The 81132-nt window shown below is 72.2% G+C and carries 70 protein-coding genes (1 of these 70 cut by a window edge); 27 read left to right on the top strand and 43 right to left on the bottom strand.

Going from position 1 to position 81132, the window contains the following annotated elements:
• Positions 1-454: 454 nt before the first annotated feature.
• From ccrA to pssA, 7 genes are all read left to right on the top strand, one after another.
• Positions 455-1792 carry a crotonyl-CoA carboxylase/reductase gene (gene ccrA, locus ABZ937_RS02780; RefSeq protein WP_361685409.1) on the top strand — a complete coding sequence of 446 codons (1338 nt, stop codon included), beginning with the start codon at positions 455-457 and terminating at the stop codon, positions 1790-1792.
• Positions 1793-1810: 18 nt separating this feature from the next.
• A complete protein-coding gene (locus tag ABZ937_RS02775; protein ID WP_361684929.1) occupies positions 1811-3838 on the top strand; it encodes a protein meaA in 2028 nt (675 codons plus the stop codon).
• Complete coding sequence (locus ABZ937_RS02770; RefSeq protein WP_361684927.1) at positions 3835-4797, top strand: CoA ester lyase; 963 nt, start codon at positions 3835-3837, stop codon at positions 4795-4797. Before ABZ937_RS02775 ends, ABZ937_RS02770 begins: the two co-directional genes overlap by 4 nt.
• Positions 4798-4802: 5 nt before the next feature.
• Entirely contained in the window at positions 4803-5315 is a 513-nt protein-coding gene (locus tag ABZ937_RS02765) for a MaoC family dehydratase (RefSeq protein WP_019757884.1), read from the top strand.
• Positions 5315-6529, top strand: a complete 1215-nt coding sequence (locus ABZ937_RS02760) for an acyl-CoA dehydrogenase family protein (RefSeq protein ID WP_361684925.1) — start codon at positions 5315-5317, stop codon at positions 6527-6529. Before ABZ937_RS02765 ends, ABZ937_RS02760 begins: the two co-directional genes overlap by 1 nt.
• Positions 6530-6698: 169 nt before the next feature.
• Positions 6699-7355, top strand: coding sequence for a phosphatidylserine decarboxylase (locus ABZ937_RS02755; protein WP_361684923.1), 657 nt, complete (start codon positions 6699-6701; stop codon positions 7353-7355).
• 22 nt (positions 7356-7377) lie between these two features.
• Complete coding sequence (gene pssA, locus ABZ937_RS02750; RefSeq protein WP_361685407.1) at positions 7378-8196, top strand: CDP-diacylglycerol--serine O-phosphatidyltransferase; 819 nt, start codon at positions 7378-7380, stop codon at positions 8194-8196.
• 88 nt (positions 8197-8284) lie between these two features.
• Here pssA and ABZ937_RS02745 read toward each other — a convergent pair whose 3' ends face one another.
• The gene (locus tag ABZ937_RS02745) at positions 8285-9421 is read right to left on the bottom strand and encodes a glycerate kinase (RefSeq protein WP_361684921.1); all 1137 of its coding nucleotides are present in this window, start codon (positions 9419-9421) and stop codon (positions 8285-8287) included.
• A 165-nt stretch (positions 9422-9586) separates the two neighbouring features.
• On the opposite strand from ABZ937_RS02745, the gene ABZ937_RS02740 reads away from it, so the two are divergent.
• The gene (locus ABZ937_RS02740; protein ID WP_361684919.1) at positions 9587-10660 is read left to right on the top strand and encodes an ADP-ribosylglycohydrolase family protein; all 1074 of its coding nucleotides are present in this window, start codon (positions 9587-9589) and stop codon (positions 10658-10660) included.
• 28 nt (positions 10661-10688) lie between these two features.
• Positions 10689-11183 (top strand): NUDIX hydrolase, encoded by a 495-nt coding sequence (locus tag ABZ937_RS02735; RefSeq protein ID WP_361684917.1) that lies wholly within the window; start codon positions 10689-10691, stop codon positions 11181-11183.
• A 4-nt stretch (positions 11184-11187) separates the two neighbouring features.
• Here the strand turns inward: ABZ937_RS02735 and ABZ937_RS02730 are convergent, their stop codons facing one another.
• Positions 11188-11388 (bottom strand): DUF2191 domain-containing protein, encoded by a 201-nt coding sequence (locus ABZ937_RS02730; RefSeq protein ID WP_361684915.1) that lies wholly within the window; start codon positions 11386-11388, stop codon positions 11188-11190.
• A gap of 113 nt (positions 11389-11501) precedes the next feature.
• On the opposite strand from ABZ937_RS02730, the gene ABZ937_RS02725 reads away from it, so the two are divergent.
• On the top strand, positions 11502-12239 hold the full coding sequence (locus ABZ937_RS02725; protein WP_361684913.1) for a Sir2 family NAD-dependent protein deacetylase: 738 nt from the start codon (positions 11502-11504) through the stop codon (positions 12237-12239).
• A gap of 6 nt (positions 12240-12245) precedes the next feature.
• Here ABZ937_RS02725 and ABZ937_RS02720 read toward each other — a convergent pair whose 3' ends face one another.
• From ABZ937_RS02720 to ABZ937_RS02710, 3 genes are all read right to left on the bottom strand, one after another.
• The gene (locus ABZ937_RS02720) at positions 12246-12728 is read right to left on the bottom strand and encodes a methylated-DNA--[protein]-cysteine S-methyltransferase (protein ID WP_361684911.1); all 483 of its coding nucleotides are present in this window, start codon (positions 12726-12728) and stop codon (positions 12246-12248) included.
• 11 nt (positions 12729-12739) lie between these two features.
• On the bottom strand, positions 12740-14218 hold the full coding sequence (locus ABZ937_RS02715; RefSeq protein ID WP_361684909.1) for an AlkA N-terminal domain-containing protein: 1479 nt from the start codon (positions 14216-14218) through the stop codon (positions 12740-12742).
• An 81-nt stretch (positions 14219-14299) separates the two neighbouring features.
• Positions 14300-15205: a methylenetetrahydrofolate reductase gene (locus ABZ937_RS02710; RefSeq protein WP_361684908.1), complete on the bottom strand. Its 906-nt coding sequence runs from the start codon at positions 15203-15205 to the stop codon at positions 14300-14302.
• A gap of 250 nt (positions 15206-15455) precedes the next feature.
• Between ABZ937_RS02710 and ABZ937_RS02705 the strand changes: the two genes are divergently transcribed.
• Together ABZ937_RS02705 and ABZ937_RS02700 are read left to right on the top strand one after the other, a co-directional pair.
• Positions 15456-16157, top strand: coding sequence for a phenylalanine--tRNA ligase beta subunit-related protein (locus ABZ937_RS02705; RefSeq protein ID WP_361685405.1), 702 nt, complete (start codon positions 15456-15458; stop codon positions 16155-16157).
• A gap of 25 nt (positions 16158-16182) precedes the next feature.
• Positions 16183-17880, top strand: coding sequence for a PLP-dependent aminotransferase family protein (locus ABZ937_RS02700; RefSeq protein ID WP_361684907.1), 1698 nt, complete (start codon positions 16183-16185; stop codon positions 17878-17880).
• A gap of 19 nt (positions 17881-17899) precedes the next feature.
• Here the strand turns inward: ABZ937_RS02700 and ABZ937_RS02695 are convergent, their stop codons facing one another.
• Positions 17900-18352: a hypothetical protein gene (locus ABZ937_RS02695; protein WP_361684905.1), complete on the bottom strand. Its 453-nt coding sequence runs from the start codon at positions 18350-18352 to the stop codon at positions 17900-17902.
• Between the two features lie 179 nt (positions 18353-18531).
• Here ABZ937_RS02695 and ABZ937_RS02690 point away from each other — a divergent pair, with 179 nt between their 5' ends.
• Positions 18532-18882 (top strand): hypothetical protein, encoded by a 351-nt coding sequence (locus tag ABZ937_RS02690; protein WP_361684903.1) that lies wholly within the window; start codon positions 18532-18534, stop codon positions 18880-18882.
• A gap of 4 nt (positions 18883-18886) precedes the next feature.
• Here the strand turns inward: ABZ937_RS02690 and ABZ937_RS02685 are convergent, their stop codons facing one another.
• The 4 genes from ABZ937_RS02685 to ABZ937_RS02670 all read right to left on the bottom strand — a co-directional run bounded on the left by ABZ937_RS02685 (position 18887) and on the right by ABZ937_RS02670 (position 23706).
• Positions 18887-19417: an O-acetyl-ADP-ribose deacetylase gene (locus ABZ937_RS02685; RefSeq protein WP_361684901.1), complete on the bottom strand. Its 531-nt coding sequence runs from the start codon at positions 19415-19417 to the stop codon at positions 18887-18889.
• Complete coding sequence (locus ABZ937_RS02680) at positions 19414-20823, bottom strand: NAD(P)/FAD-dependent oxidoreductase (protein ID WP_361684899.1); 1410 nt, start codon at positions 20821-20823, stop codon at positions 19414-19416. Before ABZ937_RS02680 ends, ABZ937_RS02685 begins: the two co-directional genes overlap by 4 nt.
• 98 nt (positions 20824-20921) lie before the next feature.
• Positions 20922-21767: an inositol monophosphatase family protein gene (locus ABZ937_RS02675; RefSeq protein ID WP_361684898.1), complete on the bottom strand. Its 846-nt coding sequence runs from the start codon at positions 21765-21767 to the stop codon at positions 20922-20924.
• Between the two features lie 94 nt (positions 21768-21861).
• The gene (locus ABZ937_RS02670; protein WP_361684896.1) at positions 21862-23706 is read right to left on the bottom strand and encodes a gamma-glutamyltransferase; all 1845 of its coding nucleotides are present in this window, start codon (positions 23704-23706) and stop codon (positions 21862-21864) included.
• 121 nt (positions 23707-23827) lie between these two features.
• Between ABZ937_RS02670 and ABZ937_RS02665 the strand changes: the two genes are divergently transcribed.
• Both ABZ937_RS02665 and ABZ937_RS02660 read left to right on the top strand, forming a co-directional pair.
• Entirely contained in the window at positions 23828-24892 is a 1065-nt protein-coding gene (locus ABZ937_RS02665) for a biotin/lipoate A/B protein ligase family protein (RefSeq protein ID WP_361684894.1), read from the top strand.
• A 174-nt stretch (positions 24893-25066) separates the two neighbouring features.
• Positions 25067-25738 (top strand): hypothetical protein, encoded by a 672-nt coding sequence (locus ABZ937_RS02660; RefSeq protein ID WP_361684892.1) that lies wholly within the window; start codon positions 25067-25069, stop codon positions 25736-25738.
• Between the two features lie 18 nt (positions 25739-25756).
• Here ABZ937_RS02660 and ABZ937_RS02655 read toward each other — a convergent pair whose 3' ends face one another.
• The 4 genes from ABZ937_RS02655 to ABZ937_RS02640 all read right to left on the bottom strand — a co-directional run bounded on the left by ABZ937_RS02655 (position 25757) and on the right by ABZ937_RS02640 (position 32680).
• Positions 25757-26338 carry an FHA domain-containing protein gene (locus ABZ937_RS02655; RefSeq protein WP_361684890.1) on the bottom strand — a complete coding sequence of 194 codons (582 nt, stop codon included), beginning with the start codon at positions 26336-26338 and terminating at the stop codon, positions 25757-25759.
• The gene (locus ABZ937_RS02650; protein WP_361684888.1) at positions 26313-28319 is read right to left on the bottom strand and encodes an AAA family ATPase; all 2007 of its coding nucleotides are present in this window, start codon (positions 28317-28319) and stop codon (positions 26313-26315) included. Before ABZ937_RS02650 ends, ABZ937_RS02655 begins: the two co-directional genes overlap by 26 nt.
• A gap of 147 nt (positions 28320-28466) precedes the next feature.
• A complete protein-coding gene (locus tag ABZ937_RS02645; protein WP_361684886.1) occupies positions 28467-30095 on the bottom strand; it encodes a hypothetical protein in 1629 nt (542 codons plus the stop codon).
• The gene (locus ABZ937_RS02640) at positions 30092-32680 is read right to left on the bottom strand and encodes a protein kinase (protein WP_361684884.1); all 2589 of its coding nucleotides are present in this window, start codon (positions 32678-32680) and stop codon (positions 30092-30094) included. The genes ABZ937_RS02645 and ABZ937_RS02640 overlap by 4 nt, the downstream gene beginning before the upstream one ends.
• Positions 32681-32847: 167 nt before the next feature.
• On the opposite strand from ABZ937_RS02640, the gene ABZ937_RS02635 reads away from it, so the two are divergent.
• A complete protein-coding gene (locus ABZ937_RS02635; protein WP_361684882.1) occupies positions 32848-34020 on the top strand; it encodes a macro domain-containing protein in 1173 nt (390 codons plus the stop codon).
• Here ABZ937_RS02635 and ABZ937_RS02630 read toward each other — a convergent pair.
• Positions 33995-34672: a 4Fe-4S single cluster domain-containing protein gene (locus ABZ937_RS02630; RefSeq protein ID WP_361684880.1), complete on the bottom strand. Its 678-nt coding sequence runs from the start codon at positions 34670-34672 to the stop codon at positions 33995-33997. The genes ABZ937_RS02635 and ABZ937_RS02630 overlap by 26 nt on opposite strands.
• A gap of 236 nt (positions 34673-34908) precedes the next feature.
• Between ABZ937_RS02630 and ABZ937_RS02625 the strand changes: the two genes are divergently transcribed.
• The 3 genes from ABZ937_RS02625 to ABZ937_RS02615 are packed head-to-tail and all read left to right on the top strand — an operon-like array spanning position 34909 to position 38001.
• The gene (locus tag ABZ937_RS02625; protein ID WP_361684878.1) at positions 34909-35613 is read left to right on the top strand and encodes a hypothetical protein; all 705 of its coding nucleotides are present in this window, start codon (positions 34909-34911) and stop codon (positions 35611-35613) included.
• A 50-nt stretch (positions 35614-35663) separates the two neighbouring features.
• The gene (locus ABZ937_RS02620; RefSeq protein ID WP_361684876.1) at positions 35664-36428 is read left to right on the top strand and encodes a hypothetical protein; all 765 of its coding nucleotides are present in this window, start codon (positions 35664-35666) and stop codon (positions 36426-36428) included.
• Complete coding sequence (locus tag ABZ937_RS02615) at positions 36403-38001, top strand: hypothetical protein (protein ID WP_361684874.1); 1599 nt, start codon at positions 36403-36405, stop codon at positions 37999-38001. Before ABZ937_RS02620 ends, ABZ937_RS02615 begins: the two co-directional genes overlap by 26 nt.
• A 59-nt stretch (positions 38002-38060) precedes the next feature.
• Here ABZ937_RS02615 and ABZ937_RS02610 read toward each other — a convergent pair whose 3' ends face one another.
• The 12 genes from ABZ937_RS02610 to ABZ937_RS02555 form a co-directional block, all read right to left on the bottom strand.
• Positions 38061-38711, bottom strand: a complete 651-nt coding sequence (locus tag ABZ937_RS02610; protein WP_361684872.1) for an RES family NAD+ phosphorylase — start codon at positions 38709-38711, stop codon at positions 38061-38063.
• Positions 38711-39397 carry a hypothetical protein gene (locus ABZ937_RS02605; RefSeq protein ID WP_361684870.1) on the bottom strand — a complete coding sequence of 229 codons (687 nt, stop codon included), beginning with the start codon at positions 39395-39397 and terminating at the stop codon, positions 38711-38713. The genes ABZ937_RS02610 and ABZ937_RS02605 overlap by 1 nt, the downstream gene beginning before the upstream one ends.
• Positions 39394-43050 carry a CHAT domain-containing protein gene (locus tag ABZ937_RS02600; RefSeq protein WP_361684868.1) on the bottom strand — a complete coding sequence of 1219 codons (3657 nt, stop codon included), beginning with the start codon at positions 43048-43050 and terminating at the stop codon, positions 39394-39396. Before ABZ937_RS02600 ends, ABZ937_RS02605 begins: the two co-directional genes overlap by 4 nt.
• 136 nt (positions 43051-43186) lie before the next feature.
• Complete coding sequence (locus ABZ937_RS02595; protein WP_361684866.1) at positions 43187-44713, bottom strand: NCS1 family nucleobase:cation symporter-1; 1527 nt, start codon at positions 44711-44713, stop codon at positions 43187-43189.
• Between the two features lie 120 nt (positions 44714-44833).
• Positions 44834-45853 (bottom strand): TIGR03842 family LLM class F420-dependent oxidoreductase, encoded by a 1020-nt coding sequence (locus ABZ937_RS02590; protein WP_361684864.1) that lies wholly within the window; start codon positions 45851-45853, stop codon positions 44834-44836.
• A gap of 11 nt (positions 45854-45864) precedes the next feature.
• Entirely contained in the window at positions 45865-47259 is a 1395-nt protein-coding gene (hydA, locus tag ABZ937_RS02585) for a dihydropyrimidinase (RefSeq protein ID WP_361684862.1), read from the bottom strand.
• A 65-nt stretch (positions 47260-47324) separates the two neighbouring features.
• Positions 47325-48167, bottom strand: coding sequence for a nitrilase-related carbon-nitrogen hydrolase (locus tag ABZ937_RS02580; protein ID WP_361684860.1), 843 nt, complete (start codon positions 48165-48167; stop codon positions 47325-47327).
• Between the two features lie 155 nt (positions 48168-48322).
• Positions 48323-49900 carry a PucR family transcriptional regulator ligand-binding domain-containing protein gene (locus ABZ937_RS02575; protein ID WP_361684858.1) on the bottom strand — a complete coding sequence of 526 codons (1578 nt, stop codon included), beginning with the start codon at positions 49898-49900 and terminating at the stop codon, positions 48323-48325.
• Positions 49901-49941: 41 nt separating this feature from the next.
• Positions 49942-51201 carry an aspartate aminotransferase family protein gene (locus ABZ937_RS02570; RefSeq protein WP_361685403.1) on the bottom strand — a complete coding sequence of 420 codons (1260 nt, stop codon included), beginning with the start codon at positions 51199-51201 and terminating at the stop codon, positions 49942-49944.
• Between the two features lie 29 nt (positions 51202-51230).
• Complete coding sequence (locus ABZ937_RS02565; protein WP_361684856.1) at positions 51231-52073, bottom strand: nitrilase-related carbon-nitrogen hydrolase; 843 nt, start codon at positions 52071-52073, stop codon at positions 51231-51233.
• 184 nt (positions 52074-52257) lie between these two features.
• Positions 52258-54669 carry a hypothetical protein gene (locus ABZ937_RS02560; RefSeq protein WP_361684854.1) on the bottom strand — a complete coding sequence of 804 codons (2412 nt, stop codon included), beginning with the start codon at positions 54667-54669 and terminating at the stop codon, positions 52258-52260.
• A gap of 149 nt (positions 54670-54818) precedes the next feature.
• Complete coding sequence (locus ABZ937_RS02555) at positions 54819-55070, bottom strand: helix-turn-helix transcriptional regulator (RefSeq protein ID WP_361684852.1); 252 nt, start codon at positions 55068-55070, stop codon at positions 54819-54821.
• Between the two features lie 54 nt (positions 55071-55124).
• On the opposite strand from ABZ937_RS02555, the gene map reads away from it, so the two are divergent.
• Positions 55125-55901, top strand: coding sequence for a type I methionyl aminopeptidase (map, locus tag ABZ937_RS02550; RefSeq protein WP_361684850.1), 777 nt, complete (start codon positions 55125-55127; stop codon positions 55899-55901).
• Positions 55902-56075: 174 nt separating this feature from the next.
• Positions 56076-58634: an ATP-dependent Clp protease ATP-binding subunit gene (locus ABZ937_RS02545; protein WP_361684848.1), complete on the top strand. Its 2559-nt coding sequence runs from the start codon at positions 56076-56078 to the stop codon at positions 58632-58634.
• Positions 58635-58637: 3 nt separating this feature from the next.
• Here ABZ937_RS02545 and ggt read toward each other — a convergent pair whose 3' ends face one another.
• Positions 58638-60440 (bottom strand): gamma-glutamyltransferase, encoded by a 1803-nt coding sequence (ggt, locus tag ABZ937_RS02540; protein WP_361684846.1) that lies wholly within the window; start codon positions 60438-60440, stop codon positions 58638-58640.
• 108 nt (positions 60441-60548) lie between these two features.
• Between ggt and ABZ937_RS02535 the strand changes: the two genes are divergently transcribed.
• Both ABZ937_RS02535 and ABZ937_RS02530 read left to right on the top strand, forming a co-directional pair.
• Positions 60549-61295, top strand: coding sequence for a hypothetical protein (locus ABZ937_RS02535; protein WP_361684844.1), 747 nt, complete (start codon positions 60549-60551; stop codon positions 61293-61295).
• Between the two features lie 108 nt (positions 61296-61403).
• Entirely contained in the window at positions 61404-62963 is a 1560-nt protein-coding gene (locus ABZ937_RS02530; protein ID WP_361684842.1) for an alpha/beta fold hydrolase, read from the top strand.
• Positions 62964-63012: 49 nt separating this feature from the next.
• Here the strand turns inward: ABZ937_RS02530 and ABZ937_RS02525 are convergent, their stop codons facing one another.
• The 10 genes from ABZ937_RS02525 to ABZ937_RS02480 all read right to left on the bottom strand — a co-directional run bounded on the left by ABZ937_RS02525 (position 63013) and on the right by ABZ937_RS02480 (position 71407).
• Positions 63013-63891 carry an amino acid ABC transporter permease gene (locus ABZ937_RS02525; protein WP_361684840.1) on the bottom strand — a complete coding sequence of 293 codons (879 nt, stop codon included), beginning with the start codon at positions 63889-63891 and terminating at the stop codon, positions 63013-63015.
• Positions 63888-64532 (bottom strand): amino acid ABC transporter permease, encoded by a 645-nt coding sequence (locus ABZ937_RS02520; protein WP_361684838.1) that lies wholly within the window; start codon positions 64530-64532, stop codon positions 63888-63890. The genes ABZ937_RS02525 and ABZ937_RS02520 overlap by 4 nt, the downstream gene beginning before the upstream one ends.
• Positions 64533-64543: 11 nt before the next feature.
• Complete coding sequence (locus ABZ937_RS02515; protein WP_361684836.1) at positions 64544-65467, bottom strand: glutamate ABC transporter substrate-binding protein; 924 nt, start codon at positions 65465-65467, stop codon at positions 64544-64546.
• Positions 65468-65484: 17 nt separating this feature from the next.
• Positions 65485-66228 (bottom strand): amino acid ABC transporter ATP-binding protein, encoded by a 744-nt coding sequence (locus ABZ937_RS02510; protein ID WP_361684834.1) that lies wholly within the window; start codon positions 66226-66228, stop codon positions 65485-65487.
• Positions 66229-66365: 137 nt separating this feature from the next.
• Positions 66366-66785 carry a DUF6278 family protein gene (locus ABZ937_RS02505; RefSeq protein ID WP_361684832.1) on the bottom strand — a complete coding sequence of 140 codons (420 nt, stop codon included), beginning with the start codon at positions 66783-66785 and terminating at the stop codon, positions 66366-66368.
• 15 nt (positions 66786-66800) lie between these two features.
• Positions 66801-67580, bottom strand: coding sequence for an exodeoxyribonuclease III (locus ABZ937_RS02500; protein ID WP_361684830.1), 780 nt, complete (start codon positions 67578-67580; stop codon positions 66801-66803).
• A gap of 35 nt (positions 67581-67615) precedes the next feature.
• On the bottom strand, positions 67616-68251 hold the full coding sequence (locus ABZ937_RS02495) for an MBL fold metallo-hydrolase (RefSeq protein WP_361684828.1): 636 nt from the start codon (positions 68249-68251) through the stop codon (positions 67616-67618).
• Between the two features lie 39 nt (positions 68252-68290).
• Entirely contained in the window at positions 68291-69580 is a 1290-nt protein-coding gene (gene pcaC, locus ABZ937_RS02490) for a 4-carboxymuconolactone decarboxylase (protein ID WP_361684826.1), read from the bottom strand.
• Positions 69581-69600: 20 nt separating this feature from the next.
• Positions 69601-70029 carry an HNH endonuclease gene (locus ABZ937_RS02485; RefSeq protein WP_361684824.1) on the bottom strand — a complete coding sequence of 143 codons (429 nt, stop codon included), beginning with the start codon at positions 70027-70029 and terminating at the stop codon, positions 69601-69603.
• Positions 70030-70600: 571 nt separating this feature from the next.
• A complete protein-coding gene (locus ABZ937_RS02480) occupies positions 70601-71407 on the bottom strand; it encodes a hypothetical protein (RefSeq protein ID WP_361684822.1) in 807 nt (268 codons plus the stop codon).
• A gap of 395 nt (positions 71408-71802) precedes the next feature.
• On the opposite strand from ABZ937_RS02480, the gene ABZ937_RS02475 reads away from it, so the two are divergent.
• Positions 71803-72039, top strand: a complete 237-nt coding sequence (locus ABZ937_RS02475; RefSeq protein ID WP_361685401.1) for a Chromate resistance protein ChrB — start codon at positions 71803-71805, stop codon at positions 72037-72039.
• Complete coding sequence (locus tag ABZ937_RS02470) at positions 71939-72289, top strand: Chromate resistance protein ChrB (protein ID WP_361684820.1); 351 nt, start codon at positions 71939-71941, stop codon at positions 72287-72289. The genes ABZ937_RS02475 and ABZ937_RS02470 overlap by 101 nt, the downstream gene beginning before the upstream one ends.
• Positions 72290-72305: 16 nt before the next feature.
• Here ABZ937_RS02470 and ABZ937_RS02465 read toward each other — a convergent pair whose 3' ends face one another.
• The 5 genes from ABZ937_RS02465 to ABZ937_RS02445 form a co-directional block, all read right to left on the bottom strand.
• On the bottom strand, positions 72306-72728 hold the full coding sequence (locus tag ABZ937_RS02465) for a DUF1232 domain-containing protein (RefSeq protein ID WP_361684818.1): 423 nt from the start codon (positions 72726-72728) through the stop codon (positions 72306-72308).
• 185 nt (positions 72729-72913) lie between these two features.
• A complete protein-coding gene (locus ABZ937_RS02460; RefSeq protein ID WP_361684816.1) occupies positions 72914-74350 on the bottom strand; it encodes an MFS transporter in 1437 nt (478 codons plus the stop codon).
• Between the two features lie 6 nt (positions 74351-74356).
• Complete coding sequence (locus ABZ937_RS02455; RefSeq protein WP_361684814.1) at positions 74357-75553, bottom strand: type III PLP-dependent enzyme; 1197 nt, start codon at positions 75551-75553, stop codon at positions 74357-74359.
• Entirely contained in the window at positions 75550-77244 is a 1695-nt protein-coding gene (locus tag ABZ937_RS02450) for an IucA/IucC family protein (RefSeq protein WP_361684812.1), read from the bottom strand. Before ABZ937_RS02450 ends, ABZ937_RS02455 begins: the two co-directional genes overlap by 4 nt.
• Positions 77245-77317: 73 nt before the next feature.
• The gene (locus ABZ937_RS02445) at positions 77318-78904 is read right to left on the bottom strand and encodes an IucA/IucC family protein (RefSeq protein ID WP_361684810.1); all 1587 of its coding nucleotides are present in this window, start codon (positions 78902-78904) and stop codon (positions 77318-77320) included.
• 500 nt (positions 78905-79404) lie between these two features.
• On the opposite strand from ABZ937_RS02445, the gene ABZ937_RS02440 reads away from it, so the two are divergent.
• Together ABZ937_RS02440 and ABZ937_RS02435 are read left to right on the top strand one after the other, a co-directional pair.
• Complete coding sequence (locus tag ABZ937_RS02440) at positions 79405-80163, top strand: response regulator transcription factor (protein ID WP_361685399.1); 759 nt, start codon at positions 79405-79407, stop codon at positions 80161-80163.
• Positions 80160-81132, top strand: partial view of a HAMP domain-containing sensor histidine kinase gene (locus ABZ937_RS02435; protein ID WP_361684808.1) — the 5' portion only. Its footprint extends 518 nt past the window's final position; the window shows 973 of its 1491 coding nt (coding positions 1-973); its start codon is at positions 80160-80162; its stop codon lies beyond the right edge, outside the window. Before ABZ937_RS02440 ends, ABZ937_RS02435 begins: the two co-directional genes overlap by 4 nt.

The following is an 81132-nucleotide window of genomic DNA, read 5'->3' as shown; positions in this document are numbered from 1 at the left end:
CGCGCCCCCCCACCCCCGTCCCACAAGGGACACTCACACCGCCCACCCCCCCCCCCCCCCGGGGGGGCGCCCCCCCCCCCCCCCCCCCCCCGCCCGTTTGTTTGTGCCCCGCCCTGATCGATCATCGCTCATTTGTTGCGTAAAGATTTCATCTGAGAGCAAGTTCTGGCACTCAGTGCCTTGCCACCTGACACGCGGTGTCATACGTTGAAGGTGTCCGGGCGGCCGGCGAGCAGAGACCTTTCGTTCGCCGGCTGTCCCCGCAAGCTCATGGCCTGCGCGCCCGGACGCCTGCGTCACAGGCAACCTCCCGCGCCACAAAGCGCTGCCGAAGCACCACCGAGCCGAACCGACGGCACACCTTTTCAAAAACCCTCAGCAGCACTCAGCAGCACCGACGATCCCCCAGCGCCCCTCCCTCAGGGCGCTCACCGCCGGAGGCAACACCGTGACCGTGAAGGACATCCTGGACGCGATCCAGTCGAAGGACGCCACGTCCGCCGACTTCGCCGCCCTGCCGCTCCCCGAGTCGTACCGCGCGATCACCGTCCACAAGGACGAAACGGAGATGTTCGCGGGCCTCGCGACCCGCGACAAGGACCCGCGCAAGTCGATCCACCTGGACGAGGTGCCGGTGCCCGAACTGGGCCCCGGCGAGGCCCTGGTGGCCGTCATGGCCTCCTCGGTCAACTACAACTCGGTGTGGACCTCGATCTTCGAGCCGCTGCCGACGTTCGGCTTCCTGGAGCGCTACGGCAAGCTCAGCGAGCTCACCAAGCGCCACGACCTGCCGTACCACATCATCGGCTCCGACCTCGCGGGCGTCGTCCTGCGCACCGGCCCCGGCGTGAACGCCTGGAAGCCCGGTGACGAGGTCGTCGCGCACTGCCTCTCCGTCGAGCTGGAGTCCTCCGACGGCCACAACGACACGATGCTCGACCCCGAGCAGCGGATCTGGGGCTTCGAGACCAACTTCGGCGGCCTCGCCGAGATCGCGCTCGTCAAGTCCAACCAGCTGATGCCCAAGCCGCAGCACCTGAGCTGGGAGGAGGCCGCCGCTCCGGGCCTGGTCAACTCCACCGCGTACCGGCAGCTGGTGTCCCGCAACGGCGCCGGCATGAAGCAGGGCGACAACGTCCTGATCTGGGGCGCGAGCGGCGGACTCGGCTCGTACGCCACCCAGTTCGCGCTGGCCGGCGGCGCCAACCCGATCTGTGTCGTCTCCAGCGACCAGAAGGCGGACATCTGCCGCTCGATGGGCGCCGAGGCGATCATCGACCGCAACGCCGAGGGCTACAAGTTCTGGAAGGACGAGAACACCCAGGACCCGAAGGAGTGGAAGCGCTTCGGCAAGCGCATCCGCGAGCTGACCGGCGGCGAGGACATCGACATCGTCTTCGAGCACCCCGGCCGCGAGACCTTCGGCGCCTCGGTGTTCGTCACCCGCAAGGGCGGCACCATCACCACGTGCGCCTCGACCTCGGGCTACATGCACGAGTACGACAACCGCTATCTGTGGATGTCGCTGAAGCGGATCATCGGCTCGCACTTCGCCAACTACCGCGAGGCCTGGGAGGCCAACCGGCTCATCGCGAAGGGCAAGATCCACCCGACGCTGTCGAAGACCTACTCCCTGGAGGAGACCGGTCAGGCCGCCTACGACGTCCACCGCAACCTGCACCAGGGCAAGGTCGGTGTGCTGTGCCTCGCGCCCGAGGAAGGCCTCGGCGTGCGCGACGAGGAGATGCGCGCCAAGCACCTCGACGCGATCAACCGCTTCCGGAACATCTGAGGGCCCGGAGAGTCATAGATGACAGAGCGTCAGAAGGACCGTCCGTGGCTCATGCGGACGTACGCCGGTCACTCCACGGCCGAGGCGTCCAACGAGCTGTACCGGCGCAACCTCGCCAAGGGCCAGACCGGCCTGTCGGTCGCGTTCGACCTGCCGACACAGACCGGCTACGACTCCGACCACATCCTCGCCCGCGGCGAGGTCGGCCGGGTGGGCGTGCCCGTCGCGCACCTCGGTGACATGCGCCGGCTGTTCCAGGACATCCCCCTGGAGCAGATGAACACCTCGATGACGATCAACGCCACCGCCATGTGGCTGCTGGCGCTCTACCAGGTCGTCGCCGAGGAGCAGGGCGCGGACATCACCCAGCTCCAGGGCACGACCCAGAACGACATCGTCAAGGAGTACCTGTCCCGCGGGACGCACGTCTTCCCGCCGGGACCCTCGCTCCGCCTGACGACGGACATGATCGCGTACACGGTCTCCCACATCCCGAAGTGGAACCCGATCAACATCTGCAGCTACCACCTGCAGGAGGCCGGGGCCACGCCGGTGCAGGAGATCGCGTACGCGATGTCCACCGCGATCGCCGTACTGGACGCCGTGCGCGACTCCGGCCAGGTGCCGCCGGAGCGCATGGGCGACGTGGTCGCGCGCATCTCCTTCTTCGTGAACGCGGGCGTCCGCTTCATCGAGGAGATGTGCAAGATGCGGGCGTTCGGCCGCATCTGGGACAAGATCACGCGTGAGCGGTACGGCATCGAGAACCCCAAGCAGCGCCGTTTCCGCTACGGCGTCCAGGTCAACTCCCTCGGGCTGACCGAGGCGCAGCCGGAGAACAACGTCCAGCGGATCGTGCTGGAGATGCTCGCGGTGACCCTGTCCAAGGACGCACGCGCGCGTGCCGTGCAGCTGCCCGCCTGGAACGAGGCCCTGGGGCTGCCCCGGCCCTGGGACCAGCAGTGGAGCCTGCGCATCCAGCAGGTGCTCGCCTACGAGAGCGATCTGCTGGAGTACGAGGACATCTTCGAGGGCTCGAAGGTGATCGAGGCGAAGGTGGACCAGCTGGTCCAGGACACCCTCGCGGAGATCGACCGGATCCAGGAGATGGGCGGTGCGATGGCCGCCGTGGAGTCCGGCTACCTGAAGTCGCAGCTGGTCTCCTCGCACGCCGAGCGCCGGGCCCGGATCGAGTCCGGCCAGGAGAAGATCGTCGGTGTCAACGTCTTCGAGGGCACCGAGCCGAACCCGCTGACGGCCGACCTGGACACCGCGATCCAGACGGTGGACCCGGCGGTCGAGAACCGGGTCATCGAGTCGCTCCAGCGCTGGCGGGACACCCGCTACCAGCCGCCCTTCAACCACCCGCGCCCCTGCAAGGCGCTGGAGCGGCTGAAGGAGGCCGCGAAGGGCACCGACAACCTCATGGAGGCCACCCTCGAGTGCGCCCGCGCCGGGGTCACCACCGGGGAGTGGGCGGGCGCCCTGCGCGAGGTGTTCGGCGAGTACCGGGCGCCCACCGGGGTGTCCTCGGCGCCGGTGGCCGTCCCCGTCGAGGCCGGCTCGGCCCTCGCGGAGGTCCGCGCCAAGGTGGACGACACCGCCCGCGACCTGGGCGTCGCCCGCTTGCGCTTCCTGGTCGGCAAGCCCGGCCTGGACGGGCACTCCAACGGCGCCGAGCAGATCGCCGTCCGCGCGCGGGACGCCGGCTTCGAGGTGGTCTACCAGGGCATCCGGCTCACCCCCGAGCAGATCGTGGACGCGGCCCTGGCCGAGGACGTGCACGCGGTGGGCCTGTCGATCCTGTCCGGCTCGCACGCCCAGCTGGTCCCGGACGTCCTGGAGCGGCTCCGTGTGGCCGGTGCCACAGATATACCGGTGATCGCCGGTGGCATCATCCCGAATGGTGACGCCGAAGAGCTGCGGGCCGCCGGAGTGGCCGCGGTCTTCACCCCGAAGGACTTCGACATCACCGGAATCATCGGCCGCATCGTCGACGAGATCCGGAAAGCGAACAAGCTCGACCCCCTGGAGGTCCCCGCATGACGACCGTCAACCGCCTTCGCCCGCGGCGCTCCTGCCTGGCCGTACCGGGCAGCAACCCGCGCTTCCTGGAGAAGGCGCAGGGCCTCCCCGCGGACCAGGTCTTCCTGGACCTGGAGGACGCGTGCGCCCCGCTCGCCAAGCCCGAGGCGCGGCACACCATCGTCAAGTTCCTCAACGAGGGTGACTGGACCGGCAAGACGCGTGTCGTGCGTGTCAACGACTGGACGACCGAGTGGACGTACCGCGACGTCGTGACCGTCGTCGAGGGCGCCGGCCAGAACCTCGACTGCATCATGCTGCCGAAGGTCCAGAACGCCGAGCAGATCGTCGCCCTGGACCTGCTGCTGACGCAGATCGAGAAGACCATGGGCTTCGAGGTCGGCAAGATCGGCATCGAGGCACAGATCGAGAACGCGCAGGGCCTCAACAACGTCAACGCGATCGCGCAGGCCTCGCCGCGCGTCGAGACGATCATCTTCGGCCCGGCCGACTTCATGGCCTCCATCAACATGAAGTCGCTGGTCGTGGGCGAGCAGCCGCCCGGCTACCCGGCGGACGCCTACCACTACATCCTGATGAAGATCCTGATGGCCGCCCGCGCCAACAACCTCCAGGCGATCGACGGCCCCTACCTCCAGATCCGCAACATCGACGGCTACCGCGAGGTCGCCCAGCGCGCCGCCGCGCTCGGCTTCGACGGCAAGTGGGTGCTGCACCCGGGCCAGGTCGAGGCGTCCAACGAGATCTTCTCGCCCTCCCAGGAGGACTACGACCACGCCGAGCTGATCCTGGACGCGTACGACTACTACACGTCCGAGGCGGGCGGCAAGAAGGGCTCCGCGATGCTCGGCGACGAGATGATCGACGAGGCCAGCCGCAAGATGGCCCTGGTCATCTCCGGCAAGGGCCGCGCCGCCGGCATGCAGCGCACCAGCAAGTTCGAGATCCCGGAGGCCTGAGCGCGATGCAGTTCGGACGGACCTACGAGGAGTTCGAGGTCGGGGCGACGTACAAGCACTGGCCGGGCAAGACGGTCACGGAGTACGACGACCACCTGTTCTGTCTCCTCACCATGAACCACCACCCGCTCCACATGGACACCAACTACGCCGAGAAGACGACGGACTTCGGCAAGAACGTGGTGGTCGGGAACTACATCTACTCGCTGCTGCTCGGCATGAGCGTGCCGGACATCTCCGGCAAGGCCATCGCCAACCTGGAGATCGAGTCGCTCAAGCACGTGGCGCCGACCTTCCACGGCGACACGATCTACGGCGAGACGACCGTGCTCGACAAGTGGCCGTCGAAGTCGAAGAACGACCGCGGCATCGTCTACGTCGAGACCAAGGGCTACAAGCAGGACGGCACCCTGGTGTGCGTCTTCCGCCGCAAGGTCATGGTGCCCACCGAGACCTACATCAAGGAGCGCGGCGGCGAGCAGCCCGGCCGCCCGGAGCTGAAGCAGCAGGAGAAGTAATGGCGCGCCTCGCCCAGACCGCCGGTCTGACCGACGTCCAGCAGGAGATCCTCTCCACCGTCCGGGACTTTGTCGACAAGGAGATCATCCCTGTCGCGACCGAGCTGGAGCACCGCGACGAGTACCCGCAGCAGATCGTGGACGGCCTGAAGGAACTCGGCCTGTTCGGTCTGATGATCCCCGAGGAGTACGGGGGCCTGGGCGAGTCGCTCCTCACCTACGCGCTGTGCGTGGAGGAGATCGCCCGTGGCTGGATGTCGGTGTCCGGCATCATCAACACCCACTTCATCGTCGCGTACATGCTCAAGCAGCACGGCACCCAGGAGCAGAAGGACCACTTCCTGCCGAGGATGGCGGCCGGCGACATCCGGGGAGCCTTCTCGATGTCGGAGCCGGGCCTGGGCTCCGATGTGTCGGCGATCACGTCGAAGGCGGTCAAGGACGGCGAGGAGTACGTCCTGAACGGTCAGAAGATGTGGCTGACGAACGGCGGCACGTCGTCGCTCGTGGCCGTCCTGGTCCGGAGTGACGAAGGACTCACCCCCGAAGAGGCGGCCGCCAAGCCGCACAAGTCGATGACCACCTTCCTGATCGAGAAGGAGCCTGGCTTCGGCGAGGTCCGCCCGGGCCTCACCATCCCCGGCAAGATCGAGAAGATGGGCTACAAGGGTGTCGACACCACCGAGTTGATCATGGATGGCCTGCGCCTTCCGGCCGATCGGGTGCTCGGCGGGGTCACCGGCCGAGGTTTTTACCAAATGATGGACGGCGTCGAGGTCGGCCGCGTCAATGTGGCGGCACGCGGCTGCGGCGTCGCGCAGCGCGCCTTCGAGCTCGGCGTCCAGTACGCCCAGCAGCGGCACACCTTCGGCAAGCCGATCGCCCAGCACCAGGCCATCCAGTTCAAGCTGGCCGAGATGGGCACCAAGGTCGAGGCCGCGCATGCCATGATGGTCAATGCGGCACGCAAAAAGGACTCCGGGGAACGAAACGACCTCGAAGCAGGGATGGCGAAGTACCTCGCCTCCGAGTACTGCAAGGAGGTCGTGGAGGACGCCTTCCGGATCCACGGCGGCTACGGCTTCTCCAAGGAGTACGAGATCGAGCGCCTCTACCGGGAGGCCCCGATGCTGCTCATCGGTGAAGGTACCGCCGAGATCCAGAAAATGATCATCGGGCGCAGGCTGCTCGAAGAGTATCGATTCCAGGGCTGATTGTCCGGATACGGGGTGTTTTCTTCGAGAAGAAGATCACACCCCGTAGGCACTCTTCAGCCGCCGACTCGGCTGCCTGGCTTGCCCAGTTGTAGGCCGCGCCCGGTACGATCCCCGGAAAGCCGCCGTCCCCCGTTGAGCGCGGCATCATCCGCTACGAAGGTCATCCATGCCCCACAGCCAAACCTCTGCACACCGCGACAGCCTGGTAGGCGCACGCCTCGCGCGCGGAGCATCGCCGTGGCTTCTCCCGACCGTCGCCACCGCAGCCCTCAGCCTGGCCCGCGCCCGCCGCTCCGGCGTGGCGAAGGCCGTGGCCGTGCCCGCCACCGCACTCGCGGCGGGCATGCTGTGGTTCTTCCGCGACCCCGAGCGCGAGATCGCCCAGGGCCGGGTCATCTCGCCCGCCGACGGTGTGGTGCAGAGCATCATGCCGTGGAAGGACGGGCGTACCCGCGTCGCGATCTTCATGAGCCCGCTCAACGTGCACGTCAACCGCGCGCCCCTCTCGGGCACGGTGACGTCGGTCGAGCACATCCCCGGCGGCTTTGTTCCGGCTTTCAACAAGGAGAGCGAGAACAACGAGCGCGTAGTCTGGCATTTCGACACCGAACTCGGCGACATCGAGATGATCCAGATCGCCGGCGCGGTGGCCCGCCGCATCGTGCCCTACATCCCGGAGGGCACGAAGGTCGAGCAGGGCGACCGCATCGGTCTGATCCGCTTCGGCTCGCGTGTCGACCTCTACCTGCCCGAGGGCGTGGAGGTCGCGGTCGAGGTCGGACAGAAGACCGTGGCTGGGGTGACTCGCATTGACCGTGATTGATCCGGAGACCCAGGCAGGCTGGGTGCCCGAGGCCGACGAGGTGGACGACGAGGAGGAGATGCCCCTCTCGCTCCGCCTGTCGATAGCGGACACCCTCACGCTGGGCAACGCCACGTGCGGCTTCATGGCGGTGTACTTCACCACCACCGGGATCCTGATCCCGGACCTCACCGGCAGCCCGGCGACCGGCATGACCCGCCACAGCGCGGCCACGGCGGTCATCCTGATGCTGTGCGCGGCCGTGTTCGACCTGTTCGACGGACTGGTGGCGAGGAAGCTGCGCTCCTCCCCCATGGGCGCCGAGCTGGACAACCTGTCCGACCTGATCAGCTTCGGCCTCGCGCCCGCGTACTTCGTGCTCGTCTACGGCATGGTCGCGGACGACGCCCACCAGCGGGTGGCCGCCGTGGGCGCCATCGTGGTGCTGCTGGCGGTGGTGCTGAGACTCGCCCGCTTCAGCTGCGTGACGATGAAGGACGGCATGTTCCAGGGCATGCCCTCACCGTTCGGCGCACTGACTGTCGTGTCGATCGTGCTGCTGGAGCTGCCGTTCGTGGCGACGCTGCTGGCGATCCTGGGGACGGCGTGGCTGATGGTGAGCCGGGTGGAGTACCCGAAGCCGCGCGGCCGGCTGGCCGTGGCCATGCTGTCGTGGATCGTCGTGTCGATGGGCCTGCTGGTGGCCTGGGCCTTCGACGCGCCGAGCGGTCAGCTGCTGCTCCAGACGGGCTGCGCGCTGCAGCTGGTCATGGGCGCGGTGATTCCGCTGTTCGCCACGGCTCGGCGGGTGAACAACTTCCGCGACAATCGCCGTGAGGCTCGGGCCGCGCAGTTGCCGTAGCCCGGCGTACGACGAAGGGCCCCTTACCCGGGATGGGTAGGGGGCCCTCTCTTGTGCCCGCGCCCTGGGGGCTCCGCCCCCAGGGGGTTCAGCTCAGGTGGTTCTCGGCGATGCGGGCGGCGACGCGCTCCAGGATCGGGCCGGCGTCCGCGATGCACTTGGTGACGTCCGGCTCGACCGAGGTGAGGGGGTAGGCCCGCCCGATACCGGCCCGCAGCAACGCCTCCTCCGGCAGAGCGAGCCGGCCGCACACCGCCACGACCTCCTTGCCCGCGGCCCGAGCCGCGGCGGCGACTCCCGCCGGCGCCTTCCCGTGCAGCGTCTGCTCGTCCAGCGAACCCTCCCCGGTGATCACCAGCGAGGCCCGCTCCAGCGCGGGCGCGAAGCCCAGGACGTCCAGCATGACCTCGATACCAGGGCGGAACCCGGCGCCGAGGAGGAGGGCGCCGTAGCCGATGCCGCCGGCCGCGCCCGCGCCGGGCGACGCCGCGTACGCCGCGGCCCGCGGCCCGGCCTCGGCCTCCAGGACCTTCGCGAAGTGGGCCAGCGCCGCGTCCAGGGTCGCCACGTCGTCCGGTGAGGCCCCCTTCTGCGGGCCGTACACCGCCGGCGCGCCCTTCGGCCCGGTCAGCGGGTTGTCGACGTCGCTGGCCAGCACCAGTTCGACCGAGGACAGCCGGGGGTCGAGACCGGAGAGGTCGGCGCGGGCCAGCTCGGCGAGGCCGCCGCCGCCCGGGGGCACCGGTTCGCCGTCCTCGGTGAGGAACCGGGCGCCCAGCGCGGACAGCATCCCGGCCCCGCCGTCCGTCGTGGCGCTGCCGCCGACACCGAACACGATCGTCCGCGCGCCCGCGTCCAGCGCGGCCCGCAGCAGCTCCCCGGAGCCGTACGTCGAGGCGGTGAGCGGGGCGAAGACCCCGGCCGGGAGGCGCTGGAGTCCGCTCGCCTCGGCCATCTCCACCACCGCGGTGTCCCCGCGCAGCGCGAACGCGGCCGTCACCTCCTGGCCGAGCGGCCCGGCGACCCGGATCTCGTGCCGTTCGAAGCCGGCCGCGACCGCCGCGTCCACGGTCCCGTCGCCGCCGTCGGCCACGGGCAGCGCCTCGACGTCGAGATCCGGCACGACACGGCGCAACCCGGCCGTCACCCGCTCGGCGACCTGCACGGCCGTCAGCGAGCCCTTGAACTTGTCCGCGGCGATGAGCACCCGACGGGTCTCGTTCACTGCAGCGTCCGCCACCTTGTCTTCCCCTTGCTCTGCGGGCCCCGCGCATGTCAGGGCCAGTCGCGCCGCTGTGACCATAACCGCAGGACACCCCCGCCGTCATGCCCCGCCCGCACCCTGGGAAACGGCTGAGAGCCGGCGGGGCGAAACGGGTACACCCCTGCCATGAGCACCCAGCGCACCGAGTCCTCCCTCGCCGACCGCGTCCACGGCGGCTGGCTGGGCCGGATCGCCGGCAACATGCTCGGCAAACCGGTCGAACAGGGCGACGTGTGGACCCGCGACCGCATCGACCGCTATCTGCGCCGGGCCGCGGCCCTGCCGCTGACCGACTACCTCCCCGAGCCCGCCGACCCGGCCGAGGCCGCCGTACTGCGCCCGGAGTGGCGGAGCTGTGTGCGCGGCCGGATCCACGGCAGCTGCCGGGACGACGACGTCGACTACGCGATCCTCGGCCTGCACCTGCTGGAGACCCACGGCTTCGGCTTCAGCACCGAGCAGGTCGGCGACCTGTGGCTGCTCCGGCTGCCGTACCTGCAGACCTTCACGGCGGAACGGGCGGCGTACCGGAACCTCGCGAACGGGATGAAGCCGCCGCTGACGGCGACGTACGACAACCCGTACCAGGAGTGGATCGGCGCGCTGATCCGCGCCGACGTCTACGGCTGGACCTGCCCCGGCGATCCCGTCCGGGCCGCCGGTCTGGCCCGCCGGGACGCGGTGCTCTCGCACACCGGCAACGGCGTCTACGGCGCCATGTGGGCGGCCGCGCTCATCGCGGCGGCCTTCACCGCCCCGACCGTCCGGGACGCCCTGGACACGGCGCTCACGGTCGTCCCGGCGAGCAGCCGCCTGGCCCGTACGGTACGGCGGGTCACGAGCCTGCACGAGACCCGGCTGCCCTGGGAGGAGACCCTGGCCACGGTGTCCGCGGAGACCGCCGGGCTCGGCTGGATCCACACCGTCCCGAACGCCGCCGTCCTCACCGCCGGGCTGCTGTACGGCGACGGCGACTTCACCCGGACCGTCGCCCTGACCGTGCGCGGCGGCCTGGACACCGACTCCAACGGGGCGACGGCCGGCTCGGTGGCCGGCGTCCTCACCGGGGCGGACGCGATCCCGGCCCAGTGGCGGGAGCCGCTGGAGGACACGGTGCGCAGCGCGGTGTTCGGCTTCGACGGCGTACGGATCAGTGCGCTGGCCGAACGCACCCTGCGCCTGGCGACGAACGGGACGTAGCGGCCGGGTGACTGGTTACCCTTCCCCAATGACCACCACTCCTGACTTCGCCGCGTACATCGCGAGCCTGCCCCGTGTCCTCGCCGGTGCCGCCGCGCTCTTCCGGGACGCCGAGGGGCGGGTGCTGCTCGTCGAGCCCAACTACCGCGACGGCTGGGCGCTGCCGGGCGGGACGATCGAGTCCGACGCGGGGGAGACGCCTCGCCAGGGCGCCCGCCGGGAGACGCTGGAGGAGATCGGCCTGGACCGCGAGCCGGGCCGGCTGCTGGCGGTGGACTGGGTGAGCGGCACGGGCCGGCCGCCGCTGGTGGCGTACCTGTACGACGGTGGCGTCCTCACCGAGGCCGAGCTGAAGTCCATCCGCCTCCAGGAGGAGGAGCTGCTGTCCTGGCGCCTGGTCGCCCGCGACGACCTCACCGCCCATCTGCCCGGCGCGCTCGGCCGCCGCGTGCTGGCCGCCCTGGACGTCCTCGCGGACGGCTCCGGCACGGTGGAACTGGAGCACGGCCACCGGGTGGCCTGACCGCTCAGCCCTCCGGGTCCCGCGGCTTGGTGTCCACCTCGCGCAGCGCCTCGTCCCGGGCGGCGATCCGTGCCTCGGTCCGGTGCCCGCGCTGGATGTAGTCCCGCACGACCAGCTCGACGGCGTCCTGCGGATTGCCCACCCCCGCGAGCACCATGACCTCCACGACGAGCTGGGCATCGAGCGAGACAGTCACCTTGGCCATGCCGGGACGCTAGCACCGGCGGGCTCCCCGCCGGGGCCGAATCCGCCGACCCGGGGAACGGTTGAGCGATATTCGTTCGCGGAGGCCCGCCGTCCCGCCCTACGCTCGATGGCATGGCCAAGCCTCTCGTCGCCCTGCTCAGCGGGGCCGGTATCTCCACCGACTCCGGAATCCCCGACTACCGCGGGCCGAACGGGCTGTGGCGGCGGGATCCGGAGGCCGAGAAGCTCGTGACGTACGAGTACTACATGGCGGATCCGGAGATCCGGCGGCGGTCCTGGCAGATGCGGCGCGAGAGCCGCACGCTCGGGGCCGAGCCGAACGCGGCGCACCGGGCCGTCGCCGAGCTGGAGCGGTCCGGCGTCCCGGTGCGGGTCATCACGCAGAACGTGGACGGGCTGCACCAGCTCGCCGGGGTGCCCGCCCGCAAGGTGCTCGAACTGCACGGCAGCGCGCACGGCGTGGTGTGCACGGGGTGCCGGGCGCGGGGGTCGATGGAGGACGCGCTCGCCCGGGTGGACGCCGGTGAGGAGGACCCGGCGTGCCTGGAGTGCGGGGGCATCCTGAAGTCGGCGACCGTGATGTTCGGCCAGCGGCTGGATCCGGTGGTCCTCGGCGATGCCCTGGCGATCAGCAAGGCGTGCACGGTGTTCGTCGCCGTCGGCAGCAGCCTGCAGGTGCAGCCCGCCGCCGGGCTGGTCGGGGTGGCCGCCGACAACGGCGCCCACCTGATCATCGTCAACGCCGAGCCGACGCCGTACGACGAACGCGCCGACGAGGTCGTACGGGAGCCGATCGGCACCGCGCTGCCGCCGTTGCTGCGCGACCTGGGCCGGCGCTTCGGCGACTAGGCCCTGTCAGAAGAGCGCGGTGCCGCGTTCGAAGTCCAGCAGGCGGCGCTTGCGGTCCAGGCCGCCGCCGTAGCCGGTGAGGTCACCGCCCGCGCCGATGACGCGGTGGCAGGGCACGATGATGCCGACCGGGTTCTTCCCGTTGGCGAGACCGACGGCGCGGGACGCCTTGGGGTTGCCCAGGGCGTCGGCCAGTTGGCCGTACGAGCGCGTCTCGCCGTACGGGATCCGGGTCAGCTGCTCCCAGACGCTGCGCTGGAACGGGGTTCCGTTCAGGCGGAGTTCGAGGGTGAACTCCTTCAACTCGCCCGCGAAGTAGGCATCGAGCTGCTCCTCGGCCTCCCCGAAGGGGGCGTCGTCGAGCGTGCCGAACGTCTCCTCCGACGGGCGATGGCGCTGGTCGGTCATGTAGAGGCCGCACAGGACGCCGTCGTCGGCGACGAGCGTGAGCGGGCCGTAGGGGCTGTCGATGACGGTGTGCTGCTTCATGTCCAAGGTCCTTATACGGGCAGGAAGTTGATCGGGTGGCTGTCGGTCGCCCACAGATACTGCACCGCGTACGCCCGCCAGGGGCGCCAGTTCTCCACGCGGGCGGTGAGCGCGGCCGGGGTGGACGGCAGGCCCAGCTCCTTTGCGGCGCGCCGGATGCCGAGGTCGGTGGGCAGGAACGCGTCGGGGTCGCCGAGGGCCCGCATGGCGATGACGTCCACCGTCCACGGCCCGAAGCCGGGCAGCGCGAGGAGCCGGGCGCGGGCCTCTGCCCAGTCGGCGTCCACACCCAGGTGAAGGTCGCCGTCGGCGAGTTGACGGACGAGGGTGAGGAGGGTGGTGCGCCGGGTGCGGGGCATGGCCAGGGTCCCGGGGTCGACGGCGGCCAGCGCCTCGGGCGACGGGAAGAGATGGGTGAGGCCGCCCTCGGGGTCGTCCAGGGGCTTGCCGTGCGCGGTGACCAGGCGGGCGGCGTGGGTGCGGGCGGCGGCCGTGGAGACCTGCTGCCCGAGCACGGCCCGGACGGCGAACTCGGCCTCGTCCACGGTGCGCGGTACCCGGCGGCCCGGGGCCTGGTCGACCAGGGGGGCGAGCACCGGGTCCGTGCGCAGCCGGTCGTCCACGGCGACCGGGTCGGCGTCCAGGTCGAGCAGGCGGCGGCAGCGGCTGATGGCCACGGTCAGGTCGCGCAGATCGCTCAGGGTGAGCCGGCAGGCGATGTGGTCGGGGCGGGGTGAGAGGGCGACGATGCCGTGGCCGTACGGCAGCCGCAGGGTGCGCCGGTAGGCGCCGTCGCACCACTCCTCGACGCCGGGTACGGCGGTGGCGGCGAGGTGGCCGAAGAGGTTGGACGGGTTGAGCGGCGCGCGGAACGGCAGCCGCAGGGTGAGCACGCCGGGGGTGCCCGCGCCGCTCCTGGGCGCCCGCGCGCGCAGCTCGCTCGGGGACAGCGCGAAGACCTCGCGAACGGTGTCGTTGAAGGTGCGGATGGAGGAGAAGCCGGCCGCGAACGCGATCTCCGCCATGGGCAGCGGGGTCGTCTCGATCAGCAGCCGCGCGGTCTGGGCGCGCTGGGCTCGGGCGAGCGCGAGGGGGCCGGCGCCCAGCTCGGCGAGCAGCTGCCGCTCCACCTGCCGGGTGCTGTAGCCGAGCCGGGCGGCGAGTCCGGGCACGCCCTCGCGGTCCACGACACCGTCGGCGATCAGCCGCATGGCCCGGGCCACCAGGTCGGCGCGCAGGTTCCACTCCGGGGAGCCGGGGCTGGTGTCGGGGCGGCAGCGCTTGCAGGCCCGGAAGCCGGCCTGCTGGCAGGCGGCGGCGCTCGGGTAGAAGGTCATGTTCTCCGGCTTGGGCGGCACGACCGGGCAGCTCGGACGGCAGTAGATCCGGGTGGTGAGGACGGCCGTGAAGAACCATCCGTCGAACCGCGCGTCCTTGGACTGCACGGCGCGTACGCAGTGCTCCCGGTCGAGGTGCATCCCTGTCTGCATACGTCCAGCATCGGGCACCGGGGGCACGGCCGCTGGCGGAATTCCGACACGTACGTGGGCCTGGCCAGGGGCCCGGCCGATTCATGCCGGGTGTGTGGCCGGGGCGCTCCGCTGCCGGAACCCGGCGATCCACTCGGCGGTGGTGCGCAGCCCGCCGAACGTGTAGAAGTGCACCTTCACCGTGCCGTGCCGGGCGGGGTCGTAGTGGTCGGCCAGCGTGTGCAGGAAGCGGTCCGGGCCGGTCGTGCCCATGAGGTTGGTCAGCGAGAACCCGTACTTGCGGGCGACGGAGGCGCTAGTGCCGACGCCGAACCGGGTGGCGTAGCCCAGCAGCCGGCGTACACCGGCCGGTCCGGGGACGCCGATGCGGACAGGCAGGTGCACGCCCCGGTCGCGCAGGGCCTCCAGCCAGCCGAGGACCGGGTCGACGTCGAAGCCGAACTGGGTGATGACGTCACCGGTGAACCGGTCGGCGCCGATGGCCGCCGCCTTGTCCGTGAGCGCCGACCACAGGGTCCCGTCGGCTATGCCGGGGTGGCCCTCGGGGTAGCCGGTGATACCGACGTGCCGGACGCCGTGGTGGCGCAGCAGCCCGGTGCGCAGGACGGCGAGGGCGTCCTCGTAGGGACCCTCGGGCCGGGCGGGGTCGCCGCCGACGACGAACACGTTCTCGGCGGTGCCGTCGGCGGCGAGCCCGGCGAGGAACTCCTCCAGGGCGGGCCGGGAGGGCAGGCGGCGCGCGGAGATGTGCGGTACGGGGACGAAGCCGAGCCGTTTCACCGCGCGGGCGGCCGTCAGCCGGGTGGCGGTGTCCTCGCCGGCCAGGAAGGTGACGTTGATCCGGGTGCCCGGCGGGATGCTGTCGCGCGCCTCCTCCAGCCTGGGCACGTCCTTGCCGGTCATCTCCAGCGAGAAGTCGTCGAGCAGCGCGGCGGCGTGCGAGCGGGTGGCACCGCCCTCGGGCGCGTCGGTGAGAGCGGGGTTCATGGTGCTCCTGGTGCTTGCTCGTCGTGCTGCTCGTGCCGGTCGGTGGTCCGGCCCGGCCGATGATGCCATGCGGGCCGCGACGGCCCCGGGCCAGGGGCGCCGGACCCGGTTTATGGACCTGTGGACCGGGCCGTGTTTGGCCCTGGCCACCGGACCAAGCACGGGGCAGGGTGAAGGTGTTCCCGATCATCGAGGAGGTCCCGTTGAGCTTTTCACCGAACCCCGGATCCGGAGCGGTGGTGGCGTGACCATGCGATTCCGGCACGCGGACGCGGTCTGGGCCGCGTACCCCGAACTGTCCGCCGGCGCGCTGTACGCCGCCGGCGTCGGCGCCCCCGCGGACACCCGTGAGCGCGCCGCCGCGTACACCGCCCGGGCCGTGGCCCGGCTGGAGCGGGCCACCGAGGGCGAGTTCCCCGAGGTGCTGGCCTGGCGGCGGACCTTCACCCGGATGGGCGTGAAGCCGACCCAGTACCGGTCCGCCTCGGAGTCCCTGCTGCGCCGGCTGCGGAAGGAGGGCGAGCTGCCGCGCATCCACCCGCTGGTGGACCTGTGCAACGCGATCTCGGTGGCGTACGCGGTGCCGGTCGCGGTCCTCGACGTCGACCGGGTCACCGGGCCGCTGCTGGAGGTCCGCCCGGCGCGCGGGGACGAGACGTACACGCCGTTCGGCGGGGGCGTCGAGCATCCCGCGCCCGGCGAGGTGACCTACGCCGACTCCGCGGGCCGGGCGCACGCCCGCCGCTGGACCCATCGGCAGAGCGGGCACTCGGCGGTCGGCGCGCACACCGGCCGGGTGCTGGTGGTGGCTGAGGCGATGCACGACGGCGGCGCGGATGTCGTGGCCGAGGTGCTGAAGACGGTCGAGGAGGAGGTGGCGACTCATTGGGGAGCCACCACCGGCACGGCGCTCCTCGGCCCGGCCACGCCCGAGTTCACCTTCGACACCTGACAGTGCCTCGCGGGCACGTGACAGCATGAGCAAGGTGGACGAGGGGCGGGGCACAGCGGGCACGGGGGACACGCCGACGCGAGGCTCCGACTTCCTCCAGCTGGCCGTCGCCGACGTGCCCGCCGGCGGGAAGGCGGAGTGGCTGGCCGGACGGCTGCGGCAGGCGATAGCCGACGGCCGGCTGGCGCTCGGCAGCAGACTCCCGCCGACCCGCGTGCTCGCCGCTGAGCTGCGGGTCTCCCGGGGAGTGGTGACCGAGGCGTACCGACGACTCGCGGAGGACGGCCAGGTGGCGGGCCGCCGACGCGCGGGAACGGTGGTGGTCGCGGCACCGTTCGTGAGTGGCGTGCCGACGGTTCCCGACGATGGGCGGGGGAAGCGGGGGGCGCCGGGTTCAGGGAACGCGGGGCATGCGGGCGGCGCCGGCCGCACTGACGGAGGCGGCCTCTCGTGTGCCAGTGGCCGTGTTGCAACCGGTGCTGTCGGTGGGCCTGTTGCGGACAGCGCCCTCAGCGGCCCCGTCGCCCCCAGCCCCCTCGACGGCCCCGTTCTTCCCGATTCCCTCGGCGGCCCCACTGCCCCCGGCACCCTCTTCGTCGGTGAACCCGGGGCCGAGGTGTTCGATGCGTTGCGGGCCGTGCCGGCCGTCGTCGACTTCACCCCCGGCCGTCCCGACCTCACCACCTTCCCCCGGTCCGCCTGGCTGCGGGCCGAGCGGGCCGTGCTCGCCGAGTTGTCCGCCGAGCACCTCGGCTACGGCGACCCGCGCGGCGCGCCCCGGCTGCGGCGGGCCGTCGCCGACTGGCTCGCCCGGGTGCGGGGGGTACGGGTGGAGCCGGACGCGGTGCTGATCGTCGCGGGCACCGCGCAGGCGCTCACGCTGCTGCACCCGGTGCTGCGGGCGGACGGCGTCGACGCGGTCGCGGTGGAGGATCCGGGCTCGCTCGGAGCCCGCCAGCACCTGCGGAACGGCGGCCTCGCCACCCCGCCGGTGCCGGTCGACGAGGAGGGCGTACGGGTCGACGCGCTCCGGGCGACCGGCGCCCGCGCGGTCCTGCTCACGCCCGCCCATCAGTTCCCGACCGGCGTGGTGACCAGCGGCGAACGCCGGCGTGAGCTGCTGGAGTGGGCGCGGGACGGCGGTCTGATCCTGGAGGACGACTACGACGCGGAGCACCGCTACGACCGGCCCCCGGTCCCCGCGCTGCGCGCTCTGCTGGCCGACCGGGTCTGCTACCTGGGCAGCGTGTCGAAGCTGCTCGCACCGGCGCTGCGGATCGGCTGGCTGGTGGCGCCGGCCCGGCACCGCGCCGCGCTGGTCGACGCCAAACGCTTCAACGACCTGGGCAACGCGGTGCTGCCGCAGCTGGTGCTCGCCCGGCTGATGGAGTCCGGTGAACTGGAGCGGCATCTACGGCTGTTGCGCGGGCGGCACCGCAGGCGCCGGGACGCGATGATCGCCGCCCTCGCCGAGCACCTCCCGGGCGCACGGGTGCACGGTGCCGCGGCGGGCCTGCATCTGACGGTGACGTACGCGTCGGACGTACCCGACACCGCGTTCGCCGCGGCGGCACTCGCCCGCGGTGTGAAGTGCCAGCCGCTCTCCTGGCACCGGCAGTTGCCCGGCCCGCCCGGTCTGGTCCTCGGCTACGCGGCCACCCCGCCGGGTGTCGTCGCCGAGGGCGTGGCGCTGCTCGGCAGTACCTTGCGCGCGCTGGGCTGACCGGCGGCCTGCCGGGGCCTCAGCCCACCGCTTCCTGACGGGACGCCAGCGCCCAGATCACGAAGACGTCGATCGCTATCATGACGAACGACCAGATGGGCTGGTACGGCAGGAAGAGGAACTGCGCGATCAGGCTGAGCGAGGCCAGGAACAGACCGGCGAAGCGGGCCCAGGTCATGTCCTTGAGCAGGCCGATGCCGGTCACGAGGACCAGGGCGCCGATGACGATGTGGATCACGCCCCAGCCGGTGAGGTTTATCCGGTAGACGTAGTTGCCGACGAGGGCGTAGACCTCGTCCTTGGCGACGGCGGCGATCCCCTGGAGGATGGCGAGGATGCCGCTGCACACCATCAGGGCTCCGGCGAAGGTGACGCCGCCGGTCACCCATCCGGCACCGCGTGCCGTGGGCTGCCGCGGCGGCCACGAGCCGCCCGAGGTGTCCGGTCCGGTGGGTTGCGCTGCCTGGCTCATGAGTGGTCCTTTCCGTCTCCCCGCGCGTGCCGTACGCACGTCTCCCGCGGGGTGCACACGGGCACTCCGAGCGTTGGCCAGCCGACCGCCGTACGCACCGGGAACTACTCCGTTCGGGTGACCCGGTAAATCGGTGTCGTCCACGGCTGATGCATCAGTAGATTCGTTCCGTCATGAGGATGCGCATTCTGAAATTCGGCCTGTACGCGGACGAGCAGGGGCTGGCCTGGGTCAGGGAACTCGTCGACCGGGCCGTAGGGCTCCAAAGCGCCCGGATCGTCGGGGCGGACGTGGTCCGCACCTACGCTGACAGCGACCTGACGACCGCTGAAATGTACGATTTCCTGGCGGAACAGTGGGCCGTCGAGCATCCCGGCCGGAGCGGCGGCGAGCGGGAAGCGGTGGAGCTGCGCGTCCGCCTGGTGTGTTCCCTGCGGACGTGGCGCGCGGTCCGCAAGACTGTGATCAAGACGCTGTGCCCGGAGGGAATGGCGCCCCACGCGTGCCGGGTGCCGTGGTTCGCCGCGTGATGGGTCAGTCTCGCTGTGGTTCCGGTCGGCCGAGTTGCCGGGCGAACGCCTCGTACGCCCGGTCGTCGAAGAGGACGAACCGCACCTCTTCGACGGCGGTCGGCGTGTTCCGCACCGTCTCCACCGCGATGCGCGCCGCATCGTCCATCGGCCACCGGTACACACCGGTGGAGATCGCCGGGAACGCGACCGTCCTGGCGCCCAGCTCGTCGGCCACGCGCAGCGATTCCCGGTAGCAGGAAGCCAGCAGGGCAGGGTCGCCGCCGGACGCCTGGTACACCGGGCCCACGGTGTGGATCACCCAGCGGGCGTCCAGTTCGCCCGCCGTGGTGGCGACCGCCTGGCCGGTGGGGAGGCCCTTGCCGTACCGGGAGGCGCGCAGGGCGCGGCACTCCTCGAGGATCGCGGGGCCGCCACGGCGGTGGATCGCGCCGTCCACGCCTCCGCCGCCGAGCAGGGAGGAGTTTGCGGCGTTGACGATCGCGTCGGCGCTCTGCCGGGTGATGTCGCCCTGGACGAGCGTGATGGTGGTCATGTCTGTCTCAGTCTCCGCCAGACGGCCTTCGCCGCGTTGTGCCCCGACATGCCGTGGACCCCGGGTCCGGGCGGGGTGGCCGAGGAGCAGATGAACACGGCCGGGTGGGGCGTGTGGTACGGGAACAGGGACAGTCTGGGGCGCAGCAGCAGCTGGAGTCCGGAGGCCGCGCCGCAGGCGATGTCGCCGCCGACGTAGTTGGCGTTGCGGGCGGCCATCTCGGCGGGGCCGGCGGTGGCGCGGGCGAGCACGAGGTCACGGAAGCCGGGGGCGAAGCGTTCCAGTTGGCGTTCTATGGCGTCGGTGAGGTCGCCGGACCAGCCGTTGGGCACATGGCCGTACGCCCAGAAGACGTGCTTGCCCTCGGGGGCGCGGGTGGGGTCGGCGACGCTGGGCTGCACGGTGATCATGAACGGCTTCTCGGGGGCGCGGCCCTCGCGGGAGGCGGCGCGCAGAGCGGTGCCGATCTCGGCCTGGTTCGCACCGATCTGGACGGTGCCGGCGGCGCGGGCCTCGGGCGCGGTCCAGGGCACGGGGCCGTCCAGCGCGTAGTCGATCTTGAAGACGCTGGGGCCGTAGCGGTAGTTCGCGTAGTGGTCGCCGAAGCCGGCGATCCGGGCGAGCGCGGCGGGTGAGGTGTCGAAGACGTACGCGCGGGCGGGCGGCAGGTCGTCCAGGCGCTTGACCTCGAAGTCGGTGTGCACCTGACCGCCGAGGTCCGTCAGGTAGGCGGCGAGGGCGTCGGAGATGGACTGGGAGCCGCCGCGGGGCACCGGCCAGCCGCGGGCGTGCGCGGACAGCGCGAAGACCAGTCCGATGGCGCTGGTGGCCAGGCCGTCGAGCGGTGCCATCACATGGGCGACGAGGCCGGCGAAGAGGGTCTTGAACCGCTCGTCCCGGAAGCGGCGCATCAGCCAGGTGGACGGCGGGAGCCCGGCCAGCCCGAAGCGGGCCAGGGTGACGGGGTCGCGCGGGAGCGCGGTCAGCGGCAGGGACATGAAGTCCCGCACGAGGGTGTCCCAGTGCGCGAGGAGCGGCTCGACCATTCTGCGGTACGGCCCCGCGTCGCGCGGCCCGAAGGAGGCCGCGGTCTCGGCCACCGAGCGGGACAGCACGGCCGCGGTGCCGTCCGGGAACGGATGCGCCATGGGCAGCGGGGCGTGCAGCCATTCGAGGCCGTACCGGTCGAGCGGCAGGGCGCGGAACGCCGGGGAGTTGATGCCGAGGGGATGGGCGGCCGAGCACGGGTCGTGCCGGAAGCCGGGGAGGGTCAGTTCCTCGGTGCGGGCGCCGCCGCCCACGGTGGACTTCGCCTCGAACAGGGCCACGGAGAAGCCGCGGCGGGCCAGCTCCACGGCAGCGGTCAGTCCGTTCGGCCCCGCACCCACCACGACCGCATCGAGCATCGACGGCACCTTCGGACCCCTTCGTCAGCCGATGGCCATTCGGGATCAGGATATGCCGCGGGACCGACACTCCCCCGGCCCGGGTGGCACCGGGGTGTTCAGGACGCGGTGCGCAGCAGGTCGGCGACCCGGCGGGCGGTGGCGGCGTCCCGGGCGGCGGTGAACGGCAGTGCGTTGCCGCCGGTGACGCGGAACGGCTCGCCGGTCAGGGTGAGGTGCGTGCCGCCCGCCTCCTCGACCAGGAGCAGGCCGGCCGCGTGGTCCCAGGCGGCCTCCCAGGAGAACGCGACGGCGTCCAACTCGCCCCGGGCGACGGCGAGATACTCCAGGCCGGCGGAGCCGCAGGGGCGCGGGGCGAGGCCGTCGGTCCACAGGGCGCGCAGGGCGCGCTTCTGCTCGTCGGTGGTGTAGTCCGGGTGGGAGGTGGCGACGACGAGGTCCCGGCCGGGCTCGGGCGGGCCCGCGACCAGCCGCTCGCCGTCGAGGAAGGCGCCCCGGCCGCGGACGGCGGTGGCGAACTGGTCGCGCGCCGCCGCGTAGGTCCAGGAGGCGATGACGACGCCCCGCCGGACGAGCGCCACCAGGGTGCAGAAGCCGTCGTCGCCGTGCACGAACTGGCGGGTGCCGTCGACCGGGTCGATGATCCAGACCGGGGCGTCGCCCTGGAGCGCCTCGTACACCGCCGGGTCGGCGTGCACCGCTTCCTCGCCGATCACCACCGAGCCGGGCAGCAGGGCGCCGAGGTCCTCGGTGAGCCGCAGCTCGGCGAGGCGGTCGGCGTCCGTCACCAGGTCGTGCGGGCCGCTCTTCTGGTCCACCTCGTGCGCGGCGAGGCGGCGGAAGCGGGGCAGGATCTCGGCCGCGGCGGCCTTGCGGACCGCTTCCTCCACGTCGGCCGAGCAGCGGGCGAGAAACTCCTCGATGGTCTCCGTTTGTTCGATCATGTCTCCTATGAGAGCACGCCCCTCTGACAATCCCCGCCCCGCGGGTGTACGCGAGGTGGAATCGGGATGAAGAGCGGGGATCCCGGTGCGGCCGTCAGCGGCCCACCGCGTACCCCTGCATCCCCCGCGGGTTCGCCGCCGCCGACAGGACGCCGGTCTCCGGGTCGCGGGCCACGACGCACAGCCGTCCCTCGGACCAGGCGGGGCCGACGGTGACGTCGTGGCCGCGCCGGCGCAGTTCCTCGGTCACCTCGGGGGCGGTGCGGGACTCCAGGGTGACGCTGCCGGGGCGCCGGCCGCGCGGGTGGAAGGAGCTGGGGAAGCTGTCGTTGTGCCAGTTGGGGGCGTCGATGGCGCCCTGGAGGTCGAGCCCGCCGCGGACGGGGGCGCGCAGGGCGGCGGCCAGGAAGAAGTGCAGCTGCCACTGGTCCTGCTGGTCGCCGCCGGGCGTGCCGAACGCCATGACCGGCACGCCGTCGCGCAGCGCGAGGGACGGGGTGAGGGTGGTGCGCGGGCGGCGGCCCGGGGTGAGCGAGTTGGGCAGCCCCTCCTCCAGCCAGGCCATCTGCAGGCGGGTGCCGAGCGGGAAGCCGAGTTCGGGGACGACGGGGTTGGACTGGAGCCAGCCGCCGCTGGGGGTGGCCGCGATCATGTTGCCCCAGCGGTCGACGACGTCGAGATGGCAGGTGTCGCCGCGGGTCGTGCCGTCGGCGGCCACCTGGGCCTCCCCGGTCACGTCCGCGAGGGCCGGCGCGCCGGGCAGCCGGGCGACGGTCGGCTCGCCGGCGCCCATCGGGTCGAAGCCGGGCACCGCGCCGTCAGGCACGCGCGCGTGTGCCTGCGCGGGCAGCCGCGGGGTACGGCCGCCGGGGCTGCCGGGGCGCAGCTCGAACGAGGCCCGCTCACCGACGAGAGCCCGCCGCGCGGCGTTGTAGTCGTCCGACAGCAGCTGCGCGAGGGGCACCTCGGCGGCGTCGCCGTACCAGGCCTCGCGGTCGGCCATGGCGAGCTTGCAGCCCTCGATCAGCAGGTGGACGTAGTCGGCGGAGCCGTGGGCGGGCAGTTCGGGCGGGAGCAGGGCGAGCTGCTGGAGCAGCACCGGGCCCTGGCTCCAGGGGCCGGCCTTGCACACGGTCCAGCCGTTCCAGTCGTACGTCACCGGTGTCTCGTACGTCGCCGACCAGCCGGCCAGGTCGGCCTCGGTGAGCGTGCCGGTGTGCCGTTCGCCGCTGGTGTCCATGGTGGGCCGCCGGGACTGCCGTACCAGGGCCTCGGCGATGAAGCCGGAGCGCCACACCTCGCGGGCGGCGTCGATCCGGGCCTCCCGGCCGCCCGCGCGGGCGGTCTCGGCCAGCAGCCGCTTCCAGGTGGCGGCGAGGGCGGGGTTGCGCAGCAGCGCGCCGGGCCGCGGCGCCCTGCCGCCCGGCAGGTACAGCTCGGCCGACGAGGTCCACTCGGTCTCGAACAGCCGCCGTACGCTCTCGACGGTCGCGCCGACGTTCTCCACGGGCGCGTGCCCGTGTTCGGCGTATCCGATGGCGTACTTCAGGACGTCGTCCAGGGACTTGGTGCCGTGGTCCCGCAGGAGCAGCAGCCAGGCGTCGAAGGCGCCGGGCACGGCGGCGGCGAGCGGTCCGGTGCCGGGTACGAGGTCCAGCCCGAGCCCCCGGTAGTGGGCGACCGTGGCGCCCGCCGGGGCCACGCCCTGCCCGCACAGCACCCGCACCGTGCCGCCCGCCGGGGCGAGCAGGATCGGCACCTCCCCGGCCGGCCCGTTGAGGTGCGGCTCCACGACGTGCAGCACGAACGCCCCGGCCACGGCCGCGTCGAAGGCGTTGCCCCCGTCCTCCAGAACGGCCATCGCCGACTGGGAGGCCAGCCAGTGGGTGGAGGACACCATGCCGAAGGTGCCTTGGAGGGTGGGCCGGGTGGTGAACAACAGCGTGCTCCTCGGCTCGGGGTACGTCTCCCGGGTGATCGTACGGACGTGATCGCCGCCGGGGGAACACCACGGCCTCGCCCCGCGTTGATCTCGTGCGGCAGGAACGGAGGCCCAGGCAGTGCATGGTGAGTACAAGGTGCCCGGCGGGAAGCTCGTCGTCGTGGACGTGGACGTCGAAGGCGGTGTGCTGCGGCACGTGCGCGTGGCGGGTGACTTCTTCCTGGAGCCGGACGAGGCGTTGGACGCGATGAACCGGGCGCTGGAGGGCGCGCCCGCGGACACCGACGCGGCGGGGCTGGCCGCGCGGATCGACGCGGCGCTGCCCCCGGGGACGGTGATGTACGGCCTGACGTTGGAGGGCGTCGGCGTCGCGGTGCGCCGCGCGCTCGCGCACGCCACGGACTGGACGGACTACGACTGGCAGCTGATCCACGAGGCCCCACAGCCGCCGGCGCTGCACATGGCGCTGGACGAGGTGCTGACCGCCGAGGTGGCCGCGGGCCGGCGGCCGCCGACGCTCCGGGTATGGGAGTGGGGCGGCCCGGCGGTGATCATCGGCAGCTTCCAGTCGCTGCGCAACGAGGTGGACCCGGAGGGCGCGGCCCGGCACGGCATCGAGGTGGTGCGTCGGATCTCCGGCGGCGGCGCGATGTTCGTGGAGCCGGGCAACACGATCACGTACTCGCTGTCGGTGCCGGAGGCCCTCGTGCAGGGCCTGTCCTTCCAGGACAGCTACGCCTATCTGGACGACTGGGTGCTGGGCGCCCTCGGCGACATGGGCATCCGGGCCTGGTACCAGCCGCTGAACGACATCGCCACGGACCAGGGCAAGATCGCGGGCGCGGCGCAGAAACGGATCGTGGGCGAAGGCGGCGGGCCCGGTGCCGTGCTGCACCACGTGACGATGTCCTACGACATCGACGCCGACAAGATGGTCGAAGTGCTGCGGATCGGGCGGGAGAAACTGTCCGACAAGGGGACGAAGAGCGCGAAGAAGCGGGTCGATCCGCTGCGTCGGCAGACGGGGCTGCCGCGCGAGGCCGTCATCGACCGGATGATCGAGTCGTTCCGGGGGCGGTACGGCCTGACGCCGGGCAAGATCACCGGGGAGGAGCTGGCCCGGGCGGAGGAGCTGGTGCACACCAAGTTCTCGTCGCCGGAGTGGACGGCGCGGGTGCCGTAGCAGCCGGTCGCGAAGGGGCATAACGGGCAGAGCAGTACGTCGTGAACGCGCTGACGTGACCGCGCGGGTACGCAGCGAGTTGGCACTTCCGCCCCACAGGCAGTCGTGTGACACTGTCGTCCCCGTCCACCATGCGGACCCCCTCCGCACCCCCTCCCCCACGAGAAGTGCGCTGTGCGTTCCCTTCCTCTGCCGCTCACCCTCACCGCGCGGCTGTCGCCGGTCGCGGTCATCGCCTGTGCCGGCTGGGCGCTGACGTCCGGTCCGGCCGCGCCTCCGGCCGCCGCCGGGCACCAGACGGCCCAGAAGACGCCCGCCGGGTCCTCCGCCGCGGCCCCGTCGTCGTCCGCCTCGGGGACGAAGACGTACACCACCGCGCCCGCCCCCTGCTCCGGCGTGCCCGCGGCCACCGTCAAGTCGCTGGTGCCGGGGGCGAAGACGGCCGGCAAGGAGATCCCGTCGACGGACACCGCGCTGCGCCGCACCTGCTCCTGGAACGCGCTCCAGGGGTACGACTACCGCTGGCTCGACGTGTCGTTCGAGATCCGTGAGTCGGACCAGGAGGCGAAGAAGGAGTACGAGCAGCGGGTCGCCGAGAAGAGCGGCGGCGGGGCCGTCCCGGGGCTCGGGGACGGCGCCTACTCCGTCGTGAACCTCACCACGGAGGACAAACAGCAGACCCGCGAGGGCGTGGTGCTGGCCCGTGTCTCCAACGCCCTCGTCGTCGTCACCTACAGCGGCAGCGACTTCGAGACCAAGAAGGCCCCCGGCACGGACGAGATCAACAAGGGGGCCATCAAGGCCGCGAAGTCCGCGGTCGCCGCGCTGGACGCCGGCCAGGGCTGAGCCCCCGTGGGCCGGTGCTCAGTCCGCCGGCTCGGGTTCGTCCTCGACGCCGCGGACCTCGAAGCTGATCCGGGGGCCGAGTTCGACCCGGTCGCCGTTGCGCAGCCGGACGGCCCGGTCCGGCACCAGGACACGGTCGTTGACCCGGGTGCCGTTGGTCGCGCCCTGCGCGACCTCGGTCACCCAGGCCGCGCCCTCCGCGGAGTGCACGACGGTGGCGTGCCGGGCCGAGACGGTCTCCTCGTCGGCCAGGACCGCCGACGCCTCGGGGGCCCAGCTGCTGCTGCGGCCCAGCCGGAGTTCCCCGCCGCGCGGCACGTCGAGGTGCCGGCCGCCGGCCCGGAACACCAGCCGCAGCACACCGCCCGGCAGCCGCTCGGACCGCCCGCCCGCGCCGTCCCGCGCCGGCGCCCCGAGCCGTGACAGGCACCCGGGGCATTTGGCCGTACCGGCCGGGACGACCCGCGCGCACACCGGGCACCGCTCGCCGACGGGCGGCGGGGACGGGCGGGGCGGGCTGTCGGCCACGGAGGAGCGGGTGACGGTCTGCCAGTCGTCGTCCCAGTCGTCCTCGTCATCCCAGTCGCCCGCCCGCGACAACGGCGTCTCCCTTCTTCAGCACGACCGTCGACTCCACCCGCCCGCTGTCCGCCTCGTGTACGTCCGTCACCACGACCGTGGTGCCGGGCCCGAGGTCGGAGGCGGCGAACAGCTCCCGGGCGAGCGGGTTGATCAGATGTGTCTCCAGCACCATGCCGATGCCCCGGCCGCCGTTCCACTTGTCCCGGGTGCAGTGTTCGAGGAGTTCGCTCCGTGCCCTGTCCTCGATCCGCAGGTCGAGTCGGTGCGTCTGGGCCAGCTGGCGCTGGATGTTGCGGACCTGGAGATCGAAGATCCGCTCGGCGACGTCGTCGGAGATGAAGTCGAAGACGACGACGTTGCCGCCGATCCGGTTCATCAGCTCGGGCCGGCCGATGACCTGTTCGAAGTGCTTCTTGACGTTGTCCCGGACGGTGGCCTCCAGCTCCTTGTACGGCGTGCCGGGTGCCACGATCCACTCGCGCTCCCCGGTCTCCGGGTCCGTGCGCTGTACGCCGAGGTTGGAGGTGAAGATGAGCACGCACTCGCTGAAGTAGGTGGTGACACCCTGCCCGTCGGTGAGCCTGCCGTCCTCCAGCACCTGGAGGAACTTGTCGAGGATGCCCTTGTCGGCCTTCTCGATCTCGTCGAAGAGGATGACCCGGAACGGGTTCTCCCGTACGGCGGAGGTCAGTTCGCCGCCCGCCTCGTAGCCGACGTAGCCCGGGGGCGCGCCGACGAGCCGGTCGGCGGAGTGCGCGGCCGAGAACTCGCTCATGTCGAAGCGGAGATACGCCTGGTCGCTGTCGAAGAGGACGGAGGCCACGGCCTTCGCCAGTTCCGTCTTGCCGGTTCCGGTCGGCCCGGCGAAGAACAGCACACCGCGCGGCCGGTGCCCGGGGCTGGTCGCCTGCGCCCCGGACAGGCCCAGCGCGGCACGCTTGAGGATGTCCAGGGTCATCGCCACGGCCGCCTCCTGCCCCAGCACCCGCCGGGGGATGGACCGCTCGTTGCGGCGGTCCTCACCGGTCAGGATGCGCTGCCGGATCTCGTCGCGGCTCCAGGGGTTCTTCTCCACGCCCAGCCGGTAGATCCGTACGGCGTCGGGCATGGCGGCGAACGGCAGGCCACGGGAGCGGGCGAGCTTCACGCTCTCCTCCATGGCGCACAGGCTCAGTCCGGTGGCCGCGCGGGCGAACGCGCCGACCGCCTGCCGCGTCTCCTCGGAGTCCGGTTCGTCGGAGCCGCCGCGGATGCCGTGTCCGGCGTACCGCTCGTACCTGCGGTGGAGGAGGCGGGCCATGGTGGTGCGTTCGTCCGCGTCCGGCTCCGGCACGGCGACCGCGCGGATCCGTTCGCTGCCCGAGACCAGCCATGCGGGGATGTCCCGCTCGCCGTCGGCCAGCCAGATCACCGGGTTGAACAGGCCCGGCCCCATCGGTACGACGCCGGTGCCGGTCCGGGGCGGCAACGGCTCGGCCTCCTCGGCGAGTTTGAGGCAGGCGAGGAAGAAGTCCCGCTCGTCGGGTGTCGGCCGGGACGGATCGGTGAGGATCCGGGAGGCGTGGTCGATCACCAGGGCGACCCGCAGCGGCCGTAGCCGGCGGCCGTCGCGCACCATCTCGTCCCGCTGCCGCGCCCACCCGTTGGTGATGTTCCGCATCCGGTCCAGCACGGTCTGGCGTTGCCGGCCCGACGCCTGGCCGGGGAACTCGCCGGGCCCCTGGAGCAGTTCCGCCACGGCCGCCTGGGTGTCGCCCTCCCCGGCCTCCATCACGCGGAAGCCGCTGACCTGGTCGCACAGCACCAGCGCCTCGTACCCCTTCTTCCGCAGCGGGTTCCACAGCACGTCGAGCAGCGAGCGGAACTCGTCGCGGCCGCGCCGGCGCACCAGGTGCAGATCACGGATGTTGCCGTGCAGGACGTACTGCGCGTGCACGCCGAGTGTCCCGGTCAGCTCCTCCACGAAGGGCGGGAGCCGGTCTTCCTTGGACAGGTCCATCGTTCCTCCCCGATGCGCGCTGTTCGGGGCCGCGCGCCGGCCTTGGGTGTGGCGGTGTTCTCGGCGTGCACAGCGGTGGCCGCCGTGCGTGGCGGATGCCGCCGGGAGCGGCAGCGGTCGCCGTGCCCGGTGGCATTCGCCCGGTGCTCAGCGGCGGCCGTCGCTGTCGACGGTCCGGTGCCGGGGAGCCGTCGAGGGCGGTACGTCCTGGCGCGCGCCGGCGGCCCGGTCGGCCTCGTCGAACAGCTCGTTGGCCACCAAGGCGTCCTCGCCCAGCACCCCGGGCAGCGCCCCTTCGGTGCTCTCGAGCGTGAACTCCAGGCCCAGGCCCAGCGCGCCGGTGATCTCCTGGAACTGGGTGAGCCGGGCCTGGGTCTCGGCGCAGCGCTCGTCGTCCAGGGCTCGCTGCCCGGCTGTCCGCTCGCCCGGCCCGCCCAGGTACATGGTCGCCACGCTGAGGCGGCCGTCGATCAGGGTCGCCCGGAGCCAGTGGCCGGGATCCCAGCCCTCCGGTGTCCAGTCGATGCGGATCTCCTGCCCCTCGGGCCGTCCGGCACCGGCCTGCCCGCCGAACCTCGTGGCCAGCTCGGCGACGGCGGCGGCGCACTGCTGCCGGACGTAGATCGCCTCCAGGGCGCGCAGTCGCTCGTCCACCCGGCGTTCGACCAGCTCCCGTTCGGCCGGGGTGAGCGGGACGCCCTCGTCCAGGGTCCGCCGGAGCAGCGCCACGGCGTCCGGTGCGGGGGCGAGGTCCTCGGCGTCCTCCGGGGTCCTGTACACGAGGAAGTCGTAGTGGAGCGCGGCGCGTTCCTGGGCCTCCCGGGTCTCCTGCGCCTGCTTGTTGGCGTCCCGGACGAACTTGCGGGCCTCGGTGAGGTGGATGCGCGCCCGGCGGGGGTCGTCGGCGGCGCGGCGTACGGCGTGCCGGACGGCCTGCGCGGCGAGTTCGGCGGCCTCGGCGGCGGCGTACGGGTCCAGGGTGCCGAGGATCTCCGCCCCGGTGCGGCGGACCTCCTCGGGGTCGAGCGCCGTGGGGGTGCTTCGGCCGGCGGGCTGCCGGGGCAGCTGCCGGAGCTCGGCGTCGGCGGTGCGGTCCGCGGTGAACCGCCGCAGCGCGCGCTGCCGGCTCTCGGCCAGGGCGCGCTGCCAGTCGTCGTCCTGGTCGTCGTCCAGCCGCAGCTGGGCGGCGAGCCGCTGCTGTTCCCACGCGGCCTGCCGTTCCTCCGCGCGGTGCAGGGCCGCCTCGGCGCGGGCCATCTCCTGGCGCAGTTCGCCCAGTCGTTCCCCGACGGGTGTCAGCGGCGGCGGCACGTCGGGGGACGGCGGGGGTCCCGGCGGGCCGCCGCGGGCCGCGGACCGCGCCACCCTGGCCAGCAGGGCGTGCCTGCGGGCGTTGAGCCGGGCGGCGGCGAGCGCGGCGGCCTCCCACTGCTCCGCGGCCGTGGCCGCCAGCTGCTGCTGCAGTTCCAGGCACCGCTGTTCCTCCGCGGCCCGTACCGCCGCCGCGGCGAGCAGCCGGGTGCCGAGCAGGGCGGCCCGCCCGACGAGCAGGACGCCGCTGAGGGAGCCGAGCGCCTGGAGCGCGGCGTCCGCGGCCTGGTGGACGGCGTGTCCGGCGGCGTCGGCCAGGTGGGCGGAGGCCTGCCCGGCCGCGTCGTGCAGGTGCAGCATGCCGGTGTGCGGCAGCGCCGCGGGGTCGACGGGCGGCGGGGGCGGTGCGAAGTGCACGGCGGGTGCCACCGTCTGGATCGTGGGCAAGGCGAGCCCCGAACTCATGCCTGGTCTCCGTTCGTGTCGGTCCTCGTCGCGGACTCCCGGCGAGCCGCCCGCCGCGCCCGGTACGCACGCCACGGCCGCCGTACGTCCCAGCGACGGGCGCCCTGCTGTGCCGGCTCCGCACGCCGCCGGGGCCACCGGCCCCGGCCCGCCCACCACGCCCGGAACGCACGCCACCATCGCCGTACGTCCCAGCGACGGACGCCCCGCTCCCCGCCCTCCGCACGCCGCCAGGGCCACCGGCATCGTGCCCGGAGGTCACGCAACCGGTGCCGCAGGTCCCGGCCGTCGGCCCCGTCGGGCTGCCCGCCCTGCCACGGGCGGCCGCGGCGGCGGGCCTCGCGCCGGGCCCGGCGGTCGTGCCGCAGGCGCCGCCACGCCCAGCCGCGGCGGATGCTCCACGCGGCGACGGCGGCGGCCGAGGCGAGCGGCCACAGCCACGGCGCGGCGGCGATCGCGTAGATCCCGAGGGCACCGGCGAGGAGGAGCAGCACCGCCCCGATCCAGAGCCCCAGCCGGGTGCGGGCCAGCCGGCCGGGTCGCTCCGCGGTGCGGATCAGGAGACCCGCGAGCGATCGGGTGGGGTGGTAGAAGGGCGGGCCGATGTACACGGCGGTCCACATCTCCACCACGAAGACGAACGCGGCGGCGGGCAGCGCCTCCAGCCAGGCCGTGACGACCGCCTCCTGGGAGGCGCGGCCCAGTACGTCCGCGAGGCCGATGACGAAGGTCCAGGGGGCCGTGACGACGACGGCGCCGAGCAGGGCCCAGCCCAGCGTGGGCAGGCGGTCCATGCGGCGCAGTACGGCGGTGAGTCCGTCCTGGTCGGCCGCGAACACCCGAGCGCGTTCCTCCTCGGCACGCCGGGTGCGCAGCGCCTGCGACTCCTCCTTCGCCCGGCGGCCGAGCAGGAGGGCGACGACGAGGCGCACATCGTCGTCCTGGGAGAAGAGCAGCGCGTCGAACCACGGCACGCGTTCCGGGAATTCCTCGCGGATGCCCAGCAGCCTTCTGGTGAGCTGCTCCCTGGTGCGTTCCGGTTCGCGCGCCAGCTGGAGCAGCCAGGCGTCCACCGCCACGGTGCGCCGCAGCTCGGCGCGGTCCCGGCGGTCGCGCCGCAGCTCCCTCACGGTCGGCGCCCACCGGGCGCGCAGGACGCGCCAGGCCGCGTCGGTCTCGTCCAGCCCGTGGCCGCCCGGCCGCCGGGCGAGTTCGCTCAGCACCTCGGGGTGGTCCGCCAGATGCCGGAGCAGGGCGACCGCGTCGGCGTGCCCGTCCCTGGCCCCCTGGCACAGCCGGCGCATGTGCTGCGCGTCCAGGGGGACTCCGTGCCACGAGACGTCCAGGCCGGGACCGAGCCAGTTCAGGAGCCGTACGACGACCCCGACCGAGGGCGGCTGCGCCAGATCGGTCCGCAGCTCGGCGAGCCGGCCCAGTTCCTCGGTGCTGCGGTCGCCGACGGTCTCGAACTGGGTCAGCCACTGGACCAGCCGGGCCCGGTCGTCGTCGTCGGCCAGCATGCGCGCCGCCGAGACGTGGTTCTGGTCCAGGTGGACGGCGAGCCGTTCGGTGCCGGTGAACTCCTGGCCCATGAACGGGAAGGGCTGGAGCACGGGGCGGGCGGGGTCGTCGGGGAAGATCCGCCCGTCGGTGCGCGGGGCGACGTCGGGGTCCTTGCCGTCGAGCCAGTCCCGTACCTGCGCGGCCTGCCAGCGGTGCTCCGGGGCCCGGGTGAGCAGGCCCTCGCAGAGCAGGCGGGTCCTGCGGTGCGTGATGCCCCGGAGGTCGGGGTCGTGCGTGGCGATCTCGGCGAGCACGTCCTCGTCCCTGCGGAACTCGATGGGGTGCCTGCCGAGGGCCAGTTGGGCCACGACCATGCCGAGCGACCACCAGTCGCCGGCCTCGGAGACGGTCTGCCGGAGCAGTCCGGCCTCCGGCGCGAGGTAGAGGGGCTTGCCGCGCCAGTCGGTGCGGGGTTCGAGGGCCTCGTCGGGCCGGTGGACGGCGGCGCCGAAGTCGACGAGGACGAGGTCGGCCGTGTCGCCGCGGCGGGTCTGCACCATGATGTTGTCGGGGGTGATGTCCCGGTGGACGACGCCTCGTCCGTGCAGGGCGGTGACGGCGTCGTGGAGCTGGCTCACCACCGCCCGGACGGCGTCGGGGGGCAGGCCGTCGGGGTGGTCCTCGTGGTACTTGTCCAGGGTCTCCTCGCCGTGGGACCAGTACAGGTGCCAGGGGTGTCCGTGCGCGTCGCCGGTCTCAAGGAGCCGTTCCAGGTGGGGGGTCGGGCGCTCGCCGAGTTCCCGCAGCTCGTGCTCCACGTTCGGGTCGGGGGCGTGCAGCCGGTGGTACCACTTGAGGACCAGGGGTATCTCCGCCGGGCCATGACGTGCGGTCAGGTCGCGGACGCGCAGGACGACGGCCTCGGCGGGCCGCCGCGCCTCGGCGAGCACGGCGACGAGCGGGAACCGGTCCGCGAGGCCGGGCGGCACCTCGGCGCTGACCGGGCGTGTCTCGACGGCACGGGCGTTGCTGAATCCCCCGTCCGCGGGCTCGACGAATCGGGTGGGCGGAGTGGTCGTCATCTGCCGGCCTTCCGGGAGACGCGCTGGGTGGACCGGGGGTCCGCAAGGCGGGGCGAACCGGCCCGGCGCGCGGGCCGCGGGACGAAGAAGATATCCCGATTCCCTTCGGGCGACGGGGAGTTTGCGGGATCTTCAGGGAACCCCCGGCCGGGGCTACCATGCGCATCATGCAGCCCCTGCCCTCGCACGACAGCCTCGTCGCCGAACTCACGGAGCTGAGGCCGCGCGGCCTGCCCGGGTTGCGCCACTGCACCAGGGACGCGCTGCGCCAGGCCGCGGTCGCGGCGGGTCTGTGCTCCGGGCCGGACGACGAACAGACCGGCATCGAGGAGCTGTTGGGCGCGGCGGTGCGGTGGCTGGCCGGGGGGCTCCCGGTGCGGGACGACGACTCCTGCGATCCGCTGGCCCGCGCCGCCGCCCACTCCTTCGGGCTCCTGCCCGCGCGCCGTGGGGTTCCCGGCACCGACCGCCGCAAGGCCGCGGCGGGTGTGTACGGCGTGACCACCGAGCGCTTCCGCAAGAGCCAGGAGCGCGAGGTCGTCGCCGAACTCGCCGCGGCGGTCCTGGTCGTGGCCCGGGAGGCGGTCGCCGGGGAGGGCGCCGGCCGACGCGACGGCGTCGTACGGGAGGCGGTGCGCCCGGCGCCGGCGACGCACGCGGCCCTCGGGGCCGGTCTCCGGCTCCCGCGTCCCCCGCGCCCGGGTGCCCGGCCGGCCCCCGCCGCCGCCGCGGGCCGGATCTCCGTCCGGGTGTGCCCGATCGAGGAGGTGCGGGACGTGGACATCCTGGTCTCCTCGGAGAACACCTATCTGGAGATGTCCAAGACCTTCCGTCCGACCGTGTCGGGCGCGCTGCGGCGGGCCGCCGCCCTCCGGGACGCCACGGGCGAGGTCGTGGACGACGTCCTGGCCCGGGAGCTGAACGTGTGGCAGCGCAGGCACGGCAGGGCGGGCACGCCCGTGCGGCCCGGCACGGTCGTCGCCACGTCGTCCGGGGCGCTGGCCGCGCAGGGGGTACGGCGCATCCACCACGCGGCGATCGCCACCCCGGTCGGCGACGGCGACCGCTACCACGTGTCCCCCGCCGCGCTGGGCGAGGCGGTGCGCGCGTCGTTCGAACTGGCCCGCCACGAGAGCGAGTTCCTCTCCCTGCCGATGTCCTCGATCTGCTTCCCGCTGCTGGGCAGCGGCCGGGGCGGGCTGCCCGTGGAGACGGTGGCCCGCCGGCTGCTCGACGCGATCCGGGAGGAGCTGCGCCGGGACCCGTCCTGGTCGGTGCTGCTGGTCACGCCGGAGGAGAGCCACGCGCGGCTGCTCATCGCCGCCAGCTCCGCTCCGTGAGGGCCACCCCGTCCTGCCTCAACCGCCGCTCCAGAGCGGCGAGTTCGCCGCGCAGCGGAACGCCGTGGAGGCGCAGCCGCCCGCCCTCGCCCGGGGCGACCTGCAGCCGCGGGCCCGCCGGCTCCCGGTTCTCGTACGGGGTGTAGCGGACGGCGCCGAGCGGGGTCAGCGGGACGATCCGCTGATTGGCGGATCCGCGCCAGGCCAGCCGGGTGGGTTCCGCCACCCGGAACCGGCCGGTGATCACGGCGTCCGCGCCGGCGAGGGCGGTCCGCCGCTCCGGTGTCAGCTCCTCGGGCTCGTACCCCGTGTACACGAGTAGGTCGGCGGGGTGGGGCCCGGCGCTCCCCTCGCGGCGCCGGACCCCGTCCCGCAGGCGGGCCGCACCGGCCAGGAGTTCCGCGAGCGCCGCCGCCTGCTGCAGGGGCTCGCCACCGCTGACCGTGAGTCCGTCCGCGCCGTCGGCGAGGGCCCGCCGCCACAGCGCGAGCACCTCGGAGACCGTGCCGCGCGTCCCCGCCTCCGGGTCCCAGGTGTGCCGGGACATGCATCCGGCGCAGGCCAGCGTGCAGCCCTGGAACCAGATGCCGAGCCGTTTTCCGGGGCCCAGCGTTTCCAGCGGGTAGTGCGTCCCGTCGAGGCGCAATTCCACGGCATCTCCTCCTCGCAACGGCTTGGAGTATCCAGTGCGCCGAGGGGCTCCCGCAATTGCCGGAAGGCCTTCATCCGGCTCTGCTCCGGTCGGTATCCGGTTGTTTTCCGGAACACCACAAAGATTGATCGGTTTCCCCCAACTCAGCTGCCCCGGAGGGGGTTTTGCTCCGCTACTCTCTCCCCATCGCGGCGCCTTCCCATCCGGACCGCCGCGACGAATGGGGGACTTCGAAAATGATCAACAGGGGTCGAATAAACGTCCGGATTCGACGACTGAAAGCCGGGCGCCTCTCATCGGCACGCGCCCGGTTTCACGGCCGCCGGGACGCGGCCGGCCTCCGGGAATTCCTGGCGGACGCGGAGGCGGGCGGCACACCGGCCGGCGACAGCCTGCCGCCGTACATTCTGGGCCTGCGCGTGCAGGTGGGGCGCAGCACCGCTCGGCTGCGTTCCCGGACGCTCGCGGCGCACCGCGCGCTGCACATCCGGATCCAGGCCGAGTCGGTGCGGGTGGTGACCCAGTACACCGTGCGCGGCGAGCCGGCGCCGGCCGCGCTCGCCCGGTTCGGGCAGATGGTCGGCGAGTGGCGTTCGGCAGCCTCCGTCTGCCGTCAGCAGGCCCAGCAACTCGCCGACCAGGCGAACCAGTTGATCGCCTGCTACTGGGACGCCGCCTGGACCCGCACCCAGCGGGACGGCCATGTCAGCGAGCCGCGGCCCACGGGCTGGCTGCCGGGGCAGATCACCCTGGACAGCACCTGGGCCCGTCTCGACGACGGTCTGCTCAGCGACCGCTGGTACGCCTCGGACCGGGCCGGGCGCGACGCCGACCCGTCGGCCGTCGCCCAGGCGCTGCACATCCTCGACCACCAGGCAGCGCGCGGCCGTTCGGAGCCGGCGCGCGGCGGCGACGCCAAGAGCGGCGCCCGCCGGGGATGACCCGCCCTTCTCCGCTCCCCCGTCTCCCAGGAAGGCCAAGGAACGTCATCGTGCATCACTCGGCCAGGACCGGTCACCGGTCCACCGCTCGTGCCGCCCGCCGGATCGCCGCCGTCGTCCCGCTGGTGTGCGCACTCGCCGCTCTCGTCTCCTGCACCAAGCAGGAAGAGGCCCTCACCACGCCCTGCGGGGTGGTCGTCGACGGTTCGGGGTCGGCCGCCGCGGTGAAGGAGGGCTTCGACTCGGAGGCCAAGCTCAAGGACAGCCTCATCGAGTTCCTCACCGACCAGAAGTGCGGAACCGTCGACTTCGCCCCCGTCACCCGCTCCTCACGCAGCTCCTCCTGCCGGCAGGGCCAGGTGGACCTCGACCCGCCGCACGACGCGAACACCGACCAGAAGGCGCAGCGGGCGGGCGCCCAGCGGGACGCCGCCGTCGCCGCCCTCGCCGAACTCAGGTGCGCGCGCAAGCAGAACGGTTCGGACGTGTGGGGTGCGCTGGCCCGTATCGGGGAGGCCGTGCCCGACGACGGCAAGGCGCCGAAGCTGCTCGTCGTGAGCGACTTCGACCAGGCCGACCCGGAGTTCGCCCTGTCCCATCAGGACCTCGGCAGCGAGTCCGGGCGGGCCAAGGTCATCGACTCGCTCGTCAGGAAGCGGGGTCTGCCCGGCATCAAGGGGATGGACGTCTTCCCCGTCGGGCTCGGCATGCAGTACTCGGCACAGCCCAGCGAGGCCGACGACTTCGAGTCCTTCTGGGTGGAAGCGCTCGAAGGGAGGGCGAAGGCCCATGTCGACAACCAGTACAAGCGCTGACGCTCCGCAGCCACGGCGCCGGCGGCTCACCCGCCAGGTGCCGCTCCCCGGGCGGACGGCACAGCAGACCGCCCGGCCCGCGCCCGGCACGGCCCCCGGCGGGCTCGCCGGCCGCCGGCCCCTGGTCCTGGACGCCGGGGACGGCGGCGGCCTGCTCGCCGACGCCCGGAAGCGGGGCCGGGAGGCGGGCAAGAAGAAGACGCTGGACCCGTGGGTGCTGGGCAGCGGCGACCGGCTGCCCTACTTCGCGGAGCTGGCCTCCCTGCGGGACGCCGTGGTCCACCGGATCGAGGAGGACCTGCACCTGCGGGAGGAGCAGGCACGGCTGCAGGACGCCCAGGCCGTCTCCGGCGTGACGGCGGGCCAGGTGGAGACCCAGCTGCTCGACGAGCGGCTGCGGGAGGCCGACCAGGCCATCCAGGCGGCCAGGAGCCAGCTCGACCTCCTCGCGATCCGTTCCTCGCGCTGGCTCCGCTTCCGGGACCGGCTGCGCGAACGGGTGGAGGAACGCTGGCTCCGCGCCCGTTTCCCCGACCCGTCCGGACGGCCGGCGGGCCGTACCCCGGACCCGGCCGGACCCGGCGTCGCGGAGGACGGACCCGACCGGGCGGAGGGCACGGACCCGGGCGACGACTGGCAGTCGGTGTCCACGCCGAGCACCGCCCCGGACGACACCTCGTACACCGCGCTGCGCGAGGAGTACCGCGCCGCGCGGCGGGAGACCGCCCACACCGAGTCGGGCGAGGGCTGGGAGGGGCTCCAGGTCCGCCCCGGTCTCCCCCGGTGGCTCAACCTGGCCCTGCTGATCGTCATCATGGCCGTCGAAGTGCCGGTCTACTGGGTCGCCTACCAGCCCTTCCACGGGGTCGGCAGCACGGGCGGGGACGTGCTGTCGGGCACGCTCGCCGTCTCGTCCGCCGTCATCATGCTGATCCTGCCGCACCTGGCGGGGCACATGCTGCGGTGGCGCTCGGCGACCGGATCGCCGCGCAGCGGCTGGCTGCCGTCCCTGTCGCTGCTCGGTGTGTGGGGCGGCCTGACCTGGCTGCTCGGCACGCTGCGCGCCAAGTTCGTGATGCAGCACGACACCCCGGCCGCCGCCGGCAGGGACACCGCGGGCTTCCGCGGGCTGGGCGGCTCGTCCGCCGACACCACGAACCTGGTGGACAAGCTGCACCTGACGACCCAGACGGTGACCTGGCTGTTCTGCGCGCTGCTGCTGCTCTCGGGCGGTGTCGGGTTCCTGCTCGGCCTGTTCCGGGAGCACCCGTTCCTCGACGCCTACCGCACGGCGTTCGAACGGCGCACGGAGCTGCAGCTGCGGCGCGAGCAGAGCCTGGCGGCCACCGAGCGGGCCCGGGCCACCCAGCAGACGGCCGAGTCCCGGCAGAACGACCGCAGGGAGGCCGCGAACGCGCGGATCGCCGCGGCCCGCCAGCTGTACGAGGCCGCCGCCCACGAGTATCTCGACGGGGTGATGGCGGCCTCGAAGGATCCCGCCGTCACCGAGTCGGCGATGCGCCTGACCCGGGACTGGCCGCTGCTGCCCGCCCCGGTCCCCCGGAACGGCTGAGGGCGGCCCGCGGAACCGCCCCGGCCCCTCTCGGGGGGCCGGGGCGGTCTCGTGTCCGCTCACTCCTCCGGGGCGGAGACGACCGCGTGCAGCGGCGCCAGCAGCCGGTTGACCCTGCGCACGTCGTCCGCCGACGCCAGCCGCAGGCACTCGCGCGGCCGGGGGTCGAGGGGCACGTCCGGGCAGCGGTCCTGGAACAGCTGGAGCGCCTTGCGCGGCCGGCAGCGCTTGGACGTCCAGCACAGGCCCTGCACGTCGTCGCAGCGCTCGCGGATCACCCGTACCCAGTACCGGGTGCCGGCGTACTCCTTGGTGTCGATCAGCCAGTCGTCCTGCCAGACCGCGGCCAGCCCCTCGGCGGTCGTGAGGTCCACCAGGGAGAGGTCGGCCGTGGTGCGGACCGCGGACAGGACGTACCGGGACGCCTCGGCCCACGGGATCTGGCGCACCCCGTCGTCGCCGAACTCGACGGACCTCAGCAGCACTTCGGACAGGGCGGTGACCGGGTCGAGGGCGGCGTAGAGGTAGGGGTACGGGTCGTGCTCGGTGGGGTCGAAGCGGCCGCCCTTGAAGAACTCGTGCGCGACGTTCGGGTTGAACTCGCCTGCCGCGTACCGCTCCTCGTGGCACCGCCACAGCACGGTGCCCGCCGTGAGGGTGTGCCGCAACGGCTTCATGGCGACGCCCTCGGGCGGAAGCTGACCCGCCATCAGAGCGCCCCCACCAGCTCGGCGGCGGCGCGCTCCAGCGCGTCGTCGGGCACGACTCCGAGCAGCTCCGCGGGGACGCCGCCCAGCCATCGGTTGCCGCCCAGCCACCAGTCGGCGGCTCCCCAGGGGTCGCGGTCCGCGCGGAGCAGTACGTTGATCCGCCGGACGACCGGCAGCGGTTCGGCCGTACCGGGCCTGAACTGGAAGCGGGGGTAGCGGATGCCGTGGTCCGGGTCGCGCAGCCGGATCAGTCCGGCGGGCGCGTCCGGGCCGCCGGGCGGCGCCTCCTGGCCCTCGGTCAGCGCGGTGCGCTCGGACTCGGACAGGGCGGGCGCGGCGAGGAGCCTGCGGCGGGCGGTCCGCAGTAGTTCGGCGGGGTCCGGTGGCGGGGTGCCGAGGACGCCGATCACGGCGTCGATCGTGGTGAGGCCGGGGAGTTCACGGGTGGCGGCGGCGTAGCGGTGGCCGCCGAGCGCCTCGGACACCGGGTGGTCGGGGGGCAGCGCGGACAGCGTGCGCTTCATGCGGCGCACGGCACGGGCCACGGCCGTCGGGTTCCCGGCGGCGGTCTCCTCCCGCATCTGGCGCAGTGTGCCGGACAGTCGACCGAGATCGTCCTCGTCCAGCCCGGTGATGACCGTGGTCCAGTGTTCCTCCAGCAGCCGGAGCAGTTCCTCCGACGTCATGCGCCCTCTCCTTCCTGCGGCCGGGCGGGGGCCGCCGGTGCGGGGTTGCCGTGGTGGACGAAGGCCGCCCAGGTGTCGGGGCGGTCGCGGACGTCCTCCGCGAGCCGCCAGGCGGCCGAGATGTGCCGGAGCGCCGGGACGGGCGGGCGCTCGTCCGGCGGGGTGAGCATCCAGCGCTGGGCGGCGCGCAGCGCGTCCGGTGGGGCCAGGTCGCGGGCCAGCGCGTCGTGCAGGACGAGCAGGAGCAGCTCGGACCGCATGTCGTCGACCTTCCAGCGGGAGCCGATGGCGTCGGCGGCCAGCCGGTGCACGAGCACCGAGGTGACGGTCAGGGCCTCGTCGTGGTCGCGGGTGGTGAGGTCGGTCTCGCAGCCGCCGCACACGACCAGGGGCCCGGCCGAGCGGAACGCGTCGCCCTCGGCGGGCGTCTCCAGCAGGGTGCTCAGCGTGAGCTCCCCGCCGCTGCCTGACGGCTCGCTCCGGGCCAGCCGCAGGGCCGACCGGGTGGGGTCCGGCCCGGCGAGTCCGTGACAGGCGAGGTGCACCAGGGAGGCGGGGGCGGCGGCCCGGCCGCCGAGCAGGGCCAGGACCGTCTCCGGCGTGGCGGGGTTCTCGTCGGGCCGGTGGACGACCGCGTCCCGGTAGTGGACGTCGGCCAGGGTGTCGATCTCCTCCTCGGCCCATGCCAGATCGTCCTCCCCGTGGAACACCAGGGCCGGCCGCTCGGCCAGTGCCATGCGACGGCGTCCCGCGGCACGCAGGAACTCCCTGCCGGAGGCGGCGTGCGTGAGGACGGCGACCTCGCAGGCCCGCACGGCGCGCGGCACGCCGTACCCGGCGGGCGGCCGCAGTACGGCCGCCTGCCAGGGCACGACGCCCAGGTCGCCGCAGGGCACGATGACGAGGCGTACGGCGTCGGGGCGTACCGCGTCGGCGGGGGCGTCCCGCAGGCCCGACTCGGTGAGAGCGCGCTCCCACAGGCCGAGGTGGTCCAGCGCCGGGCCGAGCACCTCGCCGGCCCATGCGCACAGGTCGTCCAGGGCCCCCAGCCAACGCCGCTCGGCGCGCTTCTTCTCCCGGTCGTCGGCGGTGCCGTCGGCTACGGCCTCCAGGCGCTGCCTGTCCGCCCCGGCCGCCAGGTACTCCGTGACGGGCTCGCGGCCGTCCGGGGCCGGGGCGGACCACGGCAGCACCGTGAGGGGCCCGTCGCCGGTGACCGCCAGTACGGTCCCGTCCGGGGCGTCGACGCCGGGGACCAGGTACAGCAGCGCGTCCGCCCCCGACTCCCGCAGTCCGGCGCGCAGGTCGCGCACGGAGGCGAGCACCGGCTGTACGTCGGCCCCGCCCCGCCCGCGCAGTACGTCCAGCGAGCGGCGCCGCAGGTCACCGGGCAGGTCGGGGGCGCCGGCGCCCGCCGCGGACAGCACGTCCAGCGGGGACCGGTCACGGAGGGCGTCCGCGCCCGCGGACAGCTCCAGGAGGGAGCGGTCGTCGCCCCGTTCCCCGGGGGTGTCGGTGCCCGCGGCGCGCCAGCGCTCGGCCAGTTCGTTCTCGCCGAGGGCGGCCAGCCGGTCCGCGACACCGGCCGAGACGGCCGCCGCGCCGAGCACCAGGGAACGGCCCGCCTCCAGACAGCCGATCGCCTCCTCGGTGAGCCCGGCGCGCAGCGCCCAGAAGGCCGCTCTGCGGCCCCGGTCGGCGGCCGCGCGGGCGATGCGCAGGCCACGGCCGACACCCTGCTGGAGCAGGACGTCGTCGGCGGAGAGCCGGAGCGAGGTGCGGGCGAGGCCGACGGCGGTCCGCAGTTCGCCGTCGGCGCCGGGCGTGCCCGCCCGGAGGGTGGCGCGCTTGGCGTGCAGCGCGGCCAGGTCCCAGGTGAGCCCGGCGCCGCCCGGCCCGCCGTCGGGCAGTTCCGTCAGCGCCCGCGTCAGCTCGGCGATCGCCTCGTCCAGCGCCTCGGCGTCGCCGGTGAGCAGATGCAGGGTGTCCAGGGCGAGCGCGATGCCACCGCGCGCCCTGGACCGGAAGTCGGAGGTGAATCCGGTGTCGTCCAGGGCGGCACGGGCGCGTCGTACGCCCTCGGCGATGCGGCTCGGGTCGGACTCGGCGATCGCGGTCAGGGTGAGCAGCGGGGCCCAGGTGATGTCGAGGAGGCTCCGCAGGACGGGCATGTCCACCGATGTCTCCACGGCCCGCTGGAGGTGGTGCACGGCGGCACGCAGGTGGGCGGTCCGGTCGTCCGTCGATGTGGCGAGCACGACGCGGCCCAGGTAGGCGCTGCCGAGGACGAAGCCGGTCAGGGCGCCGGTCCATTCCTCGGCGGCGTCGTAGGTCTCGTCCAGTTCCAGTTCGCACAGTGCGTCGATGACGTCCTCGACCGCTTCGGCGTCGCTCCGGTCCAGGGCGGACGTCAGCCGCACATGGAGCCGGACGGTCTCGCCGCACAGGCGCAGGGTGGCGGCGTGGCCGCTCAGGGGGTCGTCGTCCCACTGCTGTGTCTCGAACAGCTCGCGGGCCATGTCCTCGTCCTGCAGGCTGCCGCCGGTGAGGGCGGCCCCGATGAGCAGTCCGGGCACGACGACACGGAGCCACTCGCCGTGGGTGCGGCTGTCGAGTTCCCCGTCGGCCGACGCCTCGTGCATCAGCCGCAGTGCGTCCCGGAACCCCTGCATGTCGCCGGTGCGGGTGGCGAGGGCTACGTGGACGAGGGCGGCGACCATCCTGGACGGCAGGGGGGCGCCGGCCTCCTGCCCCTCGGCCTGCCCGGCTCCCGACAGTTCGGCGAGGAGCCGGGAGACGTCCTCCGGCCCGATGGTCCCGGGTGACATCACCTCGGCCAGGGCGAAGTACTGGCTCAGGGTCTGCCGGACCTCCTCGGCCCCGTCCCCGTCGCCGGCCGGCGGGTCACCGGCCGCCTCCGGCCGCGGCGGGGAGGTGGCGAGGGTCCGCTCCATCTGCCCGAGGATCCACGGCAGTCTGTCCAGCGGCGGCGGCACCGCACCGCTCGGCATGCTGCCGAGGAGGGCCCGGCTCCCGCGCACGAGCGCACGGGTGTCACCGGTCAGCAGGGCGTCGGTCATCTCGCCGAACGTGCGTAACTGGTCGCGGATCTGGGGCGTCATGTGCGGGTGCTCGCGTTCGAGCAGCAGCCGGACGAGCAGCGCGCTGTCCTCGACCACGCCCGAACCGCCCTCGGCGAGGGGGGTGCCGACCGCGGAGAGGGACATGAGCCGGTCGACGAACCACTCGTTCGCGGGCCGGGCCGAGAACTCACGGTTCAGCCGCACCAACCGTGACCCGACCAGGGCCACGAGGTCCTGGCGAGCGGCCTCCCGGTCCTCCGCGCCGAGCAGGGCCGACGCCCGGGCCTCCTCCAGCAGGGTCAGTGCCCGCTCCCGGTCGGCCGTCTCTCCCTCCAGGACGAACCGCACGGCACGGCACCGGCCGAGCCTGGCCGCCACCGCCGCGGCCGTCGCCTCCCCGCCGCTCGCGTGCGCCAACTCGGCGTGGAGCTCCTCCAGTTCGTCCGTCAGGGCGTCCAGCTCCGGCCCTCGTGTCCCCGTGTACTTCTCCGGTTCGACAGGTACGGAGAACCCGTCCGTGCGGGCGAGCGCGGCGGCGGCACGCCCGGCCGCGGTCCCGGATTCACTCATGCGTCATCCCCTCCGCCGCCCATGGTGCCCGCTGCCGGGGTCCGGCAGCCCGATCCGGCGCACCTCACGGGCATCCTGCCGGACAACGCCCGGCCCCCGTCCGGATTCCGCCCGGGGAGACGCGATGACGGCGGGATCAGGCAGGCTGCCGGTCCCGGCCCGAGGCAAGGGTCAGGACCAGGTACAGCACCAGGGACGTGCCGAGGCCCACCGCCCAGCCGTAGTCGGCGAGCGGGGCCAGCGCGGGAATCGGCCGGCCGTCGATCAGGGGCTTGAAGCTCGCGCCGCCGATCGCGAGGACACCGCCCGCCAGGAAGGCGACGACCGCCCGCCAGTTCCAGCCGCCCGCGTACCAGTACCGGCCGCCCGCGCGGTACAGGTCTGCGAGGTCCAGGCGGGTGCGGCGCAGCAGCCAGTAGTCGGCGACGAGGATGCCCGCGACCGTGCCGAGCAGGCCGCCGACCAGGCCGAGCCAGGTGAAGATGTAGCCCTGCGGGTCGGAGTACAGCTTCCACGGGAAGATCAGCACGGCGAGGACCGCGGTGATCAGCGCGCCGGTGCGGAAACTCACCTTCCTGGGCGCCACGTTGGAGAAGTCGAAGGCCGGGGAGACCAGGTTGGCGGCGATGTTCACGGACAGGGTCGCCACCAGGACCGTGACGAGCGCGTACAGCAGACCGACCACGTTGTCCGTCTTCGCCGCCAGCTGCACCGGGTCCCAGACCGGTTTGCCGTACACGGCCTGCGAGCCGGAGGTCACCAGCACGGAGAGGAAGGCGAACAACGTCATGGTGGTCGGCAGGCCGAGGGCCTGGCCCCAGGTCTGCGCCTTCTGGCTCTTGCCGTAGCGGGTGAAGTCGGGGATGTTCAGCGACAGCGTGGACCAGAATCCGATCATGCCCATCAGCGAGGGCCAGAACAGCTTCCAGAAGTCGCCGTCCCAGCCCAGTGAGGAGGGCTGGTCGAAGAGCGGGCCGACGCCGCCGGCCTTGCCGCTCATCCACCACAGCATCACGAACGCGCCGACGAGCACGAAGGGCGCGGCCCAGTTCTCGAAGCGGCGGATGGTCTCCATGCCCCGGTGGATGATGGCGACCTGGATCATCCAGAAGATCGCGAACGACAGCCACATGGTCCAGGCGTAGCCGCCGATGTGCGAGGCGTTCGCCCAGCTGTCGCCGATGAGCTTGCCGGCGAGGAAGTAGATCGCCTCGCCGCCGATCCAGGTCTGGATGCCGAACCAGCCGCAGGCCACCAGCGCCCGGACGACGGCGGGGAGGTTGGCGCCGCGAATGCCGAAGCTGGCGCGGGCGAAGACCGGGAAGGGGATGCCGTACTTGGGTCCCGCGTGCCCGGTGAGCAGCATCGGGACCAGCACGATCAGATTGGCGAGGGCGATGGTGAACACGGCCTGCTTCCAGTCCATGCCCACGGCGATCAGCCCGGAGGCCAGGGTCCAGGAGGCCGTGTTGTGGGCCATGCCGACCCAGAGCGCGGAGAAGTTGTACGTGGTCCAGGTGCGCTTCTCGACGGGGACCGGAAGCAGGTCCTCGTTGGCGTACGGACCACTCGGCGGCGGAGTGCCGGGAGCGAGGTGCACACGCCCGTCGGGGAGGGTGACTTGGCCGGACAGGGGTATGGCCGTGGGAGCGGTGTCGGTCATGGGCTGGCCAATCGGGGTGAGGTGGGTCGGGAGTGGCCTTGCGGGCACCAGCCACCTCCCCGGGGAGGTGGGGAGGGGAGACCAAGAGGGGCGTGGGGGGCTCGAACCGCGGGTTCTCGCTCAGGCGTTGACGGCCGGGATCACTGTCGAGCCGTAGGCGTCGATGGTGGCTTCCTGGGCGTCGTGCATGTCGTACACGGCGAACTGGTCGACGCCCAGCTCGCGCAGCGCGTTCAGCTTCTCGATGTGTTTCCCGGCCGGCCCGATGACACAGAACCGGTCCACGATCTCGTCGGGCACGAACTGGGTGTCGGGGTTGTCGGCGCGGCCGTGGTGGGAGTAGTCGTACCCCTCACGGGCCTTGATGTAGTCGGTGAGTTCCTCGGGGACCTGGGAGGAGTGCTCGCCGTACTTGGCGACCAGGTCGGCCACGTGGTTGCCGACCATGCCGCCGAACCACCGGCACTGGTCCCGCGCGTGGGCGAGCGCCTCGGGCGAGTCGTCCTCGGTGACGTAGGCCGGGGAGGCCACGCAGATCTTCACCTCGGACGGGTCGCGCCCGGCGGCGACGGCCGCGTCCTTCACGGCCTTCACCATGTACTCGGTCAGGTACAGGTCGGACAGCTGGAGGATAAACCCGTCGGCCTCCTCGCCGGTCATCTTCAGCGCCTTGGGGCCGTACGCGGCCATCCACACGGGCAGTCGGGCGCCCTGCCTGATCCACGGGAACCTCACGACCGTGCCGCCGAGGTCCGCCTCCTCGCCGCTGCCGAGGGCGCGGATGACCTTCATGGCCTCGCTGATCCGGGCGAGGGTGTTGGGTTTGCGGCCGGCGACGCGCATCGCGGAGTCGCCTCGGCCGATGCCGCAGACGGTGCGGTTGCCGAACATGTCGTTGAGGGTGGCGAAGGTGGAGGCGGTGACCTCCCAGGTGCGGGTGCCGGGGTTGGTGACCATCGGGCCGACGGTCAGCTTCTGGGTGTTCGCCAGGATCTGGCTGTAGATCACGAACGGCTCCTGCCAGAGCACGGCGGAGTCGAAGGTCCAGCCGTAGGTGAAGCCGTTGCGCTCGGCCCGTTTCATCAGGCTGATGACACGGGAGGCGGGCGGGTCGGTCTGCAGGACGAGTCCGAAGTCCATGGGCGCCACTCCTAGGTGAGGTACTGACAGGTGGAGCGCGGGGTGAAGACGCCGTGCCCGGCACGTCCGGTGTACGCGCGCTGGTCGATGACGGGTTCGCCGCGCGACAGGACGGTCTCGACGCGGCCGGTGACGCGTGTGCCCTCGTACGCCGAGTAGTCGACGTTCATGTGGTGGGTCCGGGCGGACAGCACCTGCTCGGCGTGCGGGTCGTAGATGACGACGTCCGCGTCGGCGCCCGGGGCGATGGTGCCCTTCTGCGGGTACAGGCCGAACATCCGGGCCGGGGTGGCGCAGGCGATCTCGATCCAGCGGCGGCGCGAGATGTGCCCGTCCACGACGGCCTGGTGGAGCAGGTCCATACGGTTCTCCACGCCCGGCAGCCCGTTGGGGATCTTGGAGAAGTCGCCGCGGCCCAGCTCCTTCTGGCCCACGAAGCAGAAGGGGCAGTGGTCGGTGGAGACCACCTGGAGGTCGTTGGTCCGCAGTCCCCTCCAGAGCCGCTCCTGGTGTTCGCGCGGCCGCAGCGGAGTGCTGCACACGTACTTGGCGCCTTCGAAGTCGGGTTCGGCGAGGTTGTCCGTCGACAGGAACAGGTACTGCGGGCAGGTCTCCCCGAAGACGTTCAGCCCCTCGTCCCGGGCGCGGGCCAGCTCGGCCACCGCCTCCATGGCCGAGACGTGCACGACGTACAGGGGCGCGCCGGCCACCTGGGCGAGCCGGATGGCGCGGTGGGTCGCCTCGGCCTCCAGCAGGGCCTTGCGGACCTCCCCGTGGTAGCGGGGGTCGGTCTCGCCCCGGGCGAGCGCCTGCTCCACCAGCACGTCGATGGCGATGCCGTTCTCGGCGTGCATCATGATCAGCCCGCCGTTCTCGGCGGAGCGCTGCATGGCGCGCAGGATCTGCCCGTCGTCGGAGTAGAAGACCCCGGGGTAGGCCATGAACTGCTTGAAACTCGTCACCCCCTCCTCGATCAGCAGGTCCATCTCCTTGAGCGTCTCCTGGTTCACATCGGAGACGATCATGTGGAAGCCGTAGTCGATCGCGCAGTTGCCCTCGGCCTTGGCGTGCCAGGCGTCCAGTCCCTCGCGCAGGGAGTGGCCGACGCTCTGCACGGCGAAGTCGACGATCGTCGTCGTACCGCCCCAGGCGGCGGCCCGGGTGCCGGTCTCGAAGGTGTCGGAGGCGAAGGTGCCGCCGAACGGCAGCTCCATGTGGGTGTGGGCGTCGACGCCGCCCGGGATGACGTACTTCCCGGTGGCGTCGATCGTGCGGTCCGCGCTCCAGCTCTGCGAACCGGGCGTGGCGAGGGCGGCGATGCGGGTGTCTTCGACGAGGACGTCGGCGTGGATCTCGTCCGAGGCGGTGATGACTAGGCCACCGCGGATCACGGTACGGCGGGTCACGGGCCCTCTCCTTCGTGGTCACGTGCGGGTTGTCTGTGGTTGCTCGCGCAGTTCCCCGCGCCCCTTCAGGGCGCGGTCAGCGGGCCGTAGGTCCCCGGCGCGCGGTCCCGGTAGAACTGCCAGCGGTCGCGGACCTCGCGGAGCTTGGCCAGGTCGAGGTCGCGTACGACGAGTTCGGTCTCCTTGTCGCTCGCGACCTCGCCGACGAACTGGGCCTCCGGGTCCACGAAGTACGTGGTGCCGTAGAAGTCGTTGTCGCCCAGGTCCTCCACGCCGACCCGGTTGATCGCGCCGACGAAGTACTCGTTGGCGACGGCCGCCGCCGGCTGCTCCAGCTGCCACAGGTAGCGGGACAGGCCGCGCGAGGTGGCCGAGGGGTTGAAGACGATCTCGGCGCCGGCGAGGCCCAACGCCCGCCAGCCCTCCGGGAAGTGGCGGTCGTAGCAGATGTAGACGCCGATCCGGCCGGCGGCGGTGTCGAAGACGGGCCAGCCGCTGTTGCCCGGGCGGAAGTAGAACTTCTCCCAGAAACCCTGGACCTGGGGGATGTGGGTCTTGCGGTACTTGCCGAGGTAGGAGCCGTCCGCGTCGATCACCGCGGCGGTGTTGTACAGGACGCCCGGCTGCTCCTCCTCGTACATGGGCAGGACGAGGACGATGCCCAGCTCGCGGGCGAGGGCCTGGAAGCGCCGGACGGTCGGGCCCTCCGGGATCCGCTCGGCGTACTCGTAGAACGCCTTGTCCTGGACCTGGCAGAAGTAGGGGCCGTAGAACAGCTCCTGGAAGCACAGGACCTGGGCGTCCTGGGCGGCGGCGTCGCGGGCCGCCTGCTCGTGCACCTGGATCATGGATTCCTTGTCGCCGGTCCAGGCGGTCTGGAAGAGGGCGGCACGGATCACTCGGCTCATCGAGACCTCCGGTAGCTCGGTGTGCGTTGAGCGTAGGAAGCTCCGACGGCCGGTTCGACGGGCAGCGTGTCACGTCCGCGGGTGGTCGGCGTGCCACCGTGTCACGTGTGCGCGGTCCCATGTTTCACCGCCGTTGTCGCAGGTCGTCGCATGTTTCATCCCTGTTGCGCGTCGTGCGCGAGGAGCGCTATGTGCACGGAGGCCGCCTGTTCGAAGTCGTCCAGGTCAGCGCCGAGGCGGGACTGTATGGCCTCCAGGCGGCGGTAGAGGGCCGGCCGGGAGACATGGTGGAGCTGGGCGGTGCGGGACTTGTTGCGGCCCGTCGCCAGATAGGTCCGCAGGACGTTCAGCAGCTCGGGTTCGGCGTCGCACAGCAGCCCGTCCAGCTCGCGCTCGGCGAAGGACTGCACCTGCGGGTCGTCGCGCAGCAGCCGGATCAGTCCGCGCAGATGGACGTCCTTGAGCCGGACGACGGCCGGCAGGTCCAGGGCGGTGGAGGAGCCGGCGACGGCGTCGGCGACGTGCTGGGCCTCGCGCAGCCCGGCGGGCACGTCCTCCCAGTCGGTACGGGGGCCGGCGGCGGCGACCACGGCCGGCGACCGCGCCCGCAGCCGGGCCGCGAAGTGTGCGGTGAGCGCCTCTGCGTCCTGGTCGGGGGCGAGGCTGAGCAGCACGGCGGCGGCCCCGTCGGCCAGCTCCGCGACGATGCCGGGCAGCCCCAGCAGGCGGAGCACCCGGTCGAGCTGGTCCGGCGCGCGGCCCTGGACGACGAGCGGGACGAAGGTCCGCCGGTTGACCGGCAGTCCGGCCGCCCGGGCCCGCGGCAGCAGCTGCCGGGCCGGTACGACCCCGGAGACCAGGTCGGTGAGCAGGCTCTGCGCGGACTGCTCCTCCCAGCTGTGCGCGGAGCCGCCGCCGAGCATCCGGTGGAGCACCAGGGCCTCGGCGGCCCGGTCGGCGAGCAGCCGCCCGGTGGCCAGCTCGCCCCGGTAGCCGCACAGCAGCAGCCGGCCCCACCGCTCCCCGCGTCCGCCCAGCTCGGCGTGGATCCAGCCGTCCGCGGCGCCGGCGCCCGCCTGCCGGGCGACCCGCTCCCAGTCGCGCAGCACGTCGTCCACCGCGGACCGCTCCCCCGCCGTGCCGAGGACCCGGTGGGCGAGGTTGGTGACGACCACCGGGCAGCCGCTGTGCCGGGCGATCTCGTCGAGCAGCCGCTGCAGCGGGGCACCGGCCGTGATCAGTCCGGTGAGGGCGGTCCGTACCGTCTCCGACAGGCTGATCGCGGCGAACTTCCGCCGTACCAGCCGGGACTGCACCTCCTCGGTCAGCTCGGCGAAGGGGAACGGCCGGTGCAGGACGACCATGGGCAGCCCGCACCGCTCGGCGGCCCGGCGCATCACCTCGGGCGGCGTGGGAAAGGCCCGCCCCAGGCCGAGGACGACGGCCGCCGCCTCGGCCCGGTGCAGGGACCGGATGTACTCGGCCTGCCGGGACTCGTCCCCGGCGAGCAGCACGCCGGTGGTGAGGACCATCTCCCCGCCGCTGAGCATCACGCCGACGTCGGCGGCCTCGGCGACATGCACCCAGCGCACCGGCCGGTCGAGCTGTCCGGCGCCGGCCACCACCTCGGGCTCGCCGGCGAGCACCCGCTCCAGGGTCAGCACCTGGCGCACGGACAGGACCGGGTCGGGCGGCTGCGGGCCGGTGTGCCGGGGCTCGGCGGGGATGGTCATGGCCGTACACCTGCTCTCTCGTACTTGCCGACGCTGGTGCCTCAGGCGCTCTCGTAGGCGCTGCGCAGCGCGCGTTCCAGGATCGCCGCGCCCTCCTCGGCCTCGGCGACGGTCAGCGACAGCGGCGGGGCGATCCGCAGGGCGCTGGTGTCGTGCCCGCCGCCCTTGCCGATGAGCAGCCCGCCCTGCCGGGCCGCCTCCAGCACGGCCGCGGCGGCCCCCGGGTCGGCTTCGTCCGTGCCCGGCCTGACCAGCTCGACGCCGATCATCAGGCCGCGTCCGCGCACCTCCCGGACCCCGGGCAGCTGGGCGGCGACCGCCCGCAGCCGCTCGATGAGCAGCCCGCCGACGCGCCGGGCGTTGCCCTGGAGGTCGTGTTCGAGGAGGTAGGCGAGGTTGGCCAGGCCGGCGGCCATGGTGATCTGGGTGCCGCCGAAGGTGGAGATGCTGTTGGCGTCCAGGCAGTTCATGATCTCGGCGCGGGTGATGACCCCGCCGATGGACATGCCGTTGCCGATGCCCTTGGCGAAGGTGACGATGTCCGGCGGGCCGCTCGCGGCGTGCGCCTGCCAGCCCCAGAAGTGTTCGCCGGTGCGGCCCCAGCCGGTCTGCACCTCGTCGGCGATCCACAGGGCGCCGTGCTCCTGGAGTACGTCGCGGAACGCGGCGTACAGCCCGTCGGGCGGCGAGGTGAACCCGCCGACGCCCTGGACGGGTTCGGCGATCAGCGCGGCCGGCGGCCGGGTGTGGCCCAGGAGGTCCTTCAGGTCGGCGACACAGGCGTCGATGAAGGCGCGGTCGTCGAGACCGGCGAACGGTCCCCGGGTGCGGACGCCGCCGTGGACGTACAGGGTCTGCAGCGGGGAGAGGGAGGTCGGGGACCAGCCGCGGTTGCCGGTGATGCCGACCGCGCTGAAGGACCGGCCGTGGTAGCTGTTCCGCATGGCGAGGACGGTGTTGCTGCGCCGGTGGGCGGTGGCGAGCAGCAGGGCGGTGTCGTTGGCCTCGGTGCCGGAGGTCGTGAAGAACACCCGGGCGTCCGGGACGCCGCTCAACTGGGCGATCCGTTCGGCGAGTTCGACCATGGGGCGGTTGAGGTACAGGGTCGAGGAGTGCAGGATGCGCCCGGCCTGCTCGCTCACGGCCTTGGTGACCTCGGGCAGCGCGTGGGCGGTCATGGTCGTCAGGATCCCGCCGAAGAAGTCCAGGTACCTGTTGCCGGCGGCGTCCCAGACGTGCCGGCCCTCGCCGTGGGTGATCTCGATCGGGTCGTCGTAGTAGAGGGCGAGCCAGTCGGGCATGACCCGGCGGTGGCGGGAGTGGAGGTCGCTCACGGCTGCACCAGCCCTTCGTAGGCGTCGGGACGGCGGTCGCGGTAGAAGGCCCACAGCTGCCGCACTTGCTCGATGAGGTCGAAGTCGAGGTCGCGGACGAGGAGTTCCTCGTTCTTGTCGCTCGCGGTCTCTCCCACGAACTGCCCGCGCGGATCCACGAAGTACGACGTCCCGTAGAAGTCGTTGTCGCCGTACTCCTCCTGCCCCACGCGGTTGATGGCGGCGACGAAGTACTCGTTGGCGACGGCCGCGGCGGGCTGCTCCAGCTGCCACAGGTGGGCGGACAGGCCCCGGTGGGTCGCCGACGGGTTGTACACCAACTGGGCGCCGTTCAGTCCGAGTTGCCGCCAGCCCTCGGGGAAGTGCCGGTCGTAGCAGATGTAGACGCCGACCTTGCCGACGGCGGTGTCGAAGACGGGCCAGCCCAGGTTGCCGGGCCTGAAGTAGTACTTCTCCCAGAAGCCCTTGACCTGTGGGATGTGGTGCTTGCGGTACTTGCCGAGATAGGTCCCGTCGGCGTCGATCACGGCGGCGGTGTTGTAGTAGAAGCCGGACTGCTCGACCTCGAAGACCGGTACGACGATCACCATGCCGGTCTCGCGCGCGAGGTCCCGCATCCGGCGCACGGTCGGCCCGTCGGGCACCGGCTCGGCCCAGCGGTAGTGCTCGGGATCCTGGACCTGGCAGAAGTAGGGGGCGTTGAAGACTTCCTGGAATCCGATGATCTTCGCGCCCCGGCGGGCCGCCTCACGGGCGTGCTCCTCGTGTTTCGCCACCATGGACTCGGTGTCGCCGGTCCAGGTGGCCTGGACCAGACCGGCGCGGACGACGTTGGCCATGAGCTGCTCCTTCGACACGACGTCAGAGCCTCTACGCCCGTAGAGCAGGGCGTAGAGGCACGAACGTAAGCCTCTGCGAGGCCCTTGCCAAGACCATCGTCGTCAACCCGCGGAGTCGATCATGTTTCACACTCCTGTGGGTGAGCGGACCGGGACACACCGGGACACACCCGACCGCCTCCGCTCACGGATGGTACCCAGCGACCCGCAGTGCGTGCACGAGGTCCCAGTGCCGTTCGTCGGAGACGCCGAGGGCGGCGGCGAGCACCAGCGGCACCAGCCGCCGGGGATCGGCGGTGACACACCGGGCGGCCTCCTCGGGCGTACGGACCCGCACATAGGCGTCCAGCAGGGCCCGCACCTCCCTCCCCCGGCCCTCGCCGTCCAGCCGCAGCACGGCCGCGCCGATCAGCTCCGCGGGCCGCGCCACACCCTGCCGCAGCATCTGCCGCCCGTCGCCGTCCCGCCCGGCCGCGGCGAGCGCGTCGGCGGCGGCCACGAGCCGCTCCGCGGGCAGCGCGGCGGCCTCCCACAGGAGCGTGGCCCAGTCGGCGCCGAGTCCGGCCCGCTGCAGGGCGTCCGCGAGCAGCGGCAGCCGGCCCACGGGCCACTGCGCGGCCTCGACCAGCAGCACATGAGCCTCGCCACTGCGCCCTTCGGCCCGCAGCCGCGCAAGCCGCGAGACGGCCTCGGCGACCACGGCACGGCCCTCCTCGTCCACCACCTCGACACCCGACACCACCGGGTCACGCGTCTCCTCGACCCCGGCGAACCGTGCCCCCCGGGGCGCACGACGCTCACGAGCAACGGCAGCCTCCGGCACAACGGCCGGGGCGACACCGCCCCCATCGACAACCCCGGCGAACCGGGCACTGCCACGGCGACGTTTGCGGGGTTTGGCGGGGGCGTCGGGCAGGGCATCGGCTGCGGCAGGGTCGTCCGGGACTACGCCCTGAGCGGCCGCCGCGGGAGGCATGGCGCCCTGCGGAACGCCAGCGGGAGACGGGGAGGTTCGCGAATCCTGAGCCCCGGGAGGGCCGGCGTGAAGCGCGGGGCCGGGCCGGCCGGGATCGACGGCGGGGTTGCCGGGTTGGGCGAACCAACCGGGCGGCGCCTGGGCGGGGCGGACGGGATCGGCGGTGGAGGTGCTGGGGTGGGCGAACCAATCCGGCGTCGCGGCATCGGGGGCGGGAGCCGACTGGGCAGGTCGGACGGGATCGACGGCAGGGGCGCCGGGCTGGACGGGCCGACCGGGCCGTGTGGTGTCGGCCGCGGGAGGTGCCTGGGCGGACCCGACGGGATCTACGGCAGAGGCACCGGGTGGGACGGACCAATCCGGCGGTGCGGCGTCGGCTGCGCGGGTGGACCGGCCGGCGGGGCCATCGGCAGCTTGCGCGGACCAGCCGACGGACGCGGCATCGGCCACTGCCCGAGCGGACCGACCCGACGGGCCGGACCGAACGGGCGAGCCGGCGGAGGCGCCCGATGACGCGGACCGGTCGACGGGCGCGGCACCAGGAGCGGGCTCAACTCGGCCGGGAGCTACGGCAGGGGCGCCGGCCCCCGTGGACCAATCCGGCGATGCGGCGTCAGCGGGGTGGGCGGGGCGGTCGGTGGGTGGGGGTGAGGTCGTTGTCGTGACCTTGCCGTCCCGCGCTGTGCGCGTGTCCTGGTCGGCGTGCGGAGTGCCCGTGTAAAGGCCGGAGCGGGCGGCCCGCCCGGCTCCCGCGTCCTGCTCCTCAGACCCAGGACCCATGTAGGGGCCGTAGCGGGTGGCCTGCTCGGCCCCCGCGCCCTGCTGCATAGGCGCAGTGCCCGTGTAGGGGCCGGACCGGCCGGCCCGCTCGGCTCCCGCGTCCCGCTCCACCGACCCAGGACCCACATAGGGGCCCGATCGGCCGGCCTGCCCGGCTCCCGAGCCCTGCTCCGTAGGCGCAGGGGCGGAGTGGGTGGGCTGCTCAGTCGGTCTGTTCTGCGCTGTGCTCGCGTAGGGGTCCGGGGGTGTGTCCTGTAAGGCCCGTGCGGTCCGCTCCCCGGGCGGGCCCCAGCCGCCGGTGCCGCCGTGGACGTCCTCGCCGGCGGGCAGCCGTCGTCGGTCCAAGTCCGCCAGGCGCGCCTGGAGTTCGGCGCAGCGGGCCGTCGCGCGGGCGTGGTCGTCGTCGGCCCAGGCGAGGTCGTGGCGGAGGGAGTCGGACTCCTCCGGGGACACGGGCGTGGACAGCAGGCGGATCAGTTCGGCGTGGCGTTCCGCGGCGTACCGCTGCTCGCGGAGCATGACGTCGAGCCGGTCGAGCAGGGCCTCCCGGGCGCCGGGCCGGGCGTCGTACGCGGCGAGCGCCGCCCCGTACAGCGCACGGGCGCGCTCCCGCTCGGCCACCGCCGCGGCGGAGCCGTACGCCGCGCCGAGGTCCTCCAGCAGCGCCTCCACCACGTCCCACGGCGGCACCTCGCGCCCGTCCAGGCAGGCTCGCATGCCCTCGGGGTCCCGTTGCCAGAAGACCCCGCTCCAGCCGCCGCGCGGATCGAGGCGCGCCAGCACGGCGTCCAGGTAGCTCGCGAACTCCCGTACCCGACCGGGGAGTTGATCCACAGCCATCGTCCAGCTCCCGCCCGACCGCCAGCACTCCGTTCGGTAGGCAACACCAGTCGTGTTACGGGCCTGCTACGGAGAGTTTTCCGGCAGCGCGCGGTCAGCTCATCGCGGGATCCCGGTCGCTGCGCGGCGAGCCCGGCTCCGCGCCGGCCTCAGGCGTCCACCAGGGCGCATCGCGCGACCAGTTCGTCCATGGACAGGCCCAGGACGCGCGCCAGCGCGGCCACGGTGAAGAACGCCGGTGTCGGCGCCCGCCCCGTCTCGATCTTGCGGAGCGTCTCCGCCGAGACGCCCGCCTCGGCGGCGATGTCGGCCATGCTCCGGCTGCCGCGCGCCTCGCGCAGCAGCTGCCCGAGCCGCTCGCCGCGTTCGCGCTCTTCGGGGGTGAGAGGGGTGCGCACCATGCCCCCATTCTGCCTCCCACCCGTCCCCATTCAAATACCGGTATAGTAATTGGCATGATGGAACTGAAGACGGACGCGTCGATCGACGCGATGTACGCGGCGGGCCAGGTCGTCGGCCGCGCCCTGACGGCCGTACGGAAGGCCGCGGACGTCGGCGTCTCGCTGCTGGAGCTGGACGAGGTGGCCCGGGAGGTGCTGCGCGAGGCGGGCGCGTCCTCTCCGTTCCTCGGCTACCGCCCCTCCTTCGCCCCGACCCCCTTCCCCGCGGTGATCTGCGCCTCGGTGAACGACGCGATCGTGCACGGCATCCCCACCCGGTACCGGCTCCGCGACGGTGACCTGCTCTCCGTCGACTGCGGCGCCGCCCTGGACGGCTGGGTCGGCGACTCGGCTATCAGCTTCGTGGTGGGCCGCCCGCGCCCGGCGGACCTCCGGCTGGTCGAGACCGCCGAGCGGGCCCTGGCGGCGGGCATCGAGGCGGCCGTGCCCGGCAACCGCATCGGCGACATCGCCCACGCCGTCGGCCGGGTCTGCCGTACGGCCGGTTACGGCATCCCGGGCGGATTCGGCGGCCACGGCGTGGGCCGCCGTATGCACGAGGACCCCGAGGTCCCGAACGAGGGACGTCCCGGCCGCGGCCTGCCGCTGCGCCCCGGCATGGTCCTCGCCATCGAGCCGATGCTGATCGCGAGCGGCAAGGACGCCTACTACGAGGCGGGCGACGGCTGGACCCTGCGCACGACCGACGGCTCCCGAGCGGCCCACGCGGAGCACACTGTGGCGATCACGGAGTCGGGCCCCAGGATCCTCACGGCACGAGAAGCGCCCTGAAGGGGCGCGGGGAACTGCGCGAGCGGCCACCGCGCACCCGCGGCCGCCGAAGCACAGGAACCCCCACCCCCGTAGGCGAACATGCCCACCCCAACGGTTCGTGTCATCGTGGGCATGAGCAGCTCCCGCCCGGTTACCCGGCGGAGCCAGTCGTCTGCGAAGGAACGGAACGCCATGACCAACGGCTACCCTCCTGACCCCTTCGGCGAATTCCTGGCCCGCTTCTTCGGCGGTGTCCCCGGTGGAGCCGACCGGCCGCGCCACATCGACATCGGCCGCCTGCTCAGCCAGCCGGCCCGGGAGCTGGTCAGAGGGGCCGCCCAGTACGCCGCCGAGCACGGCAGCCGGGACCTGGACACCCAGCACCTGCTGCGCGCGGCCGTGTCGGCGGAGCCCACCCGCAGTCTGCTGACCCGGGCGGGCGCGGACCCGGACTCGCTCGCGACGGAGATCGACGACCGGGCGGGCCCGGTCCAGCACGCGCCGGGCGAGGCACCGCCGCCGACCTCGCTGTCGCTGACCCCGGCCGTCAAGCGGGCCCTGCTGGACGCGCACGACATGGCCCGGGCCAGCGGCGCCGGGTACATCGGCCCGGAGCACGTGCTGAGCGCTCTGGCCGCGAATCCGGACTCGGCGGCCGGGCACATCCTGAACGCGGCCCGGTTCTCGGGGGGCGCCCTGCCGCCCGAGGCCCCGGAGACCGTGCAGCCCCGCCCGGAGCGGCAGCGGCCGACCGGGACGCCCACCCTGGACAAGTACGGCCGCGATCTGACCGAGCTGGCCCGGCAGGGCCGGATCGACCCGGTGATCGGCCGGGACATGGAGATCGAGCAGACCATCGAGGTGCTGTCCCGGCGCGGCAAGAACAACCCGGTGCTGATCGGTGACGCGGGCGTCGGCAAGACGGCCGTCGTGGAGGGGCTCGCCCAGCGGATCGCCGACGGCGACGTACCGGACGTCCTGGCCGGGCGCCGGGTGGTCGCCCTGGACCTCACCGGGGTCGTGGCCGGCACCCGCTACCGGGGCGACTTCGAGGAGCGGCTGAACAACATCGTGGAGGAGATCCGCGCCCACTCCGACCGGCTGGTCGTCTTCATCGACGAGCTGCACACCGTCGTCGGCGCCGGTTCCGGCGGCGAGGGCGGCGCGATGGACGCCGGGAACATCCTCAAGCCCGCCCTCGCCCGGGGCGAGCTGCACGTCGTGGGCGCGACCACGCTGGAGGAGTTCCGCCGGATCGAGAAGGACGCGGCCCTGGCCCGCCGCTTCCAGCCGATCATGGTCCCCGAGCCGACGACCGAGGACGCGATCGAGATCCTGCGCGGGCTGCGCGACCGGTACGAGGCCCACCACCAGGTCCGCTACACCGACGAGGCGCTGGTCGCCGCCGTCGACCTGTCGGACCGGTATCTCACCGACCGGCGGCTGCCGGACAAGGCCATCGACCTGATCGACCAGGCGGGCGCCCGGGTCCGGCTCGGCGCCCGGACCAAGGGCACGGACGTACGCGCGATGGAGCGCGAGGTCGAGCAGCTGGTCCGGGACAAGGACCAGGCGGTCGCCGACGAGGACTACGACAAGGCCAAGGAGCTGCGTGACCGGATCGGCGCGGTGAAGGAGCGGATCGCGCGGGCCAGCGGCGACGAGCAGGCCGACGAGGGGCAGCTGGAGGTGACGGCGGAGGCCATCGCCGAGGTGGTGTCCCGGCAGACCGGCATCCCCGTCAGCCGGCTGACCCAGGAGGAGAAGGAGCGGCTGCTCGGCCTGGAGGAGCACCTGCACGAGCGGGTGGTCGGCCAGGAGGAGGCCGTCGCCGTGGTGTCCGAGGCGGTGCTGCGGTCCCGCGCGGGGCTGGCGAACCCCCACCGGCCGATCGGCAGCTTCCTCTTCCTCGGCCCGACCGGCGTCGGCAAGACCGAGCTGGCCCGCGCGCTCGCCGAGGCCCTGTTCGGCAGCGAGGACCGCATGGTCCGTCTCGACATGAGCGAGTACCAGGAGCGGCACACCGTCTCCCGGCTGGTGGGCGCCCCGCCCGGGTACGTCGGCCACGAGGAGGCCGGGCAGCTCACCGAGGTGGTGCGCCGGCACCCGTACTCGCTGCTGCTGCTCGACGAGGTGGAGAAGGCGCACCCGGACGTCTTCAACATCCTGCTGCAGGTCCTGGACGACGGCCGGCTCACCGACTCGCAGGGCCGCACCGTGGACTTCACCAACACGGTGATCGTGATGACCAGCAACCTGGGCTCCGAGGTGATCACCCGGCGCGGTGCCGGGATCGGGTTCGGGCCGGGCGGCACGGAGGCCGACGAGGAGGCGCGGCGCGAGCGGATCCTGCGGCCGCTGCGGGAGCACTTCCGGCCGGAGTTCCTCAACCGGATCGACGAGATCGTGGTCTTCCGGCAGCTGACGGGCGACCAGCTGCGGCGGATCACCGACCTGTTGCTGGAGAGCACCCGGCGGCTGATGGACGGGCAGGGCGTCACGGTCGAGTTCACACCCGCGGCCGTGGACTGGCTCGCCGAGCGCGGCTACCAGCCGGAGTACGGCGCCCGACCGCTGCGCCGCACCATCCAGCGCGAAGTGGACAACCAGCTGTCCCGGATGCTGCTGAACGGCACCCTCTCCGAGGGCGGCCGGGCGACGGTGGACGTGAAGGACGGGCGGCTGGACTTCCGCGCCGGGGAGACCCAGCCGCCCGCAGCGGAGACCCCGCCGCCCGCACCGGAGTTGTGAGGCCTACGGCGCCGGGTCCACCACCATCGCCGAGCCGCCGCCGCGCCGTACCTTCTCGGCGGCGGCCAGCCACTTCCCGCCGGGCAGCCGCTGCACGCCGGTGGCCGCGCCGATCTCGGGGTTGAGTTTGAAGCTGTGCCCGATGGCTTCCAGCTGTTTCCTCAGGTCGCTGTCGTACAGGCCGGGTTCGAGTTCGGTCTGGGCCGCGTTGCGCTGGCTGGCGCGCGGTGCGGCGATCGCGTCGACCAGCGGCAGCCGCCGGTCCAGGAAGCCGGTGAGCGTCTGCAGCACGGTGGTGATGATGGTCGCGCCGCCGGGCGAACCGAGCGCCACCACGGGCCTGCCCTGCCGGTCCAGGACGATCGTCGGGGAGATCGAGGAGCGCGGGCGCTTGCCCGGGCCCGGCAGGTTCGGGTCGTGCACCGCCGGGTTGGCCGGGGCGAAGGAGAAGTCGGTCAGCTCGTTGTTGAGCAGGAAGCCGCGGCCCGGGACGGTGATGCCGCTGCCGCCGGTCTGCTCGATGGTGAGCGTGTAGGCGACGACGTTGCCCCACTTGTCGGCCACGGTGAGGTGGGTGGTGTTCTCGCCCTCGTAGGTCGTCGGGGCCGCCGTACCGCCCTTGCCGCAGGCGGCGGGGTGGCGCGGGTCGCCGGGCGCGAGCGGGCTGCTGAGCACCGCGTCGTCCTTGATCAGGCAGGCGCGCGAGTCCGCGAACCGCTGGGACAGCAGCTGTTTGGCCGGTACGTCCTCGAAGGCGGGGTCGCCGACCCAGCGCCCGCGGTCGGCGAAGGCGATCCGGCTGGCCTCGATGTAGTGGTGCAGGTACTGCACCTGGCTCGCCTTCGAGAGGTTCGTCCGCTCCAGGATGTTGAGCGCCTCACCGACGGTGGTGCCGCCGGAGGAGGAGGGCGCGATGGAGTAGACGTCCAGGCCGCGGTACGACGTCCTGGTGGGCGCCTGGAGCTTGGCGCGGTAGACGGCCAGGTCCTTCTCGGCCAGCTTGCCGGGGCGGGCGTTCCAGCCCGACCCGGGGTCCACGGGCGGCTGCTCGACGGTCTTGACGATGTCGTCGCCGATGTCCCCGCGGTAGATCGCGTCGACGCCCTTGCGGCCCAGCTCCTCGTAGGTGCGGGCGAGTTCGGGGTTCTTCAGGGTGGAGCCGACGACGGGCAGCTGTCCGTTCGGCAGGAACAGCTTCACGGTGGCGGGGAAGTAGCGGAACCGGGTCTCGTTGGACGCGGTCTGCGCGCGGAAGGTGTCGTCCACCGTGAAGCCGTCGCGGGCCAGCCGCTCGGCCGGCTTCAACAGCGCACCGAGCCTCCTGCTGCCCCACTCGTCCAGCGCCTTCTGCCAGGTGGCGGGCGTGCCGGGGGTGCCGACGCTCAGCCCGCTGCTGACGGCGTCGGCGAAGGCGAGCGGCTTGCCGTTCTCCGTGAACAGGTCGGAGCCGGCGGACTGCGGCGCGGTCTCGCGGCCGTCGATGGTGTGGACGGTCCGGGACCGGGCGTCGTAGTAGACGAAGTAGCCGCCTCCGCCGATGCCGGCGGAGTAGGGCTCGGTGACACCGAGCGCGGCGGCGGTGGCGACGGCCGCGTCGACCGCGTTGCCGCCGTGCTTGAGCACCTCGATGCCGGCGGCCGAGGCGTCCGCGTCGACGCTGGCGACGGCGCCGCCGTAGCCGACGGCCACGGGGGCCTTGGCGGCCGGTGTGCTCGTCTTCGCGGTGGGCGGCGCCGCCGCTCCCACCGACACCACGGCGGCCGAGACCGCCAGAACCGCCAGTTTCCGCGTACCAGGACGACCCATCCGAACCTCCCGTCGGGGCAGTCCGCGCAGCGTAACCGGATTGCCGGTACTACCGACAGTACGCCTGAGGCCCGTGGTCGTCCCCCGGGCCCGCTACCATGCGCGGCCATGAACGACGACGTGCGCAACATCGTCCTGGGAGTCATAGCAGCGGGCATCTCCGCCTCGCTGGGCTGGCTCGCCCGTACGTATCTCTGGCGGCGCCGACTCCGCCGCAAGCAGGCCTTCTTCGGGCTTCCGGACCACGCCGAGTCGCTGCTGGTGGTCAACCGGAACGCGGGCGGGCCGGAGCTGTCGGTGATGCGGCACGACGTGTTCGCCCTGCTGGAGCTGTCCGCCCTCATCAAGGACTGCAACGCGCACGCGCGGGTGGTGGCGCACGACGCCGCGCAGCAGGGGTTCGGCGAGCGCACGGAGTTCTGCCTCGGCGGTCCCGCCTCGAACCGCCGCATGGCCGCGCACCTCTCCTCCCTGCTGCCGGGCGTGCGGATGAACGCGGAGGCCGCGGCAGGTCCGGACGTCGGGGCCTTCCGGATCGGCGGGGAGGAGTACCGCATGGACGGCGGCCGGAGCGAGTACGTGCTGCTCGCCCGGCTCACCGCGGGCGGCAGGCACGACACCCGCCCGGTGTTCCTCTTCTGCGGCCAGCGCGCGATCACCAACCAGGCCGCGACCCGCTATCTCGCCCGTGAGCACGAGCGGTTGGCCCGCAAGTACGGCGGCGGACCCTTCGTGCTGCTGCTGAAGGTGGTCAACTCCGAGGCGTACGGCCCCGATGTGGTGGAGCTGGTCGCGGACGTGACGCGCGCGGCGCGGACGCCCCTGCCGGAGCCGGCCGCCGCCACCGCCGAGTGACGCTTCAACAATCTTTACCCGTACGTAACTTACCGACGGGTTACTTACGGTAAGAGCGCGCGGTTACCGTCGGGTCACTTTGCACTGACACGAGTGAAGGAGTGACCCATGGGAGAAGGCCGCGCTCTGCGCGCCTCCGCCGGCGTCGTGGCGGCGACGCTGGTCGCCGGTGCCGTCGTCGGTCTCGCGCCGGCCGCCGAGGCCGCCCCGTCCGTCCAGTTCGTGGACATCACCGGCGACGGCGGCACCGTACTGAAGGCCAACGTCCTCACCCCCGAGGGCGCCGACGGCTCACGCGACTACCCGCTCATCGTGCTGCCCACGAGCTGGGGCCTGCCGCAGGCCGAGTACCTGGCGCAGGCGCAGCGGCTCGCCGACTCCGGCTATGTGGTGGTCAGCTACAACGTGCGCGGCTTCTGGCAGTCCGGCGGCCGGATAGAAGTGGCCGGTCCGCCCGACACAGCGGACGCCTCCAAGGTCATCGACTGGGCCCTCGCCCACACCCCCGCCGACCCGGAGCACATCGGCATGGCGGGGGTCTCGTACGGCGCCGGGATCAGCCTGCTCACCGCGGCCCACGACAAGCGCGTCAAGGCCGTGGCCGCGCTGAGCGGCTGGGCCGACCTGATCGACTCGATCTACTCGGGCCGCACCCAGCACCTCCAGGCGGCGGCCGTGCTGGACGGCGCGGCCACCCTCACCGGCCGCGAGAGCCCCGAGCTGCGGGAGATCTTCGACAACCTGTACTCCTCGAACCTGTCGAAGGAGCAGGAGATGATCGACTGGGGGCAGAAACGTTCCGCCGCAACCTATGTCGACCAGCTCAACAAGAACGGCGCCGCCGTCATGCTCGCCAACGCCTGGGGCGACACGGTCTTCCCGGTGAACCAGTACGCCTCCTTCTACGAGAAGCTGACGGTCCCCAAGCGGCTGGAGCTGCGCCCCGGCGACCACGCGACCCCGGAACTGACCGGCCTGTTCGGGCTGCCCAACGACGTGTGGACGGACACCGAGCGCTGGTTCGACCACTACCTGAGGGGCGCCGACAACGGCGTCGACCGCGAGCAGCCGGTCCGGCTGAAGTCCCGTAGCGCGGGGGGATACGAGGGCTACCCGGACTGGAAGTCGGTCACCGCGACCCGGAAGAAGCTCGCGCTCGCCGGCTCGACCACCATCCACGCGAACGTCGACTCCGGCGCGGACGGCGGGATCGTCTTCCTCTCCAGCATCCTGGACCAGGTCGCCCAGCTGCCGCCCATCGCCTCGATGCCGCTGCTGCCGCGCCGCTGGGCGGCCGTATGGCAGTCGGAGCGGTACGGCGGCGCCCAGCGGGTGCGCGGCACGGCGAGCCTGCACACCACGCTCACGCCCACGAAGGAGAGCGGCACGCTCGTCGCCTACCTGTACGACGTGGGCCCCCTCGGCCTCGGCAAGCTGGTCACGCACGCGCCCTACACCTGGCACGGGCGGACGCCCGGCGAACCGTTCGCCGTCGACCTGGACCTGTTCTCCACGGCCTACGACGTGCCCGCCGGGCACCGCCTCGCGCTGGTGGTCGACACGGTCGACCCGCTCTACGCCGAGCACAACCCGTCCGGCGCGCAGCTGACCTTCTCCTCGCCCGTGGACGACCCGTCGTACGTGTCCGTCCCGCTCGGCGAGCAGTGATCTCCGGCTGCCGCCGGACGAGCCTGGCCCGTGTGAACTGCCGCCCCCCTTACGGTCTCGGGGCCGTGGGGGGCACCCCACCCGGCAGCAGCGCCCCCGGCCCGGGTGTGGCGACCGCCACCCCCTTGGTCTTGGGGCTGCGCCGCTCACGCCGGGACACCCAGTCGGCGAACCACGAGAGCAGCATGCACATCCCGATGTAGATCGGCGAGATCACCATCACCACAGGGATGAAGGGCAAATCGTAGTCGAGGTTGGAGGCGATGAGTTTCCCGGCATGGAGGAACTCCTCATACGTGATGAGAAACCCGAGAGAGGTGTCCTTCAGCGCGACCACCAGCTGGCTGATGATGGCCGGCAGCATGGCGCGCACCGCCTGCGGGACGAGGACGTGCGTCATGACCTGGGTCTTGCGCATGCCGAGCGCGAACGCGGCCTCGTGCTGGCCGCGTTCGACGGCCTTCACGCCCGACCGGAAGACCTCGGCGAGCACCGAGCCGTTGTACAGCGTGAGTCCGGCGACCAGGGCGGGCAGCGGCTGCACCTTCAGCGCCACGAAGATGAAGAAGATCATCACGAGGACGGGCATGGCGCGGAAGAACTCCACGACGAGCGTGGCGAGCCAGCGCACCGGCCGGTGGTCCGACAGCCGGCCGGTGGCCAGCGCCCCGCCGAGGGCGAGGGAGAGCACGGCCGCGATCCCGAACGCCTTGAGGGTGTTGCCGAGGCCCCGCAGCAGCAGTTCCTGGATGCCCTTGTACGCGAAGGGCATCCACTTGGTGTACGTGAACTGGCCGGTGTCGAAGAGGAGGTAGAGGATCCAGGCGACGAGCGCCAGGAGCACGACCGTGGCCAGGCCGCCGTAGACGGCGTGCCGCCGGCGGGTGTGCGGGCCCGGGACGTCGTAGAGCGCGGTGGCCTCGGTCATCGGGGCACTCCCCACTTCCGTTCCAGCGCGTGGAACAGGGCGCTGATGGCGAGCGTGATGATCAGATAGCCGAGGGCGATCCAGACGAACGTCCAGATGATGTTGTAGCCGAGTTCGTTGATCGTCTTGTACGTGCCGAGCAGTTCGGTCACGCTGAACGCGCCCGCGATCGCCGAGTTCTTGGCGAGGGCGATCAGGGTGGAGCCGACCGGCGGGATCACGGACCGGAACGCCTGCGGCAGCACCACCAGCGACAGGGTCTGCCCGAAGGTCATCCCGAGGCTGCGGGCCGCCTCGCCCTGTCCCTTGGGCACGGTGTTGATGCCGGAGCGCAGCGCCTCGCAGATGAAGGCCGAGGTGTAACAGCCGAGGGCGAGGACCGCGAACACCTGGAAGGGCAGCACGAGCCCGAACCGGGGCAGGCCGAGCAGCACCGCGAAGAACAGCAGGGTGAGCGGGGTGTTGCGCAGCACGGTGACCCAGGCGGTGCCGAAGGCCCTGAGGGACGCGACGGGCGCGACCCGGAAGGACGCCATCACGAAGCCCAGGGCGAGAGCCAGCAGGGAGGCGTAGACGGTCAGTTGGAGGGTGCCGAGGAATCCGTCGACGTAGGTCGGGAAGTTGTCTGTCAGTACGTTCATGCCGTCCTCGCTCAGCTCGCCGGGTAGCGGTCGATCGCGGGCGGGTCGGGGGCGGGCACGCCGGACAGGCCGAGCGTGGCCTCGTACGCCTTCTTCCAGTCGCCGTTCTTCTCGCGTGCCTCCAGTGCGTCGTCGAGGGCGAGGCGCAGGGCGTTGTCGCTGCGCGGGACGCCGATGCCGTACGGCTCCTCGGAGAACGGCTTGCCGACGACCTTGAGTTCGCCGGGGGCCTTGGCCGCGTAGCCGATCAGGATGGCGTCGTCGGTGGTGACCGCGTCGACCTGGTAGGTGAGGAGGTTGTCGACGCAGATCGAGTAGGTGTCGTAGGCGACCAGGACCGCCTGCGGGTAGTCGGCCTTGATGCGCTGGTACGGCGTCGAACCGGCCGCCGAGCAGACGCGTTTGCCGGCGAGGTCCCGCGGGCCGTGGATGCCGTTCTCGTCCTTGCGTACGAGGAGCGACTGGCCGGCCCTGTAGTAGGGGCCGGCGAAGCCGACGAGCTTCTTGCGGCCCGCGTTGATGGTGTAGGTGCCGACGTAGTAGTCGATCTGGCCGTTCTGCAGGGCGGTTTCGCGGTTGGCGGAGGCGATCGTGCGGAAGCGGATCGTCTTCGGCGGGAAGCCGAGGGAGGCGGACATCATCTTGGCGATCTCGATGTCGAAGCCGGAGTAGGTGCCGGTGGCCGGGTCCTTCTCGCCGAGGTAGGGCTGGTCCTCCTTGGCGCCGACGACGAAGTAGCCGCGCTTCCTCGCCCGGGTCCAGGTCCGGGAACCGGGGAGGCGGAAGTCCCGGTCCACCTGGTAGTGCGGGAGTCTCTCGGGCGCCGGGCCCTTGCCCGGCGGGCTGCCCTCCTTGCCGCAGGCGGCGGCCGGCAGGACGAGCAGGCCGGTGAGGACGGCGCCCAGGGCGCGGGGCACACGGGTGGTACGGCACATGGGTCGCGGTCCCCCGGTCAGTGCTTGAGGATCTTGGAGAGGAAGTCCTTGGCGCGGTCGCTGCGCGGGTTCGTGAAGAACTCGTCCGGGCTGCGGTCCTCGACGATGCGGCCGTCGGCCATGAAGACGACGCGGTTGGCGGAGGCGCGGGCGAAGCCCATCTCATGGGTGACCACGACCATGGTCATGCCGTCCCGGGCGAGCTGCCGCATGACCTCCAGCACCTCGTTGATCATCTCGGGGTCGAGGGCGGAGGTGGGCTCGTCGAAGAGCATCGCCTTGGGTTCCATGGCGAGCGCGCGGGCGATGGCGACGCGCTGCTGCTGGCCGCCGGAGAGCTGGGCCGGGTACTTGTCGGCCTGGTTCAGCAGGCCGACGCGGTCGAGGAGTTCACGGGAGCGGCGGTCGGCGTCGTCCCTCCTGCGTCTTCGGACCTTGACCTGGGCGAGGGAGACGTTCTGCAGGACCGTCCGGTGGGCGAAGAGGTTGAAGGACTGGAAGACCATGCCGACCTCGGCGCGGAGCCGGGCGAGGGCCTTGCCCTCCGCGGGCAGCGGCTGCCCGTCGAGCGTGATGGTGCCGGACTCGATGGTCTCCAGCCGGTTGATGGTCCGGCAGAGCGTCGACTTGCCCGAGCCCGACGGGCCGATGACCACGACCACCTCCCCCTTGCCGACGGTGAGGTCGATGTCCCTCAGGACATGCAGCGCCCCGTAGTACTTGTTGACGTTCCGGAGTTCGATCAGGGGATCGACGGCCATCCGCAGCCCTACTCACTCTCAGCTGTGTCGTGGTTGCCGCAAACTATCCAGACGCCGACGGAGCCGACGGACGACACGCACTTTTCGGGCATTAGCCGTATTTACGCCGGGTGGGGTGAGGCACAGGGCGCGACGGGTCAGGTCTCGGCGATCTCGGCGTACCGCTGGGACAGCTCGGGGACCCCGTTCGCGGCCCACTCCTGCCCGGCCGGCACCACTTCGACCGCACGGCCGGAGGCGAGCCGTACGACCGGTTCGCCGTCGGGCCGGATCTGCCAGGCGGCGCCGGGGACCGTGCGCACCACGACCGTGCCCAGGTACAGCCCGGCGTCATGGCCCAGCCAGGGCAGGATCTCGGGGTCGTCCCGCCAGCGCGGGACCATCTGGTCCAGGGCCTCCAGGGAGGCCGGGGTGTCGTCGAGGCGGACGCCCGCCCGGTCCGCCTGCGAGCGGAGCAGCTCGCACTCGGACAGCAGCTCGGCGACCGCCTCGGGGTCGGCGCTGAGCGCCGCTTCAGCCTTCTTCGCGTGCCGGGGGCCCAGGAACGGAAGGTGCATGGACCCAGCGTGGCATCACACGTCCAGGTCGACCACCACCGGAGCGTGGTCGGAGGCACCCTTGCCCTTGCGCTCCTCGCGGTCGACGTAGGCGTCCTTGACGGCCCCCGTGAAGGGCTCGTTGCCGTACACCAGATCGATGCGCATGCCGCGGTTCTTCGGGAAGCACAGCTGGCGGTAGTCCCAGTACGTGTACGGGTGGTCGTACTTCAGCGGGCGGGGCACGACGTCGGCGAGGCCCGCCTCGCGCAGGGAGGTGAGGGCGGAGCGCTCGGCGGGGGTGACGTGGGTGGAGCCCTCGAAGGCGGCCGGGTCGAAGACGTCGTCGTCCGTCGGCGCCACGTTGTAGTCGCCCAGGACGGCGAACGGGCGGCTGCCCTGCGCGTCGCCGTACACGGCGGCCTTCAGGGCCTCGAACCACTGGAGCTTGTACGCGAAGTGCGGGTGGTCGACCTCGCGGCCGTTCGGCACGTACACCGACCAGACGCGGACCGGGCCGCAGGTCGCCGAGATGGCGCGCGGCTCGGTCACGCCGTCGTAGCCCGGGTCGCCGGGCAGGCCCTTGACCACGTCCTCGATGCCGACCCGGGAGAGCACCGCCACGCCGTTCCACCGGCCGGTCGCGTGGACCGCGGCCTCGTACCCCAGCTCGCGGAGCTGGTCGAACGGGAACTGGTCCTCGGCGATCTTGGCCTCCTGGAGGCAGAGCACGTCGGTCTTGCTGCTCTCCAGCCAGGCCAGCAGCCGCGGAAGGCGGGCGGTGATCGAGTTCACGTTCCAGGTAGCGATGCGCATGCCTCACAACCTACCCGGAGCCACTGACAACGGGCTCAGACCTCGGTCCACGCCCCCGGCGTGAGCCGCTGGTGCTCCGTGCCGCCCAGGCGGCCGAGGTGGCCCTCGTAGATCGGCAGGGCGAGGTCGGTGAGCAGGGCGTCATGGACGTCGTACGCACGCTGCGGGCCCACCTCGCGGACGTAGTCGATCACCTCGGAGATCTTGTTCCAGGGGGCCATCACCGGCACCAGCAGCGTCTCCACCGCCTGGTCGGGCACGGTGAGGGCGTCGCCGGGGTGGAAGACCCTCCCGCCGTCGATCAGGTAGCCGACGTTGGTGATGCGCGGGAGGTCCGGGTGGATCACCGCGTGCAGCTCGCCGTGGACCTGCACCTCGAAACCGGCGGCGGTGAAGGTGTCGCCGTGGCCGACGGTGTGCACGCGGCCCGGGAAGGCCGCCGTGATCCGTTCGGCCACGGACTTCAGCGTCCAGATCTCGGCGGCCGGGTTGTTCTCCATGGCGGCGCGCAGCCGGAACTCGTCGAAGTGGTCCGGGTGCTCGTGCGTGACCAGGATCGCGTCGGCCCCGAGCGCGGCGTCCTCCTCGGAGAAGGCACCCGGATCGATGACGAGCGTCCGCCCCTCCTTGTCGAGCCGGACACAGGCATGGGACTTCTTGGTGAGCTTCATGTCTCACCATCCTGCCGCGTCCGGCCGCCCGTCGTGGCGCTACTCCGCGGGCGTGGTCTCCTCCCGGATGACCTGCTTGGCCACCCGGAACGCGCTGTTCGCGGCCGGCACCCCGCAGTAGACGGCGGCCTGGAGCAGCACCTCCTTGATCTCGTCCGGGGTCAGTCCGTTGCGCAGGGCCGCCCGGACGTGGAAGGCCAGCTCGTCCAGGTGTCCGCCCGCGACCAGCGCGGTGAGCGTGATGCAGCTGCGGGTACGGCGGTCCAGGCCCGGCCGGTCCCAGATCTCGCCCCAGGCGTAGCGGGTGATGAACTCCTGGAAGTCCCCGGAGAACTCGTCGGCCTGCGCCAGCGCCCGGTCCACGTGCGCGTCGCCGAGCACCTCGCGGCGGACCTTCAGCCCGGTCTCGTACCGGTCGGTCGGCCCGGCGGGCCGCTCCGGTACGGCCGCCGGGGCGATCTCGGCGACCGGCACGGCCTGCGGCGGCGCGGCCGGGGCCGGCATCGGCGGAGCGGCCGGCAGGGCGGTCTGGCCGGTGTCGTAGGGCTGCTGCCAGGCGGTGGCGAAGTGGTGGACGAGCAGGTCGGTGACGGCGGCGGGCTGCTCGACCGGCACCAGGTGGGAGGCGCCGGGGACGACCGCGAGCCGCGCGTCCCGGATGCCGGCGACCAGGGTGCGGGCCTCGGCGGGGCCGGTGACCTGGTCGTCGGAGCCGACCAGCACCATGGTCGGCACGCCGACCCGGCCCAGCTCGGGCCGTACGTCGAAGGAGGCGAGCGCCTCGCAGGCGGCGATGTAGCAGCCCGGGTCGGTGGTGCGGACCATCTGTACGGCCCACTCGGTGATCGCGGGCTGCGCGGCGGCGAACCCACCGGTGAACCAGCGGTCGGGCGCCGTCCGGGCGATCGGGTCGAGCCCGTTCGTGCGGACCACCACGCCGCGCTGCCGGAACTCGTCGGCGGTGCCGAACCGGGGCGAGGCCGCGACCAGCGCCAGCGAGGCGAGCCGCTCGGGGTGGCGCAGGGCCAGCTCGATGCCGATCGCGCCGCCCAGCGCGCAGCCCGCGTAGCCGAACCGCTGCACGCCGAGCGCGTCCAGCGTGGCCAGCAGCCGGCCGGTCAGCTCGGCGACAGAACCGGCCGGGTGCGCGGGGGCGCCGCCGTGGCCGGGCAGATCGAACCGGAAGACCCGCCACTGCTTGGCCAGCTCCGGCACCTGCCGGTCCCACATGTGCCATGTGGTACCCAGTGAGGGACCCAGGATCAGGACCGGAGCGTCTTCTGGCCCGTCAAAGCGGTATTGCAGGGTGTTCGGGGGTGTCTCACTCACGCCCCAGACCCTCTCATGTCTCACGAAATCTCACACGGCCGGGGGAACCCGGCGGCTCTTGACCCTCGCGGCGCGACACCGCCGGCACTGCCGGAACCCTCGGGATCCCGGTACGAGTGCTCCGGCGTATACGCGTGGCCGTTGGGACAGTGCGTCCTCCTGGCTCGCGCGCCCTCCCAGTCCCTGCGCCGCAGAGCTTCCCACTTCGGCACGGCTTCCAGGTGGTCCGGTTTGCAGCAAAGCGTGTAGTGCCGTCCCCAAGGATCGGCATGACGCACCTGAAAGCCTTCCGGGATCTCCCCGACCGGCGACCTGAACACCACACGGTGGACGAGCTGTGTCTTTCCCTCGTAGGAGACTTGGCCGTAGCCTGACCGCCCCTCCCCGTTGCAGCTGCCGGTCCACAGCCAGTAGCCGGTCTCGGTGTCCACCTCGATCTTGGCTGCCATACGGCTGGGCAGGTCGCTCAGTCAGTAGGCCGCCTGATTCACGCTTGCCCCTCCGTCGCAGCACCGTGCAGGCCGTCCCACGTTGTGGCGGCTCCGCGGAGGTCCTCCACGTCCGGCTTCACGTACCACTTCTTGGTGGTCTTGCACGTTCGTGTGTCCGGCCCACGTTGACATAGCGCCAGGCGAGAATTCCAGCCTTCCGAGGGTTCTTCTCGTCTGCCGTGGGCGAATGCCGAGTCACCGTGCAAGAGCCGGGAGAAGACGACGCCTACCCGGCCAGGACGCGACGCTGTCCGGTCTCGACCGGAGCCGCACCGTTGGCAAGCACCGACGTACAGAATGGAGCGGCGCGGACAGCGGACCCCTTGCCACGGAGCAGTAACCGGGCTCGCCGTCCTAAAGCGACAGCTACTGAGCCTTTTCCAACCTCATCCCTGTACTGCTCATCGGCCTGCTGACGACTGAACCGATCTGTAGCGGGGTCGTGCCCAGCAGAGCCGCAGTCTGTCCCGGCGGCCCAGACGCTTCGCCGAGCATGGTCAGCGGCGCTGACAGCTGGGTTAGCAGGGGCTTAGCCCTCCGGCAGCTCCCATGAGGCGAACCAGTGGGGGAACGGTCCGGCGGAGGGCGGGAAGGCGAACGGCGGGGTGCGGTCGGTGAGCAGGCGCAGCACGAACTCGCCGGTGCCGCAGTCGAAGCGCTGCCACTCACCGTCCGGGTACTGCACCAGAACTGGCCAGTCGTCGGGATCGGCCGGTCCGGTCAGCCAGTGGAAGGTCAGCTCCTGCTCGGAGGTCCCCCATATGAGCACGCCGCCGGGCGCGGGGTGGACCGGGTATGGCCGGTACAGGTCGGCGTACCGCGCCATGTCCTGGCCCCAGGAGACCAGATCCGTGCCCAGCGCACCCGGCACCAGCAGGTCCAGGTACTCGTCGAAGCTGCCCGCGCCGAAGGCGTCGACGATGTCCTTGTAGTCACCGGGCAGCGCGGTGCCCAGCGCTGCCTCCGTCGCGGCCCAGTCGACGCCGCACCGATCGGGCTCCGTCCGCCCGGTGGCCTCCCGCAGCAACGCCACCCACCCGACCCCGGGCGGGCGGGTGAACGCGCGCCGGGCGAGGATCACGACGCGGCGCGGGCCATCGGCGGTGGCCGTCACGCCGTATGCGAACCAGTGCTCGGCCAGCACCCACCCGCGCAGCTCCAGCAGCCCGCCCTCCCCGCCGACGGGGAGCCCACCCTCCCCGCCCACCGGCGGACCGTCGGGCACCCCTGCCGCCCTACCCCCGACGACCCAGGCACGTACCGGCAGACCCGCCCCGTCAACCACGTCCGCAGCGACGCGCTCCAGCTCGGCCAGATCCTCCGCGTCACTGGGCACACAGACATGCCCTGCCCCATGAACGGGCAGCGGGCAGTGCAATTCGGGCGCGCGCCAGGCGTCGTTCAGACGGGCGCGCAGAGCTGAGGCGTCCACGCGGCCAAGTGAACAGCACGGCACTGACATTGAGCCTTTTCAACCTGCATAAGCAGTACGCCGTTGGCTGACAACAGGATGAAGCCCCTGGTAGGTGGGTCTTCAGCCAAGATCACTAGTCTGTCAGGAACTGCCACCGTCGACGGATCGGCTCCCGAGGAATCCGCCGCTCCCCCTGACAGCGCCCGCCCGCGATCCATCCGGCCCTCCCGTGAGACAGTCGCTCCGTGGTGAGCGACGTAGATACGCGGTGGCTGCTGGTGTCCGTGACGACGGCCGGGGCGGCACCGTCGTTGCGGATGCAGGTGTGGCGGAAGCTCAAGGGGCTGGGGGCGCTGTACCTGCAGCAGTCCGTGTGTCTGTTGCCCGACCGGCCTGCCGTGGCCGCTGCTGTGAACGGACTGCGCGAGCGTGTGCACACGGATGGGGGGGCGGATGCGCATCGTGCACGTCGAGATCGCCGACGAGGGCGAGCGCAGGGAACTCGCCGAGGAGATGACTGCCGCCATCGACGAGGAGTATGCGGAGGTGCTTGAGCGCCTTCCGTCCTTCTTCGCCGAACTGGAGATGGAGTCCGGTCGCGGCCGAGCCGTCTTCGCCGAGGTCGAGGAGTCCGAGGCCGACCTGGAGTGGTTCCGTTCCTGGGCGGCGAGAATCGAGGCCCGCGATTACTTCGGCGCGCCGCTGGGCGAGCGGGTCCGTGCCGAACTGGACAGAGCGGCCACGGCATTGGCTGCGTTCGAGGCCGCCGCTCTTGCCGGAGAGGATGTGGGCGGCTCGGCCTGAGTGCGCATCCGCGGCTCTACTCTTGCGGCTCCGCCGCTGGCAGGCCCGCAAGTCGGCGTACGACGCCAAGTCCGTCGGGAGTGCCGGACCAGTGTCGGTCCACGGCCTGTGTCCCGGCCTGCCGGACGACGATCCGCAGTACGAGCGCGACGGCGATGGCGTCGTCCGCATAGCCGAGGACCGGAATGAAGTCAGGGACCAGGTCGATGGGCAGCGCCAGATAGCCGGCCAGGATCCAGAGCAGCCAGCGGGTGCGGCGCGGAAGGGCGCGGTCGCGGGCGAGGCGGGAAACGAGGCGCAGCAGGTCGGGGAGGAGGCGGACCGCCTCTGTCAGCAGGTTGCCCTTGGGCCGGGCGATCGCGAGGGCGCCGAGCAGCACCAGCGAGCACAGCAGCAGGCTCGCGACGATCCCGATCAGGACCTGCCATACCTCGCTCATCGGCCCCACTCCCGTGTGGCGGACCCGACCGTGGAAGCATCGCCTCCCTCAACCGCAATGTTACGGGTGCGACATCCGCCTTGCTGCGGGACCGCCCCCCGTCGGTCCCGCAGCTCTTTGCTCCTGCCTGGGAGCAGACAAGGTTCTGTGGGATGGCCCGAAAAGCTGCGTCCGCATGTCCCGCGTCAGGCCGCCGGTCGGCGTGCCACGGGCTGAGGTGTGCGTTCGGGGTGGAACGGGCTGTCGATGCCTATGGGCGGCGGTGACGCAACCGCGGTGAGCGGAGTGCTTTCTTGGCTGGTGCGGGAGCGCCCGGTGATCATGGCTGACAGGGCGATGGCGGCCACGGCGGAGATCGCTCCGCCGAGGATGAGGCTGAAGCGCGCGCCGAGGGTGTCGGAGACCAGGCCGACCAGAGGTGCGCCGACCGGGGTGCCGCCGAGCAGCACGAGAAGGTAGACGGAGACGATGCGTCCGCGCATGCCCGGATCCGCGTTCAGCTGCGTCATGGCATTGGCGGTGGTCATCACCGTCACCGAGGCGAGCCCGGTGGGCAGGAGTAGGAGCAGGAAGGTGGCGTAGCCGGGCATGAGTCCCGCCAGGGCCTCCAGGACTCCGAAGACGACGGTGGCGGTGACCAGGCGTCGGGCGGTGGGGGGCTTTCGCTTGCCGGCTCCTCTGAGCGCGCCGATGAGGCTGCCGATGGCGTAGGCGGCGGACAGGTAACCGTAGGCGGCGGAGCCGGAGTGGAAGACGGTTATGGCGATCAGGGAGATGGTGACCTGGAAGTTGAAGCCGAAGGTGCCGGCGAAAGCGATGACGGTGATGGGCAGGAGCAGTTCGGGGGTGGCGCGGATGACGCGGAAGGCGTCTGACAGGCGGGTGTTTCCGCCGCTTTTCTCCTTGGGTGCGTGGAGTTCGTCGGCTCGGATGGTGATCAGGCCGTACAGGACGGCGAGGTACGAGGCCGCGTTGGCCAGGAAGACGGGTCCGGTTCCGGCGGCGGCGACCACCAATCCTGCCACGGCCGGGCCGATGGCGCGGGCGACGTTGAACTGCGCGGAGTTCAGGCTGACGGCGTTGGCCAGGCGTTCCTTGCCGATGAGTTCGGAGACGAAGGCGTTGCGGGCCGGGCTGTCCAGCGCGGTGGCCGTGCCCAGCAGGAAGGCCAGCAGGTACACGGCCCACAGGTTCACCGCGCCGGTCACCGTCAGGACGCCGAGAAACAGCGACTGCACTCCCATGGCGGACTGGGTGAGGATCAGCAGGCGGCGTTTGGCGAAGCGGTCGGCGAAGACGCCCCCGGAGAGACCGAAGAGCGTCTGCGGCAGGAACTGCAGGGCGGTGAGTATGCCGACGGCGCTGCCGCTGTTGCCGGTGAGCTGGAGGACGAGCAGGTCCTGGGCGGCGCGTTGCATCCAGGTGCCGATGTTGGAGACGAGCTGGCCGATCAGGTAGCGGCGGAAGTTGCGGGCCCCGAGCGTGGCGAGTGCTTCGCTCGGGGCCCGTCGCTTTCCGCCCCTGCGGACCCTGCGGTGCCGGCCGCCCATGTCGAGGGCGGCAAGCTGAGCGCGGAGGGTCTGCGTCCTGTCGCTGCTGCGGACACGGCGGTGCTTGGTCATGACCTTCTACGGGTGGGGGCAGGCGGGGACGGGGGCGTGGTCGAGGTGGTGGAACTGCGGGGCGGGGTGCATCAGGAACTGGTGGTGGGAGATGTTCCAGGCGTACGCCCCGGCCAGGGCGAAGACGATCTTGTCGCCGACGCGCAGCCGTCCGACCTGAACGGCGCGGGCCAGGACGTCCTTGGGCGTGCACAACTGGCCGACCAGAGTGACGGGTTCGTCCTGGGCCTGGGGGCGTTCCCAGGGCCGGTCCCAGCTGTCGACGGGGACGATGGTGAAGGGTTGGTTGTGCTGTTTGGTGGCGGGTGTCCGCAGGTGGTGGGTGCCGCCGCGCAGGACGGCGAAGGCGTGGCCGTGGCTGCGTTTGATGTCGAGGACCTCGGTGACGTACCGCCCGCAGTACACGGTGACTGAGCGGCCTGGTTCGATGCGCAGGGTCAGGTCCGGGTACCCCTCCAGCAGGCGGTGCAGGCCGGTGCCGAAGGCCGACCAGTCGAAGCGCAGGTCGGGGCGGGCGTAGTCGACTCCCATGCCGCCGCCGAGGTTGACCTCGGTCAGCTCCACGCCGTTCTCCTTCGCCCATGCGCTCGCCCAGGCCAGGACCTGGCCGGCGAGGTTGAGGTGTGCGGTGGCATCGAGGCCGCTGGCGAGGTGGACGTGGATCCCGCGCAGCCGGATGCGCGGGTCGTCGGCTATGAGGGCGAGGCAGCGGTCGAGGTGGCCGGGATCCAGGCCGAAGGGACTGGGCCGGCCGCCCATGGCGAGGGCCACGGGGCCGAGGGCGATCGGGAGGTTGACCCGGAGCAGGACGTCGATGGTGCGCTTGCCGAGCAGGCCGGTGAGCAGGTGGATTTCTTGTTCGCTCTCGATGTGCAGGCGGTCCACTCCGCCTTGGAGGGCCTGTGCGAGTTCGGCGGGTGTCTTGCCGGGGCCGCCGAAGGCGATCGGCGCGGCTGGGCAGGTGACCTGGATGTGGTGGAGTTCGCCGCCGGAGGCGACCTCGAAGCCGTCGATGTGGTCGCGTAGGACGTCCAGGAGCCGGGGGTCGGAGTTGGCCTTGGCGGCGTAGAAGAGCTGGACGCGTTCGGGCAGGGCGGCGCGGATGGCGGTCGCGTGTTCGCGTAGGTCGCTGAGGTCGTAGACGTAGCCGGGGAGGTCTTCTGCGTCCAGCCCGTCGACGTATTGGAGAAGTTCCGTCCTCACCGGGTCACCTCGCGGGGGAAGTCCTCGCCCAGCGGGCTGGGCAGCGGGACGTAGCCGGCGTGCCGGTCGGCCTGCCGGGACCAGCGCAGCAGCAGGTTGGCCTTGGCGGGCAGCGGGACGCCCGAGAGCAGGGCGCGCAGCCGGGGCGGCTCGCCGGCGCTGCGCGAGTAGGCGTCGAGGTGGTCGCGGACCAGGCCCCACAGGGCGGGTTCCAGGGCAGGGTCGGTGTCGGCGAGGGCGGCGAGGACTTCGGCGGCGTGGTTGACCAGGAGGCAGTAGGCCACCCGGTTCCAGCCGCGTTCGGCGTCGTACGTCATCGGCGTGCGCACGTCCTCGGGCAGGGCGGCGAGGAACGAACGGTGGTGCTCGGGGAGGAGCTTGGTGCCTTCCAAGTCGCGGAAGAGCATCTGGGCGGGAGTGCCGTCGGCGCCGACTCCGACGACCACGTTCTGGAGGTGGGGTTCAAGGACGATGCCGTGCTCGAAGTAGGCGGTCAGGACGGGTGGCAGCAGCAGGCCGAGGTAGGCGTCCCACCAGGCGAGGGCATCGCCGTCGCCGCGGGCCAGCAGGCGGGAGACCTGGGCGGAGCTGGTGGGGTGCTCGTCGGCGATGGCGGCGGCGAGCAGCGGGGTCACGCCCGGGCGCAGGTGTTCGCGCAGGCCGGTGCGGACGATGACGCCGAAGCCCTCCAGGAGGGAGAGGTCGTCGTCGAGGGCGAGGGTGCGGTAACCGGGCTCGGCGAGCAGCGCGCTCCCGGGATGCGCCCGACCGATCTTGGCGAAAACGGGGCTGAGCAGCTGGTTGAGGGCGACGGCGCCGGACAGCTCATAGGCGGAGTTCTTGCGGACGCAGTTGGTCAGGCGGACGTTGAGGCTGAACTTCAGGAACGTATCGGCGTCCGGCTGGTAGAGGGTCCGCACGGAGGCAGTGGGCGCGAAGTCCGGTCCTGTGACGCCCGTGTCGATGACCGAGCCTGCGGCCATGGCCCTGCGGAGGGCCGGGCGGTCGCCGAGCAGCCGGTACTGCCACGGATGGACCGGCAGGGTCACGTAATCCCTTCGCCCATAGGAATGGAGGGCGTCGAGCCTGCTCACGTCACCTTCCTCGCGTACCAGGCTCCGGTGGACGGCGAGGTAGCGCAGAGGGAAGCGCGTGCCGGTCTCCGGGCCGTAGTCCAGCCAGTCCTCCGGATCACCGGTGCGGGACTTGGGCGAGGGGTGGAAGCGGTGGCCGTAGACCAGGGACTGCTCGGACTCCAGGTACGGGTCCTGTGACAAGGCCCTTGTGGTGCGCTGCTCCAGCACGGTGTGGATAGTGTTCCGGCTGTCGGTGACCTGGTCCAGGAACTCGTCGTTGGCCACGCCGGTCCGCAGCTCCAGCTCCTCCTGGATGTATCCGGCGAGCTCTCGCCAGCCGATCGGAGACCACCCCTCGCCGTCGTACCGCTTGATCGGTCCGTCGAAGCGGTGGGCACCGATCAGGGAGACGCGGCGCAGGGGGACGCGCAGCAGGACGTCACAGCGGGGCAGCGACAGCAGCAGGTGGCCGTTGTCGACGGTGACCTGTCGCTCGGGAGCGGACACTTCCCGGATCAGACAGTTGAGCAGGGTACGGGCGGTGACGGCGTCGGCGGCCTGGGCGGGACGGTCGGTGGTGGCGAGGACGGCGCCAGTGGTACTGGGGACGGTCATGCGGAAGGACTCCAGTCGGTGCAAGGAGAGGTGTGCGGGAGGCCGGCCGGGCCCGGCAGTGGGAAGCGGGCTGTCAGCGGTGGCGGGCCAAGGGGTTGGGGACGGGAGCCCACTGGGCGACGCCGGACTGATCGGCCAGACGCATCGCGATGGTCGCCTTCAGCGGCAGCATGTCGCCGAAGAAGACCTCCCTGTCCCCGCCCGCTTCGGGAAGGTCGGCGTAGACCCGCCGGCCGACGGCGGCCACCGCCGCCCACAGCTGCTCCGGGTCGGCTCCGTGGGTGCGCGACAACACGGCGACCAGTTCGCTGAAGACGCCGCTGAGCAGGCCGCCGAACAGCTTGGTGCGCAGCGCCGTGTCGTCGTTCCCGGCTCGGGTGCCGGCCAGGGGCGGCAGTGAGAAGCCGTGGAGGGCGAGTCGGTCGGGGTGGATGCGGACGCCGTCGAGGTCGCGGTAGAGCACCCGCACCGGGCGTCCGTCGCGTAGCGCGACGAGCGTGTTCTGACCGTGGGCCTCCAGTGCCACACCCATGGACAGCAGCGTCAGCGCGGGCGGCAGGACGAGTCCGGCGAACTCCGCCAGCCAGGTGACCGGGTCGCCGCTCACCATGCGGGCCCCGGTGGCGTGGACGGCGGTGAGCGGTACGGCGATCTCCCCGGGGCCGAGGTGCCGTTCGCTGGACTCGCGGATCATCGCCGCCAGGCTCGCCGAGGGCTTGCCGTCCACGCGGATGGCGCCGCCCGTGAGTTCCCGCAGGATCCGCAGGCTCTCGCCATGGCCGGCCTTGTCCACGACTGCGGTGACCAGCTCCGACAGCGGGGCTCCGTCGGCCACCTCGGCCGGGGAGATGGTGCGCCGGTAGTTGGTGACCTGCACGTCCAGCGCCGTCTTGATGTGACAGCCCGGCAGCGCGTGGAGAGGAGACATGGTGCGCATCGACAGCAGCGGACGGGCGGCGATCGTACGGTCCACGACCGCCAGCTCAGGCTGCTGGGCGAGGACGTGGTCGCGCTGCCACGGATGGACTGGCATGAGGACGGTGTCGCCGTCGCGCAGTTCGTCGGGCCAGTCGCCCGTGGCCTGCCAGCGATCGGCCGGTACGGCGACGAGCCCCAGTTCGATGACGGGGTGATGCTCGGGCGCGTAAGCGAGGACCTCGGTGACGGACAGTCCGGTGCGGGTACGGCAGCAGGGATGCTGCGGGTGGCCGTCGACCACGGCCTGTTCGGCGTCGGCGGAGTCCCGTACCTCGTGCAGTTCCTGGTTCGCCGCGCGGGCCAGCGCGAGGTTGGCGACGCTGTTGTCGAGCTCTGCGGCCAGACGTGATGCGGTCTCGGTGCGGACGCCGAGGGCGGCGAGGAGCCGGGTCGGCTCGTCGATCGGGCCGTCGGGTCCCTGCACGGTGAAGTCAGCGGGGATCGGAGCGAATCGTTCGGCCGCGGCGGCAGGGCCCGACAGCTGTCCGCCGCCGGTGAGCCGGATGACGAGGGTGCCGGCGTCGTGATGGCGATCGGCGACACCCGGAAGGGGTTCGCGGGCGAGGGCGCCCCATAGTCGCCCGAGCACTGTGGCACGCGCACCAGAGAGCGCGGCCATGAAGGGCTCGACCAGCTCGGGGCGCGCTCGGCGCAGTTCGTTGATGGTGCTGCTGTACGGCATGTTTCACCGGCCCGTGGCATAGGAAAAGCAAGCGGAGAGGCTGCGGAGGCGAAGAGAAAGCGCGAATGCGAGCGCCGTCCGCGATCAGCTGCCGACAACGTTACGGGATCGTTAGTTAACTGATCGCCAGAGAAAAGGAAGGCCGACATCAGAATCGATCCAGCATTCCGCCGGCTTCACCGTTCCGAAAAATAGAACTGTCGCCGGACAATTGGCCGCATGTCCCATGCGTCCGGCTCGGCAAGTGGAGCGACTGCGTCGGACTGCTGGTCGCAGGGGAAGCGGTTGCTGGATATCCAAGGCCCGCGCTGCGCTTTCTTAACAGACTGCTTGCACGGCGTTGCCTTTTCGCTGACGTTGTACTGCCGAGGAGCTCGTAGGGTCAGTGACGGGCAGAAGGCAGTAAAGGAAGACGCTTGTTCACTTTCGCCGAAGGTAATCCGCGTGACACTCAGCCGTTTTCCCGTCGCAGCGCACTGCCGGTTTGTGAGTCTGTCGACATGCGTCTCTTACTGATCGAGGATGACGACCGGGTCGCCGGCCCGCTGATGGAGGGCTTGCGCCGTTTCGGGTTCTCCGTCGAGCACGCCCGTACGGGTGCCGACGGACTGGCCGCGGCGGAAGCGGAGATGGTCCTGCTGGATCTCGGACTGCCCGACATGGATGGCATCGATGTGTGCCGGACGCTCCGACTGCGGTCCCAGGTGCCCATCATCATGATCAGTGCGAGGAACGACGAGGTCGACCGCGTCCTCGGCCTGGAGCTGGGGGCCGACGACTACCTGTCCAAACCGTTCGGAGTCCGGGAACTGGTCGCACGGATCCGGGCCGTCTTCCGACGGGCCGGACCCGCCGCAGCCGAGCGGCTGACGCCTGTCCCCGGCTCCGAAGGGGGGCATACCGTTGTGGCGGCTCGCACTCAGCAGATCGGCCCGTTGGCCATCGACCGGCGGGGCCGCCAAGTCCACCTGCACCAGACCTGCGTTCCCCTGGCACCCAAGGAGTTCGACCTGCTCGCCTACCTCGCCGACGACCCCGGCGCCGTCCGCACCCGCCGGCAGATCCTGGACGCCGTGTGGGAACCGAACTATTTCGGCCCCACCAAGACCCTGGACGTCCACGTCGCCGCGCTGCGACGCAAACTCGGTGATCCCGCCTGGATCGACAACATCCGCGGCGTAGGATTCCGGCTCACCCCACCCGCCGGCACCACATCCGCCAGGCCGGTGGAAGAGGACGTCGAGGAAGGTGACCGGTGACCCGCCGCCTCCTGCTCAGCTACCTCAGCCTCACCCTGCTGGTGCTGCTGTGCCTGGAAGTGCCGTTCGGCTACGTCTACGCCCGCGGTGAGATGTCCCGCTTCACCGGCAACGGGCAACAGGCCGCGGTCATGCTCGCCGAGGTGCTGGAGGAGAAGGTCGAGCGACGGACCATCAGTGGCGTCCCCGAGCTGGTCACCGGCTTCGCACAGCGCACCGGCGGCCATGTCACCGTCGTGGACAGTAAAGGAAAGCTGCTCACCGACTCCCGCAACGCCGTCCCCGCCGGGACGGACCTGTCCTCGGAGCCGGACATCGCAGCCGCTCTGCGGAACCGGTCCGGTTCCGGGACCCGGCAGGATCCCGCGCTCGACGAAGAGGTCTTCTTCGCCACCGTGCCAGGTGCCTCCGGCGCAACGGTCCGCTGCGTCGTACGGGCGTCCTTTCCCCTCACCGCGGTGACCTCCAAGGCGCATGACGCCTGGCTGGCACTGACAGCCGTGGGTCTGGGCGTGCTGGCGGCCGTCGCGCTGATAGCTCTCGCGCTGGCCCGCTGGATCACCCGCCCGGTGCGGGCGCTGGAGCACGCCACGACAGAACTGGCCGACGGCACCCTGAACGACCTGCCGGCCACCGACCTCGGGCCCCCCGAGCTACGGCGCCTGGCCTCCAGCTTCGTCCGCACCGCGACCCGGCTCCAGCATCTGCTCAAGGCCCAGCACGCCTTCGCCGCCGAGGCGTCCCACCAGCTGAAGACCCCGCTGACCGCGCTGCGGCTGCGACTGGAGAACTTCGAGCCCTACCTCGACCCGCGCGCCCAGCCCAGCCTGGAGGAAGCGGTGGCCGAGGTGGAGCGGCTCAGCCGCATGGTGCACGGGCTGCTCGCCCTGGCCCGGCTGGAGAACGCGGCCACCACCCCGGAAGCCACCGACCTCGACTCCATCGTCGCTGACCGCGCTGCCGTGTGGA

Source organism: Streptomyces sp. NPDC046727, from assembly GCF_040645635.1.
Classification (GTDB): Bacteria; Actinomycetota; Actinomycetes; order Streptomycetales; family Streptomycetaceae; genus Streptomyces.
This window is presented reverse-complemented; position numbering and strand designations above follow the sequence as displayed.

Excerpts from the sequence above, each read along its gene's own strand:
- ABZ937_RS02775 (WP_361684929.1), top strand. The coding sequence starts at position 1,811 with ATGACAGAGCGTCAGAAGGACCGTCCGTGGCTCATGCGGACGTACGCC.
- ABZ937_RS02770 (WP_361684927.1), top strand. The coding sequence starts at position 3,835 with ATGACGACCGTCAACCGCCTTCGCCCGCGGCGCTCCTGCCTGGCCGTA.
- ABZ937_RS02765 (WP_019757884.1), top strand. The coding sequence starts at position 4,803 with ATGCAGTTCGGACGGACCTACGAGGAGTTCGAGGTCGGGGCGACGTAC.
- ABZ937_RS02760 (WP_361684925.1), top strand. The coding sequence starts at position 5,315 with ATGGCGCGCCTCGCCCAGACCGCCGGTCTGACCGACGTCCAGCAGGAG.
- ABZ937_RS02755 (WP_361684923.1), top strand. The coding sequence starts at position 6,699 with ATGCCCCACAGCCAAACCTCTGCACACCGCGACAGCCTGGTAGGCGCA.
- ABZ937_RS02740 (WP_361684919.1), top strand. The coding sequence starts at position 9,587 with ATGAGCACCCAGCGCACCGAGTCCTCCCTCGCCGACCGCGTCCACGGC.
- ABZ937_RS02735 (WP_361684917.1), top strand. The coding sequence starts at position 10,689 with ATGACCACCACTCCTGACTTCGCCGCGTACATCGCGAGCCTGCCCCGT.
- ABZ937_RS02730 (WP_361684915.1), bottom strand. The coding sequence starts at position 11,388 with ATGGCCAAGGTGACTGTCTCGCTCGATGCCCAGCTCGTCGTGGAGGTC.
- ABZ937_RS02725 (WP_361684913.1), top strand. The coding sequence starts at position 11,502 with ATGGCCAAGCCTCTCGTCGCCCTGCTCAGCGGGGCCGGTATCTCCACC.
- ABZ937_RS02720 (WP_361684911.1), bottom strand. The coding sequence starts at position 12,728 with ATGAAGCAGCACACCGTCATCGACAGCCCCTACGGCCCGCTCACGCTC.
- ABZ937_RS02715 (WP_361684909.1), bottom strand. The coding sequence starts at position 14,218 with ATGCAGACAGGGATGCACCTCGACCGGGAGCACTGCGTACGCGCCGTG.
- ABZ937_RS02710 (WP_361684908.1), bottom strand. The coding sequence starts at position 15,205 with ATGAACCCCGCTCTCACCGACGCGCCCGAGGGCGGTGCCACCCGCTCG.
- ABZ937_RS02705 (WP_361685405.1), top strand. The coding sequence starts at position 15,456 with ATGCGATTCCGGCACGCGGACGCGGTCTGGGCCGCGTACCCCGAACTG.
- ABZ937_RS02700 (WP_361684907.1), top strand. The coding sequence starts at position 16,183 with ATGAGCAAGGTGGACGAGGGGCGGGGCACAGCGGGCACGGGGGACACG.
- ABZ937_RS02695 (WP_361684905.1), bottom strand. The coding sequence starts at position 18,352 with ATGAGCCAGGCAGCGCAACCCACCGGACCGGACACCTCGGGCGGCTCG.
- ABZ937_RS02690 (WP_361684903.1), top strand. The coding sequence starts at position 18,532 with ATGCGCATTCTGAAATTCGGCCTGTACGCGGACGAGCAGGGGCTGGCC.
- ABZ937_RS02685 (WP_361684901.1), bottom strand. The coding sequence starts at position 19,417 with ATGACCACCATCACGCTCGTCCAGGGCGACATCACCCGGCAGAGCGCC.
- ABZ937_RS02680 (WP_361684899.1), bottom strand. The coding sequence starts at position 20,823 with ATGCTCGATGCGGTCGTGGTGGGTGCGGGGCCGAACGGACTGACCGCT.
- ABZ937_RS02675 (WP_361684898.1), bottom strand. The coding sequence starts at position 21,767 with ATGATCGAACAAACGGAGACCATCGAGGAGTTTCTCGCCCGCTGCTCG.
- ABZ937_RS02650 (WP_361684888.1), bottom strand. The coding sequence starts at position 28,319 with ATGGACCTGTCCAAGGAAGACCGGCTCCCGCCCTTCGTGGAGGAGCTG.
- ABZ937_RS02645 (WP_361684886.1), bottom strand. The coding sequence starts at position 30,095 with ATGAGTTCGGGGCTCGCCTTGCCCACGATCCAGACGGTGGCACCCGCC.
- ABZ937_RS02640 (WP_361684884.1), bottom strand. The coding sequence starts at position 32,680 with ATGACGACCACTCCGCCCACCCGATTCGTCGAGCCCGCGGACGGGGGA.
- ABZ937_RS02635 (WP_361684882.1), top strand. The coding sequence starts at position 32,848 with ATGCAGCCCCTGCCCTCGCACGACAGCCTCGTCGCCGAACTCACGGAG.
- ABZ937_RS02625 (WP_361684878.1), top strand. The coding sequence starts at position 34,909 with ATGATCAACAGGGGTCGAATAAACGTCCGGATTCGACGACTGAAAGCC.
- ABZ937_RS02615 (WP_361684874.1), top strand. The coding sequence starts at position 36,403 with ATGTCGACAACCAGTACAAGCGCTGACGCTCCGCAGCCACGGCGCCGG.
- ABZ937_RS02610 (WP_361684872.1), bottom strand. The coding sequence starts at position 38,711 with ATGGCGGGTCAGCTTCCGCCCGAGGGCGTCGCCATGAAGCCGTTGCGG.
- ABZ937_RS02605 (WP_361684870.1), bottom strand. The coding sequence starts at position 39,397 with ATGACGTCGGAGGAACTGCTCCGGCTGCTGGAGGAACACTGGACCACG.
- ABZ937_RS02600 (WP_361684868.1), bottom strand. The coding sequence starts at position 43,050 with ATGAGTGAATCCGGGACCGCGGCCGGGCGTGCCGCCGCCGCGCTCGCC.
- ABZ937_RS02595 (WP_361684866.1), bottom strand. The coding sequence starts at position 44,713 with ATGACCGACACCGCTCCCACGGCCATACCCCTGTCCGGCCAAGTCACC.
- ABZ937_RS02590 (WP_361684864.1), bottom strand. The coding sequence starts at position 45,853 with ATGGACTTCGGACTCGTCCTGCAGACCGACCCGCCCGCCTCCCGTGTC.
- ABZ937_RS02580 (WP_361684860.1), bottom strand. The coding sequence starts at position 48,167 with ATGAGCCGAGTGATCCGTGCCGCCCTCTTCCAGACCGCCTGGACCGGC.
- ABZ937_RS02575 (WP_361684858.1), bottom strand. The coding sequence starts at position 49,900 with ATGACCATCCCCGCCGAGCCCCGGCACACCGGCCCGCAGCCGCCCGAC.
- ABZ937_RS02570 (WP_361685403.1), bottom strand. The coding sequence starts at position 51,201 with ATGCCCGACTGGCTCGCCCTCTACTACGACGACCCGATCGAGATCACC.
- ABZ937_RS02565 (WP_361684856.1), bottom strand. The coding sequence starts at position 52,073 with ATGGCCAACGTCGTCCGCGCCGGTCTGGTCCAGGCCACCTGGACCGGC.
- ABZ937_RS02560 (WP_361684854.1), bottom strand. The coding sequence starts at position 54,669 with ATGGCTGTGGATCAACTCCCCGGTCGGGTACGGGAGTTCGCGAGCTAC.
- ABZ937_RS02555 (WP_361684852.1), bottom strand. The coding sequence starts at position 55,070 with ATGGTGCGCACCCCTCTCACCCCCGAAGAGCGCGAACGCGGCGAGCGG.
- map (WP_361684850.1), top strand. The coding sequence starts at position 55,125 with ATGATGGAACTGAAGACGGACGCGTCGATCGACGCGATGTACGCGGCG.
- ABZ937_RS02545 (WP_361684848.1), top strand. The coding sequence starts at position 56,076 with ATGACCAACGGCTACCCTCCTGACCCCTTCGGCGAATTCCTGGCCCGC.
- ggt (WP_361684846.1), bottom strand. The coding sequence starts at position 60,440 with ATGGGTCGTCCTGGTACGCGGAAACTGGCGGTTCTGGCGGTCTCGGCC.
- ABZ937_RS02535 (WP_361684844.1), top strand. The coding sequence starts at position 60,549 with ATGAACGACGACGTGCGCAACATCGTCCTGGGAGTCATAGCAGCGGGC.
- ABZ937_RS02530 (WP_361684842.1), top strand. The coding sequence starts at position 61,404 with ATGGGAGAAGGCCGCGCTCTGCGCGCCTCCGCCGGCGTCGTGGCGGCG.
- ABZ937_RS02525 (WP_361684840.1), bottom strand. The coding sequence starts at position 63,891 with ATGACCGAGGCCACCGCGCTCTACGACGTCCCGGGCCCGCACACCCGC.
- ABZ937_RS02520 (WP_361684838.1), bottom strand. The coding sequence starts at position 64,532 with ATGAACGTACTGACAGACAACTTCCCGACCTACGTCGACGGATTCCTC.
- ABZ937_RS02515 (WP_361684836.1), bottom strand. The coding sequence starts at position 65,467 with ATGTGCCGTACCACCCGTGTGCCCCGCGCCCTGGGCGCCGTCCTCACC.
- ABZ937_RS02510 (WP_361684834.1), bottom strand. The coding sequence starts at position 66,228 with ATGGCCGTCGATCCCCTGATCGAACTCCGGAACGTCAACAAGTACTAC.
- ABZ937_RS02505 (WP_361684832.1), bottom strand. The coding sequence starts at position 66,785 with ATGCACCTTCCGTTCCTGGGCCCCCGGCACGCGAAGAAGGCTGAAGCG.
- ABZ937_RS02500 (WP_361684830.1), bottom strand. The coding sequence starts at position 67,580 with ATGCGCATCGCTACCTGGAACGTGAACTCGATCACCGCCCGCCTTCCG.
- ABZ937_RS02495 (WP_361684828.1), bottom strand. The coding sequence starts at position 68,251 with ATGAAGCTCACCAAGAAGTCCCATGCCTGTGTCCGGCTCGACAAGGAG.
- ABZ937_RS02485 (WP_361684824.1), bottom strand. The coding sequence starts at position 70,029 with ATGGCAGCCAAGATCGAGGTGGACACCGAGACCGGCTACTGGCTGTGG.
- ABZ937_RS02475 (WP_361685401.1), top strand. The coding sequence starts at position 71,803 with ATGCAGGTGTGGCGGAAGCTCAAGGGGCTGGGGGCGCTGTACCTGCAG.
- ABZ937_RS02470 (WP_361684820.1), top strand. The coding sequence starts at position 71,939 with ATGCGCATCGTGCACGTCGAGATCGCCGACGAGGGCGAGCGCAGGGAA.
- ABZ937_RS02465 (WP_361684818.1), bottom strand. The coding sequence starts at position 72,728 with ATGAGCGAGGTATGGCAGGTCCTGATCGGGATCGTCGCGAGCCTGCTG.
- ABZ937_RS02460 (WP_361684816.1), bottom strand. The coding sequence starts at position 74,350 with ATGACCAAGCACCGCCGTGTCCGCAGCAGCGACAGGACGCAGACCCTC.
- ABZ937_RS02450 (WP_361684812.1), bottom strand. The coding sequence starts at position 77,244 with ATGACCGTCCCCAGTACCACTGGCGCCGTCCTCGCCACCACCGACCGT.
- ABZ937_RS02445 (WP_361684810.1), bottom strand. The coding sequence starts at position 78,904 with ATGCCGTACAGCAGCACCATCAACGAACTGCGCCGAGCGCGCCCCGAG.
- ABZ937_RS02440 (WP_361685399.1), top strand. The coding sequence starts at position 79,405 with ATGCGTCTCTTACTGATCGAGGATGACGACCGGGTCGCCGGCCCGCTG.